This window comes from Burkholderia cenocepacia (assembly GCF_900446215.1).
In the GTDB taxonomy this organism is placed as follows: domain Bacteria; phylum Pseudomonadota; class Gammaproteobacteria; order Burkholderiales; family Burkholderiaceae; genus Burkholderia; species Burkholderia cenocepacia.
Window position 1 is genome coordinate 513317 of record NZ_UAQZ01000013.1, and the last position, 110504, is coordinate 623820.

At 65.1% G+C, this 110504-nt stretch carries 123 protein-coding genes, 1 tRNA gene and 1 pseudogene (1 of these 125 cut by a window edge); 42 read left to right on the top strand and 83 right to left on the bottom strand.

The window, feature by feature from the left end:
- The 7 genes in view from DTA15_RS24850 to DTA15_RS24880 are tightly spaced (at most 56 nt apart) and all read right to left on the bottom strand, a layout consistent with a single transcriptional unit that may run on beyond the window.
- A protein-coding gene (locus DTA15_RS24850; RefSeq protein ID WP_006488897.1) for a glycosyl hydrolase family 28-related protein crosses the window boundary here: on the bottom strand, positions 1-1369 show its 5' portion. It extends 188 nt beyond the left edge of the window; 1369 of the gene's 1557 nt are visible here — the first part of the coding sequence; it begins with the start codon at positions 1367-1369; its stop codon lies off the left edge, out of view.
- Positions 1370-1386: 17 nt separating this feature from the next.
- On the bottom strand, positions 1387-1965 hold the full coding sequence (locus tag DTA15_RS24855) for a hypothetical protein (RefSeq protein ID WP_006488895.1): 579 nt from the start codon (positions 1963-1965) through the stop codon (positions 1387-1389).
- Between the two features lie 15 nt (positions 1966-1980).
- On the bottom strand, positions 1981-2979 hold the full coding sequence (locus DTA15_RS24860) for a gp53-like domain-containing protein (protein ID WP_006488881.1): 999 nt from the start codon (positions 2977-2979) through the stop codon (positions 1981-1983).
- 56 nt (positions 2980-3035) lie between these two features.
- Complete coding sequence (locus DTA15_RS24865; protein ID WP_006488854.1) at positions 3036-3752, bottom strand: DUF2612 domain-containing protein; 717 nt, start codon at positions 3750-3752, stop codon at positions 3036-3038.
- Between the two features lies 1 nt (position 3753).
- Entirely contained in the window at positions 3754-4941 is a 1188-nt protein-coding gene (locus DTA15_RS24870) for a baseplate J/gp47 family protein (RefSeq protein ID WP_006488913.1), read from the bottom strand.
- Entirely contained in the window at positions 4938-5288 is a 351-nt protein-coding gene (locus DTA15_RS24875; RefSeq protein WP_006488821.1) for a contractile injection system sheath initiator, read from the bottom strand. Before DTA15_RS24875 ends, DTA15_RS24870 begins: the two co-directional genes overlap by 4 nt.
- Before the next feature lie 7 nt (positions 5289-5295).
- Positions 5296-6087, bottom strand: a complete 792-nt coding sequence (locus DTA15_RS24880) for a Gp138 family membrane-puncturing spike protein (protein WP_006488810.1) — start codon at positions 6085-6087, stop codon at positions 5296-5298.
- Between the two features lie 13 nt (positions 6088-6100).
- On the opposite strand from DTA15_RS24880, the gene DTA15_RS24885 reads away from it, so the two are divergent.
- Positions 6101-6514, top strand: a complete 414-nt coding sequence (locus tag DTA15_RS24885; protein WP_006488811.1) for a hypothetical protein — start codon at positions 6101-6103, stop codon at positions 6512-6514.
- Here DTA15_RS24885 and DTA15_RS24890 read toward each other — a convergent pair.
- From DTA15_RS24890 to DTA15_RS25025, 28 genes are all read right to left on the bottom strand, one after another.
- Positions 6511-7476, bottom strand: a complete 966-nt coding sequence (locus DTA15_RS24890) for a phage protein (RefSeq protein ID WP_034178307.1) — start codon at positions 7474-7476, stop codon at positions 6511-6513. The genes DTA15_RS24885 and DTA15_RS24890 overlap by 4 nt on opposite strands.
- 181 nt (positions 7477-7657) lie before the next feature.
- Complete coding sequence (locus DTA15_RS39195; protein ID WP_012493237.1) at positions 7658-8140, bottom strand: hypothetical protein; 483 nt, start codon at positions 8138-8140, stop codon at positions 7658-7660.
- A 13-nt stretch (positions 8141-8153) separates the two neighbouring features.
- Complete coding sequence (locus tag DTA15_RS24900) at positions 8154-8468, bottom strand: phage baseplate plug family protein (RefSeq protein WP_006488856.1); 315 nt, start codon at positions 8466-8468, stop codon at positions 8154-8156.
- Positions 8468-9073, bottom strand: a complete 606-nt coding sequence (locus DTA15_RS24905) for a phage baseplate protein (RefSeq protein ID WP_006488828.1) — start codon at positions 9071-9073, stop codon at positions 8468-8470. Before DTA15_RS24905 ends, DTA15_RS24900 begins: the two co-directional genes overlap by 1 nt.
- On the bottom strand, positions 9070-10857 hold the full coding sequence (locus DTA15_RS24910) for a glycoside hydrolase family 73 protein (protein ID WP_006488896.1): 1788 nt from the start codon (positions 10855-10857) through the stop codon (positions 9070-9072). The genes DTA15_RS24905 and DTA15_RS24910 overlap by 4 nt, the downstream gene beginning before the upstream one ends.
- A complete protein-coding gene (locus DTA15_RS24915) occupies positions 10850-11035 on the bottom strand; it encodes a DUF6889 family protein (protein WP_006488906.1) in 186 nt (61 codons plus the stop codon). The genes DTA15_RS24910 and DTA15_RS24915 overlap by 8 nt, the downstream gene beginning before the upstream one ends.
- Entirely contained in the window at positions 11032-11484 is a 453-nt protein-coding gene (locus DTA15_RS24920; RefSeq protein ID WP_006488838.1) for a phage tail assembly chaperone, read from the bottom strand. Before DTA15_RS24920 ends, DTA15_RS24915 begins: the two co-directional genes overlap by 4 nt.
- 2 nt (positions 11485-11486) lie before the next feature.
- Positions 11487-11927: a phage structural protein gene (locus DTA15_RS24925; protein WP_006488900.1), complete on the bottom strand. Its 441-nt coding sequence runs from the start codon at positions 11925-11927 to the stop codon at positions 11487-11489.
- Between the two features lie 17 nt (positions 11928-11944).
- Positions 11945-13756 (bottom strand): DUF3383 family protein, encoded by a 1812-nt coding sequence (locus DTA15_RS24930; protein ID WP_006488916.1) that lies wholly within the window; start codon positions 13754-13756, stop codon positions 11945-11947.
- Between the two features lie 9 nt (positions 13757-13765).
- Positions 13766-14356 (bottom strand): phage neck terminator protein, encoded by a 591-nt coding sequence (locus DTA15_RS24935; protein ID WP_006488819.1) that lies wholly within the window; start codon positions 14354-14356, stop codon positions 13766-13768.
- A 4-nt stretch (positions 14357-14360) separates the two neighbouring features.
- On the bottom strand, positions 14361-14732 hold the full coding sequence (locus DTA15_RS24940; protein ID WP_006488908.1) for a hypothetical protein: 372 nt from the start codon (positions 14730-14732) through the stop codon (positions 14361-14363).
- Positions 14733-14735: 3 nt separating this feature from the next.
- The gene (locus tag DTA15_RS24945) at positions 14736-15218 is read right to left on the bottom strand and encodes a hypothetical protein (RefSeq protein WP_006488871.1); all 483 of its coding nucleotides are present in this window, start codon (positions 15216-15218) and stop codon (positions 14736-14738) included.
- Positions 15219-15246: 28 nt separating this feature from the next.
- A complete protein-coding gene (locus DTA15_RS24950; protein WP_006488870.1) occupies positions 15247-15630 on the bottom strand; it encodes a DUF4054 domain-containing protein in 384 nt (127 codons plus the stop codon).
- Between the two features lie 55 nt (positions 15631-15685).
- Complete coding sequence (locus tag DTA15_RS24955; protein ID WP_006488891.1) at positions 15686-16111, bottom strand: STY1053 family phage-associated protein; 426 nt, start codon at positions 16109-16111, stop codon at positions 15686-15688.
- Between the two features lie 9 nt (positions 16112-16120).
- A complete protein-coding gene (locus DTA15_RS24960; protein ID WP_006488835.1) occupies positions 16121-17158 on the bottom strand; it encodes a DUF2184 domain-containing protein in 1038 nt (345 codons plus the stop codon).
- A gap of 10 nt (positions 17159-17168) precedes the next feature.
- Positions 17169-17657: a structural cement protein Gp24 gene (locus DTA15_RS24965; protein ID WP_006488861.1), complete on the bottom strand. Its 489-nt coding sequence runs from the start codon at positions 17655-17657 to the stop codon at positions 17169-17171.
- A gap of 12 nt (positions 17658-17669) precedes the next feature.
- The gene (locus tag DTA15_RS24970) at positions 17670-19031 is read right to left on the bottom strand and encodes a DUF2213 domain-containing protein (protein ID WP_229699569.1); all 1362 of its coding nucleotides are present in this window, start codon (positions 19029-19031) and stop codon (positions 17670-17672) included.
- On the bottom strand, positions 18988-19659 hold the full coding sequence (locus tag DTA15_RS24975; protein ID WP_227743152.1) for a phage head morphogenesis protein: 672 nt from the start codon (positions 19657-19659) through the stop codon (positions 18988-18990). Before DTA15_RS24975 ends, DTA15_RS24970 begins: the two co-directional genes overlap by 44 nt.
- The gene (locus DTA15_RS24980; protein WP_006488827.1) at positions 19568-21151 is read right to left on the bottom strand and encodes a DUF1073 domain-containing protein; all 1584 of its coding nucleotides are present in this window, start codon (positions 21149-21151) and stop codon (positions 19568-19570) included. Before DTA15_RS24980 ends, DTA15_RS24975 begins: the two co-directional genes overlap by 92 nt.
- Positions 21148-22695: a phage terminase large subunit gene (terL, locus tag DTA15_RS24985; RefSeq protein ID WP_012493235.1), complete on the bottom strand. Its 1548-nt coding sequence runs from the start codon at positions 22693-22695 to the stop codon at positions 21148-21150. Before terL ends, DTA15_RS24980 begins: the two co-directional genes overlap by 4 nt.
- Positions 22646-22960 carry a hypothetical protein gene (locus DTA15_RS24990; RefSeq protein ID WP_012493234.1) on the bottom strand — a complete coding sequence of 105 codons (315 nt, stop codon included), beginning with the start codon at positions 22958-22960 and terminating at the stop codon, positions 22646-22648. The genes terL and DTA15_RS24990 overlap by 50 nt, the downstream gene beginning before the upstream one ends.
- A gap of 80 nt (positions 22961-23040) precedes the next feature.
- Complete coding sequence (locus DTA15_RS24995) at positions 23041-23220, bottom strand: hypothetical protein (protein WP_006492883.1); 180 nt, start codon at positions 23218-23220, stop codon at positions 23041-23043.
- A gap of 108 nt (positions 23221-23328) precedes the next feature.
- Positions 23329-23922: a hypothetical protein gene (locus tag DTA15_RS25000; protein ID WP_012493233.1), complete on the bottom strand. Its 594-nt coding sequence runs from the start codon at positions 23920-23922 to the stop codon at positions 23329-23331.
- Entirely contained in the window at positions 23919-24248 is a 330-nt protein-coding gene (locus DTA15_RS25005) for a hypothetical protein (RefSeq protein ID WP_006488874.1), read from the bottom strand. Before DTA15_RS25005 ends, DTA15_RS25000 begins: the two co-directional genes overlap by 4 nt.
- A 10-nt stretch (positions 24249-24258) precedes the next feature.
- Positions 24259-24729: a RusA family crossover junction endodeoxyribonuclease gene (locus DTA15_RS25010; RefSeq protein ID WP_006488872.1), complete on the bottom strand. Its 471-nt coding sequence runs from the start codon at positions 24727-24729 to the stop codon at positions 24259-24261.
- Positions 24726-25346, bottom strand: coding sequence for a hypothetical protein (locus DTA15_RS25015; protein ID WP_034178303.1), 621 nt, complete (start codon positions 25344-25346; stop codon positions 24726-24728). Before DTA15_RS25015 ends, DTA15_RS25010 begins: the two co-directional genes overlap by 4 nt.
- Positions 25315-26217, bottom strand: coding sequence for a hypothetical protein (locus DTA15_RS25020; RefSeq protein WP_227743151.1), 903 nt, complete (start codon positions 26215-26217; stop codon positions 25315-25317). The genes DTA15_RS25015 and DTA15_RS25020 overlap by 32 nt, the downstream gene beginning before the upstream one ends.
- An 11-nt stretch (positions 26218-26228) precedes the next feature.
- A complete protein-coding gene (locus DTA15_RS25025; RefSeq protein ID WP_006488823.1) occupies positions 26229-26504 on the bottom strand; it encodes a hypothetical protein in 276 nt (91 codons plus the stop codon).
- A 152-nt stretch (positions 26505-26656) separates the two neighbouring features.
- Between DTA15_RS25025 and DTA15_RS25030 the strand changes: the two genes are divergently transcribed.
- On the top strand, positions 26657-26899 hold the full coding sequence (locus DTA15_RS25030) for a hypothetical protein (RefSeq protein ID WP_006492900.1): 243 nt from the start codon (positions 26657-26659) through the stop codon (positions 26897-26899).
- A 203-nt stretch (positions 26900-27102) separates the two neighbouring features.
- Here the strand turns inward: DTA15_RS25030 and DTA15_RS25035 are convergent, their stop codons facing one another.
- Positions 27103-27351, bottom strand: a complete 249-nt coding sequence (locus tag DTA15_RS25035; protein WP_034178308.1) for a helix-turn-helix domain-containing protein — start codon at positions 27349-27351, stop codon at positions 27103-27105.
- A gap of 83 nt (positions 27352-27434) precedes the next feature.
- Between DTA15_RS25035 and DTA15_RS38365 the strand changes: the two genes are divergently transcribed.
- From DTA15_RS38365 to DTA15_RS25145, 26 genes are all read left to right on the top strand, one after another.
- On the top strand, positions 27435-27839 hold the full coding sequence (locus DTA15_RS38365) for a hypothetical protein (RefSeq protein WP_012493231.1): 405 nt from the start codon (positions 27435-27437) through the stop codon (positions 27837-27839).
- A gap of 685 nt (positions 27840-28524) precedes the next feature.
- On the top strand, positions 28525-30057 hold the full coding sequence (gene ltrA / locus DTA15_RS25045) for a group II intron reverse transcriptase/maturase (protein WP_012493229.1): 1533 nt from the start codon (positions 28525-28527) through the stop codon (positions 30055-30057).
- Between the two features lie 93 nt (positions 30058-30150).
- Positions 30151-30327: a hypothetical protein gene (locus tag DTA15_RS38675; protein WP_006488905.1), complete on the top strand. Its 177-nt coding sequence runs from the start codon at positions 30151-30153 to the stop codon at positions 30325-30327.
- Positions 30328-30711, top strand: a complete 384-nt coding sequence (locus DTA15_RS25050; RefSeq protein ID WP_006488862.1) for a type II toxin-antitoxin system death-on-curing family toxin — start codon at positions 30328-30330, stop codon at positions 30709-30711.
- Positions 30712-31368: 657 nt separating this feature from the next.
- Positions 31369-31659: a hypothetical protein gene (locus DTA15_RS25055; protein ID WP_006492886.1), complete on the top strand. Its 291-nt coding sequence runs from the start codon at positions 31369-31371 to the stop codon at positions 31657-31659.
- A 219-nt stretch (positions 31660-31878) separates the two neighbouring features.
- The gene (locus DTA15_RS38680) at positions 31879-32034 is read left to right on the top strand and encodes a hypothetical protein (RefSeq protein WP_006488865.1); all 156 of its coding nucleotides are present in this window, start codon (positions 31879-31881) and stop codon (positions 32032-32034) included.
- A 28-nt stretch (positions 32035-32062) separates the two neighbouring features.
- On the top strand, positions 32063-32335 hold the full coding sequence (locus DTA15_RS25060) for a hypothetical protein (RefSeq protein WP_012493226.1): 273 nt from the start codon (positions 32063-32065) through the stop codon (positions 32333-32335).
- Positions 32336-32383: 48 nt separating this feature from the next.
- Positions 32384-32773, top strand: coding sequence for an XkdD/Y8K6 family phage-associated protein (locus tag DTA15_RS25065; protein ID WP_006488889.1), 390 nt, complete (start codon positions 32384-32386; stop codon positions 32771-32773).
- Positions 32770-33090: an OTU domain-containing protein gene (locus DTA15_RS25070; protein ID WP_006488853.1), complete on the top strand. Its 321-nt coding sequence runs from the start codon at positions 32770-32772 to the stop codon at positions 33088-33090. Before DTA15_RS25065 ends, DTA15_RS25070 begins: the two co-directional genes overlap by 4 nt.
- Positions 33087-33248 carry a hypothetical protein gene (locus DTA15_RS38685; RefSeq protein ID WP_006488910.1) on the top strand — a complete coding sequence of 54 codons (162 nt, stop codon included), beginning with the start codon at positions 33087-33089 and terminating at the stop codon, positions 33246-33248. The genes DTA15_RS25070 and DTA15_RS38685 overlap by 4 nt, the downstream gene beginning before the upstream one ends.
- Positions 33220-34722 carry a hypothetical protein gene (locus DTA15_RS25075; RefSeq protein ID WP_229699570.1) on the top strand — a complete coding sequence of 501 codons (1503 nt, stop codon included), beginning with the start codon at positions 33220-33222 and terminating at the stop codon, positions 34720-34722. Before DTA15_RS38685 ends, DTA15_RS25075 begins: the two co-directional genes overlap by 29 nt.
- A 47-nt stretch (positions 34723-34769) precedes the next feature.
- Positions 34770-35627, top strand: a complete 858-nt coding sequence (locus tag DTA15_RS25080) for a hypothetical protein (protein ID WP_006488820.1) — start codon at positions 34770-34772, stop codon at positions 35625-35627.
- Positions 35620-36300: a lambda exonuclease family protein gene (locus DTA15_RS25085; RefSeq protein WP_006492894.1), complete on the top strand. Its 681-nt coding sequence runs from the start codon at positions 35620-35622 to the stop codon at positions 36298-36300. Before DTA15_RS25080 ends, DTA15_RS25085 begins: the two co-directional genes overlap by 8 nt.
- Positions 36301-36449: 149 nt before the next feature.
- Positions 36450-37118, top strand: a complete 669-nt coding sequence (locus DTA15_RS25090; protein WP_171984396.1) for a hypothetical protein — start codon at positions 36450-36452, stop codon at positions 37116-37118.
- Positions 37119-37176: 58 nt separating this feature from the next.
- Entirely contained in the window at positions 37177-37686 is a 510-nt protein-coding gene (locus DTA15_RS25095; RefSeq protein WP_006488851.1) for a class I SAM-dependent methyltransferase, read from the top strand.
- Entirely contained in the window at positions 37670-38581 is a 912-nt protein-coding gene (locus DTA15_RS25100) for a hypothetical protein (RefSeq protein ID WP_012493223.1), read from the top strand. Before DTA15_RS25095 ends, DTA15_RS25100 begins: the two co-directional genes overlap by 17 nt.
- Complete coding sequence (locus DTA15_RS25105; protein ID WP_006488885.1) at positions 38574-38867, top strand: hypothetical protein; 294 nt, start codon at positions 38574-38576, stop codon at positions 38865-38867. Before DTA15_RS25100 ends, DTA15_RS25105 begins: the two co-directional genes overlap by 8 nt.
- Positions 38857-39246, top strand: a complete 390-nt coding sequence (locus DTA15_RS25110) for a hypothetical protein (protein WP_006488915.1) — start codon at positions 38857-38859, stop codon at positions 39244-39246. Before DTA15_RS25105 ends, DTA15_RS25110 begins: the two co-directional genes overlap by 11 nt.
- Complete coding sequence (locus DTA15_RS25115; protein ID WP_006488864.1) at positions 39243-39485, top strand: helix-turn-helix domain-containing protein; 243 nt, start codon at positions 39243-39245, stop codon at positions 39483-39485. The genes DTA15_RS25110 and DTA15_RS25115 overlap by 4 nt, the downstream gene beginning before the upstream one ends.
- Positions 39482-39787, top strand: coding sequence for a hypothetical protein (locus tag DTA15_RS25120; RefSeq protein ID WP_006488909.1), 306 nt, complete (start codon positions 39482-39484; stop codon positions 39785-39787). Before DTA15_RS25115 ends, DTA15_RS25120 begins: the two co-directional genes overlap by 4 nt.
- Positions 39784-40068, top strand: coding sequence for a hypothetical protein (locus DTA15_RS38370; protein ID WP_012493222.1), 285 nt, complete (start codon positions 39784-39786; stop codon positions 40066-40068). The genes DTA15_RS25120 and DTA15_RS38370 overlap by 4 nt, the downstream gene beginning before the upstream one ends.
- The gene (locus DTA15_RS25125; protein WP_012493221.1) at positions 40065-40388 is read left to right on the top strand and encodes a hypothetical protein; all 324 of its coding nucleotides are present in this window, start codon (positions 40065-40067) and stop codon (positions 40386-40388) included. Before DTA15_RS38370 ends, DTA15_RS25125 begins: the two co-directional genes overlap by 4 nt.
- Positions 40389-40500: 112 nt before the next feature.
- Positions 40501-40872, top strand: coding sequence for a hypothetical protein (locus DTA15_RS25130; protein ID WP_006492874.1), 372 nt, complete (start codon positions 40501-40503; stop codon positions 40870-40872).
- Positions 40869-41390 carry a DUF1643 domain-containing protein gene (locus tag DTA15_RS25135; protein WP_006488822.1) on the top strand — a complete coding sequence of 174 codons (522 nt, stop codon included), beginning with the start codon at positions 40869-40871 and terminating at the stop codon, positions 41388-41390. Before DTA15_RS25130 ends, DTA15_RS25135 begins: the two co-directional genes overlap by 4 nt.
- Complete coding sequence (locus DTA15_RS25140; protein WP_006488850.1) at positions 41387-41719, top strand: dimerization domain-containing protein; 333 nt, start codon at positions 41387-41389, stop codon at positions 41717-41719. The genes DTA15_RS25135 and DTA15_RS25140 overlap by 4 nt, the downstream gene beginning before the upstream one ends.
- A 215-nt stretch (positions 41720-41934) precedes the next feature.
- On the top strand, positions 41935-42924 hold the full coding sequence (locus tag DTA15_RS25145; RefSeq protein WP_012493219.1) for a tyrosine-type recombinase/integrase: 990 nt from the start codon (positions 41935-41937) through the stop codon (positions 42922-42924).
- An 88-nt stretch (positions 42925-43012) separates the two neighbouring features.
- Here DTA15_RS25145 and DTA15_RS25150 read toward each other — a convergent pair.
- The 7 genes from DTA15_RS25150 to fdnG all read right to left on the bottom strand — a co-directional run bounded on the left by DTA15_RS25150 (position 43013) and on the right by fdnG (position 52249).
- Positions 43013-43108: transfer RNA gene (locus tag DTA15_RS25150), tRNA-Sec, on the bottom strand.
- A 41-nt stretch (positions 43109-43149) separates the two neighbouring features.
- On the bottom strand, positions 43150-45075 hold the full coding sequence (selB, locus tag DTA15_RS25155; RefSeq protein WP_006488884.1) for a selenocysteine-specific translation elongation factor: 1926 nt from the start codon (positions 45073-45075) through the stop codon (positions 43150-43152).
- Positions 45072-46511, bottom strand: coding sequence for an L-seryl-tRNA(Sec) selenium transferase (gene selA / locus DTA15_RS25160; protein WP_006488882.1), 1440 nt, complete (start codon positions 46509-46511; stop codon positions 45072-45074). Before selA ends, selB begins: the two co-directional genes overlap by 4 nt.
- 73 nt (positions 46512-46584) lie before the next feature.
- Positions 46585-47520 (bottom strand): formate dehydrogenase accessory protein FdhE, encoded by a 936-nt coding sequence (gene fdhE, locus DTA15_RS25165; RefSeq protein WP_006492897.1) that lies wholly within the window; start codon positions 47518-47520, stop codon positions 46585-46587.
- A 109-nt stretch (positions 47521-47629) separates the two neighbouring features.
- The gene (locus DTA15_RS25170) at positions 47630-48256 is read right to left on the bottom strand and encodes a formate dehydrogenase subunit gamma (RefSeq protein ID WP_006488816.1); all 627 of its coding nucleotides are present in this window, start codon (positions 48254-48256) and stop codon (positions 47630-47632) included.
- Complete coding sequence (fdxH, locus tag DTA15_RS25175) at positions 48253-49167, bottom strand: formate dehydrogenase subunit beta (RefSeq protein WP_006488883.1); 915 nt, start codon at positions 49165-49167, stop codon at positions 48253-48255. The genes DTA15_RS25170 and fdxH overlap by 4 nt, the downstream gene beginning before the upstream one ends.
- A gap of 10 nt (positions 49168-49177) precedes the next feature.
- On the bottom strand, positions 49178-52249 hold the full coding sequence (fdnG, locus tag DTA15_RS25180) for a formate dehydrogenase-N subunit alpha (protein WP_077176954.1): 3072 nt from the start codon (positions 52247-52249) through the stop codon (positions 49178-49180).
- Positions 52250-52392: 143 nt separating this feature from the next.
- Here fdnG and DTA15_RS25185 point away from each other — a divergent pair, with 143 nt between their 5' ends.
- The 3 genes from DTA15_RS25185 (at position 52393) to DTA15_RS25195 (ending at position 55787) form a co-directional block, all read left to right on the top strand.
- Positions 52393-53346, top strand: coding sequence for a YihY/virulence factor BrkB family protein (locus DTA15_RS25185; protein WP_006495933.1), 954 nt, complete (start codon positions 52393-52395; stop codon positions 53344-53346).
- 415 nt (positions 53347-53761) lie between these two features.
- A complete protein-coding gene (locus DTA15_RS25190) occupies positions 53762-54922 on the top strand; it encodes a porin (protein ID WP_006488818.1) in 1161 nt (386 codons plus the stop codon).
- Between the two features lie 391 nt (positions 54923-55313).
- On the top strand, positions 55314-55787 hold the full coding sequence (locus DTA15_RS25195) for a VOC family protein (protein ID WP_006488901.1): 474 nt from the start codon (positions 55314-55316) through the stop codon (positions 55785-55787).
- Between the two features lie 148 nt (positions 55788-55935).
- Here the strand turns inward: DTA15_RS25195 and DTA15_RS25200 are convergent, their stop codons facing one another.
- Both DTA15_RS25200 and DTA15_RS25205 read right to left on the bottom strand, forming a co-directional pair.
- On the bottom strand, positions 55936-56727 hold the full coding sequence (locus DTA15_RS25200) for an AadA family aminoglycoside 3''-O-nucleotidyltransferase (RefSeq protein ID WP_006488886.1): 792 nt from the start codon (positions 56725-56727) through the stop codon (positions 55936-55938).
- Positions 56728-56995: 268 nt separating this feature from the next.
- Positions 56996-57445: an HU family DNA-binding protein gene (locus tag DTA15_RS25205; protein ID WP_006492882.1), complete on the bottom strand. Its 450-nt coding sequence runs from the start codon at positions 57443-57445 to the stop codon at positions 56996-56998.
- Positions 57446-57711: 266 nt separating this feature from the next.
- On the opposite strand from DTA15_RS25205, the gene DTA15_RS25215 reads away from it, so the two are divergent.
- Entirely contained in the window at positions 57712-58830 is a 1119-nt protein-coding gene (locus DTA15_RS25215) for an acyltransferase family protein (RefSeq protein WP_012493217.1), read from the top strand.
- 372 nt (positions 58831-59202) lie between these two features.
- On the opposite strand, the gene galU is transcribed toward DTA15_RS25215, so the two are convergent.
- Entirely contained in the window at positions 59203-60090 is an 888-nt protein-coding gene (gene galU, locus DTA15_RS25220; protein ID WP_006482949.1) for a UTP--glucose-1-phosphate uridylyltransferase GalU, read from the bottom strand.
- Between the two features lie 230 nt (positions 60091-60320).
- The gene (locus tag DTA15_RS38695; RefSeq protein WP_006479318.1) at positions 60321-60464 is read right to left on the bottom strand and encodes a hypothetical protein; all 144 of its coding nucleotides are present in this window, start codon (positions 60462-60464) and stop codon (positions 60321-60323) included.
- Between the two features lie 217 nt (positions 60465-60681).
- Between DTA15_RS38695 and DTA15_RS25225 the strand changes: the two genes are divergently transcribed.
- Complete coding sequence (locus DTA15_RS25225) at positions 60682-61857, top strand: acyltransferase family protein (RefSeq protein ID WP_006495937.1); 1176 nt, start codon at positions 60682-60684, stop codon at positions 61855-61857.
- A gap of 382 nt (positions 61858-62239) precedes the next feature.
- Here the strand turns inward: DTA15_RS25225 and DTA15_RS25230 are convergent, their stop codons facing one another.
- Genes DTA15_RS25230 through DTA15_RS25240 form a run of 3 tightly spaced genes read right to left on the bottom strand, consistent with a single transcriptional unit; the run spans position 62240 to position 68404 of the window.
- Positions 62240-64708 (bottom strand): glycosyltransferase family 4 protein, encoded by a 2469-nt coding sequence (locus DTA15_RS25230; RefSeq protein WP_012493216.1) that lies wholly within the window; start codon positions 64706-64708, stop codon positions 62240-62242.
- On the bottom strand, positions 64705-66171 hold the full coding sequence (locus DTA15_RS25235) for a flippase (protein ID WP_006491256.1): 1467 nt from the start codon (positions 66169-66171) through the stop codon (positions 64705-64707). The genes DTA15_RS25230 and DTA15_RS25235 overlap by 4 nt, the downstream gene beginning before the upstream one ends.
- A 40-nt stretch (positions 66172-66211) precedes the next feature.
- Positions 66212-68404 carry an NHL repeat-containing protein gene (locus tag DTA15_RS25240; protein ID WP_034178305.1) on the bottom strand — a complete coding sequence of 731 codons (2193 nt, stop codon included), beginning with the start codon at positions 68402-68404 and terminating at the stop codon, positions 66212-66214.
- 467 nt (positions 68405-68871) lie between these two features.
- On the opposite strand from DTA15_RS25240, the gene DTA15_RS25245 reads away from it, so the two are divergent.
- Genes DTA15_RS25245 through DTA15_RS25255 form a run of 3 tightly spaced genes read left to right on the top strand, consistent with a single transcriptional unit; the run spans position 68872 to position 71970 of the window.
- Positions 68872-69936, top strand: coding sequence for an acyltransferase family protein (locus DTA15_RS25245; protein ID WP_006491260.1), 1065 nt, complete (start codon positions 68872-68874; stop codon positions 69934-69936).
- Between the two features lie 35 nt (positions 69937-69971).
- Positions 69972-71018 carry a GDP-mannose 4,6-dehydratase gene (gene gmd, locus DTA15_RS25250; protein WP_006491261.1) on the top strand — a complete coding sequence of 349 codons (1047 nt, stop codon included), beginning with the start codon at positions 69972-69974 and terminating at the stop codon, positions 71016-71018.
- On the top strand, positions 71005-71970 hold the full coding sequence (locus DTA15_RS25255) for an NAD-dependent epimerase/dehydratase family protein (RefSeq protein ID WP_006491265.1): 966 nt from the start codon (positions 71005-71007) through the stop codon (positions 71968-71970). Before gmd ends, DTA15_RS25255 begins: the two co-directional genes overlap by 14 nt.
- Positions 71971-72089: 119 nt before the next feature.
- Here DTA15_RS25255 and ltrA (DTA15_RS25260) read toward each other — a convergent pair whose 3' ends face one another.
- Positions 72090-73457 (bottom strand): group II intron reverse transcriptase/maturase, encoded by a 1368-nt coding sequence (gene ltrA, locus DTA15_RS25260; RefSeq protein ID WP_006491129.1) that lies wholly within the window; start codon positions 73455-73457, stop codon positions 72090-72092.
- Between the two features lie 170 nt (positions 73458-73627).
- Here ltrA (DTA15_RS25260) and DTA15_RS25265 point away from each other — a divergent pair, with 170 nt between their 5' ends.
- On the top strand, positions 73628-74662 hold the full coding sequence (locus DTA15_RS25265; protein ID WP_006491259.1) for an IS110-like element ISBcen3 family transposase: 1035 nt from the start codon (positions 73628-73630) through the stop codon (positions 74660-74662).
- Positions 74663-75338: 676 nt separating this feature from the next.
- Here DTA15_RS25265 and DTA15_RS25275 read toward each other — a convergent pair.
- The 13 genes from DTA15_RS25275 to DTA15_RS38375 form a co-directional block, all read right to left on the bottom strand.
- Positions 75339-76529 carry an O-succinylhomoserine sulfhydrylase gene (locus DTA15_RS25275; protein WP_006491257.1) on the bottom strand — a complete coding sequence of 397 codons (1191 nt, stop codon included), beginning with the start codon at positions 76527-76529 and terminating at the stop codon, positions 75339-75341.
- A gap of 259 nt (positions 76530-76788) precedes the next feature.
- Positions 76789-78321: an amidophosphoribosyltransferase gene (gene purF / locus DTA15_RS25285; protein ID WP_006491264.1), complete on the bottom strand. Its 1533-nt coding sequence runs from the start codon at positions 78319-78321 to the stop codon at positions 76789-76791.
- Positions 78322-78372: 51 nt separating this feature from the next.
- Entirely contained in the window at positions 78373-78867 is a 495-nt protein-coding gene (locus tag DTA15_RS25290) for a CvpA family protein (RefSeq protein WP_006491262.1), read from the bottom strand.
- A 7-nt stretch (positions 78868-78874) separates the two neighbouring features.
- Positions 78875-79711, bottom strand: coding sequence for an SPOR domain-containing protein (locus DTA15_RS25295; protein ID WP_034178306.1), 837 nt, complete (start codon positions 79709-79711; stop codon positions 78875-78877).
- Between the two features lie 29 nt (positions 79712-79740).
- Positions 79741-81051 (bottom strand): bifunctional tetrahydrofolate synthase/dihydrofolate synthase, encoded by a 1311-nt coding sequence (folC, locus tag DTA15_RS25300; protein WP_006484411.1) that lies wholly within the window; start codon positions 81049-81051, stop codon positions 79741-79743.
- A gap of 100 nt (positions 81052-81151) precedes the next feature.
- Positions 81152-82024, bottom strand: a complete 873-nt coding sequence (gene accD, locus DTA15_RS25305) for an acetyl-CoA carboxylase, carboxyltransferase subunit beta (RefSeq protein WP_006484412.1) — start codon at positions 82022-82024, stop codon at positions 81152-81154.
- Between the two features lie 62 nt (positions 82025-82086).
- Positions 82087-82902, bottom strand: a complete 816-nt coding sequence (gene trpA, locus DTA15_RS25310) for a tryptophan synthase subunit alpha (protein ID WP_006484407.1) — start codon at positions 82900-82902, stop codon at positions 82087-82089.
- A gap of 95 nt (positions 82903-82997) precedes the next feature.
- On the bottom strand, positions 82998-83849 hold the full coding sequence (locus DTA15_RS25315; RefSeq protein ID WP_006484405.1) for a DNA-methyltransferase: 852 nt from the start codon (positions 83847-83849) through the stop codon (positions 82998-83000).
- Between the two features lie 9 nt (positions 83850-83858).
- On the bottom strand, positions 83859-85052 hold the full coding sequence (trpB, locus tag DTA15_RS25320) for a tryptophan synthase subunit beta (protein ID WP_006484413.1): 1194 nt from the start codon (positions 85050-85052) through the stop codon (positions 83859-83861).
- A 54-nt stretch (positions 85053-85106) separates the two neighbouring features.
- Positions 85107-85808 carry a phosphoribosylanthranilate isomerase gene (locus tag DTA15_RS25325; RefSeq protein WP_012493214.1) on the bottom strand — a complete coding sequence of 234 codons (702 nt, stop codon included), beginning with the start codon at positions 85806-85808 and terminating at the stop codon, positions 85107-85109.
- On the bottom strand, positions 85805-86617 hold the full coding sequence (truA, locus tag DTA15_RS25330; RefSeq protein ID WP_006484409.1) for a tRNA pseudouridine(38-40) synthase TruA: 813 nt from the start codon (positions 86615-86617) through the stop codon (positions 85805-85807). Before truA ends, DTA15_RS25325 begins: the two co-directional genes overlap by 4 nt.
- Complete coding sequence (locus tag DTA15_RS25335) at positions 86617-88731, bottom strand: FimV/HubP family polar landmark protein (RefSeq protein WP_012493212.1); 2115 nt, start codon at positions 88729-88731, stop codon at positions 86617-86619. The genes truA and DTA15_RS25335 overlap by 1 nt, the downstream gene beginning before the upstream one ends.
- A 520-nt stretch (positions 88732-89251) precedes the next feature.
- A complete protein-coding gene (locus DTA15_RS38375) occupies positions 89252-89518 on the bottom strand; it encodes a hypothetical protein (RefSeq protein WP_125346341.1) in 267 nt (88 codons plus the stop codon).
- Positions 89519-89544: 26 nt separating this feature from the next.
- Here DTA15_RS38375 and flgE point away from each other — a divergent pair, with 26 nt between their 5' ends.
- On the top strand, positions 89545-90789 hold the full coding sequence (flgE, locus tag DTA15_RS25340; protein ID WP_006487707.1) for a flagellar hook protein FlgE: 1245 nt from the start codon (positions 89545-89547) through the stop codon (positions 90787-90789).
- Between the two features lie 96 nt (positions 90790-90885).
- Here flgE and asd read toward each other — a convergent pair whose 3' ends face one another.
- The 8 genes from asd to DTA15_RS25380 all read right to left on the bottom strand — a co-directional run bounded on the left by asd (position 90886) and on the right by DTA15_RS25380 (position 97573).
- A complete protein-coding gene (gene asd / locus DTA15_RS25345) occupies positions 90886-92007 on the bottom strand; it encodes an aspartate-semialdehyde dehydrogenase (protein ID WP_012493211.1) in 1122 nt (373 codons plus the stop codon).
- Between the two features lie 84 nt (positions 92008-92091).
- On the bottom strand, positions 92092-92211 hold the full coding sequence (locus DTA15_RS25350; protein WP_006487736.1) for a hypothetical protein: 120 nt from the start codon (positions 92209-92211) through the stop codon (positions 92092-92094).
- 118 nt (positions 92212-92329) lie between these two features.
- Entirely contained in the window at positions 92330-93397 is a 1068-nt protein-coding gene (gene leuB / locus DTA15_RS25355) for a 3-isopropylmalate dehydrogenase (protein ID WP_006487719.1), read from the bottom strand.
- A gap of 75 nt (positions 93398-93472) precedes the next feature.
- Positions 93473-94123 (bottom strand): 3-isopropylmalate dehydratase small subunit, encoded by a 651-nt coding sequence (leuD, locus tag DTA15_RS25360; RefSeq protein WP_012493210.1) that lies wholly within the window; start codon positions 94121-94123, stop codon positions 93473-93475.
- Positions 94124-94190: 67 nt separating this feature from the next.
- Positions 94191-94337 carry an entericidin A/B family lipoprotein gene (locus tag DTA15_RS25365; protein ID WP_006487745.1) on the bottom strand — a complete coding sequence of 49 codons (147 nt, stop codon included), beginning with the start codon at positions 94335-94337 and terminating at the stop codon, positions 94191-94193.
- A gap of 3 nt (positions 94338-94340) precedes the next feature.
- Positions 94341-95750, bottom strand: a complete 1410-nt coding sequence (gene leuC, locus DTA15_RS25370; RefSeq protein WP_006487761.1) for a 3-isopropylmalate dehydratase large subunit — start codon at positions 95748-95750, stop codon at positions 94341-94343.
- 207 nt (positions 95751-95957) lie between these two features.
- Entirely contained in the window at positions 95958-96716 is a 759-nt protein-coding gene (locus tag DTA15_RS25375; RefSeq protein ID WP_006487716.1) for a hypothetical protein, read from the bottom strand.
- Positions 96717-96751: 35 nt separating this feature from the next.
- A complete protein-coding gene (locus DTA15_RS25380) occupies positions 96752-97573 on the bottom strand; it encodes a hypothetical protein (RefSeq protein ID WP_006487751.1) in 822 nt (273 codons plus the stop codon).
- 347 nt (positions 97574-97920) lie between these two features.
- Here DTA15_RS25380 and DTA15_RS25385 point away from each other — a divergent pair, with 347 nt between their 5' ends.
- The 3 genes and pseudogenes from DTA15_RS25385 to DTA15_RS39200 form a co-directional block, all read left to right on the top strand.
- On the top strand, positions 97921-98244 hold the full coding sequence (locus DTA15_RS25385; protein WP_006487734.1) for a cupin domain-containing protein: 324 nt from the start codon (positions 97921-97923) through the stop codon (positions 98242-98244).
- Between the two features lie 121 nt (positions 98245-98365).
- Entirely contained in the window at positions 98366-99091 is a 726-nt protein-coding gene (locus DTA15_RS25390; RefSeq protein WP_006487776.1) for a glutathione S-transferase, read from the top strand.
- Between the two features lie 90 nt (positions 99092-99181).
- Positions 99182-99331, top strand: a pseudogene (locus DTA15_RS39200) (LysR family transcriptional regulator); the annotation flags it as partial.
- Positions 99332-99427: 96 nt separating this feature from the next.
- Here DTA15_RS39200 and DTA15_RS25405 read toward each other — a convergent pair.
- The 5 genes from DTA15_RS25405 to DTA15_RS25425 all read right to left on the bottom strand — a co-directional run bounded on the left by DTA15_RS25405 (position 99428) and on the right by DTA15_RS25425 (position 104346).
- Positions 99428-100960, bottom strand: a complete 1533-nt coding sequence (locus tag DTA15_RS25405) for an amino acid permease (RefSeq protein WP_012493209.1) — start codon at positions 100958-100960, stop codon at positions 99428-99430.
- A 103-nt stretch (positions 100961-101063) separates the two neighbouring features.
- Positions 101064-101528 (bottom strand): Lrp/AsnC family transcriptional regulator, encoded by a 465-nt coding sequence (locus DTA15_RS25410; RefSeq protein WP_006487769.1) that lies wholly within the window; start codon positions 101526-101528, stop codon positions 101064-101066.
- Between the two features lie 98 nt (positions 101529-101626).
- Positions 101627-102385: a dimethylarginine dimethylaminohydrolase family protein gene (locus tag DTA15_RS25415; protein ID WP_006487778.1), complete on the bottom strand. Its 759-nt coding sequence runs from the start codon at positions 102383-102385 to the stop codon at positions 101627-101629.
- A 210-nt stretch (positions 102386-102595) separates the two neighbouring features.
- The gene (locus tag DTA15_RS25420; RefSeq protein WP_006487765.1) at positions 102596-103846 is read right to left on the bottom strand and encodes a DUF1479 domain-containing protein; all 1251 of its coding nucleotides are present in this window, start codon (positions 103844-103846) and stop codon (positions 102596-102598) included.
- 110 nt (positions 103847-103956) lie between these two features.
- On the bottom strand, positions 103957-104346 hold the full coding sequence (locus tag DTA15_RS25425) for a VOC family protein (RefSeq protein WP_006493458.1): 390 nt from the start codon (positions 104344-104346) through the stop codon (positions 103957-103959).
- Positions 104347-104418: 72 nt separating this feature from the next.
- On the opposite strand from DTA15_RS25425, the gene DTA15_RS25430 reads away from it, so the two are divergent.
- Complete coding sequence (locus DTA15_RS25430) at positions 104419-105396, top strand: helix-turn-helix domain-containing protein (RefSeq protein ID WP_006487740.1); 978 nt, start codon at positions 104419-104421, stop codon at positions 105394-105396.
- Between the two features lie 90 nt (positions 105397-105486).
- Here DTA15_RS25430 and gltA read toward each other — a convergent pair whose 3' ends face one another.
- The 6 genes from gltA to sdhC form a co-directional block, all read right to left on the bottom strand.
- Complete coding sequence (gltA, locus tag DTA15_RS25435; protein ID WP_006487713.1) at positions 105487-106788, bottom strand: citrate synthase; 1302 nt, start codon at positions 106786-106788, stop codon at positions 105487-105489.
- Positions 106789-106854: 66 nt separating this feature from the next.
- Positions 106855-107124 (bottom strand): FAD assembly factor SdhE, encoded by a 270-nt coding sequence (locus tag DTA15_RS25440; RefSeq protein WP_006487712.1) that lies wholly within the window; start codon positions 107122-107124, stop codon positions 106855-106857.
- 7 nt (positions 107125-107131) lie between these two features.
- Positions 107132-107833, bottom strand: a complete 702-nt coding sequence (locus DTA15_RS25445; RefSeq protein ID WP_006479352.1) for a succinate dehydrogenase iron-sulfur subunit — start codon at positions 107831-107833, stop codon at positions 107132-107134.
- A 21-nt stretch (positions 107834-107854) separates the two neighbouring features.
- Positions 107855-109630, bottom strand: a complete 1776-nt coding sequence (gene sdhA, locus DTA15_RS25450; protein ID WP_006487772.1) for a succinate dehydrogenase flavoprotein subunit — start codon at positions 109628-109630, stop codon at positions 107855-107857.
- A gap of 3 nt (positions 109631-109633) precedes the next feature.
- Positions 109634-110002, bottom strand: coding sequence for a succinate dehydrogenase, hydrophobic membrane anchor protein (sdhD, locus tag DTA15_RS25455; protein ID WP_006487767.1), 369 nt, complete (start codon positions 110000-110002; stop codon positions 109634-109636).
- A gap of 4 nt (positions 110003-110006) precedes the next feature.
- Positions 110007-110423 (bottom strand): succinate dehydrogenase, cytochrome b556 subunit, encoded by a 417-nt coding sequence (gene sdhC, locus DTA15_RS25460; RefSeq protein WP_012493208.1) that lies wholly within the window; start codon positions 110421-110423, stop codon positions 110007-110009.
- Positions 110424-110504: the final 81 nt, after the last annotated feature.

Below are 110504 nucleotides of genomic sequence, written 5' to 3' on the forward strand. Positions count from 1 at the left end.
AGCCACTCGTCCCGCCTGCCGGGATCGTGATCTGACCGGCCTGCGTGATCTTTCCTGAATTGTCGACCTGGACATATCCAACCGGGCTGCTCGTGTAATAGAACTGCCTCATCCCGGCCGGCGCATTGTCCTCGCTCCACCAGAGCGACGATCCGGGATCGATTGTCGGCATCGCCTGTGAGTTCTCGGCGTCGTACCAGACGATATTGTTCCCTGTTGCCGGATATGCGAGCGGGTTCCCGGACGCATCAAGCCCCTGCGAATACACGCCCCCTTGATTGCCGCGTTGGCCGCCTCCTGTGCCAACCAGATAGAACGTGTTGTGACGCGTATTGGCATACGGCGACGTATTCGAGCCGTTGAGCACGAGACCCTTCGCAGTGCCGTTATCCGCGTTGTAGAGATTGATGACATCGAACCGCTCACTGTCGTCGCCGTTCAATACGACACCGGGCGAATTGAAGTAAACGGCTTGAATCAGGAAGAAATGATTCCAGCAGGCATTGTGGTTGTAGGCGCTGTTCGTGATGAGCACCGACCCATCAGTCGGAAGCGTTTGATACCCGGAAATGTTGTAGAAAATGTTCCCGGTGACGTCGGAGTTCTCGGTAGCAGCAGCCGAAATATCAGTCTGGACAAACGCAGTTGACCAGTGAGCGGCGCGAATATCGTAGGTGCCGTATCGCGCTGAAACCAAATTCACCGCTATGCCGCCGAGGGAATTGTTGCCGTCCCAAAATATCCCCATGACACTGTTGTCTTCGACTTTCTGATCAGCCGCCGGCATGATCTTGAGAGCCGTTCCACCTTGCGCGCCGACCCAACGATTGATGGTCGTAGCGTTGATGGTGGGAGCATTGTCGTTATATCCGCCGCCCCCCGCGCCAATCAATTTCACCGCGGGGCAGTTGATCGTAACGCTATGGTCCCAGAGGTAAGTGCCGGGCGGCTCATATACCGTCTTCTGCGACGGCGATGCGCACGCGTAGTTGATCGCATTCTGAATCGCCGTCGCGCTCGGCCGTGTGCCGGTCGGATCTGCACCGAACGCGATCACCGATATTTTCTGTTCCTGAAGAATTGCCTGCAACGCACGATCGCTTTCGCCTGCCCCTCCAAAGTTGAAAAGAAGCGACGGATTAGACGTCGACGCAGCGAGCGACGTGAACGCGCCCGAGCTCGGACGCGAACTGCCAATCGTCGCACCGTTGATCGCCCCTCCCTGAATCGCCGCATTCTGAAGCGCGCTATTGAGTTGGGTGGCCGTGAGAACTTGTCCGGGAACAAACTGCGCATACGCCGGATCGAGCACGGCCGCCGCAATCAAGAAACCCGTGATGCTGCGAAGCCTCGCGCAGAAAATTTTCATGCTAGTTACGCTCCTCGTTACGATCCGCTCGGTGCCACCCAAACGATGCCCTGAACTGCTTGAATGGTGGTTTCCGCGTTCACCTGTTCGGTCAACGCAGCAAGCTGCTGCTGGCACCTGTTGAGCCACGCAGCAAAGCTCGAGACAACGCCCTGCGCCTGTGCCTGCGTGTGTGCCTTAAACGACCACGTTCCGGCAGTCTCGCACCAAAGCATTCCTCCGGACTGGCAGGCTGCCACGGTGTTCTGGTTCGCCTGGTCTACGAGCGTGCTCGGGTAGTTGCAGGCGGACCCGAGCGCGGCTGACGAAAAACCAGAAGTGATCGTGCCAGAACACGCCGCATAAAGGACCGCATTCTGCGTCGTCTGTGCCTGCGCGAGCAGCTGAGCAGTCGTCGGTGCGGCAGGTGCTACGAGCGCGCCATTCGATACGGTATAGCCGTGTGTTTCCACGGCCTGTTGCCATTCATCATCGGTAATCGCAATCGCGCTGACACCGGTCGGAACGGGGCTGATGATGCTGTCGTAGAACCCGGTGATCGGGCCGGGATCCGCTTCATATGCCGCATATTTCTGGCCCGACAATTTCTGTTCCATACAAGTTTCTCCCGGTTACCAACCAACCGCCTGCCAACCCACGATGACACCGGATTGCCACACATTGTTCAACAGCGCGTTCACTGAAAACTGACTATTGCTGTTTGCGCCGATCCCGATCGTTTTCCCGCCGTTACCGCCGGTCGCCGGCGTACCGTTGTCATTGCCGTTCAAAACGAAGCACGCATTCGGGAACGCGATCGGGAAGTTGAAAGTATTTCCGGTCTCCGAGGCATTCGTTACCGTCACGACGCCCCACTGACGGATCATTCCGCTCGGGAGCTTCTCCCAGCCATTCGGGCTACCGTTGGCCGCAAAAAGCGACGAGCGTTTGAGAGCAGCAGTCCCGCCGACGACGTTGAAGAATTGGCCGTTCGACCAGGCGACCTCGATCGAATCACCCGGGCCGATAACCTCGCTAGCTCGAGCCCAGTTCTGCCAGACATCCCCTGAAAAAGCACTCACGGTAAGATTCGCGAGGCTACCGTTGTAGATCACGAAGCGCGCACTCGGCGCATGAATCGATGCTCCCTGGGGAAGCGTCACGACGCCGGCGTTCGTCCCGAAGAAATAGATCAGGTCGCCGGACTGCGACGCCGCCAGCTGTTGGGACACTGCATTGAATGGGAAGAAACTCCCGTAGTTCCCCAGCTCTCCCCAAACGAACGCTGTCGATGCGGCATTGCTGCTCGAGTCTCCGTTCGATGGCGTCGCCACCGCAAAGAGTTGACCTGCGTTACCCGCGGCGGGTGCCGTCGAGGCAAGCAGGTTGTTCAGCAACGTAGCAGTCGTACCGTCGTCGATCGCTGGCTGACCGGTTCGGGCGACGATGAACTGCGCGAGCACCGCCGACATGATGCTGCTCTGCCGCCATACCTTGTTCAACGCAGCGGACTGAGCGGTCCCGGCTTGAAAGCCTGTCCCGAGGGCCGTCATGGAGGCATATGCAGCCTGTGACAGGACGTTTGCGCCCGCCCCGACCGCGAAGGCAAGGAAGTCGTTTTCGACTGACATTCGAACTCCGGGATATGTAACGCCGCCGCGCGAGAATCGACGGCAAAGGAAGATGGTTAAGCGAGGACTGAACTGTCGAGCGCGAACGTGTAGTCAAGCTCGTTGGGAAGAGCGAGGGCAGATACACCCCATGAACCTGAATCGAAGCCCGCGATGAGCTCGTTGCTGACGTCGAAGCCGAATAACGGAGTGCCCTGTACCGAAGTCACGACGTAGTTGACGTGCACGGCCTCTGGCTTGATCGACAACAGCCCGTTGTTCAACAGCGCGATGTAGAGCGCAGTCGGTTGCGCACCTGCGATGCCGATCGTGATCGACATGTCGCAGTTGTCCTGGATGAAAACGAGTGATCCGGGCGGTGCCAGTGCATCCAAGATCGCCTGCGCGGCCGCCGGCGTCCCATCCCAGTGATTGGCCGCGATCTTCGTGCGCAGAACGGCGAGATACGTTTCGTCGTCGAGCGATGTGAGACCGGTATCGGGATCGTACGGGCCTTTCCACACCCCCTGATCGAATCCGAGGCCATCGACGTCGAGTGAGAAGTAGACGCCCGTCAGCGGCGTGGCAACCTCGCGACTCCGGCCGATCCACTGACCGAGAACATCGAGCTGCACGCCGACGGCATCGTCCAGATCGAATGCTGCAGGGATGCCCTGCAACACGTTGATCTGGTCGACAACCGGCTGCATCAGCGCCGCTACGACCGCCATGTAGCGCGGCTGCGGTTGATGCTCCGACGTGATCAGTTGCGAGTAGTCGTCGAGCGTAGCCATATCAACCCGTGGTGATCGTCACCTGAGACGGCGTGCACACCGCCTGCTCATTGAACAGCAATGCCACATCCGGCGCGCCGGCGCCGCGCGGCCCCGTCAGCACCAGATTCTTGATCTTGAATGTGCTGGATCCCGGAACGGATTTCGACGCGGTGATACATGAATCCCATTCAACGCACTGCGCTGCACCACCGCCGATCGCGACGCTGTTGATGTAGTCGGAGATGGCTTGCTGCATGGCCTGTCCGATGAAGTTCGTATAGCCAGGCAGAACGCTGATCGTGACTACGGCATTGATCCCAGCATCGGTCGGACGGTAGAAATTGATCGTGACCGGAATTCCCTTGCTGCTGACCACGACGATGCTGGTGGTCCCGTCGGTTCCACTGCCGGGGGTCTTCTTCACCGCGATTGCATTGGCGATCGACGATGCGTCGCCACCTTCCACCACCAGCGCGATCGAATGCGGTAGCAGCCCATTCGCATCGGTGAGCGACGTATCGTTTTCGTACGCTGCATATTTCGCGACGCCTGGAAGGTTCGCTACCGCGCCGACGATCCCGTCAAGCACGGTCTGAGATGGAAGTGCGGTCGACACGGACTGGCGCTGACGAAGCGCCGGATCTTTCTCGACCGGCGCCCCTGCCGCTGCGTCGGCCGGATTCGATACGGTCTGCCAGCCACGCGTCGGCGTGCCGATCTGGTCGATCGTGCCGGCGAGCGCCGCGATCGCGCCGATCGTCGTGCACGTCGCTGTAACCGTGATCTCGCCGGTCGGCGGGATCGTGACCGCCGCCGGGAGCGCCCACTGATAGTTGTTGCCGTCCTTCGCGATGCCGTTCGTGATCGTCGTCCCGGCCTGGCCGATGATCAGCAGGTCAGCCGTCGAGTACGACGCGACTTGCCGAGCGATGCCGTTGATCTTCACGTTGCTCGACAGGCCTGCGCCGACCGCTTTTGACGGGCTGAACGAGTTGTAGACGCCGATGCAGACCGAGTTCACGTCCGCGATCGCCTGCGCGAACACCGCGAGCAGCTGCCCGTCCTGGCTGTCCGGATCGATGTAGACGTCCGTTCCGTAGATCGCCTGGTACTTCGCCTGGAAGTACGCATAGATGTCCGCGTAGGTCGGCGCGGTGATGCCGTTCGCGTCGATCGTCGGCGCGACTGTGGTGAGCGTCGTCGTCACAGGGTGGTCTCGATAGTGGTTGTGCCGTAGAGCGTCGCGATCGTCGCGGTGACGGTCAGCTTGCGGGTCGTGCTGTCGAGCGCACTCGCATATGCAGTGATCTCGGTGACTCCAGTCGTGCCGAGGATGCAGGCACGAATCGCCGCATCCGCGGTGCCCTGCGTGTTCTTGCCGATCACGGCCGGCCAATCCATGCCGACCGTCGTATCGAGAAACCACTCGCCCCGCAGCAGCCGCAGGCGCGTGATCACGGCCTGCGCGACGGCGTCCGGCGAGTTCACGAGGAAGTCGTTCGCCGACCCGCCGAAGACGTAGTCGCCTTCAGCGTCGAGTTTTCGGTATCGCATGGGTGTCTCAGTTGACGTTGCCGCTGTTACCCGGGCCGGGCTGGACGCCGTTGTGCGTGTGCGAGTCGTCGATGCGCTTCCCGTTGGCGGTCAGCGTGCCGACGAAGTTGATCGTGCCGGTGATCACTGCGGCCGCGCCGCTCACCGCGCTGCCGATCATCCCGCCGAGGAACGAGAACAGCCCCTGCACGATCACCGCGCCGCTGAAGCCCGACTGCGGCGAGTTCACGGTCAGCGACGTCGAAGCATTCACCGTAACGGTCGGCGCGGTGAGCTCGATGCTCGTCGGCGCGGCGAACTTCAGCGTGCCCGCCGATGGATTGAGGTCCACGAACGTCCTTCCGTCGTCGCTGCGCAGCTGCGCGGACGTGGTGCTGAAGCCCGACAGCGCGCGCGGCCGCGATCGCACGCCGACCAGCGCGAATCCGTCGGCGAGCGAATGGATCCGCGATTCGGCCTGCTCCTGCACGCCACCCGACTGCCACCATGCATCAATGCAGCGCGACGCGAACACCACCAGGCACTCGTCGCCGGCGGCGATCGGGAACGTCGCCGTCACGCCACCGCCGCCCTGCCAGACGACCGGGCAATCGGTCAGCAGCGGAAACGGCGACGTGCTGATGGTGCCGTCCTCGTTACGAATCGAGTCCTTCGTGCCCAGTTGTATGGATACCGTCATCGCGGTCGGGTCGAACGATTCGACCGTTCCAGGAAGCGCCGTCCAGACTTCGGTTAATCTTGCACCGATGGCATGCTTCAACGCCTCCAACTCGTCGTCGGTTCGTTCGCGTCTATCCATGGGGAATCAAAAAATGAAGAAGCTCGTTTTGCTGGCGATGCTGGTGTCCGGTGCCGCATCGGCACAAGATGCCTACGTAATGTTTAAAGGGTCACCGGCAACGGAAAACGTGTCTGCAGAACGATACATCTACGTTCTATTCAAAAACAAACCTTGCAAACTTCCGATCGCGAACGCGCCTTACATGCACAAGGCGGCGATATTCAATACAGAAAACCCAGATATCGGCTGCTGGGGTAAAACGCTCGATGCGAGCAACGCAGAGGTATTGATCATCGGGCCGCACGGACACAAGAGCACGGCAGCATTAACCGAGTTTTACTCGGCAACCCTCGACAAGGACGGGACGGGACATCTCAAGGGACGAGCGATGAGCTTCGATGAGTATTTCAGCAACATCAAAAAATCACAGCACCGCTCGGACTAACCAAACCTCTTGATCGCGCTCTCAGGCTGAACCACCAAATTATCTGTAATCGATCTGGCCACCGATGTAGCATCCGTGGCAAGGCACAGCGCCTCGCTATGCCACTCGTTCCCGCGCGTATCACCGCGATGGTTTACCGACATCAGATAATAGAAGCCATCTGAATCGATTTTGTTTTCAAGTTGTGCCCGGCCTTGATCGGCTTGCTGGTTGATATTCAAGCTGTACTGATATTGCTGAATGCTGGCGTTGTTGAGGTGCACCAAGCCCCCGATCTTCAGGCTCGGGTTCAGCAGCGTCTGGAAGCTGATGCCGTTGATCATCTGCACCGGCCAGCCCACCATCCCGGTCTTCGAGTTGATCTCGGGGATGTCGTACGGCGCGTACGACGTTTCCGGGATCATGATCACCTTGCCGTCCTGGATACTCCAGACCGTTTGCGTTGCACGCGCGACGTTGCGTAACACGTCCCGCGCCAGGTTGAATATCGGCTTCCCGCGCGGCAGTGGGTTGCTCGGCAGCGGCGCAATGTATCCCGCCGTGACGCCATACTGAGCCATCGCCTGCAGCGCCGCGTTGACCTGATCCTGATATGTCGAACCGGCCGCCAGTGTCTGCATCACCTTCGCGAAGCAATAGGCCGAGTCTCCGTCCGCCGCGAGCACGTTCAGGAACGTGTCAGTCGGGTTGTCCCGGCCGCGCCATACCTGCTTGATCTGACCGTCGAAGATGATCGAGAAGTTGCCCGGGTAGCCGGCCTGGATCACCATGCGCGTGAATTCCTTCTCGACGCGCTTCGATGTGTTGTCGGAAAGGTTGTAGATTTGGACGAGCGCGGAATTCGGGGTCTCTCGGTCGCCGCGCTTAATGTCGAATTTGACTCTCAGGTCCGAGAAGTCGAGCGCGTTGCCCACGTCCTGACCGATGATGAGCGAAAATTTCCGTCCGAACTGTTCAGCCATCGCGACCGCCAACAAAAAGGCCCCGCCGAAGCGGGGCCCGTCCACAACTCTGGTATGTTTACCGGCTCCTACACCTCAACAACACCAGAGACCATGGCTACATCGAACAATAAGCCTGTCGTGCCGGACCCACAGCCTGTTTATAGAGCGCCAACGCGCGATGGGTTCAACAAGGGGACGCCTACGCCGCAACCCTCCACGCCACAAAAGCCGCAGCGATAAATACGAGCGGGCTGGCTGCGGCGGCGAGCCGCAGCCCGTTCAGCCATTTCACCACACTTACGTTGCTCTTAGCAGCCACATCAATGCGCCTTTGAAGGCCAATAACTTCAGCCTCCTTGAGATCCTCAAGCGAGAACGAAGGTTGGTAGATGTTCCTCGGTTCGTTATAGATGTTTGGCATCTCCCGAAACATGAGGCACTTCCAAACGAGCAGCAAACTCAGGACGAGAAACCAGCCCGTGAATGCGATTGTTCCGATCGACAGCCAGTTGAAGCTGTTCTGATCCAGGGCCTTCGCCCCGTACGCAAGGCCGCCGCCGAGGGCAGCGAGAAAGACGGTCAACGTCGTAGCCGCATCTTTCGCGATCACATCAGCACACGCATGATGCGTTTTCAGATTTTCGATAGCCGATTTTTCAACCCAATCTAGCAAATCGCTCATTTCCACCTCGTCATCAGTCGGCGACCCAATATACCTTACTGCCTACGCCCAGATCATCGAACGTCGGAACGTCGTCCGGATCTGCCGCACCCTGCACCCATAAACGACCACCGAAACCCAGATAGGCGTATTGCCCCAGCAGGTCTACACCGGTCACGAGAGGAATGCCGCTGACCATGGGATTTCCATCCTCATCAGCTACGTCGAGGATCCACCCCGCACCGCCAGCATTCCGATATTGCACCGTCAATCGATAATCGATCTTTCCGAGCGTTATTTTGAACGTCTGCGGATCTGCCGTCAGCGGAATTTCGAGATACGTCACCATCATTGCATCCAAGTACTGGCAGGAACCGATCCTCCCGGCGCCGGCGTTGCCGGCGCGGCGGACTTCACTCCCGCGTTCTGCGTCTCGGCAGTGGCAGCCGGATTCGCCTGGTTGTCGCGCGGCGACAGCTTCGTCGCCTGCGTGCTCACGATGGTTACCTGCTTCAACGTCGCGGTGACCATCAGCGCAGCACTCGACTTCCGATCGGTGACGGTCGACAGTCCCTGAATCAGCATGTTCGAGTACTTCCGGCGCGTCGTGACGACGTCAAACCGTTCTCGGCTCGCCTGCAGCTTCAACAGCTGGCTGTAGATCGCGTCGACGTACGTGCCGGTCGCCATCGTGTTCGCGCCCGCCGGATCGAACGAGACGACCGCCGCCCCGAGCAGCGCCGAGTAGTCGGCATTGCTCCAGCCGCATTTGATGATGAGCTCGCGCGGCCGCATGTACGCATGGTCGTTGATCGGGGCGCCATCCTCGACCGGCTGCTCGGTGATCATGAGGTTGTCGCTGTACACCTCCTCGACGATGGCCGAGATCGTGATGCTGCCGATCTTCTTACTGCCGACCAGCGTGACATCGAGGATGTCAGAGATGCTCGTCATCCTCCCAGCCCTCCCGCATATCGGATCGTCTCGTTCGCTACGTTCTGCTGCTCGCGCGCGACTGACCGGGCCGTCGCATCAGGGTCGGCGCTGCCCCGCACCTCGATCCTTACGTCCTGCTTCACCTCGATGTGCGTCGGGCGATCACGATCACCGGGCGAAAGCGGCGTCCACTGCGAACCCTGCAGCATGTCACCCATGATCTTTTTCAGCTTGCTGCCATACTTCGGATCGGTCGCATACACACCGGTCAGCGCGTCGGCGAATGCGAACGGATCATCGAGGTGCGTGCGTGCCTTCGAATACGGCTTTCCCTTCGCTAGCAAGTTTGCGTGCGCGGTGAACGCGTCGGCCATCGAGTCGTAGTCTGCGAAGCGTTGGACCATCCGAACGCGCTTCCCGTTGATCACCTCATGGGTGACCACATCGGTGCCAGCCTCACCCTTCCGTGCCTTGATGCCGAAGGGGTTGTTCTTCCCCGACATCTTTTTCCCCCAACCGCTTTCCTGCACCCATTGCGCGAACGTGACGAGCGCGGGAATACCCGATCGGGCTTCGGATTCCTTCGACGCGGCGATCGCGTCAGCAATGCGCTGCGCCACGCTGCTCGGCGGGGCGTTCGCGGCCGCCGGTTGACCAGCTGCGATAGGAGGTGACGCACGTGTCGCGTCCCCGGCAGCTTTAGCCTGAGCCTGTTTTGATCCAGGGCCATCGATCGTCGCGCCAAGCGCTTGTCGCCGCTTTAGCTCTTCGTCCTCCCCTCGGTTCAGCCCTTCGCTGTGGAAAAGCAACCCGAGTGCGCCGGCCCGTCCGAGCAGGCGACCACCCCACGGCAACAGGCGGGAAAGCAAGCCAGCGCGCCCCGCGGCAGCGGCACCGGCGGCAGCAGCACCCGCGCCCGTCGCCCCGGCCCCTGCGGCCGCAGTTGCAGCTGTCTCAGCAGCGGCAGCCGCTGCCGTCGCCGCAGCCTTCTCGACACCCACGCCAAGCGCTCTGCCGACTGCCGCTTGCACGGCCTTTTGCGCGCCCATGTACGTGAGCAGGCCACCGCCGAGCGCGGCGCCAGTCTCGATACCGAAAGTGCCAACGGTGCCGAACGTGCCCTCCAAGCCGCTCTGCATGTGACGCAGCGCGCTCATCAGGCTGTGGCCGCCGTTGTTCGCCGTATCGACGCCGCTTTTTATATAGTCGCCCTTCGCCCGGTCGTACGACTGCTGGTATGCCTCATCGCGCATGCCCAGCATGTAGTTTTCGTCGATGCCGAGCTGCTGCGCATACTGGGCACCGAACCACGCCGGCTTCTTCGCCATCGCCTTGCCGATGTCGTTGACGATGTCGACGGTGTCGCGCAGCTGTCCATTCGCGTCGCGCGTCTGCACGCCCAGCGAGCCGATGTAGCTCTCGCCGGACGGATTGTTGCGCATGAACCTCGCGACATTCTCGATGCTGCTCTGCGCCTGGTCCGCGGACACGCCGACGTCCTGAGCGGCGTTGGCCACCGCCTTCAGGCTGCTCGCCGCAGAATTGGTCCGACGAGCGGCGAAATGCAGGTTCTCCAGCTTCTGGGCGAAATCGACCGTACGAGCTGCCACGAACGCCGTTGCGCCGACGAACGCGGCCGCCATCGTGACGGCCGATTTGCCGGCCTTGACCTGAGCCTTGTCGAGTTCCTCGGTCTTCTTCGTCGCCCCCTCGACACCGTCCCGGAATTTTTTCTCCGAGTCGACATCGATCTTGAAGCCCAACGCGACGAGGAATTCGCGGATGACGGACGATTCAGCCATGCTTCTGTTCCTGTCTGCGGCGCGCAGCCGCTTCGTTGTCGGCGCGTACCGCGATCGCATCGTTCATCAGCGCGATGTCGGCAAGGCCGAGAGTGCCGTCGAGCAGCGACTCGTACTTGCACCAGCCGCGCGCGACCGGCTCAAGGAGCCAATCCTCGCCGCCGGGCAGCGTCTTCACCCAGCTGGTGTCGCCTCGCTCGGGCTGCTCGCCAGACCGGTAAGCAGCCCTTGAATAAAAGGCCCGAGGTTCTCCATGATCACGTAGCCGGTGAGCGTGAGCATGGTGCCCATGTCGATGTCATCGAACATACACACGTCCTGCGTCGGCGACCAGACGCGGGCCCAGACAGCGCCGTGATGCCGCTCGACGACGCGCATGCACGCGCCGACGACGTATTCCGCGTCGTCGTCTTTCATCCGCGACAGCGCATCCATCACCGGCTCGATCGACGACGCGAGCAGTTTCAGGTTCTTCGTGAGCGGTACGTCGGACGTTTGGAGGTCGAGATAGGACCGGATCAGCGGGGGCAGCACAGTTGCGATGCGGCGGCTCACGTGGAACTGCCGCATCGCATCCATCTTGCCGAGCTGGTACCGGTGGCCGCCGATTTCCTTTTCCGTCGCCATGGTCAGTACGTCCCGAGCAGGCTATCGATCTTGATCGAGTCGAAGATCCATTCAACGATGTCGCCGTCCTTCGCGTAGCGCAGGTCCGGCGCCTTCTTGAACGCGCAGCTGCGTGCCGTGATGACATCGCCGGCCGCCGTCTGCGAAACCTCGATCAGGTTCTTGCCCCAGAGGGCGCTCGACAGCGACTGCGCGTCGTACATCGCCATCAGCTTGGCATTGACGGGCGCGGTCTTCAGATAGCGGAGCGTCACCTGCCCGGACTTGTCGGCGTGCAGGCTGTGCATGCCCTCGCCATCCGAGCCGATGGTCATCGTGTTCTTGTCGCCCGCGCGCGCGATCACGATGCCTTCCTCGGCGGTGGCCTCGCCGTAGCCGAGCGAGAACACGCCCGTCGGCCCGATGATCGTCGCCGTGACGTCCACAAAGCTGTAGGTGCTCATGGTGGTTTTTCTTCCTTTTACCGGTTGACGGTGAGTGCGATGTCGACGTCGCCGATCGCGCCCGCCTCCTTCGCCGCGACCTGGAACGACACGGACTTGCGTACCTCGCGATCGGCCTGCGATTGCGACGAGATCGGGGGCGTGTACACGTAGTAGCCCTTCGACAGCGTCTGCCCCTTCACGATGGCGCCGAAGCCGGCCGAGTTCCATACGCCCGGTGCGAGGTAGCCGTTCGTCACAGCCTGGTCGCACACCGACGAGATCGCGCCGGCGATCAGCGCGTTGCCCGCGTCCGTCTGCGGGATCTTCGTGGGGCTCTGGTACTGCAGGTTGTAGACCTCCGTCTGGACCGCGTTCTTGAACCAGATCGCGTTGTAGATCGAGTCGACGAAGATGCCGCTCGGCGTGACGCCGTACTGCACGATCGCGGTGTTGTTCTGGTACGCCGCGAAGACGTTGCAGTTCTTCGCCTGCAGCGCATTGGCCTGCGACGTCGACAGCGCCTCGGCGACGATGCCCGGCTCCTGCTTGTAGTCCATCGTGATCGTCGTGCTGTTGCCGTTGAAATCGACGATCAGCAGACGGCCGAGGAACGAGCTGATCGCGTACGGGCTCACGCTCGAGTACTGGATCACCGAGTACTGGTAGTTGAGCGCTTTCAGGCGGCTCGCGAGATCGGTGGTCACGGTCGAGTCCAGCGTCTGCGGGTTCTGGGTCGTGATCCCGTAGATGTGCGCCTGGTCGGCCTCGATCATCGCCGCAACTGCGACGTGCTGGTCGTCGGTCACCGCCGTGTCAGCGATTTCGAGACCGAGGAACTGGTTCGCGAAGCGGTCGAGGAAGATCGCGACAGCGGCCGTCGGCTGCTCGGCCGAGATCCCGTTCACCGGTGCCGACGCGAGCGCGCTCGTGAGGCCGAGCATCGCCGAAACGTCGGTGCCGGAGCCGGGCGCGGTCGCGTAGCTGACCGTCGATGCGGCGACGCCGCCAGCGAGCGTGGCGCCAGACAGCGTGATGGCGCTGCTCGATTTCGCAAGCGTGATCGCGTTGCCGGCGTTGCCCACCGCGATCGCCGTCACCGTCGTGACAGCGCCGGTCGTCGCGTAGCTGCACTGCGACAGGTTGGCGTCCGTCGACGCAGCGAGGAACGCCTGCAGGTTGGCTGCCGTGGCAGCCGCGCTGGCGCCGATCAGCACCTGGCTACCGGTCGGCGCGGCCGAGACGAACGTCACGGCGGTGCCGTTGATGGTGACCGTGTCGTTCGCGGCCGGGTTCGCGGTCAGCGTGATCGTGCCGCTCGCGGCCGCGCCGATCCCGCTCGACTTGCTCGTCACCTGGAACTGGCTGCCCGTCCACACGACCGTCGCATACGACGCGAGTGCAGCCTGCACGATCGCGGCCACGCCGTTGAGGTTCGACGCACCCGAGAAGTTCAGCGCGGACACGTTGCGCGCGGTGCCATCAATCGTGATGTTGAACGCGCCGTTCGTGATCGCCTGCCACTGCGCGAGCGCCTGCTGTGCCGCCGACAGCACGCCGCCGAGCAGCGAGCCCGACGTCGCCGTCTTCGCCCAGCGGCCGATGCATACGCTCTGCGGCTTCGGCGTCTGGCCGAAGTACAGCGCGGCAGCGAGGTATTCCGGCGCTGCGGTGCCGTAATCGGCCGCCACGTCGGTGATCCCGGCATACGGGCGCATCCGCTCGTTCGTGTCGATCACCGTCGATGCGCCCAGAATGAGCGCGGTGTTCAGGTTCGCGCCCTGCGCCGCGAGCGCCGCGAGGCTGAGCGTCACGTTGATGCGGCGCGATACCGGCAGTCCGTTGGACATGCTGATCCCCTACAGGTTGACGTTTATGGTGGATGTGACCGGCGGCGACGCGTCTGTCGTCGTCGACGCCTGCACGGACTTCAGGTTCAGGACCGCATACGTGCGCGTGACCTTGCGGCGCAGCTTCACGGTCATGTCGTACCGCCGCACCCATTGCTGGTTGACGAGGTCAGGCGCCGGCCGAATTGCGCCGACGCCGACGAACGCCATGTCCTGCAGTTGGAGCTGCTCGCGGTTCTGCGGGACTGCGAGGCCGTCGGCGAGGCGCTGCGCGTATCCCTTCCCGTTCGGCCCGTAGAACGTGCACATCACGTCGATGTCTTGATGCCGGATGTACGTGTCGTGCCCGTCTCCCGCGCCGTCGTGTTGGATCACTGGCCCCGCGTCCGGCTCTTGTTCTTGCACGCCGAACGCGCACCAGTTCACAGACGGCTCGGGCTGCTTTGGCACCTTCGATTGCCAGCGCGGCCGCACTAAGTCGAGCGGCAGAGCCGTGATACCCGCGATCAGGTCGTGAACCAGATCGTCGAGCGCGTCGTCCTCGGGCGGCGGCGCATCGACGGCTGGCGCCAGGTATCCGCCTGTCGAGCTGTCATTCATGGGGTCATCCGGAGAGAGGCTTGAGGTCGCACGTCGCGCAGACGAAGCCGCGGCCGAAGTGCGAGTAGTCGTTCACGTTGACGACGGTGTATGTGCGTCCAGCCCACACGACTTCGTCGGCGTCGTAACCCGCGCCCCCGTCGATCAGCCGGAACATCGTGTGCAGCGTGATCGAGCCGATGATCCGGCTGCCGTCGGCGTTTCGATGCAGGATGTCGCCCTTGTCGCTCGTCACGACGGCCGAGAACGTGGTCGCCGCCGGCGTGTTCTGGCCGCGCCCGTGCGCGTCGACGGTCTGCGTCATGCGGTTACAGACCAGGCCCGTATCCATGAAATCGGGATCGAGCAGGACCTCGGTAACGTCGAGGAAAGCCATGCGCTACCCCTTCTTGCGGATCACGTATGTGATCGAATTGCGGTACTGGCCGGTATCGACCAGCGTGTTTTCGCGCGTGACGCCGCGCCGGCGCCGCGCTTCGAGCGTCGATTCAGCCAGTTCGGGAGCGATGTTGCTGTTGACCTTCGCGCGCACGGAGTTCTGCGCCGCGATGCCGGCCATGTTCAGTCGGCGCTCGACCTGTTCGAGGTCGCCGTCGAGCGCCGCTTCGACGCCCTTCTGGAGCTGCGGCTCGAACTTCGGCCGCGCGTCCTGCACGCCTGGCACGAGGTGCGGGCGCGCGGGAATGTTGTTCGCTGGGGATCCAGTCTCCTGGATGTAGCCGATCTCAGCGTTGCTGAGCGGCTCGCCGTCGTCCTTGCGGCCAGCTGTACTGTCGGGCACGCCGACGAGCACTTCCTGCCGAACAAGGCCGGCGATCGACTTCAGCACCTCGTCGAGGCGGTCGACTTTCATGCTGCCCATGGGATTCTCCCGACGGGCAGCGGCGGCGCTACAGCTGCATGCCGCCCGCGCCCATCATCATCGCGAGGCTGAGATAACGGATTCCGTACATGGTGCTGTTCCAGAATCCGCCGTCCTTGATGGCGACGGCCGCCGTGTCGTAGCTGGCGCTGACCTTGTCGACCGACTTGGCCGACTGCGGCCCGGTCACCTGCCCGGGCACCGCGCCGACGGCCGCCGCGTTCTGGTCGCGCATGGACAGCGCGACGTGGTGCGCGGTGCAGAGCCCGATGCCGATGTCGGTCAGCTCCTGCCAGCGATCCGGATTCACGAGCGACACGGACACGGTCAGCCAGATCTGGATGACCGCGTCGGGGTATAGCGTCGAATTCTGGAATTCGGGGAACGTCTGGCGGAACTGAGCGATGTCCACGGGTCACCTTCGGTTGGAGATGGCGGGCGCGCCGATGGCGCCCCGCCTGCGGCCATTATGCCTGCTTGCCACCCTGCTTCTGGCCGCCGCTTTGCTTCGCGGCAGCGGCCTGAGCGGCCTCGAACGCCGCGACGTTCGACGCATGCTCCAGTTCGCGCGCGGCAATCGAGCCCTCGCGCGCGTCGAGCTCGGCGGCACGCGCATCGATGCCCTTCGACATCGCGTCGAGTTCGGCACGCTGCTCGGCCAGCCGACCGCCCTCGGCTTCCAGCTCAGCACGCGCTGCGGCGAGCGCGGCCGTCATTTCGCCGCCGGCCGGCGCCGTCAGCGCATCGCCCGGGTCACCGAGGTGGTGCTTCACGTACCAGTTGTCGGCGACGGCATCGTCGACCGTGTGCATGCCGACCGGGAAGTCGGTGTGCTTGCCGTCGGCGCCGAGCAGCTTGAACGCCTTCGCAACGTAGATCTTCGTCTTCGCCATGATGCCCCCTTACACGCCGTCGCGGTAGCCGATGGTTTCCGGATACACGACTTCGACGACGCCGAGCCGGCCGAAATACGTCGTGAGCTGGCGAATGTCGCGGTACTCGAGCGGCGTGCGCTGCAGCGGCACGAGCGGGAAGCGCACGCGGTTCTTGTCCTTCGTGTACGCGACCATGCGGTTCGTGTTGCTCGCGCCGCGGTTCGTCAGCCACTTCGACGGGTAGATCTCGAGCGGGCGCCCGTTGATCGCGTTCGACAGCGAGTTGTTCTTCAGGAACTGCAGGATGCTGATGTTGCCCGCGCTGCTCACGATTTCCGAGTTCAGGCGCGAGAAGTTCAGCGGGTCGATCAGCAGGCGCTCCGGGCACACCGCGTATGCCGACGCCGCCCACACGCTGTTCAGCAGCTCGTTCACGTCCGCGAGCATCTGTGCCGGCGTCGCCGAGCCCCAGTTGCCGGCGATGGCGTTGCTGGTGTTCGTCACCGAAGCCGCATTCACGAGGCCCGTCACGCCGAGGACCGGATCGCCGATGTACACCTGCTCGTCGACGTCCATGTTGTGCTTCAGCTGCATGCCCTCGAACTTTTGCTGATCGACCGGGCGGCCCAGCTTCTGCGCGGATTCGAGTTCCGGGATCGTCCAGCCGATCTGCATGCCCCAGAGGGTCAGCGGGTTCGGCGTCTTGCCGATGTCCAGCGACAGGCCGGCGATCGCGCTCGCGTCCTTGCCGATCCACGACTTGCCGTTCGGCGAAGCGCCGCCGGCCGCCGCGAACGTCGAGTTCGTGAACGACGAGACCTCATCAGCGATCGACACGTCTTCGCGCAGGTCGATGTCGCGCGACCAGGTGACCGACGCGAGCGGCATGTGCAGCGTCTGGTCGAGCCGTTCGAGCTCGCCGACGAGGAACGAGCCGGTGCTGTCGATCGTGGCCGCATCGAACGTCATCAGCGCGTCGCGCGTGCGTGCGCGGATGATCGCCGGGGCGCCGACGATGGCGATGCCCGCCGCGCGGGCGAGCAGCGTTTTGTTGTGAGTCGTCATGTCGGCTCCCTTAGATGTTGTAGGCGATTTCGACGTTGCCGGCGGCGTCGGCCGCCGCCATGAACGTCGCGCCGGCGATGGCGATCGTGTTGGTGCTGTCGGCCGCCGCTTCGATGCCGCCGATCGGCTTGCCGGCCGCGGCCGCCGCGACGCGCACGTAGACCTGGCCGTTCAGCGCGGCGACGCCGGCGTTCAGCTGGACGGTCATGTAGCCGCGACGCAGGATGTCGGCCGGCCCCTTGGTCGGGGGCGTCGACGTGCCGACGGGATCCTGCGAGCTCTGCGTCGGAAACGGGCGCACGAGCAGGCCGTAGACGGCCGTGGCGACGTCACCGGCGCCGATCGGCACGAACTTGCCGCTCACGACCTTGCCGAACAGCCCATACGCCGAGAACGCGTTCGACGGATCAAAGAATCCAGTCTCGACTGTGGCCTGCGACTGCCGGCTGATGTCGCCGGGAATGCCCGAAGGCATGCGAAACAGAATTGCGTTGCCCATGTGGCACTCTCCTTATTGGCCGGCCCGCTTGGACCAGAATTCCGCGTTGCGCTTGTTGATGTCGGCGATCGTGGTTGCCTTGCCGAAATCGCGCGTGTTGATCTTGCCGCTCGATGCGCCGGCATTGTTCTTCGCGCGCATCAGCTCGGCCGCGCCGGTGAAGATCGTGTCGAGGACGCGTGCCGGCATAGTGTCGAAGTCCGGCGCGCGGCCGCCGAGGAACGGAGCGATCGCGGCGCGGCCGGCGTCCGTCTCGTATGCCTGATCGAGCGCCTTGCGCTGGCAGCGGCAGAGCGCGGCCGCACGGTCCTTCGTCTTCAGACCGTCGAGCGTCGGGAGCTTCACGCCAGGCGCGAGGATCTCGGCGCGCGCCGGGATCAGGCGCGCCGCGTCGCCGGTGTACAGGTCGACGCCGGACTGATCGAGGCGGCCCGCGGTTTCGGCCTCGATGACGGTATCCGTCGTCTCTTCCGTCTCGTCGTCCTCTTCCTCGTCGTCGTCCTCGGTTTCGCGCTCGCGTTCGGCGTCGCGCGCCTCGATGCGCGCCATGCGGCGGTCGAGCGAGCGCAGCGTCTTCAGGATTGCAGCGTTGTCGCCGGTGCGGCCTTCGCGGTCGGCGGCCTCGCGCCGCTCGCGTTCTTCCTCGGACTCTTCGTCCATGGCTTCCTGGCCTTCCTTGAGCGCTTCCTCGACGCCGGCTTCATCCTTGGCCTTCATGGACTTCATCAGGCGATCGAGCCACGCCGGCCGGCGCGGCGGCTTCGTGTTCGGCTTGCTGTCTTTCGTCTTCATCTCGGGTTCCTTATCGCCGATCGCGCAGCGCGGGCCGCAGCGGCCGCGAGGGACGATGGCTACGTGGTTGACAACGATGTTCCGCTGTACCCCGCGGCCGGGTGATACCTGTTCGTAGTCCGCCTCGTAACCGAGGCTGACCTCTTCGATTTCTTCGTCCTGCACCGCGTCGATCGCGTCCTGCGCGGTGATCAGCAGGTCGGCGAGGATCAGGTCGTTCTCGATGCCGTCGCCGCGGCGGATGTTCAGCATCACGCCCTTGCCGAGCGCGGAGAACGTCGCGGGCGTGACGAAGTCGTCCGGATGGTCGAGCGTCACCGGCTTACCGGCGCAGCTCGCGAGGGTCTCGTCGCGAAACACCTCATCCGGGGTGCGGCTGATGCGGATCAGGCCGTCAGGGCCGGCCTCGATCGGCACCTCACCCTCGGCGTACAGCATCTCGCCGGTGCGCGCGACGGGAACGTCCTCGCACAGCAGGAAGCCCTCGGGCGTCAGCGAACGCTTCGGCCCGAGCTTCTGGATGGTGAAGAAGCGCATGTCAATCCTTTGGAAGAACAACCTCGGCCCAGCAGCGGCAGCCATAAATACAGCCCGCGTGCGCGCGCCTGCCGGTTCTGCGGTCGGCGACTGGAGGGTTGTCCCATGTGATGAAGCGGCCTTCGAGAATCTGATGATCCTCACGCACGTCAGAATCGTCCGCTGTCCGCCAGAAGTAACCTGGGCTGCCGATGCGCAGCGCGCGTGCTTCGGTCAGATTTGCTGCCGTTCGGCCTACTTCAGTGCGTGCGATGAGGTCTGCGCGGCTTTTAGCCACGCTCCCGGACGCCTGGATCATCTTCGAGATCTCAGCAGCTCGAGTTCCGTCCTCGAGCGCCTCGATCGTGAGCCGGTGAACGCGCTCTGCGGCGTCGAGCGGGATCGACTTGATCAGCGTCACCTGCTCGGCCATCAGCGCGCGCATCGTCTCGCCAGTCGGTGCGCGCCGCAGCTCGTCGCGCAGCGCGCGCGACATCTCCTGCGCGTTCTGCATCCACGCCTGCTCGTCGCGCCGATTCAGGTCTTCCAGCATCCGCGCAGCGGTCGCCTCGGCCCACGGAGTGAGCGCCTCGGCATACCGCCTAAGCAGCTGCTCGATCGTCGGCGCCGCGGCGGGATCGCCAGGCGGAAAGCCATCGACCAACGCGCCCACCTGCTGCGCGATCTTGCGCAACTGCGTTCCGTACCGACGCTCCGGGCCGCTGAGACGCACCGGGTTTTGGCGGCGCTTGCGATCCGTCGTTCGGGTCATCAACATCGGGTGGAAGCTCCGTTTCGGGCGCGGGCGGAGGCTGGTCCTCAGCCTCCTTGATCTCTTCGTCGGTGATCGACGCGAACACGCCGGTGCGATGGCTGGACGCGCGCAGCTCCTTCATGCCGCCGGCGGGCGTCATCAGGCCCGCGTCGACCGCCTTCGTCACCGCATCGGTGATCGTGTTGGCCGTCGTCGCCTTCTGCTCGTCGGTCATCTGCCAGAGCGCGCGGAAGTCGTACGAGAAGCCCTCGGGCGGCTTCGCGCCGAGCACCGAGCGGAACATCACCTCGAACAACTGGTTCAGCGCGCGGCGCAGCCGGCGCTCCTGCTGCTGCTTGATGTTGTCGTAGTACGTGCGGAGGTCAGACTCGCCGGTCGCGTTCAGGCCGGCCGGCGACTGGCCGAGCAGCCGCACGAGCGGGATCTGCAGCGCGCCGGCGAGCTGCTGTGCGAACTGCAGCAGCACGGCATCGAGGCCGCTGAAGCCATACTGATCGACCTGCAGATCGTCCTCGGCGTCGATCAGCGACAGACCTTCGTTGGACTGGAACCGCCGGATCATGTCGACGTTCTTCAGAAGCGCCTCAAGCGCTGGGCCGCCCATCGCGATGACCTCGCGCAGACCCTTGATCTTGAGGGTGCGCAGGTGCGCCTTGAACACGAGCTGCGCGGCGCCCATCGTCGTGCTGTCGAACGCTACGAGACGGTCGATCAGGCGCTCGATCACCGACTGTCCCCACAGGTTCTCGGCGATCTTCTGCCAGTACGGCAGCGTGACGCCGTCGAAGCGCAGCACGCGGCTGTAGTGGATCCGCTGGCGCGGCAGCGCCATCGAGTCCGCGACGACGTCGTAGTACTTCGGCATGCCGAGATCCGGGCCGGGCTCGGTGACCAGATCGTTCAGCGTCGGTTGAACGAGCCAGCGGTCGAGCACGCAGAGCCCCTTGAACTGGCCCTTGTCGATCGTATCGAGGCGCAGCGGCTTCGACGCGTCCTGTCCGTCGATCATCATCACCGCCAGCGCCCCGCCGTACAGCCGCGCCCACTTGATCGTGTCGCACAAGCTGTCCCAGACCGCGAGGTTTTCGAACTCCTGGTTCAGCTTGTCCTTGTTCTCGGGCGTGATGTCGGAGCCGATCTCGACGCCCATGCGCGTCATGTCCTCGGCGACGACGTCGACCGCCTGCCCGACGATCCACGACGACCGGTACATCGCCTCCATCTGCACGCGGTTGCGCGAGATGAAGTCGAATCCGTACTGGTACGCGGACGCCTGGTTCGGTGTGCCGAGGCCGACGCGGGCCTCGAAGTTCTGGAAGCTGTCCGGCGTCAACCAGCGCTTCGCGTTGGCGGAATCCGCAGCCATCGCGCGGTATTGCCGCTGCTCGGCCTTGCGTTGCTTTCGATTCATCCTGCCAACCTTTCCCAGAGACGTGTGACCCGGCCGCTACCGAGCAGATCGTTGATCGCGTCGACCATCGGGTCGATCTGATCGTCGTGCGCGTGCGTGTCGTCCGGCGTGAACGCGTCGCACTCGGACAGGAAGTCGCTCACCCACGGCGCCGACTCGGGCACGTACACCAGCCCGGATTCGATGTAGCTGACGATGTCCATGACGCGCGTCAGCTTGTCCTTGTCGCGCTCGATACCCTCGATCGGGATGCCGCCGTCGGCCCGGATGTCCTGGATCAGCCCCGTGCCGCTCGCCTTGTCCTCGACGCGCATCTTCACGAGCGCCGAGTTGCCCGGGCCCACCCATGCGAGATGCTTGTTCCAGAAGTCCAGAGCGCGGCGGCGCAGCTCCGGCGCTTCCCACTTCCCGCGGACAAGGTCCAGCAGGTAGATGCGACCGTTCTTGCCGAGCCCCCAGCATTCGAAAACGCTGTAGTCGTTGCGCTCGGCCGTCTTCTGCGCGGTGTCCGCGTAGATGACGCGCTTGAGCAGCTCGGGCACCTCGGCGTACCGGCCGAAGTTGGCGCTCTTGATGATCCCGCCGCCGAGCGGCGACGGCCGTTGCATGTACTGCCCGCTGAACACGTACCGGTCGGCCTTCTCGCTGGCGAGCAGGTCGTCGAGCGGTTCCTTGTACGGCCAGTAGCTGAAGCGTCCGTCCTCGTCGCGGTCGGCCATCTCGACCATGTCGCGCACGCGCTCCGGCAGCGCCGCGACGTACTCGTCGGTGATCAGCGCCGGGATCTCGATGAACGTCCAGTCGCCCGGCACTTTTCCGGACTTGATGAAGCCGGTCGGATCCTCTTCGGCGAGCCGCTGCATGATCACGATGATCGGCGTGTCCGGATTCGCCTTCCGGCTCTTCACGGTCGACAGCAGCTTGCGGTTCGCCTTGTCGCGGTTCGTCTTGCTGTACGCGTCCTCAACCTTCAGCGGGTCGTCGATGATGATGGCGCCCTGCCAGCCCTCGGCCATGTGGCCGGCCCGGAAGCCGGTGATCTGGCCGCCAAGCGACACCGCGTAGACGCCGCCCGCCTTCTTGCCGTCGACTACCACGTTCCAGCGCTTCTTCGACTTCGCATCGTCGGCGATCGCCAGCGACCAGAGCGCCTGATACTCGTCCGAGGCGACGATCTCGCGCGCCGTCTCGCTGTTGAGCAGCGCAAGGTCATCGGAGTAGGAGATGTGCAGGAAGCGCGCGCGCGGGTTGAGCGCGAGGCCGCGTGCGATGAGGTTGATCGCGACGAGCTCAGTCTTCGACGAACCCGGCGGCACGTTGATCACGACGTTCTTCAGCTCGCCGTCGATGACGCGCTGCACCGTATCGGCGATCAGCACGTGGTGCCAGTTCACGCGGAACTTGATGCCCTGCCGGTGCTTGAAGAAGTACCGGCTGAAGAACAGGTGATCGCGCTCGCACTTCGCCTTCAGGACTGCCCGCTCGACAGCGGGATCAATACTCGTCCTCGAGTTTTGCGACGGCCGCGGCAACCTGCTTTTCATCGACAACCACCGTTCTCTGTTCGATCGGGGCGCCGTCCCTTCCCGTGATCTCTGTGTGCTGCGTCGCTTTCCCGTACCCTCTATCGAGCAGCTCCTTGGCTGCGGCGATGCGTGCCTGATCGCTCTCGGACGTCTTCAAAATATTCGCCAGTTCGGCGATAGCGGCCTCACAGTGCTTTTGGGCCAGCGCCTTTATCTCGGCCGTCACCTTGTTCGGTCTACCCGGAGGACGACCAGCTCCGGGCCTTTTCCCTCCAGCTGCCATTTGATTTCCTACAGTTTTTTTTCAAAATGTTCGTGCCGGTCTATTCCCGGCTGCCATCCGCGTTGCGCGGCGAGCGGGGGTCACGGCACCGGAACGGGCCGCGGCGGGATATCGAACAACGCCTCGGCTGCTCGGCGTGCCGCGCTCGGTTCAGAGCGCTCGGGCCGCCTGCGCTTCGCGCGCGCCTCGGCTTCCTGCTTCGCCTGCAGCACCAGCATCGGATCGCGGTACATGCGGGATTCGAGGATGCGGAAACTCATGGCAGCAGCTCCAACGCAAAAAGCCCGCTGGCTTTCGCTCAGCGGGCTTTGGACGCACGTATCACGTGTATCGAATATCGCGGATTATTGTGCATGAAATGCACATCGTCAAGTGGTTTCACTCTCCTTCAACAATCCGATCTCGTTGAGCTTCCGCTCGATCTCGCGCCATGCAACCTGCGCAACACCAACGGATTCACCCTTTCGGTCGCCCTCGATCCAAAGGCGCACAGCCGCGTTCTGCTTGCTCACGGTGTTCCGATGCGCCCCGCATTCGTCGGCGATCTCCGACAGATCGCATTTCACGCCGAACAGCCGCTCGATGATCGCGCGGCGCACGCGGTAGTGCGAAAAGCCCGAGCAGTATGCTGCGGATGCGCGCGTCAGCCAGCCGATAGCCGCCTGCCACTCGAGGTTCGGCGTGCTGCCGCTGCAGCATGCCGAGGCGCACGAGCACGGCAGCACATGCGGCGCGGCGCGCGCGACGATCACCGACAGGTGCAGCTCGGGTAGCGTTTCCAGCTCGCGCCGGATCATGCCCGCTTGGCCCGCGCCGACGAGCCCGATCAGCCCCATCCCATCACCGCCGATCTCGCCGCGCATGCGCTTCGCCATGATCGTCTCGCCGTATTGCTGCGACGAGTAGCAGAGCGCGAAGCGCACGGCGTCGAATGCCGATTTGAACTCGATCACATCGCTCATTGTGCACCCCGCGTTGTCATCGCCAGCGCGCGATGGCTACTGAGCCAGCCCGCATACCCCGTGAGGTGGCTCGTGAAGTCCGGGCGGACGCGCGTGTCGACGTGGCCGCTGCCGCCACACGTACCGGCCAGCGAGAACATCTGCCCGCGCCGCTCGCCGCGCTTGATGTCGACGCGCGTCATCGCGCGGTCGCTCGCGAGCAGATGCCGCACGGTGGACAGCGGCACGCCGGCGCTGCGCGCGAGATCGTGCGCCGTGTAGCGCCGGCCCGGCTTCATGACCGACAGCACCGTGTCGAGGGTGATTTTCGTGGGTTTCGTTTTCAAAGGGCCCTCCCTATGCTCGCTGCAGGTTCAGTTCGATTGCTTCGATGCGCACGCCCGGCGTGGTCGCGTAGCGCTTCGACACCCAGAGGTCGACGACCTGGCCGTCGTCCCCGTAGACCACGCCGTTCATGCCGTCCTTCAACGCCTTGACAACGTTGTCCGCGTCCGGCTTCTTGGTGGCGCCTATCGCGCCGGCTGCTGCGGCACGTTGGCGCTTCTCCGACCAGCTGGCCGGAATCGGCACACCGATGTCCACGATCAGGCGCACCGGGCCGACGTACGGCTCGTCGTCGCGCATCGCCTCGCGGGCGGCCATCTTCACGAGGTTCTCGTAACGCTCCGTCGGCTCCGGGGTGTACGTCCGGACATGCGGCCCGCGCCGTACGAAGCGCGGTCGCCCTTTCGCGACCGGCTTGCCGGGTACGACGAAGACGACGCGGCGCGCGATGACCGGCGCGGCGATCAGCAGGTCGTGCGTCATGCCGTCACCTCGTTCACGGGTTCGCGTAGCACGGCGTCGCGGATCGTCTCGTAGTCGCGGCGAAGGTCCGGGTGCGAGCAACCGGCGATTGCTTTCGCCCCGGCCGACGACGCAATCGCGTCTCGCGCGCAGCGCACAACGCCAGACGGGAGCGCTGCGCCACCGGCGGACTTCCCCGACATGAGCAGCTTGAACGCCCATTCAGCCGTCGGCTCACGACGCATCGAACGCTGCTGCACGCGCCGGATCGTCCCGAGGTTCGACTCGACCGTTGCTCGATCTGCCCGCTTCTGGTCCGTCAACTGCGGTGCGCTCGATGCTGCCTGCTCGAAGCGGGCCTGTCGGCAGAGCGCGATGAACTCGGGGAGCGTCGGAGGCTTCGGCAGCGCCGTCAGGTTGTCGCTGCCGGCCTTCAGCTGCTCGCGCGACAGTTTGCCGAGCTCAACCGCCCAGGCCTTCTGCACCTCGAGGACGTTCGTGCCGTTCCACATCGTCGCGAAGCGCGAGCCGTAGAACGCCGCCATCTTCGAGAACAGGGCCTCGACCCAGTGCTGCGGAAGCGCCCCCAGCGGCCAATCCGGGCGCTTAAACGTCGATGGTTCGGTCATCTGGTTCATGGCTTCGATTCCTTCCGGTCAGACCTGCGATGGTGTTGGCGTTTTCCTGGCTCCAGCTCGGGAGCGGTGACGCGCGCGGCGGCCGACGCACGCGCTCGATCTTCGTGCGGACAAAGCTGGCGTTGATCGGGCCGGGGTCGTTGTCGTTGTCGCGATCCTCGACGGCGAGGTCGTATGCCTTGCGCAGCTCGGCCGGCGTGACTGCCATCCCTGCGAGGTCGATTACCTGCTGCTGGCTCGGCGTGAGGTTGCGCACGGCCTTGCCACGCTCCCGCTCCCACTCCCGGAGCGATGTCGAAATCTCGGCGGCGGACAGCGCGCCTTCGCACGTGCTCGCACGCGAAGCTGTGCGTACGCCGTCGTTAGTACCTTCGGTTTTAGGTTTACTTCCGGTTCCGGTTCCGGTTCCGGTGTCGTGACTCCGGGTGGAGTCCTGCGGTTGTCCTCCGCCTGTCCCATGGGACAAATCCGGGACATCGCCGGAAGGATCGGCGGTCTTCTTTCGTTCGCGCTGGCCTGCTTTACGCGCACGTTCTTTGTCGCGCGTCTCCAGCATTTCGAGCACGCGTTCGACCATCGTGTTGTGGTACAGGCGGCCGTCTTCGGCGACCCACCAGCCACGCATGAGGCGCTTCTTCGCCGATTGAAATTGCTCGAGATCCATCCCGATGCGCGCGGCGATCAGTTCATCATCGTCGGGCAGGCTGCCGCACGGCGTCTGTTCCCATGCGGTCATCCAGAGCATGAGCAGCCACGGGCGGATTTCGGGCGCAGCAAGAGCCCAGGTGTCGGACTGGCGGATGCGCTCGTAATCGAGCTCAAAACGCCAGCCCTTCGCCCTGGTATCGGACGGATACGGGATTGCGGACACGGTGATCTCGATCAGCGAAGGCCGCACTCGCCGGCGCCCTGCCGTGCGCACTCGCACGCAGCACCGACCTTGCAGAGCGTCGCGATGGCGTCGAGGTACGGCCGGCTCACCAGCGCGTAACCGGCGACGTCGATCGCCCTGTCGATTTCGCCGATCATCACGCCGCGCTGGCCGTTCAGAAAACGACTGACTTCCGACGGATCCCAGCCGAGTGCTTCGGCTGCGCGCTTCCGGTCCGGTCCGTTCAGGACATCCCGGAGAGCCTTTTCGATATTCGGTTTAGCCATGACTGGCAACCTCTAGCAAAAACTGTTGAGTGCCGTTGCTGCGGGGCACAAATACGATGCGGTAAACGTCAACCGCGCTTTTCGGGAGGAACCTCCAGCCATGTCAGAATCGCGTACCCCTACGTCAATCCATTTCATGAAAGGAGGCTCCTATGGAGTACTGTCACGACGCATTCACGTTGACTGCGGCGGTTCTTCGGGCCGTTTGCTCTGCAATGACGCAGGAGCAAAGGCTAGTCGTCGCCGAAGAGTTGAGAGTTCAAGGCGAGCGGCTGAACGAGCTGAAGGACGAATCCATGGTGCGCCTGGCCGCGACACTCTCGTCTTTTGCTGCCCTCGCACGGGGAGAACCCGACGAGGCGTCGGAAGTGTTTCGCGCGATTCGGCCCCGGTAAGGATGGCGAGGGTTCTCATGTTTCTTTCGAGCCAGGTGGTCATTTCGTATCTCCAGGCCATGGAAGCCAGTGGATTACCCACTCGATCACGCAGAACACGATCGGAAGGCAAATCGCTATGACGGCGGCGAATAGCAGCCCAGACAGGACCGGGTATCCGCTCGACGGGCCGATCCAGCGCTCGATGAATGTCAGGAGGCGTTTCATGCGGGCACCTGGGTGGGTTGGTCGGCGAGCTCAGGCCAGATGTCTTGCCAGTCGTTGGGATGGAGATCGCGACGCGTAACGAGCCCCTTTGATTCCCGCTCGATGGAAACGCAAAGAGCTGGTCCAAAGATCGCGCCAACGCTGAGCGCCTTTCGCATGTAGCCAAGAGTTGTCCCGCAGGCGAAACAAAACTGAGCTTGTTCCTCGCGAGTCATCTGGCGGAGCAGGGATTTGAGCTTGTCCATGAGCATAGATTACCCATGGGTAAGCATAAAAGCAATACCTGGAGGTTATTTACTCTGGGGTAAATAGTCGATGGAATGCGTTCATGGACAAATTCGAGCAGAGATGGCGCGCCTTGGTGCGGCTCAAGGATCAACTGGGCCGGGGCGGTGCTGCGCACATTGCGCGTGAAATCGGCAAGGAGCCGAACTACATATCTCGAGCCCTATACCCTCCAGGAAAGGATGGAAGGAAGCGAATCGGGGAAGATACCGCCGAGCTTCTGGACGCGAAATTTCCTGGGTGGATGTCCGAGCAAGGATGGGGAGGATCCAACGCTACCCTTGGTGATTCGGTGCCCGCTAATTCACGAATCGAACCTCCCAAGGGATGGGGGATGCTTCGCGATGATCAGCGTGCCGCGATCGAACAGCTAATCGAGACTATGCTCGCCGGCAAGGTCGCATTAGCCAATACGAAGCCACCGCCAGACGGACTTATCGGAGACTGACCGATGTCATCTCCTCGCCCACGTCGATACGCCGGGGATAAATCGGCTCCAATGAAGAATCCTGAAAATAGCATCGGCTCGATAGCATCGGGCGCCCGTCTTTGATGCTAAGACCAAGATGCGGCCCGTCCAGCAATTGGACTTCCCACCGGCCGTATCTCTGGGACCAATCCCTCACAACGACTCTCTTCCCCTTCAGGCTCGGCGTACGCGAGTAGACGATCTTCGCCAAGTCACCCGGCCTGCACCGCAGGCACGTCTTCGCTTCTTCTTTCATCGGCCACCCTCGTTATCCCGACCAGATACTGTATATACGTACAGTGTGCGCCGGGAGACCGGTAGAGATCAAGGGGTGAAAGTCCCCGACATTGCAAGAACTAGCGATTCACGATTTCCCCGAGTCATGCGTGGCCAGCCGCGAGGCGGGTTGCGAAGCGTTGACAGGGGCGCTGATAGGCCAGCCATTGAGCCACGAAATGGATACATTCCCGAGTGCTGACGTACTACTGTATGCGGAAGGCAACATCGCGCGGCGCGCTATCGCGAGCGCTGCGCGGACTCGGCGTGGTCTGAGACCCTGGCATGTCAGTACGATCTCTACGCGGGAACCGGGAGATCTCCCATCTGGCCGCCGACGGAAATATGGTCGAGCGGTCCGCATCGGGAAGGCGAGGAGCTGAAGCCGATGACGAACGGATGGGAGAAGTCGGACTCGCCCATAGTAGCGAAGAAGCTGGCGAACAAACCCGGGCAACCGGATGCGGAGTCAGTGGAGCGAAGGGGTGGGGCCAAGGGGAACACGGAATGGTCGCGCACGCGCCGGACGCAGAGCCGGATAAGCGTGTCCCAGAGACTGGACCGTGTGCGTCAAGCCGCAAGGCAAAGGAAGAAGGAGAAGTTCACGGCGTTGTACCACTTGATCGACCTCGACCTTCTGGCGACGGCGTTCTTCTGGCTGAAGCGGAAGGCGGCAGCCGGGGTCGATGGCGTGACGTGGCACGACTATGAGCAAGATCTCGACCGAAATCTCGAAGACCTGCATGGCAGACTCCGCCGGCAGGCTTATCGGGCGCTGCCCAGTCGCAGACGGTACATACCGAAGGCGGATGGCAAACAGCGACCGCTGGGCATTGCTGCGCTGGAAGACAAGATCGTCCAGCGTGCACTGGTGGCAGTACTCAATGCTGTCTACGAGATGGACTTCTTGGGATTCTCATACGGTTTCCGGCCGCAACGCAGCCAGCACGATGCGCTGGATGCACTTGCGACGGGAATCGCTCGCACGAGCGTGAGCTGGATTCTGGACGCCGACATCAGCAGGTTCTTTGATACGGTCGACCACGATTGGCTGATCCGTTTCGTGGAACATCGCATAGGCGACCAGCGTGTGATCCGACTGATCCGCAAATGGCTGAAGGCGGGAGCGATGGAAGACGGGGTGATCGAGCCCACAGACGAGGGGACGCCGCAAGGGTCTGTCATCTCGCCTCTGCTGGCGAACATCTACCTGCATTACGTCTTCGACCTCTGGGCAAACCAGTGGCGCAAGCGCCACGCCGAGGGGAACGTCGTAATCGTCCGATACGCCGACGACGTCGTGGTTGGTTTCGATAAACCACACGATGCGAAGCGGTTCAGGCGGGCCATGCAACAACGACTGGAGCAGTTTGGGCTGTCGGTACACCCGGAGAAAACCCGGCTGATCGAATTCGGGCGCTTTGCGGCCCGGAACCGGGCAAGCCGAGGGCTGGGCAAACCCGAGACGTTCAACTTCCTTGGATTCACCCACATCAGTGGCCGTGCGAAAGACGGTAGGTTCATGCTCATGCGTAAGACGCGGAGCGACCGTCTTCGAACGGCGCTGAAGGGAATCAAGGATGAGTTGCGGCACAGATGGCACCAGTCGATTCCCGAGCAAGGGGACTGGTTACGCCGCGTGGTTCAAGGGTACTTCAACTACCATGCGGTGCCGACCAACTTCGCTGCGTTGCGAGCCTTCCGCGCGCGCGAGATCGACCTCTGGAGGCTGGCGCTTCGGCGCCGCAGCCAAAAGGACGACACCACGTGGGCAAAGATGCACCGGCTCGCGAAGCAGTGGATACCCAAGGCTCGCATCCTTCACCCCTGGCCGGTCGTGCGGTTTGACGCCAACCACCCGAGGCAGGAGCCCGGTGCGCGAATCGCGCACGCCGGGATCTGTGCGGGGGGTGCCCAGTAATGGGCATTCCTACCGCGACAGTGTAGCCTTAGAAAGAGGGCGCTTTCAATAGGGTATCGCCACCGTTTAGAATGGCCTCAAGGAGGTACCACCATGGAACGCAAGAAGATCACCGAACTGTACGGTGTGAAGCTGAAGCCGCGCCTGATCATCCAGCCGAAGGCATCGGTAAATATGTCCACGCCGGCCGAGCGGGAGGACGTGCTGCGCTCGATCCGAAAAGTGATCGCCGAGCACCGCGAGGTTCTGGTTGCCCTGAAGGATCGCTGATTGCTCGATATCGAATACGTCATCGAGACGCATGATGAAATTCTAGAGGAACTCGGCGGCCTACCGGGGTTCGCTGGGGCTGGTCGTGGTGGCGTCGAGGCAGCTCTCGCGCGGGTAGAAAACCACGCTATCTACAACGGAATCAACGATATTTTCGGCATCGCCGCGATGTATGCGGTAGCGATCGCGCGAGGCCATGTCTTCAATGACGGAAACAAGCGCACCGGGCTGACATGTGCGCTCGCCTACCTTGAGCGTGAAGGCTACCCGATTCCTAAAACTCCGCAACTTGAGGAAGTTGTCGTAGCGGTTGCATCGGGCGAAATCGAACATGATGTTTTCGCATCATACATATTCGCCCTGTGGATGATGACTCAGGAGTGACGCACAGCCCTGCCTCCCTTGGCAGGGCTTTTCATTTACTTCCCTCCCATCCGCCCCCTCCAGACGAGCCCGCCTAGAGCGGGCTTTTTTGCGCCCAGTGTCTCGCTCGCCCTCCTCAGTTCACCCCCCTGTTACAAATTTCCCTGCCGAAAATTACCCATGGGTATTGCTTGTATCTTTACCTTTGGGTATATTTAATCCCAACGCAGCACACAACGCGCTGCGCCACCGCCCCGGCGGCCTATCCGGGAAGCATCAGAAGCAATGCGCATGGCCGCGCAGACCAAATCGCCCGTGAAGCCTGCCCGCGTGAGAAGGGAATGCCTAGCCCAGGCTGCAACTGGGTGGACCGGATGAACCGGCGAAGGAGCCGGGGACGCGACAGAGCCGAAATTGCACCCAGGTAGACGGACATCAAACTCCGTCGGTGTGTGCGACTCGCTGGTGGACGAGTGATAAAGACTTCACCTCCGCACCCTCTAAGAATCGGGCTTGGCAAGCTGCGGATAGGGTCCAAGGACGGTCTGTGCCGACAGACGCCGGATTACGTAACCGGCCACTACCCTGATGAGCGGACATGCAAACCCAGCGTATCCGTCCATCAGTGCAGTCAGTAAAAGCCGGCCATGTCTCCCGGCAAACCTGTTAGGAGTGCATATGTCAACTTTGATCAACACCTTCCGCGCAGGCTTTACGGTCGACCCGGAAAAGCTTGAGCGCGAAGTCGGCAAGACGATCGCACGTCACGAGCTCTACGACGAGTTGGACGCGAGCGACAAGGCCGAAGCGCGGATGTTCGAACTGCTGATCGAGCAGGACAAGGACGACGTGCTGAAGGCTATCGGCCGGATCGTATGGGACGCATTTTCCCGCGTTGTGAAGCGCGAGATCGACACGATGAACGAGCAGATTGCAGCCGATACGGTACGCGATCGTGCAGAGGTGTGACATGCCCTTTCACCGCCTCCACACCGAAATCGTGCCGCTCGCGGGTGGCTATCTCGAAGTCGCATGCCCGGATATAGAACTTCCGGAGTTGCGCCGTCACTGGACCATCCGTCGCCTCGTCGACTGGAAGCACGTTGTGTGGTGCTGACATGCAATCCATCCAACAACAACCGCGGCTGAGCCGCGCACTGACCAACGCAAACACGAAGGGGAACGACGATGAAAGTCACTGAATTCACCGAAGCCGCAGTGCGTGATCGGCTTGGCGAACTGGAAGGCTCGCTTGGCGAGCATCTGGATGACGAGGCGCGCGCCGACATCCTCGACGAGATCGCCGAGTGCGAGGACTGGCTCGAAGAAAACGCAGCCGCCTAACAACCGCTCCCGCTACAGGAGAAAGACGATGGCTGAACATCTGAACCAACACGTAGAGCCCGCGATGGACGCATTCAGCGCGATGGGCAAACCGATCCCGACGAATGCGCGGCAAGCCGGCTACGAAGCGTGCAAGGACATGGGACTGAAATCCGCGCGCGCATGGGAATGCGTCGGCGCTGTCGCCGAGCAACTGGAGCGCGACAAGCCCTACGAAGCTCAGGGCGCGGCGATGAAGTTTCTCGACCTGACCGGCGCATATCGTCTGATGGCAACGCTTCTCGCAGCGGCCAACGCCTGACCAACCCCGCCCACCCTGCGGGCAATCACACCACACCGAGGATAGACCATGAACCACAACTACGTGGACTTCGATCCGAACGGCGCTGACGACGAAGTGCGCGCTACGCAGAGGGACCATATGAACGAGATCAAGCACACGCCGGGGCCGTGGCCGATTGAGCGCGACCGGAACTTCATCACTTCGATCGGGCCGATTGTGGCCGAGGAATACGCGGGCGCTGCATGGCTGGACGTATCCGAGGAAGATGCGCTCGTCGCGTCCGCTGCGCCCGACATGGCGATGGCCCTCGAAATGCTCGCCGCCGAAGCCGACGCGGGCACGGTCATGATCCCGTCCGCCCTGCGCCTGACCATCGACGCCGCCCTCATCAAGGCAGGCCGCAAGGCTGCGCCGACGGCGGTGCGGCACGTGACGATCGCGGGAGGTGCGAAATGAAGATCAACGTACAAAACGTTGGCAGCGGCAAGTATTGCGAGGTCACCGTCGACCACAACGACACGACGATCAAGATTGGCTGGCTCGATGCGGAAGAACGCCGCGCGCTGGCCGACACGCTTCGCGAAGCAGCCGACGAACTCTGCCCAGAAGCTAAGCGAGTCGATCCGTTTGAGGTTGCGCTCGATGCTCTGCATGAGTACCAGAGCAACTGGGATACAGGCCTGCCTGCCGAGTATGCGCAAGGCGAGCGGATCGCAATGGAGTGTGCTGTCGAGGCTGTTCGCGATGCATTGAACGAGGCACGGGAGGCATGATGCGCACCCCTCTCAACAGCCTATCGCCTGTATTGCGAGATTACAGCCGATCGGTTGTATCGCGCGACTGGTTCCCGCTCGCGGTGATCGGCGCGCTGTACCTGATCGCGTGCGGCGTCGCGCCGGCCTATGAACTTCTCGCAGGGATTGCACGATGAACCCGATCACCCACCTGTGCGGCGCGCTCGACCGCCTGTTCGAACGCAATCCCATCTGCGCGATGGCGCTGATGATCGTCCTCGCCTTCGTCTGCATGATCGCGATCGCCTATCTCAACCAGGACGGCGCGTCCGTCACAACCATCAATACGAGGTATGCATGACCACCACCACCGAACTGACCGTCGTCGAACGCGCTGCCGTTGCGCTCGGTGCCAGCGAGCGCGAGACGTCGCTGCGCGAGCTCGTCGCGAAGTCGACAGACATGGTCGAGATTAAGAACGCGGCAGCGCGCGACCAGGTGCACGGCGCTGCTATGGTGCTGCGCACGGCACGCACCGACATTCAGAAGGCCGGGAAGGCTGCACGCGACGATGCAAACGCGTTCTCGAAAGCGGTCATCGCCGAGGAGAACCGCCTGATCGCGATCACCGAGCCGGAAGAAAAGCGCCTGCTCGGCATGCGCGACGAGTGGGATGAGGCGCGCGAAGCCGAGAAGCGCGCGAAGCTCGAAGCCGAGCAGCGGCGCGTCGCTGCGATTCGCGAGCACATCGACGATATCCGCGCGATCGCCGTGCGCGCTGCCGGGCTGCCGGCCGCTCGCATTCAGGGCGAAATCGAAGATCTGGAAGCGCTCGGCATCACGCTCGACCGCTTCGCCGAGCTGACCGGCGAGGCCGAGGCCGTGCGCGGCACGACGCTCGACAAGCTGCGCGAACTGCACGCGTCGACTGTCGCGCAGGAAGCGGAAGCCGCGCGGCTCGCCGCCGAACGCGAGGAACTCGAACGCCAGCGCGCCGAACTGGCCGCGCAACGCGAGCGCGAAGAAGCCGAGCGCGCGGAACGCGAACGCGTCGAGGCTGCGGCGCGCGCCGAGCAGGAACGCGTCGACCGCGAGCGCCGTGAAGCCGAAGAAGCGGCACGCCGCGCGCAGCAGGAGCGCGAGGATGCCGCGCGCCGCGCCGAGATCGAAGCCGCGGAAGCGCGCCTCGCCGAGCAGCGTGCCGAGCAGGAGCGCCGGCAGGCCGAACTCGACCGCGCCGAGCGCGAGCAGCGGGAACGCGAGGAAGCTGCGCTGCGCGAAGCCGCCGAAGCCGCAGCACAGGCAGCGCGCGATCGCGCCGCGCGTGAGCACGCAGAGAACCGCGCGGCGATGCTCGCGCCCGAACCGACCGGCGGCAACTGGACGGCAAAGAGCGGCTGCGTAGTGACCGACGTGCCGCTTCCGGGATGCGTCGGCGGCGGCTTCGACGACGTCGAGCACTACGGCGGCTACCTGATCGCCGAGAGCATCTTCCGCCCGGCGGATGGTCACATGCTCGCCGCCTCGCGCGAAATGTTCGACGCGCTGCGCCAGTGGCAGCACGCCGAGCGCGTCGGCGACGCCGAGGAACTCGCGAATGCGCGAGCAGCTCGCGATGCCGCCATCGAGCGCGCGATATACGTCCCCACCGAAGAAACTGCAGCAGCCTGACCCACCCACCACGCGCGGCCGAGTCTCGCGCACATGGAGAAAACAGCATGTCCGACGTCATCACCACCAACCAAGACACCGCACCCGGCGCGTTCGACCTGTCGCCGCGCTCGCTCGAGCAGGCGATGCAGCTCGCGAACATCCTGGCCGATTCCAGCATCGTGCCGAAGGACTTCATCGGCAAGCCCGGGAACGTGCTCGTCGCGATCCAGTGGGGCATGGAGCTGGGCCTGAAGCCGATGCAGGCGATGCAGAACATCGCCGTCATCAACGGCCGTCCGTCGCTCTGGGGCGACGCCCTCCTCGCGCTTGTGCTCGCGTCGCCGGTCTGCGAGTACGTGCACGAGTGGGAGGAGAACGGCACGGCCTTCATCAAGGTGAAGCGCCGCGGCAAGCCGGAGGACGTCCAGAGCTTCGGCGACGAGGACGCGAAAAAGGCCGGGCTGATCGGCAAGCAAGGCCCGTGGGCGCAGTACCCGCAGCGCATGAAGAAGATGCGCGCGCGCGCCTTCGCGCTGCGCGACAACTTCGCCGACGTGCTGAAGGGTATCGCCGTGGCCGAAGAGGTGATGGACATCGAGCCGGTCGAGCGCGACATCACGCCGCGCGCGACGGCGGCGCAGATCGCGCACAGCGCGGCCGACAGTTCGCGGCCCGCGCGAACCGAGCGCCACGACGAGATCGTGAAGAAGCTCGAAGACGTCGCGCGCAACCTCGGCTTCGAGCCGTTCAAGGAAGAGTGGACGAAGCTGTCGCGCGATGACCGAGCCGCGCTCGGCCTGCGCGAGCGCGATCGCATCGCGGCGATTGCCGGCGCGCCGGTCGTGCATCAGCAGACCGACGGCGCTCCGCAGGACGACGGCCACGGCGCCGGCCAGCGCGAACCGGGTGGCGACGATGAATAACGCCATCGACCAGCGCACAGACGCCTGGTTCGCCGCGCGCGCCGGCCGCATCACGGCGAGCCGCTTCGCGGACGCGATCGCTTTCACCGGCGGCGAGCCGGGCGACGTATACAAGACCGGCCCGAAGAAGGGCCAGCCGAAGCCACGCACGTCGACCGGCGCGCGCGACAAGTACATGCGCGAGATCGTGTTCGAGCGCCTCGCCGCGACGGCGACGCACGAGGTCGGCGGCCGCGCTACGAAATGGGGCGAGGAAGTCGAGCCGTTCGGTCGCGAGCAGGCTGAACTCGCGACCGGCTACATCATCGCGCCGGGCGGCTTCTTCACGCATCCGCGATACGAGTTCCTCGGCGCGTCTCCGGACGGCCTGATTGGCGACGACGGCGGCTATGAATCGAAATGCCCGATGGACGAGGCCGTGCACATCAACACGCTGCTCAACGGCATGCCGGCTGACCACATCGCCCAGGTGCAGGGCGGGATGCTCGTCACCGGCCGGCGCTGGTGGCTGTTCGTGTCATACGACCCGCGCGTGCCCGAGCCGTACAGCCTCTACACCCAGATCGTGCCGCGCGACGACGCGTATATCGACGGCGTGCTGCTGCCCGGCCTCCTGCAGTTTGAGGCCGAGGTGAACGCCATGATCAAGCGGCTGCAGCAGCGAGTCGCGTAACCACGAGCCGCGCGGCATCCGTCGCGCGGCAACCACCGGTTTCAGCGGTGGACGCTCGGTGTGACGGGTGGGCGCCGTCACAACGCCAAGGTCTGCAGCGCGGCGCCTTCATACAAAGCTGCCACATGCTAGCCGAGTTTCCACCCCTAATGCTGATGCAACGAATTGAGGATGCGACCGTGAGCGTACCCACCGCAGTTTTCCTGTTTGACCGTACCGGCAACATGGCACGGCCGTGGGCCGATGCCGGATACCGCTGCATCTGCTTCGACGTGCAGCACGTCGGCCGCACCGTGCGCGACGGGGTCATCTTCCAGCACTGGGACGCACTGCTCGGCGCGCCGACGCTGCCGGCTGACTCGACCGCGGTGTTCGGCTTCGCGTTCCCTCCATGCACGGACCTGGCCGTCAGCGGTGCACGCTGGTTCAAGGAAAAGGGACTGCGCCGGCTGGCCCAGGCGATCGAAATGGTCGCAGTCGCCGACGAATTTCTGAACGGGCTCGGCGTGCCGTACGGCATCGAGAACCCGGTGAGCGTGATCTCGTCGCACTGGCGCAAGCCCGACTACACGTTCCATCCGTACGAGTTCACGGGGTTCGAGCTGACGGATAACTACAGCAAAAAGACCTGCATATGGGCCGGCGGCGATTTCGAGATGCCGGCACCGAACCGCGCTGATGGACTCGGCGCGCCGGACAACCGCATCCACGCTGCCCCCCCCTCCGATGACCGCGGCGACATCCGCTCGGCAACGCCGCTCGGATTTGCGCGGGCTGTGTTCGCGGCGAACGCGAAGCAACTCACTTTCGAGGAATGATCATGACCACCAATAAGAGCCGCGCTGATGCGCTGACGGACCTGCACGCGGAGGGCGAATGAAGTCTGTGCTTGATCCCTGCTGCGGTAGTCGAATGATGTGGTTCGACCGTCAAGACGAGCGCGCCGAGTTCGGCGACATCCGCTCCGAAACTGTGACCGTCACCGACCGCTCGCACCGCGAAGACGGCACTCGCACGCTCACCGTTGCGCCTGACCGGATCATGGATTTCCGCGCGCTGCCGCACGCCGATGGCTCGTTCAAGCTCGTCGTCTTCGATCCGCCCCACCTGGAACGCGCGGGCCCGCGATCGTGGCTTCGCGCGAAGTACGGCGCGCTCGACGCGTCCACATGGCGCGACGACCTGCGCGCGGGTTTCGCCGAGTGCTTCCGTGTTCTTCAGCCGGCCGGCGTCCTGATCTTCAAATGGAACGAAACGCAGATTCCTGTTCGCGAAATCCTCGCGCTGACCGATGAGAAGCCGCTGTTCGGCCATCAGTCCGGCAAGCGCAGCGCTACGCACTGGATCTGCTTCATGAAGGGAGAAAACCATGTCGAATCGCGATAACGCCGCATCCCCTGTCGAGCAGCCCGCAGCAGCGCCGAAACCAGTAGTGCTGGAACACGTAGCTGTCGCAGAAGATGGCGGTCGGCTTCGTTGGATGACCGGTCGCAAGCCGCGCGATTGCGAGCTTTACGCAGCGCCAGATGGTTGTCACGCTCCGTTCCTCTATGTCGCTCCGCAACCCGCACCCGCGCCGGCGGACGAGCGGGCGGCGTTCGAGCGCCACCAAGGCTATCCGCGTCCCGAGTATGACGGCGCTGCGCAGGAAGCATGGGATTACCACCGAAAGACGTGGCTGGCCGCGCTCGCCTTTGCCCGCGCCTCCTCTGCCAACGAGACGGGGGCGGAAGGGGCGACCGACTCGAATGGCCTGATCTCGCGCCCGGATCTCGAAAGCGACCCATTGTGGCAATGGCGATGCATCGCCAATGAGGCCGAGGTCGTTGTGAATTGGAAGGGGAAATTCCTGATGCTGAGCGAGGAAATGTGCGTTCGGCTCGGCTCGGTACTAGAGGACGCCGCTCGCGCCCCCGCGCAGGCGCCGGAACTGGTGGCGATCCCAGCCGGCTGGAAGCTTGTGCCGATCGAGCCGGTGGCTGAGATGCAGATTCCGAGCTACTTGCCGGACGTCGATTGGCCGACACGGAGACGGATTTACCACGACATGGTTGCCGCTGCCCCGCAGCCTACCGCGCAGGCAGACGCTCGGGAGCGGCTGACGGACGAGCAGCACGCCAAGGTGCGACTCGGCCTCACGGCGGCCAAGAAATTCATCGCGAACGGCATCGAGCTCGGCTTCATCCGGATGCCCGACGCTGATTGTCCAGATCCCGCGCACGACACGCCGAAGTTGATCGACGAGGCGCTCGCCCTTCTCAAAGGAGCCAACAATGTGTAACTACTCCGGCTCGCACTTCGGCGCGCCCTACCCGGACGCCTGCTGCATCGACGGCTATTTGTGGGACGAGGATAGCTGCTACGAGCCCGGCGGCCCGCTCTATAACGGCGGCAACATTCCTTGCCCGGCCTGCAACCTCGATAAGTTCGTCGACTACCACGCCGACGACACGTGGACCGGCGGGAACGCGCGCCAGCGTCGCAAATTTCGCCGCACCTATCTGCGCGATCTCCGCGCGCGAATTCTGCGCAAGCTCGGACTGAACGGAGCCAACCATGCCGAATAACAACGTGCTGACGGACGAGCAGCGCGAGGTTGTGCAAGCCTGCGTGGACGTGATGCTGCACCGTGGCATTTCCACCGACAAAGACCATCCTGAGCGTATCGCCCTTGATCGTGCGCAGGCCCTTCTCGCCGCCCATCCGGGCACGCCGGAGCCGCGCGCCGAGGTGACGGACCCATTCCGCGAGTTGCTTGAGGTACTCATCGACATCTACGACGACCAGCGCAACAACGCGCCGGAGGATCGTTGCTACACCGAGGGTGCGTGGTCGGAGGTGCTTGGGGAGGTCCGAGCGTTGCTCGCGCCGCTCCCCGATCCTGCGCGCGTTGCAGCAGAGTCGCCCGACTGGATCAAGAATGCCCTGCCGCCGGAGAGCGTATGAAGCTCGGTGAACTGCTCAAGAGCCGACGCGAAGCGCTCGGCATGACGCTGGAGGACGTGGCTGACGCGACTGGCTCGTCGAAGTCCTACGTCTGGGAACTGGAATCCGGTCGCTCGTACAAGATGGGGTTGCCGCTCGCGGCACGCTTTGCCATCGCCCTCGGGTTGCAGGTCAGCATGATGGCTGCGGCCGCGCTTGAATCCGAGGCGAATGCCGCCCGCGCAGGAGAAGCATCATGAAAGATCCGATTCTGTCGCGCGAGGAAGTCGAAGCGCTCGCGCATCGCATCTGCTCCCGATATATCCACTCCGAGGACATCTATCTTCGCCAGTACACGTTCAGGCTTCTGACGCTCGAACAGTTGGCCGGCGCCTTCGAAGCCGCCGTTCTGGAGAGGGTTTGCGGGGAGCCGGTGGTTTGGCAGTGGCGTCGCGGCGATGAACCGTGGTCGCTGGAGCGCACCTTTTACACGGAAGTGTTCGCCACTACGGACGATTCAGAAGTCAGGCCGCTGTACGCCATCAACCGGAGCAAAGCATGAAGACCGAAGTCGGAGAATTCGCAGACTTCTGCCAAGCCGTGGCCAGAGAGATGAAGGCCAAAGATCCAACCATCAAGTCGCATGAAGTGTTCTCGTCGATCGCATTCGGATTGTGGCGTGAAAAGGTCATGCCCGTGAGAAACGGAACTATTGATGAATGTGCGATGTGTGCAGAGATCCATTCGCAATATCCGATCACCACTGATTTTGATCGTGGCTATGACAAGGCTCGAAAGGATGCGGCAAAGTCGATTCGAAAACTAAAGGACCGCCAATCATGAAGATCACCGATGACATGCTGACGGAGGAGCAACGGTCCGCCGTTGAAATTGCCCTGTCGCTGATTGGACTTAGTTCTGACCCGCGTACGCAAAAGGCATACAAGGGACTGCGATCGCTTCTGGCCGCTCGCCGCACCACGCCCGACAGGGAGTGCGAGTGGAAGTGCGACGACGTAGACAACGGTATCTGGGAATCGTCCTGCGGTGAGTCGTGGTCGTTCATCGATGGCGGTCCGGTCGAAAACCGGATGCTGTTCTGCCATCGGTGCGGCGGCAAGCTCAAGACCGCCCCCACTAGCGATCAGGGAGAGAAGTCGTGAAGCTCTGTTGGCACAAATGGCGCTGGCACTCAGTCCAGCTCAACAGGTCCGGCTCATACTTTCAGCCGGGTTACTGCTGCAAATGCGGCAAAGCAAAAATCAGGTGGATCAGATGACAGTCGACACCGAGAAGATGAAAGCGCTGGCGGCGAAGCTGCGTGGCGAGGACGAGTTTTCGAAGTCCATCACCAACTTCCACTACTGGGAGCAATTGCCGCAAACGCGAACTGAAGCCGCCGACGCCATCGACACCTTGCTCGCCGCTCTCGAAGCCACAGCTGCGGATACTGAGCGACTAGATTTTCTGATCGACCAGCAAGCATGGGTGCAATGGGCGATGCGCGATGGTTCGATTCGGCAGTGCCAAGTCTACGATCAGGACGAGGACGAAAACTATCACATCCTGTCCGGAGATGATCGCTATTTCAACACGCCGCGCGACGCTATCGACGCCGCCCTCTCCCAACGCCAGGAGGAATCGTGAGCGCCATCATCAGCCAATGCGGAAAGTTTCGCTACCGCCTCGACCGCGAGGTGCAGATGGACGGATTGACGTTCGCGTATTTCGGCATCAACCCATCTACGGCAGATGCCACGCTGGACGACGCAACGGTGCGGAAATGGATCGGCTTCACGAAAGTCAATGGCGGCCGGCGCTTCATCGTCGGCAACGTATCAGCCTATCGAGCCACTGACGTCAAAGAGTTGGCCGACGTTCTGATAACGCCTGACCAGTGGCGCGCGAACCTGGTCCAGCTCAGCCGCATTATCGAAGATGCCGACGTGCTCGTCCCATGCTGGGGGAATCGTTCGAAGGCACCGAAGCACATGCGAAACGACTTCGATACCGTTCTTGCCATGCTGCAAACCAGCGGAAAACCGGTGAAGCACTTCGGCCTGACACAGAGCGGTGATCCGAAGCATCCGCTGATGCTCGGCTACGACACGAAGCTGATCGAATGGGCTAGCCGCGCCCCTGCTAGTGAGGGAGAACAGAAATGACCAGCCGCCGCATCAACGGCACCGCCGTCTACGAAGTCCTGCTCACCGGAACGCACACCGCGCGCGAGATCGCGACCAAGCTCGGGACATCGACCTCATTCGTGCAGTGCTTCCTCGACACGCTGTTCTATGCCGGGCGCATCAGGATCGATCGACGTGTGCAGACGGATACGGCGTACGAGGTGACGCCGGCCGCGGTGCCGCGTGCGCCACTCGACACGCCGGCCGCCGGGCCGCGCCTCGCACCCAACCTGCAATCCACGCTCGCCGGCTACGATCGCGAGATCAGCCGCCGTGTCGAGCTCGCTATGACCACGAGGGGAAAATGAAGGAACGCCCGATTCTGTGGGTTATCGAATTTCGGAGGATCGATGGATCTGAAAAGCGGTAAGCGCGTCAGCGCAAAGGAAGCGGCTGCCATTCTCGGCGTGCCATATCAAAACATCAGCCGAATCGATCGGACCTGCACCATCATTCAGCGATTCCGGCTGGGCCACAAAACGTACGTGTACGATCTCGATTCGCTTTATAGGTATCTCGCAGCATGCCAATCGAAACCATCTCCAAGAATGGCAAACGTCGCTACCGGTGGACGTTCGAGCGCGTCATCGAGGGTGACCGCATCCGAAAAACAAAGCTCATCCCTGCGGGACTTTCTGCGCGCGAGGCTGACGAGTTAGGCCGCCAATGGGATGCCGAGGTATATGCAATTGCCACGGGCGCACGAAAGCAGATCGTCACGATCGGGGAATGCGTTCGCATCCATGTCATGGACAAGGGTTCTGAGTGGAAGGACCATGACGGACGGGTTCAAATCCTGACCAAATACGCTCCCGAATACGATGGACAGGATGCGCTTGATCTCTACGACTGGTCGATACGATTTGCCGGGTACATGCGCGCCAAAGTCGACCGCCAAGGGCGCCCCAAGAAACCCAGCTCAGACGGGACGATCCACAACACATTCGGCTATCTGCGAGCGGCGATCAAGTATGCGCACAAGATCGGGAAGCTCGATTACGACCAGACGGCAAAAATGGTCATCCCGAAGCCGAGTGACGAGCGCCATGTCTACAAGGGTCGGCGCGAAATGCTGGAGATCGCGAGAGCTTGCTCACACCGACAAACACGGGCCGCCATCCGAGTTGCGTTCTATTCCGGGATGCGGATGAGCGAAATTCTGCGCGCGGTTCCAACCAAGGATGGATTCTCCCTTGGAACGACAAAGAATGGTCGACCGCGGCTAATTCCGATTCATCCGCGAATCACCGTCATTGCCCGGAGCGTGAAATTTACCGCGCCAGCGTGGAAGATCAAGGACGAATGGGCCAAGGCTCGCCGGAAGTCTGGGCACATGGGCGTGCGGTTCCACGACCTTCGCCATAGCGCGGCCTCGGAAATGATCAACGCCGGAATCGACCTCTACACGGTCGCCGGGGTGCTGGGCCACAAGACGACGACGTCGACCAAACGGTATGCTCACTTGGTGACCGATCGACTCGCGGAAGCCGTCAAGAAGATTGGGCGATCTTGACCCGGCTACACGAATCGGGCAGAAAAACCCACACCGCAAGGCGTTTCGATGCTCCGATTGAGGCACATCGAAACGCCTTAAACCATTGTGGCGGAAGGCAGCCAGAGTCGAACTGACCCGGGAGTGTCTGACACCCCCAACCGGATTTGAAGCCCGGCCGTACCACCGGATACGAATGCCTTCCGTGGGGAAAAGAATCAAAAGAGCGAGAAGAACGACGAGCGCCTACGCCTGAATACCCACCCAACCGCTGTCAGGCCGCAGGTAGTGAAGATCGCGGTGGAAGCGAGTATACCCAACCCGATCGAAGAACTCGAGAATCTGGATCGCGCGCTTGCGACCGAGCCCCGTCGCGTCGCGGAACGTCGCGGCATCGAGCCCGCCGCCGCGCGACGGCGCGAGATGCGCGACCAGTTCCGCCAGCTCGCGTGCGACGTCCGCGTGGTAGAACAGGTCGCGCACGACCTGGTGCACGTCGCCGCGCCGCGCGAGCTTGCGCAGCAGCGTGCGCACCGCGTCCTCGGCCACGCCCGTATCGCGAGCCAGGTCGCGCACCCACGGCGGATCGAAGCGCCCCGCGTGGATCAGCGGCAGCAGTTGCTGCGCCAGCGCTTCCTCGCGCGGCTCGAGGCTCACCGAATGCGACGGCAGATGCAGCCACGGCCCGCTGCGCACGACCTCGCCGCCCGCCACCAGCGCCTCGACGAGCGCGCGCCACAGCGCATCGCCGACGAGCGGTGCCGCCATCCGCCGCAAGCGCGCAGCGTCGAGCCCCTGCTCGTCGGGCATGCGCTCGTGGTACGCGCGCAGCGTATCGACCGCCCGTGCCTGCAACGCACGCCAGTGCGCCCGCGAAATCACCGCGCCTTCATTCGACGCGGCATCGCGCTGCCCGATCGCCAGCGCGTCGTCCGGCAACGCCAGCGCATCGGGTGCGAATCCCGTCAGATGCGTGAGCGTCGCGCGTGGCATGCCGAGCGGCGCCTGCGCCAGCAGTGCATCGAGGCGCCCTTCGTCGAGCCACGCGGCGAGCGCATCGAGCCACGCACGGCGCGCCGGCGTGCGGCGCTTGCGCGCCGGCCCGAACGGATCGAGCACGCGACCGCCGCCGACGGTGCGCGTTGCTTGCGGATTGCGAACGATGAAGCGGTCGCCCGGCAGCGCGAACACCGGTTCGTCGAACACCAGTTGCACGCGCATCCGCTGGCCGGCCGCGAGCGTGTCGCCGTCGAGCAGCGCGACGTGAGCCACGCGATGCAGCGTGCCGAGATGCACATGCAGCGGCGCCCAGTGCGTCAACGTCAGCCCCGCGTCCGCGAGCAACGTCAGTTCGACATCGAGGCGCGGCGACGTCGCGACGAGCCGCGCATCGGCGACGGTATCGCCCCGCTCGACGTCGGCCTTGTCGACGCCGGCCAGATTCAGCGCGCAACGCTCGCCCGCGCGGCCGGCCTCGACCGGCCGGTTCTGCGCATGGATGCTGCGCACGCGGGCCGCACCGCCGGTGCGCACGATCGCGAGCGTGTCGCCGGTCGCGACGCGGCCCGCGAACGCGGTACCCGTCACGACGGTGCCCTGCCCGGCGAGCGTAAACACACGATCGACCGCGAGCCGGAACAGGCCGTCATCGCGACGCGCGCGCCACGCGATCGCCGCGTCGGCCAGGTGCCGCTTCAGCGCGGCGACGCCCGGATCGTCGGCCACCGTCGCGCGCGTTTCGAAGATCGGCACGCCGGCCAGCGTCGAATCGTGCAGCCACGCGGCGATCTCGTCGCGCACCTCGGCGACCCGCGCGGCATCGACGCGATCGCATTTCGTCAGCGCGACGGCGCCATGCGTGACGCCGAGCAATTGCAGGATCGCGAGATGCTCGCGCGTCTGCGGCATCACGCCGTCGTCCGCGGCAATCACGAGCAACGCGAAGTCGATGCCGCACGCACCGGCCGCCATCGTGTGAATCAGCTTCTCGTGGCCCGGCACGTCGATCAGGCCGAGCACGTCTCCATTGTCGAGCGGCGTATACGCATAACCCAGCTCGATCGAGATGCCGCGCGCCTTCTCTTCCTTCAGCCGATCGGTGTCGACGCCCGTCAGCGCACGCACGAGCGTGGTCTTGCCGTGGTCGATGTGTCCCGCGGTCCCGACGATCATGCGGCGGGCCCCGCGAACGGCACGCATTGCGCGACGAACGCCGCTTCGTCGGCCGCTTCGACGCACCGCAGGTCGAGCCGCAGCGCGTTGTCGGCCACGCGGCCGATCACCGGGCGCGGCCATTCGCGCAGGCGTTTCTCGAGCTGCGCGAGCGCGCGGCCGCTGCGCTTGCCGTCCGCCGAGCGCACGACGAGCCCGGCGCTCGGCAACTGGTCGACCGGTAGCGCGCCGCTGCCGATCTGGCTGAACATCGGCTCGACCGTCACGTCGAAACCGCTGCCGAGCGCGGCCTGGAACGCCGGACGCACGCGTTCGGCGGCCTCGGCGATCTCGCGCTGCGGGCGCGTCAGCAGGCGCAGCGTCGTGAGCCGGTCGCGCAGGAATTCGGGCGACTGATACAGCCGCAGCACGGGTTCGAGCGCCGCGAGCGTCAGCTTGCCGACGCGCAGCGCGCGCTTGAGCGGATGCTTCTTGATCTTCGCGACGAGTGCGCGGTCGCCGACGATCAGGCCGGCCTGCGGCCCGCCGAGCAGCTTGTCGCCGCTGAACGTGACAACGTTTGCGCCGGCGGCGACGGTTTCCTGCACGGTCGTCTCGTGCGGCAGGCCCCATTGCGACAAGTCGGCGAGCGTGCCGCTGCCGAGATCGACGGCGACCGGCACCCCGCGCTCGCGTGCGAGCGGCGCGAGTTCAGCGAGCGTCGTCTCCTTCGTAAAGCCGCTGATCGCGTAGTTGCTGCAGTGCACCTTCATCAGCAGCGCCGTGCGCGGGCCGATCGCGGCCGCGTAGTCGTGCAGGTGCGTGCGGTTGGTCGTGCCGACCTCGTGCAGCTTCGCGCCGGCACGGCTCATGATGTCGGGGATCCGGAACGCCCCGCCGATCTCGACCAGCTCGCCGCGCGACACGACCACTTCCCGCTTCGTCGCGAGCGCCGACAGCGTCAGCAGCACGGCCGCCGCATTGTTGTTGACGACGGTCGCGGCCTCCGCACCCGTCAGTTCGCACAGCAGATCGTCGATCAGGTCGTCGCGATCGCCGCGGCGGCCGGTCGCGAGGTCGAACTCGAGGTTGACGGGCCGCGTGAGCGCGTCGACCACCGCGCGCACCGCGTCGTCGGGCAGCAACGCGCGCCCGAGGTTCGTGTGCAGCACGGTGCCGGTCAGGTTGAACACGGTGCGCACGGCGCCCGCGCTCTGCGCGGCCAGCGTGCGCGCGACGGCCGCTGCGATGCGCGGCTCGTCCAGTGGCTCGGCCGCCGCGGGATCGTGCTGCGCGGCCGTGCGCCAGCGTTCCAGTTCGGCGCGCACCGCGTTCAGCACACGCGTGCGGCCATAGTCGTCGATCAGCGGTTGCAACGGTGTCGAGGACAGCACGCGCTCGACGGACGGCACACGCGCCAGCACGGCATTCAGTTCATTCACACCCGGTTCGGTCACGTCGTCGTGGCTCCAGTCTCATGCTTCGCAGTCGGCCGGGCCGGCGCTCGCGCCCCGCCCCGGCCCCGTGCCGTCAGTCCGCTTCGCGCGACACGTCCGGCCACAGCAGCGGGTTCGGCGAGCTGCGCTGGTAGCCGGCCTCGTTCATCAGCAGGTCGAGCGTGAGACTCGCGAGATCGTCGGCCAGCGGCTCGAACTCGTAGTCCTTCTCCTGATAGCCGATCTTGCGATAGGTCTTGCACTCGTCGCACGATTCGGCCTTGATCGCTTCGCTGCCGCCTTCGATCCCGTGATACGCGATGCCTTTCGTCGAATCGCAGTGCGAGCACTTGGTACGCACCATGTGCCACTCGGTCGTGCACAGCCCGCACTGGAGGAAACGGTAGCCCTGATACTGGCCGCCGACCCGCACGACGCTCGCGACCGGATGCGTGCCGCACACCGGGCACAGCCCCGGCTGGTCGAGATACGGGACATCGGTCGGCGTCACGCGGCTCGCGAGGTCCGTCCACGCGACCTGCAGCGCGGCCATCAGGAACGGCGCGGTGGCCGGGTCGACTTCGGCGAAGCGCAGCGCGAGGATCGCGTCGGCCTGTGCGTCGAGCTCGGCGGGCGCCATCAGGCGCAGCCGGTCGAGCAGCTTCGCAAGCTGCGGATTGACGAGCCCCGCGCTTTCGACGCGGTCGAGCAGTTCATACAGCACGGCGCGCCAGCGCGCATCGCGCTCGCCGTCGAGCGCCGGCACGAGCGGCATCGAATGTTCCTGTGCGCGTGCGATCGCTTCCTTCGACGGCAGCGGCAGCTCCAGCGCTTGCAGCGTCGCGTGCTGCGCGTCGGCGACGGTGGCCATCAGCCGCAGGTAGCCGCTGATCGGGTTCAGGTCGGCAAGCTTGCGCAGCCGCGCGGCGCGCGCCGCGAACGCGGTCGCGCGCTCCGGCAGGCGAAAGCGCGGAATGGCCGAATGATCGAGTGCCGAGATCTCGGTCGGTTCGAGAATGCGTTGTGTCACGAAAATTTCTTCCAAAAAACAAGCGCCGACGAATCGGCGCTCTTCAGGCGATTCCGGCGGTTGGCGGAGCGGTACGCCGCAATCGGCGTACCGCTTCCGCTCCGGTGCGTTATTTCACGCTTTCACGGAACCACTTCGGGTGATGCTTGCGGGCCCAGCCCAGCGTGACGGTGCCGCGCACCATCGCGCCGATCGAACCCTTCACCCACAACGCCGCGTAAATGTGCACGATGATGCTCGCGATCAGCACGAAGGCCGCCACGGCATGCACGACAGCGGCCGCGCGGATCACCCCGATCGGGAAGTAGAACGAGAAATAGCGCCGCCAGATCACGATTCCCGACAGCAGGAGCAGCAACAGGCACGCCACCAGCGTGAAGAATAGCAGCTTCTGTCCGGCGTTATAGCGCCCGACCGGCGGCAGCTTGTCTTCCTGGTTGGTCAGCACGTCGCCGATCTGCTTCAGCCATTGGCGATCGTCCGCATCGAGCGCATTGTGGTGCCAGAACCGCACCACGAGAATCGCGAACGACACGAACATCACGAGACCGACGAACGGATGCAGGATCCGCGTCCACTGGCCGCCGCCGAACAGCGCGGTCAGCCAGAACATCGACGGATGGAACAGCGCGAGCCCGGACAGCGCGAGCAGCACGAACGTGATCGCGGTGATCCAGTGGTTCGTGCGCTCGTTCGGCGTGTAGCGGACGATCAGGTTGGGGTCGTCGTGGCTCATTTCGCGTCCTCCTTGATGCGTCGTGCCTCGTCGCGGGCAGCGGCTTCTTCCTCGTCAGTGACCTCGTTCGGACCGACCCGCGTGTAGTGGAAGAACCCGGCCAGCGCGGTCAGCGCGAGGCCGGCGACCGCGAGTGGCTTCGCGATGCCCTTCCACAGCTTCACCATCGGGCTGATCGACGGATTGTCGGGCAGCCCGTGATACAGCGACGGTTTGTCCGCGTGGTGCAGCACGTACATCACGTGCGTGCCGCCGACGCCCTGCGGGTCGTACAGCCCCGCATGCTCGAAGCCGCGCTCCTTCAGGTCCTCGATCCGCTCGGCCGCGTGCTGCTTCATGTCCTCCTTGGTGCCGAACACGATCGCGCCCGTCGGGCAGGTCTTCACGCAGGCCGGTTCCTGGCCGACCGCGACGCGGTCGGAACAGAGCGTGCACTTGTATGCGCGATGATCCTTCTTCGAGATCCGCGGCACGTTGAACGGGCAACCGGTCACGCAGTAGCCGCAACCGATGCAGTTCTCCTCGTGGAAGTCGACGATCCCGTTGTTGTACTGCACGATCGCGCCCGGCGACGGGCATGCCTTCAGGCAGCCCGGATCCTCGCAGTGCATGCAGCCGTCCTTGCGGATCAGCCACTCGAGGTCGCCCGCCGGGTTCTCGTATTCGGAGAACCGCATGACCGTCCACGAATGCTCGGTCAGGTCGGCCGGGTTGTCGTACACGCCGACGTTGGTGCCGACTTCGTCGCGCAGGTCGTTCCACTCCATGCATGCCGTCTGGCATGCCTTGCAGCCGATGCACTTCGATACGTCGATCAGCTTCGCGACGCTCCCGGTCACCGGTTCGCGCACCGTGGGCGGTGGCGTCGTGGTGGCCGAGACGCGCTTGATATCCAGCGATTGCAATGCCATCTCTTCCCCCTTACGCCTTTTCGACCTTCACCAGGAACGACTTGAATTCCGGTGTATAGGAGTTGCCGTCACCCACGGACGGAGTCAGGGTATTGGCGAGATAGCCGGGCTTCGTCAGGCCCTTGAAGCCCCAGTGCAACGGGACGCCGACCGTCTGGACCTTCTTGCCGTCGACCGTCAGCGGCTTGATCCGCTTCGTGACGAGCGCGACCGCGATGATGTAGCCGCGCTTGGACGACACCTTCACGCGCTCGCCATGCGCGACGCCGACTTCCTTCGCGAGGTCTTCGCCGATCTCGACGAATTGCTCGGGCTGGATGATCGAGTTCAGCCGTGCATGCTTGGTCCAGTAGTGGAAGTGCTCGGTCAGCCGGTACGTGGTCGCCACGTGCGGGAATTCCGCCACCTTGCCGAACGACGCACGGTCGTCCGGGAACACGCGGGCGGCCGGGTTGTTCAGCGCCTGCGGGTTGTTCGGGTGCAGCGGGTTCGCGGCGAGCGGCGTCTCGAACGGCTCGTAATGCTCGGGGAACGGACCTTCGTTCATCCCCGCGCGGGCGAAGAAGCGCGCGACGCCTTCCGGATTCATGATGAACGGCCCCATCCCGTTTTCGGGCGGTTCGTCCGCCTTGAAGTCCGGGATGTCGGCGCCCTTCCACGCGCTGCCGTTCCAGCCGATCAGCTTGCGGGTCGGGTCGAACGGCTTGCCGGCGACGTCGCACGACGCGCGGTTGTACAGGATCCGCCGGTTCGCCGGCCATGCCCACGCCCAGTTCAGCGTCTGGCCGATACCGGTCGGGTCGGAGTTGTCGCGCCGCCCCATCTGGTTGCCGGCCTGGGTCCATGCGCCGCAGAAGATCCAGCAGCCGCTCGCGGTCGTGCCGTCGTCCTTCAGTTGCGCGAACGCGGCAAGCTGCTCGCCCTTCTTCACGAGCGTCTTCGCCGGATCCTTCGGATCGGGCAGATCGGCGAGCGCTTTCCCGTTGAACTCCATCGCCAGTTCCTCGGGCGTCGGGCTTTCCGGGTTCGCGTACGGCCAGGTCAGGTTCACGATCGGGTCCGGATACTTGCCGCCGTCCTTCTGGTACAGCTTGCGCATGCGCAGGAACAGCCCCGACATGATCTCGAGGTCGCTCCTCGCTTCGCCCGGCGGCTCCGCGCCCTTCCAGTGCCACTGCAGCACGCGGCTCGAACTCACGAGCGAGCCGTTTTCCTCCGCGAAGCAGGTGGTCGGCAGGCGGAACACCTCGGTCTGGATCTTGGACGGATCGACGTCGTTGTAGTCGCCGTGAGGCTTCCAGAACTCGGACGTCTCGGTCGCGAGCGGATCCATGATCACGAGCCACTTCAGCTTCGCGAGGCCGGCCGCCGTCTTCACCTTCGACGGCGCCGCCGCGAGCGGGTTGAAGCCCTGGCAGATGTAGCCGTTCATCTTGCCGGCATTCATCAGCTCGATCGCCTGCAGCAGGTCGTACTGCTTGTCCAGCTTCGGCAGGTAGTCGTACGCCCAGTTGTTCTCGGCGGTGGCCGCGTCGCCCCACCACGACTTCATGAAGCTGACGTGGAACGCCTTGTAGTTCTTCCAGTAGCTCAGCTGGTTCGGCCGCAGCGGCTGCTGCACGCGCTTCTTGATGTACGCGTCGAAGTCCTGCTCCGCCTGCATCGGCAGCGTCATGTAGCCCGGCAGCAGGTTCGACATCAGCCCGAGATCGGTCAGCCCCTGGATGTTCGAGTGGCCGCGCAGCGCGTTCATCCCGCCGCCGGCGATGCCGATGTTGCCGAGCAGCAGCTGCACCATCGCGCCGGTGCGGATGATCTGCGCGCCGATCGAGTGGTGGGTCCAGCCGAGCGCGTACAGCACCGTGCCGGCGCGGCCGGGTACGGCCGTGCTCGCGAGCATCTCGCACACCTTCAGGAATTTGTCCTTCGGCGTGCCGCAGACCTGCTGGACCATGTCCGCCGTATAGCGCGCGTAGTGCTGCTTCAGCAGGTTGTATACACAACGCGGATGCTGCAGCGTCGGATCGACCTTCGCGAAACCGTCGTCGCCGCGCTCGTAGTCCCAGCTCGATTTGTCCGGGTACGCGTGCTTCTCGGCGTCGTAGCCGGAATAAATGCCGTCGTTGAACGCGAAATCCTCGCGCACGATGAACGAGAAGTCCGTGTAGTTCTTCACGTACTCATGCTGGATCTTGTCGTTCGTCAGCAGATAGTTGATGACGCCGCCCAGGAAGACGATGTCGGTGCCGGTGCGGATCGGCGCGTAGTAATCGGCCACCGAGGCCGTACGCGTGAAGCGCGGGTCGACGACGATCAGCCGCGCCTTGCGGTGCGCCTTCGCCTCCGTCACCCACTTGAAACCGCACGGATGGGCCTCGGCTGCATTGCCGCCCATCACGAGAATCACGTCCGCGTTCTTGATGTCGACCCAATGGTTCGTCATCGCTCCACGGCCAAACGTCGGGGCAAGACCTGCCACCGTCGGGCCATGTCAGACACGCGCCTGATTGTCGAATGCGAGCATCCCGAGACTGCGGATGGTCTTGTGCGTCAGGTAGCCGACCTCGTTGCTGCCCGCCGACGCGGCCAGCATGCCGGTCGTGAGCCAGCGGTTGACCTTCGCGCCGTCTTCGGCCGTCTCGACGAAGTTCGCGTCGCGGTCGGCCTTCATCAGCTTCGCGATGCGGTCGAGCGCGTCGTTCCACGAGATGGGTTCCCACTTGTCCGAGCCGGGCGCACGATACTCGGGGTGCGTCAGGCGGTTCGGGCTGTGGATGAAGTCGATCAGGCTCGCGCCCTTCGGGCACAGCGTGCCGCGATTGACGGGGTGGTCGGGATCGCCTTCGATGTGGATGATGCTCGGCTGCGCATTCTTCGCGCCGTCTCCGAGGCTGTACATCAGGATGCCGCAACCCACTGAACAGTAAGGACAGGTGTTGCGCGTTTCGACGGTGCGCGCCAGTTTGTACTGTCGGACTTCGGCCAGCGCTTCGGACGGAGAAAAGCCCATCAGGGCAAGACTCGATCCGGCAAGCGACGTGGCCGTCACCTTCAGGAACTGGCGCCGGGACATTTGTAGCATGGCGGTCTCGGCGTTATTGTGGGGTGGGGTGAAACTGAAAGGAATTATAGACAGTTCAGGCAACTATGATCGAATCCTCGGATCAATACCGATATGTCCGATTAACCTGCGATGATCCGCGTTCCGCGCGCAACCGAACCGTCATGAAACGACAGATCACTTCAGAAGCCACCCGTCTCGCCCAGCAGCAGGCCAACTGGGCCCTCACCGCGTTCAAGCGCTTCTCGTCCGACCGCTGCTCCGCGATGGCCGCGGGCATCGCGTTTTTCTCCGCGTTCTCGCTCGCGCCGACCCTCGTGATGGTGATCGCGGTGGCCGGCTGGTTCTACGGCGACGACGCCGCGCGCGGCCAGGTGTTCGAGCAGGCGCACCAGCTGATCGGCGACGACGCGGCCGCCAGCATCCAGACGATCGTGCAGAACGCGCACCGCGCGGGCGAACGCGGCGGCATCGCCACGCTGATCTCGTTCGCCGCGCTCGCGATCGGCGCGTCGGCCACGTTCGCGTCGCTCAGCGCGGCGCTCAGCGTGATCTGGCCGGCCACCGAAAGCCGCTGGTCGAGCATGCTCGGGCTGGTGCGCGTGCGGCTGATCTCGTTCGGGCTCGTGCTCGGCGTCGCGTTCCTGCTGATCGTGTCGCTCGTGCTCGACACCGCGATCACCTTCATCGGCACCTGGCTGCTGGGCAATTCGCCGTACGTGGTCGTCACGAACGTCGTGCAGTTCTTCGTCGGCATCGCGGTGCTCGCGGCCGCGTTCGCGTCGTTGATGAAGTTCCTGCCCGACGCGCGCGTCGCGTGGCGCGACGCCGCGATCGGCGGCATCGTGTCCGCGATCCTGTTTTCCGGCGGCAAGAAGCTGTTCGCGCTGTATCTCGCGCATGCGGGTACCGCGAGCGCGTTCGGCGCGGCCGGGTCGTTCGCGGTCCTGCTGATGTGGCTGTACTTCTCCGCGATCGTGTTGCTGCTCGGCGCGGAATTCGCGGCCGCCCGCGGCGACGCGCATCGGCCGGCCGCGAATCCGGCGCCGGCCGCGGCCGCTCAAGCGACTCGAGCCGCTCGGCCCGATCCCGCCGGGAATCGCCCGCGCGACGACTGATTCAGCCCGCTGAAGACGGCCGCGCATCGATCCCGCGCGTACCCGGCACACCCTCCCCTCGCTTGCAACCCCGTGGTTCGCCGCGCATTCGCGCGGCGTCGACGCTTGCCTGACACGTCGGCGTGCATGCACCTGCAACCGCAAACGTTTGCACGCCCTCATTTCCTTGCTGCAACGGGCCGAAACAGGGGGTCTGCCGCCATGTGCATCAGCGATTGAAACAATCGCAGCGCAGCAATTGTCAACTATTTCATAAACAGGAACAGTGTCTGATGTGCTTGATATATATGGACTTTTTCCTGCTGTTACCTTTTCGAGACACTTTATTTTTTAAGCTTTCTTGCGTGTATGGCACTGAGCTATTCTCCAATCCGCAACAAATAACGATGAATCACTTGCGTGGAGAAACTCAACGATGAAGAAACTTGCTCTCTCGACCCTCTCGCTCGCCCTGCTGGGCGCCGCTGGCGCCGCTCAGGCTCAATCGAGCGTGACGCTCTACGGTGTGATCGACACGTCGATCACGTACGTTCACGGTAACGCCGGTCAAGGTAACAATTCGTGGTCGATGGGTAGCGGCAACCTGCAAGGCAGCCGCTTCGGCCTGAAGGGTTCGGAAGACCTCGGTGGCGGCCTGAAGGCGATCTTCCAGTTGGAAAACGGCTTCAACTCGGCATCGGGCGCACTGGGCCAGGGTGGCCGCATGTTCGGCCGCCAGGCGTTCGTCGGCCTGCAAAGCGACCAGTACGGTACGCTGACGCTGGGTCGCCAGTACGACCCGCTGGTCGACCTGGTTCAGGCAGTCACGGCTGACAACTACTTCGGCAGCGTGTTCGCCACGCCGGGCGACGTCGACAACAACGACAACAGCCTGCGCGTCAGCAACGCGATCAAATACACGTCCCCGGTGTTCGCCGGCCTCCAGTTCGAAGGCATGTACGCACTCGGCGGCGTCGCCGGCTCGACCGGCAAGGGTCAGACGTGGGCCGCAGCCGCAGCCTACAACAACGGCCCGCTCGGCGTGGCTGCCGGCTACTTCCACGCGAACAACGCATCGGCGCTCACGGCCGGCAAGCGTAGCGGCTGGACCGGTACGTCGGACGCAATCTTCGACGGCGACTCGGGCACGACCTTCATCAACAACGCGTTCACGTCGTCGACGTCGATCGGCATCGCGCAAGTGGCAGCCCAGTACGCATTCGGCCCGGTGACGGTCGGTGCAGGCTACAGCAACGCCCAGTACAAGGCTGACGGCGCGTCGACGTTCGGCACGAACCAGAAGTACAACACGGGTCGCGGCTTCGTCACGTACCAGGCATCGGCACCGCTGCTGCTTGGCCTCGGCTACATCTACACGAAGGGTAGCGGCGACAACAACGCCAAGTACCACCAGGTTTCGCTCGGCGCGGACTACTCGCTGTCGAAGCGCACCGACGTGTACCTGGTCGGCGCATACCAGCACGCAAGCGGCCACAACGCAGACGGCAGCGATGCGCAAGCGTCGATCGGCTCGTACGGCATCGCCGGCAAGAGCTCGCAGGAAATCGTCGCACTCGGCCTGCGCCACAAGTTCTAAGAAGTACGTTTCCGGTGTGCATGGCGTCTCCGACGCCTTGTCGCCGACCTGGAAAGCCAGCCCCGGTTTCGGCCGCGGCTGGCTTTTTTTCGTCCGCCTCCGGCTCGCGGGCCGGCAGCGTCTGCACGGCCTCCGCGCGACAGCCGGGCCCGACATAGGTCGGCCGGTCGGCAGCGGCCCCTGGCCGCTGCCATGCCCGCGCAACCCGGTTTCCACGGCCCGGAGAGCTCGCCGTTTCCGCCAAGGACGACTAACATCCGCACTGCCGGCACCGCCCGGCCCGACCGATGCGGGATTGGTTCGCGCCGCGTGTCGATTTCGGCGGGCGTCGTCCGTCGTATCGATGGCGGCACGTGGTTTGCCCCGGACCCATACAGACAGGAGATTCGTCATGACGATTCAGAAGATCACGCCTTTTCTCTGGTATTCGACGGAAGCCGAAGAAGCAGCGGCCTTCTATGCCGGCATCTTTCCGGATTCGCGGATCGTGCGCGTCACGGCGGTGCCCGGCACCGACGGCACGCGGATGGTCGAATTCGAGCTGTTCGGGCAGCCGTTCTTCGCGATGAGCCACCCGCGCACGGAGACGTTCAACCACGCGATCTCGCTGCTCGTCAGCTGCGCGGACCAGGCCGAACTCGATCGCTACTGGAGCGCGCTGCTCGACAACGGCGGCACGGCCGACGGCTGCGGCTGGCTGCGGGATCGTTATGGCGTGTCGTGGCAGATCGTTCCGGAAGCGCTCATTCCGATGATGGCCGACCGCGACACGGTCAAGGCGGGGCGCGTGGCCGCGGCGATGATGCAGATGACCAAGTTCGACGACGCCGCGCTGAAGGCCGCCTTTGCGGGCACCGCGGGCTGACCCGGCGCACCGGGCCGCGCATGCGTGACGCCGCGCCGGGTCGCGTGCACGCGCTCGGCTCGACGGTGCGCGCATGCCGCCGGCTCGCGAGCGTTCGCTATCCGCGGCCGGCCGGCAAACCGGTAGCGTGCATCGTCGGCGCGAACTGCTACGCCGACAGCATCGACTCGATCGTCCGCCGCGCGTAGCCGATGAATTCCGCCAGCGGTTCGCCCGACAGGATCGCCGCGCCTGCGTCACCATCGAGATAGGCCGCACGCGCAGCCGCCAGAACCGGCCGGTGCGCGTCCGGCAGGCGCGCCAGCACCCACGCCGCGGCGACGTCCTTCGGCGCGATTTTGCCGGTCGCGGCGCTATACCAGATGCGCGCGAGCGCGAGCACGATGTTGCACGCGTCGTCGCGCCAGTCGGGTTCCGCCTGCCACTGCGCCACGGTAGCGAGCAGCGCGGCGACGAAGTCGCGCGCGGGCACCGGCTCGAACAGCACGTCCGCGGGCGGGCCGACCAGCGCGATGCTGTGCTCGCGCGCCTTCGTCAGCAGGATGGCCAGATCGTGATCGACGAGCGGCGGCTCGACGATGCCGGCGTCGAGGTCGCTGCGCAGCCATTCGCCGAACTGCAGCTCGCGTCGCGCCGGATGACGCCACGGCACCACGTCGCCGTGCGCGACGACCGTGACCTCCAGCGCACGCATGCCGCCGCTGCAACCGGGCGGCGCAGAAGCACCGAGCAGGTCCGACATCAGCGCGTGTCGCGCCGCTTCGTCCGGGCGCACCGCCACCGTCACCAGCAAATCGATGTCGCTGCGCGGTTTCAGGCCGCCGTCGAGCACCGATCCGAACAGGTGGATCGCTTCCAGCGTCGCGCCGAGATGCCGTTCGATCACGACACGTGCGGCGGCGACCTGTGCGGCGATGTCGTGCGGGGTGTCGTCCGTCACGATGACAAATCTCGCGATGCGCTCGCGACGGAACGCGCGGCAACAACGCGGCGCGCGAATGAAACTCGCGGCTCGGCGATGCGGATGCGGATGCGCGACATGCGATCCGCCGCACATCGTGCGTCGGCCAAACCCGGCATCGCCGGGCGATCCGTTCGCCGCCGCGCGCTTTGCGCGACGCAATAAAAATCCCCGCACGCTTTCGCGTACGGGGATCTCGGGACACTGCAACGGCTGCCGACATGCATTCGGCAGTCGTTGCGCGGCATTACGCTGCCGCGTCCTTCAGCTTCTTCAGCGCACGTGCCTTCACGCGCACGCTGGCCGGCTTCGCCGGGAACCAACGCTCTTCGCCCGTGAACGGATCCTTGCCGAAGCGCTTCTTCTTCGCCGGCACGACTTGTGCCGTGATCTTCAGCAGACCCGGCAGCGTGAACTCGCCTGCGCCCTTCTTGTGAACCGAGCCCAGCACGACGTTCTCGAGTGCGGCGAGCACTGCCTTGACCGCCTTCACTTCGACAGCCGCGCGCTCAGCGATGTGCGTTGCGAGCGATGCCTTCGTGAACTTGTCCTTCAGCGGCGTCGGAGCAGCCGGTGCTGCCTTTGCGACAGCCTTCTTGGCCACTACTTTCTTCGCGGGCGCAGCCTTTTTGGCAGCCACCTTCTTGGTCGCCGGTGCGGCAGCCTTCTTGGCCACCTTTTTTGCGGAAGTCGCCATGTTTCTCCTACCAGGTGTGGTCGTTGGATACACGAAGCGTGCAACGCGCGCGCTTCAACGCCGGATTCTACAAGCGCCTTGACGCTTCGTGCAGTACTTTTATGCGTTTTCGCGGGGTTTCCCGCAGGTTTTGTTGCGCGCGACCGACTTCATCGACACTCGAGCATGAAAAAACGCGTGTACGTATGGGCTCAAACAAGCCGAACGCGAATTACGTTCGATATTTGCGCACCTATACTGGGCGCGCTCAATGCCCGGATGCCTCCATGCGCGAAGTCAGATACGTCAAAGGACTCGACGGCCTGCGAGCCCTCGCCGTCATCCTCGTTTTCCTGTCCCACAAGGGCCATGTCCTTGCCGTCGACGTCGGCAAGCTCGGCGTGTGGACGTTTTTCCTCATCAGCGGATTCCTGATCGTCGGCGAGTTGCATCGCAACCGTCAGGCGGTCGAATGCGGCACCATGACGCGCCGCCACGCGCTCGCGCTGTTTCTCGCGAAGCGCGCGCTGCGGATCTTTCCCGTGTATTACCTGCTGCTCGCCGCGCTCGCGATCGCGCACGCGCTGTTCTACCAGCGCGGCGTCAATCTCGGGCTCGCCTGGCACGCGGTGTTCCTGTCGAATTACTGGATCGGCGTCGTCAAGGACGGCTGGCCGGGCTCCACGTCGCATTTCTGGAGCCTCGCCGTTGAACAGCAGTTCTATCTGATCGCACCGCTCGCGCTGCTCGCGGTGCCCGCCGCGCGACACGTCGCGCTCGGCGTCGCGGCCGTCGCGCTGTGTGCGCTCGCGCATCTCGCGCTCTACCTGTCGGACGCATCGCCGGTGCTGATCTACGCGTTTTCCCCGTGGAATTTCGCGTTGATCGCGCTCGGCGGCGTCGGCGCGATGGCGCTCGCCGATCGCGGCGCGGCCGCCGCGCGCCGCGTACCGCCCGGCTGGCTCGGCGCGGCCGGCGTCGCATTCTTCCTCGCGCTGCCCGCCTGCACGACCTTGCCCGATGCGGTCGCGGGGCTTGCGGATCTCGGCCTGTCCGTGTCGCTCGGCGCGCTGATGCTGTGGATCGTCAGCGCACCCGAGCATCCCGTCGTCGCGCTGCTCGACTGGGCGCCGCTTGCCTATCTCGGCACGATCAGCTACGGCTTCTACCTGTTCCACAACCTGATTCCGGCGCGCTTCGGCGTGCTGCCCGCGTCCTTCGCGCACGTGCCGATGCCGGACATCGTCCGCGACGCGGCACCGGAACTGCTGCAATTCGCGCTCGCCGTGCTGCTCGCTCACCTGTCCTGGCGTTATCTCGAAAAGCGCTTGCTCGACTTCAAGAAGCCGATCGCCGCGCTGCTGGCCCGGCACTTCGCCGCGCAGCCGAGCGCGTCGCCGCGCTGAGCGTCGCGTGGACGCGGCGCGCGGCGGAAGCCGGACGGGAATGCGTCGATACCGGTGACGCCCGGCGACCGGCGGCATGTCGGCCGACACCGCGTCATCGCGCGACACCCACGCGAGTGACGTGCATGCCGCGCAATCCCTCCACCGATCCGGTCACGCGACGCATGCTTCGGCACCGCTTTCACGCGCGACGTCCCGCCTCACCGGCATGCGTCGCGCGTCGCGCGCCAGCACCCCGCACACCTGCCCGGCACCGCGTGCCGACGTCGCGCACCCTGCGCTCGCGCCCGCGCAAACAAAAAAGCCCCGGCGCGCGAGCGGCCGGGGCCAACGGAACAACCACCACCTGAAACGACGGAGCGCGCGGCCGCTTTAAGCGACGGCAGCCAGCGCGGGCAAGCAGGTACGCAGGTACGCCTCGAATTCGCGGCTCACTTCCGGATGCTGGAGCGCGAGCTCGACGGTGGCCTTGAGATAGCCGAGCTTGCTGCCGCAGTCGAAGCGCGTGCCGTAGTAGCGATACGCGAGCACCTGCTCGTTCGCGAGCAGCGACTGGACGGCGTCGGTGAGCTGCAATTCGCCGCCCGCGCCCGGCTTGAGCTTGCGCAGATGATCGAAGATCGTCGGCATGAACACGTAGCGGCCGACCACGCCGAGGTTCGACGGCGCATCCTCCGGCGCCGGCTTCTCGATGATGCCCGACAGCTTGATGATGTCCTCTTCCCACTCCCGGCCTTCGACGACGCCGTACGAGCGGCTGTCCTCGCGCGGGATCGTCTCGACCCCGATCACCGAGCTGTGATAGTGGTCGAACACGTCGACGAGCTGCTTGAGCACCGGCTGTTCGCCGTGCAGCAGGTCGTCGGCGAGGATCACCGCGAACGGCTCGCCGTGCACCAGCTTCTCCGCGCACAGCACCGCGTGGCCGAGGCCGAGCGCTTCCGGCTGGCGCACGTAGAAGCAGTTGACGTGGCTCGGCTTGATGCCGCGCACGAGTTCGAGCAGCTTTTCCTTGCCGCGCGCCTCGAGCTCGGCCTCGATCTCGTACGACTTGTCGAAATGATCCTCGATCGCGCGCTTGCTGCGCCCGGTGACGAAGATCATCTCGGTGATACCGGCGTTGATCGCTTCCTCGACCGCGTACTGAATCAGCGGCTTGTCGACGACGGGCAGCATTTCCTTCGGGCTCGCCTTCGTTGCCGGGAGGAACCGCGTGCCGAGACCGGCAACGGGGAACACGGCCTTGGTGACTTTCAACATGTTCGCATCCTGATTGCGTTGACTGCGCCGCGTCGACCTGCGACCCGGCGCGATTGTGTTCCGAACGGCATATCGAGAATCGACGGTACGGCCAATTCCACTCCGCTCATTTTCGATATGAACTGATTGCCCAATGATTCCGAAAAAAATATAATCGTTTCAATTCGGTCGATATTGCCGGACCGATTGCCGAAGCAGAAACAAATTACCGATTTTCCGGATACAAATTCTTACGATTCGAATTCCTCGATATAGGGCACGCCGCCCCGCTCGAGGCCCGGGCGGATCGGTTCGTTCTTCAGCGCCTCGCGGTACGCCGACAGCACGGCCATGACCAACAGTACTGCAGCGCTCGCGATCCAATGCATGTCCATCTTGCCGCTCCTTGCATCAATCAACTGGAGCTTCAAACTATCAGAAAAAAATCGGCAAATAATTCGCCCCCCTCGACGAGCCGCTTTCAGGTCGCGATAACTCCATGATGTGGAATACCGATATTTCCGGGCGAGATTTTTTTATTCATTGACCGAATTCTTGCGCATTACGATTGGATGAAACTTCCCGTCCATCCGTCGCAAGGAATCGAATCGCATGCAAGCTTTCAGCGGATCGTCTCTGGCCGCGCCACCCGTCGCCGACCACAAGGAACACGTGATCGACGCGATGCGCGGCTTCGCGGCGCTGCTCGTCGCCTATTTCCACTGCCGCCAGGTCGTCTGGGTCGGCATGCAGAGCTTCCATCATGCTTACGGTCATGCACTGAGCCCGGGCGTGATCGCCGGCTACCTGACCTTCCCGTTCGCGTGGGGCTCCGCCGGCGTGCCGATCTTCTTCGTGATCAGCGGCTACTGCATCCACCGCAACGCGGCGCTCAAGCTCGCGGCCAACCCCGCATACCGGCTCGACGCGCCGAATTTCTGGGTGCGCCGCTTCGCGCGCATCTACCCGGTGCTGCTCGCCGCGCTGCTGTTCACGCTCGCGCTCGACGCGGTCAGCCTGCAGATCGAGCCCGTCAGCCACAAGATCCGCGACGTCGGCCTCGTCGCGTTCCTCGTGAACCTGTTCTCGCTGCAGGGCGTCGCCGGCTACACGTACGGGTCGAACGGCGCGCTGTGGACGCTGTCGCTCGAAGTGCAGTTCTACGCGGTCTACCCGCTGCTGTTCGCGCTGCGCCGGCGCATCGGGATGCCGGCCGTCGTGGCCGCGGTCGCGCTCGTCAACGTCGCGTCGGCGTGGCTGCTCGAACGGCACGACCTGCAGTTCTTCACGTCGTACTGGCTGTCCTGGACGATCGGCGCATGGATCGCCGACGTGCGCGCGCAGCAATCGCGCGGCATGGCCGTCGTGCCGTCGCGCGCGTGGTACGTCGCGGCCGCCGTGCTGCTGGCCGCCGGCTGCGGCGCGTTCCATGTCGGCCAGTACGGTGCGTTCCAGCTGTGGTCGGCCGGCTTCGCGTGCTTCCTGTACCGCGCGCTTGCCCGCCCGCCGCGCCCGACGCCGCCGCTGCGCGTGCTGAGCTGGTTCGGCGACTTCAGCTACTCGCTGTACCTGGTCCACCTGCCGCTGTTCGTCTGCCTCGGCTCGGTGCTGTTCCATTCCGAACTGCAACTGTCGATCTGGCCGTCGTTCGCGTTCATGGCCGTCGCGATCCCGGTGGCGTACCTGTTCTACCGGATGTTCGAACGGCCGGCGATGACGTGGTCGGCCAGCTTCAAGCCGACCCGCGCCGCCCGCGTCGTCGCGTCGACGCCCGAACAGGCCGTCTGACCCAAGCCGGCCGGCCCGTCCGGTTTCGCGCCCCTCGCGCGGCGTCTCGCTGCGCGGGGGCTTTTTCATGGCCGGCACGCGGTCGCGGGCCGCTTCGTCAAGGGACGGGCAGCCTGCCGCTCTCCGACCGCGCCACGACCCGCGTAAGCCGTCTCTGCGGGGTTGCTGCAGCACGACTGCAACGGTGTCGCCTGCCCGCTTCACGTCGCCGATGGCCCGCTCCCGGTTTCAGATGACGATCGGCCATGCTCGCGCCTCATGTGGAGTCGGCGTGCATGCCCGCCCGTCCGCCACCACCAGACATCTCGCCCGCCGAAAAGCGAAGCCCCCACGCAGCACGACACCGCATGGGGGCCCGTTTGCCGCCGGCTCGCGCCAGCTGCTACTTCTTCGCGTTCGCGGCCTTGGCGGCCTTCGCCGTATCCGCGAGGATCTTCTCGACCCGCTCCACGTAGGTTTCGGTCCCGAACCGGCGCACCGCGGTCGCGCGCCCGCTCGCGACGAGCCGCTCGCGCAGCGCGCGGTCGCGCTTGAGCGTCGCCAGCGCATCGGCCAGCGCGGCCGCGTTACCCGGCTCGCAGAGCAGCCCGTTGTCGCCATCCTCGATGATCTCGACGACGCCGCCCGCCCGCGCCGCGACGACCGGCCGGCGCGCGAGCATCCCCTCGACGATCACGCGCCCGAACGGCTCCGGCGTGATCGACGTGTGCGCGACGACGTCGACCGCCGTCATGCACGCGGCCACGTCGCGCTGGAAGCCGAGGAAATGCACGCGCGCGTCCATCCCGTGCTGCGCGACGTATTCGTGCAGTTGCGCCGCATAGTCGTCCTCGCCGAACAGCGGCGCGCCGACCAGTACCACGTGCATGTCCGGATGCCGCGCGGCGGCCTCCAGCAGCACGTGCTGCCCCTTCCAGCGCGCGAGACGGCTGAACGAGCCGACCAGCCAGGCGTCCGCGGGCAGCCCCAGGCGCGCGCGCAGCGCGGCCTGGCTCACGCCTTCCAGCGCGTCGAACGGTTCGGCCGAAATGCCGTTGAACACGACGTCGACGTGCTGCGGCGTGAAGCCCGTCAGCGCGCGGAACGCTTGCGCGGATGCATCGGAGTTCGCGATCACGCGTGTGACGCCGAGCCGCGCGCAATACTTGATCGCCTTCAACTGCTTGCCGCCGAAATGGTCGGTGCTGACGATGTCGCGCAGGTGCCAGACCACCGGCTTGCGCGCGAGCCGCCCGGCGAGCGCGGCGACCACCATCGCGCGTTGGGTGTTCGCGTAGATCACCTCGGCGCGGCGCGCGCGCCGCGCGACGTCGCGCACCAGCCGCACGAGCTGCTTCACCGCGCCGAACGACACGCCGCCCTGCTTGCGCACGCCCGCGAGCGCACCCTGCTCGACCACGTCGACGCGCGCGCCGATCTCGTCGAGCGCCGCGCGGAACGGACCGTCGGCGAACAGCAGCACGTCGGCGTTCGCGCGCATGTGCTTCATGATCTCGAGCAGCGACAGCTCGGCGCCGCCGAGCACGCCGCTCTGGTCGAGCACGAGCGTCGCCGGGCCGCGCGCGGCCGGCAGAGGCGCGGCCGTGCCGCGCTGCGCGGTCGAGCCGGGCAGCGCCTGCTCCACGTAATCGAGGAAGCGCCGCCGGAACGTGTCGGCGGAAAACCGCTCCGCGTTCGCTCGGCACGCGTCCGGCGTGAAGCGCTGCGGCGCGCGCTCGAAATCGTCGACGGCCGCGACGATCGCCTGCGGCGTCTGTTCGTCGAAGAAGAGACCGGTCGGGTGCAGGTTCGATTGCGGGTCGAGCACGGTTTCGAGCGCACCGCCCTTGCCGTACGCGATGACCGGCGTGCCGCACGCCTGCGCCTCGACGACCGAGATGCCGAAATCCTCCTCGGCCGCGAACACGAACGCCTTCGCGCGCCGCATCCGGTCGTGCAGCACCGCGAACGGCTGGTAGCCCATGATCTCGACGTTCGGGCCGGCCTTCGCGCGGATCTTCTGCATCTCGGGGCCGTCGCCGATCACGACCAGCTTGCGCTCGGGCGTGCGCGAAAAGGCTTCGACGATCAGGTCGATCTTCTTGTACGGCACCATCCGCGACGCGGTCAGGTAGAACTCCTCTTTCACCGCATTCAGCGAGAACGCGTCGACGTCGACCGGCGGAAAGATCACCGCCGCGTCGCGGTGATAGACCTTCCTGATGCGCCGTGCGATGAACGCGGAATTCGCGACGAAGCCGTCCACCGCGTTCGCGGTGCGCGTGTCCCAGTTGCGGATGTAGTGCAGGATCATCCGCGCGAGCAGCGATTTCGGCCCATGCGTGAGGTTCGACTGCTCCAGATACTGGTGCTGCAGGTCCCACGCATAGCGGATCGGCGAATGCACGTAGCTGATGTGTACCTGGTCCGGCCCGGTCAGCACGCCCTTCGCGACCGCGTGGCTGCTCGAGATCACGAGGTCGTACTCGGACACGTCGAGCTGCTCGATCGCGAGCGGCATCAGCGGCAGGTAGCTACGGTACTTGGTGCGGGCGAACGGCAGCTTCTGGATGAAGGACGTCGTCACCGGCTTGCCGCGCACGAACGCGCGGTCGTCGAGAAAATCGACGAGGCTGAACAGATCCGCGTCGGGAAAGCACGCGACGATCTGTTCGAGCACGCGCTCGGCGCCCGCATAGGTGACGAGCCAGTCGTGGACGATCGCCACGCGCAGCGCACGCGCCGGCTGCCGCGCGCCGGCGCGCTCGGCCGACACCGCGCGGTGCAGCGCGGCGGCGTCGCCCGGGTGGGCCACGGCGGCATCGGCCGTGGCGAGATTCAGGACGGCGTGTTCCGCCAGATCGCGATTCATATGGTTTTCCTCGCATTGAGACGGACAAACAGGTCGCGCACGAGCGCGCGCAACCCCGGCGTCATCGTGAGCGACCACGCGACGTTCAGCACCAGCACGACCGCGCACATGCCGATCGACTCGCCGAGCCCCGGCCACGCCTGCGCCAGGAACAGGCTCGCCAGCAGGAACGCGAGATGCGCGAGCATGTCGAGCACGATTGCGCGCATCCGGATCGCCGACAGGTACAGCAGCACGCCGTAGTCGACGAGCGCGCGCGCCGCGACGACCACCGCCGCGCCGATCAGCCCGAAGTGATGAATGCCGAACCACAGGCCGCCGACGAAGAACGGCATCTCGACGAGCCCGGCGAATGCCGCGCGGGCCGGGTTGACCTGCGACTGGATCAGGATGCGCGTGACGCTCGCCTGGCCGACGAGCCACACGCTGATCACCAGCACGCGGCCGACCGGCGCCGAATGCGCGGCGAGATCGGCGCCGACCCACAGCGTGAGGAACGGCGCGAGCGCGAAGATCGCGACGATGCCGACCGGCGTGAACACGCCGTTCAGGAACTCGAGCGACTGGCGCGCGAGCGTATCCGCATGATCGCGGCCGACCGCCGACAGCCGCGGGAACAGCGTGCGCACCAGCGCGTTCGGCAGCATGTTCAGGCGCGTGACGAGGTTCTGCGGCACCGTGTAGTAGGTGACGAATTTCGCGCCCATGCCGGCGCCGAGCATCACGCGGTCAAGCGTGTCGGCGATCATGCTGGTCGTGCTCGCGATCAGCATCCAGCCGCCGAAGTTGAACAGCCCTTTCGCGGTGCCCCACTGCGGCGGATCGATGCGGCGGATCCCGAGCACCTTGATGCTGGCCTGCCCGAGCATCACCGCCGCGATCAGCCGCGCGACGACGGCCGCGGCGAGCACCGTCTGCAGGTTCGGCGCGATCCACCACGCGGCGGCGAGCGGCAGCAGCTGGAACAGGAACGTGCCGATCGTCTGGTTCGTGTTGAACACGCCGAACCGTTCGGCGCCGTTGATCGCGCCGGCGAACACCCACGACACGTTCGCGAGCGGAATCGCGAGCGCGAGCCACGGCAGCGCGAGATACACCTCGTGCTGCATCGCGGCCGACACCTTCGTGAAATACGCGGTGTAGACGAACGCGCCGAAATAGATCAGCAGCCCGCCCGCGATGCCGGTGCCGAGGTTCAGCCAGAACGCGCTCCAGAACACGCGCGCGCTTTCGTCCGCGTCGCCGCTCGCGAGCGCCTTCGAGATGTGGTTCTGCGCGGCCATGCTCATCCCGAGATCGAGGATCCCGAAATAGCCGATCAGCGTCCATACGAGGCTGACGACGCCGTAGCGTTCGACGCCGAGCGCGTGGATGTACGCGGGCACCGTCACCAGCGACACGAAGGTCGGCAGGATCAGCCCGATGAAGTTGATCGAAACGTTCTTGAGTATGCCTTTGTCCATGCTTGAGCCTTGAGTGACGTCGACGACGGCGCGCCGCCCGTCACGGTTTCCAGCGATACATCAGCACCTTGCCGCGCGCGTCTTCCTCGACGAACACCAGGTACTCGCCGTTCTCGCGCCGGAACGCGCTGATGCCGAACGGCACGTCGACCCAGCCGGACGCCTTGCCGACCTCGGCGCCCGGGCTCATCACGCCGACTTCCTTGCCCGTTTCCTTGTCGTACACGTGGATCTTGCCGACCGGCTCCACCGTGAAGAGGTAGCGCCCCTCGACCGTGATCCCGATCAGGTCGAAGATCGGCTTCGCGTCGAGCTTCCACGGCAGCGCCACCTGGTAGCGCGCGACTGGCGAGCCCGTCGACCACTTGTCGAAGCGGATCAGCACGCGCCCGACTTCCTTGTTGATGCCCGGCTGCGGCGGCGCGTCGGCGGTGTAGCCGGTCACGTACAGCGTGTCGGTCTGCGGCTCGTAGATCGCGCGGCGCAGCTGCGTGAACGGCTGCGGCATCGGGTAGGTCGTCACCTTGTCGTACGAATAGATCGGGTTGCCGGCCTTGTCGACGCCGCCGTACTGGAAACGGTGGATGCCGCGCACGTCGCTCGTGCGCCAGATGTCGCCCTTCGTGTCGACCCACCAGCCCCAGCCGCCGGCCTTCGCCTTGCCCGTCGTGTTGAGCTCGGACTCGTCGGCGTCGATTCGGCCGTTGCCGTTCGCGTCGCGCCACAGCCAGTCGCCGCCCGGCGGCTTGTTCGGCACCTTGTCGACCGGTCGCGCACGGCCCGCGATCAGGCCGGACGGAATCGCGACTTCGCCGTCGCGCTTCGCGTCGAAGCGGTAGATCTTCAGGTGATCCGCGTACATGTCGGTCAGGTACAGGAACGTGCGACCGTCCACGCGCCGCGCGATCGGCATGCCCGGATACTGGTCCGTGTGGAACACCGGGTCGTCCGGATACTTGAAGCGGTTCGACAGGAAGCCGACGTATTTCCAGTCCTGGCCCGGCGGCTTCGACAGGTCGAGCTCGAAACGCTTGTTGCCCGTGTATACGCTGTTCGGCCGTGCGGGGTCGAGCCACGCGCCGTCGACGAACAGCAGCCCCTGCACCTGCCAGCGCAGCTTGCCGTCCGGCGTGTAGCTTTCCAGCACCGCGCCGAGCCCCGCGCCGATCGTGTCGTGGCGCGGCCCGATCCCGTTCATCGACACGTAGATGTTGCCGGCGCGGTCGACACCGACGCCCGTCAGCCCGTTGAAACGCTGCGGCCCCGGCCGGCCCGGCACCGGGCCCGCGAAGATGCCGCCGCGTTCGCCGAGCGTGCCGGACGGCGCATAGCCGTTGCCGCCTTTCGAGAAGATCAGGATCTGCTGGCGCGGCCCGTTGTCCGCGATCAGCACGCGCCCTTTCGCGTCGACCGCCACGTCCACCGCGTCGGTGCCTTCCGGCAGCGCCGGCGCGTCGTCGAGCTTGCGGCCGTCGGCCCGCACGTGCACGAGATGCGCGGGCCCGCCCAGCGTATCGGTCAGCAGCCACAGCGTGCCGTCGCCCGCGAGCGCGATGCGGCCCGGCTCGTGCGCGCTCCACGTGCCCTTTTGCTGCATCGTCTCCGCGTCATAGACAACCACCACGTCGCGCGACGGATTGGTCGCGAACAGCGTCTTGTCGTCGGCCGCGAGGCCGCCCACTTCGGCCTTCGCCTCGCCGACTTCCGAGCGCGCGGGCGCCGGCACCTCGTTCATCATCATGAAGCTGGCGGCCATCCGTGCACGGCCGGCGTCGGCCCGGCCGCCCGGCGCGACCTGCGGCGCCGCGCGAAACGGCGCGGGCTGCTTCATGTCGCCGATCGTGCGTCGCGAGATGCCGAACCATTGCTTGCCCTTGTCCGGCCAGATGCCGGGCGCCTGCAAGTGGCCGCGCTCGTTGCCGACGCCGATCGCGACATACGCGTACTTGCTGTTCACCGCGATCGCGTTGCCGCCGAGATTGCCCCAGCCGTGCGTGCCGCCGGCGAAGCCGAGCATCTTCCCGTCCTGGTAGACGCTCGCCTCGGCGCCGCTCTCGTCCCACGGCGCATTCGTATACACCTTGCCCTCGGGCGTCACCGCGATCGCGCGGATGTCGATCTGCGTCCATGAGCCGTCGCCATAGCCGAACGTGTTGCCGATCCACGACGTCGTCGCGGGCAACACCGTTTCGGCCGGCACGGCGCTCGTCAGCAGCGCCGCGCATACCGTCATGCCAACCAGAATCAGACGTCGCAATGCGCTTCTCCAGACTTGATGCAACAGCGACCGGCGCCGCCACGGAGTGCCGCGGATGCGCGCTGTCGCTAAATGGGTTTCAAACGTCGCGATGCAGGTTACAAGCAAAAATAATCACAAGAAATTTGGAAATATTTGGGGATGTTTCCGCGTGAAATATCGAACCGGAACAGCGAGTAAATGGCGCGCGGAAACGGCAATAACGACCGTCTTTCCCGCGCCACCACGTAGAAAATTCCGCCTCGCTCCGCCCATCGGGCCCGCCCGGGCGCCAACCTTTCATCTCGCGATCGCAATAATCGGCATTTGAATATTTGTCGCCAGATAAATGACGCGCGTTTTTTTACCGATTTCTTTTCCCTAGAATCGATTTCGATTCCATATTCCATTAAAGGCATGCAATACGTACACGCATTGGATGCGGGTCGTGAAGGAGCCCCGCGATGACGGCCCTGGCACGCCCCGCCGACCTCGCCCCGCCACAACACAGCCGCATCGTGCAGCTCGACGGGCTGCGCGCGATCGCGGTGGGCGCCGTGTTCCTGCAGCACGCGCTGAAGGCGCCGCTGTGGATGGGTGTCGATCTGTTCTTCGTGCTGAGCGGCCTGCTGATCACCGGCATCCTGCTCGATCGCAAGGCGCGCGGACAGTCGTACTTCAGCCACTTCTATGCGCGCCGCGTGCGCCGCATCCTGCCGCCGTACGTGCTGCTGCTGGTGGTGTCGACGCTGCTGTTCGGCGCGAGCTGGCTGCCGCACTGGCCGTGGTTCGCGTTTTTCTCGACCAATATCGGGCTGTCGCTCGGCAGCATCGGCCATGACAGCCTGAACGTGCTGTGGTCGCTCGCGGTCGAGGAGCAGTTCTACATCTTCTGGCCGTTCGTCGTGCTGTGGTGCTCGGAGCGCGCGCTGCTGTGGGTCGCCGCCGCGCTGATCGTCGCGGCGCCGGTGCTGCGCGCGATCGCGACGCCGTGGTTCGATTCGTTCTGGCCGATCTACTACCTGACGCCGTTCCGGATGGACCTGCTCGCGGCCGGCGCCTTGCTCGCGATCGTGCTGCGCCGCGACCGGCGCGCGCTCGAGCCGTTCTACCCGCTCGCGATCGTCGGCGCGCTCGTGTCGCTCGCGATCCTCGGCTGGCTGCACCTGTCGTTCCCGCGCTTTCGCGCCGCGAACACGCCGATGTCGAATGCGGCGCTCTACAGCATCTCGCTGCTGCTGTGCACGTCGATCGTCGTGATCGCGCTGCGCGGCCGCGGCCTCGTGCAGCGTGTGCTGACGAACCCGATGCTCGTCTACGTCGGCACCGTCAGCTACACCGTCTACCTGATCCACCTGAGCGTGCTGTACGCGCTGTGGCCGCTGCATCTGAACCGCTTCGTCACGGCCGCGCTCGCGCTGGCGATCACGCTCGCGTACGCGACCCTGAGCTGGTACGGCTTCGAACGGCGCCTGACGCGCGGGCCCGCGCGCCGCGCGGTGCCGGCCGCCGCCGGCACGACCGCCTGAATTTCATCATCCATTGCTTCTACCAGGACAACGCCATGAGCCAAACTCGTAAAAAGGCCATCATCACCGGAATTTCGGGGCAAGACGGTGCGTACCTGACCAAACTGCTGCTCGACAAGGGCTACGAGGTCACCGGCACCTATCGCCGCACCAGCTCGGTGAACTTCTGGCGTATCGCCGAACTGGGCGTCGACACGCATCCGAACCTGACGCTCGTCGAGCACGACCTCACCGACGCGGGCTCGAGCCTGCGCCTGCTCGAACGCACGCAGCCGGACGAACTCTACAACCTCGCCGCGCAGAGCTTCGTCGGCGTGTCGTTCGACCAGCCGGCGACGACCGCCGAAGTGACCGGCATCGGCCCGCTGAACCTGCTCGAGGCGATTCGCGTCGTGAGCCCGAAGACGCGCTTCTACCAGGCGTCGACGTCCGAGATGTTCGGCAAGGTGCAGGCCATTCCGCAAACGGAAACCACCGCGTTCTACCCGCGCAGCCCGTACGGGGTCGCGAAGCTGTACGCGCACTGGATGACCGTGAACTACCGTGAATCGTATGGCCTGTTCGGCAGCAGCGGGATCCTGTTCAACCACGAATCGCCGCTGCGCGGCCGCGAATTCGTCACGCGCAAGATCACGGACACCGTTGCGAAGATCCGGCTCGGCAAGGCGACCAAGCTCGAGCTCGGCAATCTCGACGCGAAACGCGACTGGGGCTTCGCGCTCGAATACGTCGAAGGCATGTGGCGCATGCTGCAGGCCGACGAGCCCGACACCTACGTACTCGCGACCAATCGCACCGAAACCGTGCGCGACTTCGTGCGGATGGCGTTCGCGGCGGCCGGCTACCAGATCGAATGGACCGGCAAGGGCGAGCAGGAGCGCGGCCTCGACGCATCGACCGGCAACGTGCTCGTCGAAGTGAACCCGAAGTTCTACCGCCCGGCCGAAGTCGACCTGCTGATCGGCTGCGCGGACAAGGCGAAAAGCAAACTGGGCTGGGCACCCAAGACGACGCTCGAACAACTTTGCCAGATGATGGTCGAAGCGGATTTGACGCGGAACCAACACCATGACACGTTCTGAAACCGGGCGTCCGTCGCGCCGTGCATTCGTCACGGGCCTGACGGGCTTCACCGGTCGCTACATGGCCGAACGCCTGCAGGCGGCCGGCTATGACGTCTGGGGCACGGTCGCGCCCGGCACGCCCCGCCCCGCCGATCCGGCGTTCGCGCAGTGCACGCTGCTGCCCGTCGACCTGCTCGACGCCGAGGCCATGCGCGCGGCTGCGGCCGATGCACGGCCCGACGCAGTCGTGCATCTCGCCGCGCGTGCGCATGTCGCACAGGACGAGCCGTCGCAGACCTACGCGGTCAACATCGTCGGCACGCGCAACCTGCTGGCTGCCCTCTCCGGCCTCGACCGCCGTCCGTCGGCCGTGTTGCTGGCCAGCAGCGCGAACATCTACGGCAACTCGACCGCCGGCGTGCTCGACGAAACCGTCGCGCCTGCGCCGGCGAACGACTACGCGGTCAGCAAACTCGCGATGGAATATGCGGCGAAGCTATGGGCCGACCGGCTGCCGATCGTGATCGCCCGGCCGTTCAACTACACGGGCGTCGGCCAGAGCGATGCCTATCTGCTGCCGAAGCTCGTCGCGCACTATGCGCGCAACGCACCGCGGATCTCGCTCGGCAATCTCGACGTGAGCCGCGATTTCTCCGACGTGCGCGACGTGACGGCCGCCTATCTGAAGCTCATCGAAGCCGCACCGGCAGGCGAGACGTTCAACGTCTGCTCGGAGCGCGCGTATTCACTGAAGGAAGTGCTGGCGATGCTGTCGCGCATCGCCGGTTACGTGATCGACGTGACGATCGATCCACGCTTCGTGCGACACAACGAAGTGAAAAGCCTGAGCGGGTCGCGCGACAAGCTGCGGCGTGCGGTCGGCGAATTGCCGGTCACGCCGCTCGACGAAACGCTGCGATGGATGGTGGACGCGATGCGTGCTGCACCGCCCGGTCACGCCGCTGGCTGAACGGGACGACACGCACGCCACGGCATGCGCCGAATCGGCATAGGGGACGGCCATGAGGCCGTACCCCTGCCACACCACCCGGCATGCGGGTCCGCACCGGGCGGTTCGGGAAGTTGAGGTTATGAGAGTCGGGGCACACCCAGCCGATCGAAGTACGCGAGGGTCAATACGCTATTCAGGAGCTTGCCGCTGTTACGCCACCAGTGACAGCTGTTCGCCGCCACCTGTTGCGCCACAGCGGACGGTGCGCCCAGCGCACGCAGTTCCCGGTAGATGGTCGGACCGCGGCGCCAGTGTTTGAGCTGGATGACACGCAGCCGGTGACGCATCCACTTGTCCAGATCCAGCCAGACTCGTGGCGTCTGCGCCATCTGGAAGTACGCCTTCCAGCCCAATACATAGGGCCGTAACCGTTCGACCACGTCCTTCATGCTGCGCCCGCCGCTACGGCCGGTCAGTTCACGAATGCGGCGTTTGAACGCCAGCAGCGCTCTGGCCGCCACCTTGCGCTTGATGACGCCGCCGGACGCTACCCATAGGCTGTAGCCCAGAAACTTGCGACCGAACACACTGGCGACTGCGCTTTTGGTCTCGTTGACCTTCAACCGCAGTTGCCCATACAGACGACGCAGCAGCGCCATCACCCGCTCGCCAGCACGGCGGCTACGAACGTAGACATTCGCATCGTCGGCATAGCGCGCAAAGCAGTGGCCTCGCCGCTCCAGTTCCTTGTCCACCTCATCGAGCAACACGTTGGCCAGCAACGGCGATAGCGGCCCGCCCTGTGGCGTGCCCTGTTCGCGCTGCTGAACCACGCCGCCATCCATGATGCCGCTGTTCAGATACGCCCGGATCAGCCGGATCACGCTGGCGTCCCCAATACGTTTCTGCAGTCGGTCGATCAGGATGTCGTGGTTGACCCGGTCGAAGAACTTCTCCAGATCAACATCCACCACGATTCGCCGACCCGACTGCACGTACGACTGCGCGGCAAGCACCGCATCGTGCGCACGCCGTCCAGGCCGGAAGCCGTAGCTGTGCTCGCTGAAGCCAGGGTCCAGAACCGGTTGCAGCACCTGCAGCAGCGCCTGCTGGATCAGCCGGTCCGTCACCGTCGGGATGCCAAGCTCGCGCTCGCCTCCGTCCGGTTTCGGGATCGTCACCCGCCGTACCGGACTGGGCCGGTACGTCCCCTTCAGCAACTGTTCACGGATCGCAGGCCACGCCGTCACCAGATGGCGCGACGTCTGGTCAATATCCAGACCGTCCACGCCAGCGGCTCCCTTGTTGGCCCGTACCCGTTTGAACGCCTGCTTCAGGTTCTCCCTCGTCAGCGCCGCCATCAGCAGCGATGACCCCGTGTCCCCGGATTCATGGCGCGGGCAACAGCCTTCGTCGCTCACGGGCATAGACGCAGCTTCACCGCGTATGCTTCCCGCTCGCCCCGCTCGCACGGGCATCTGACGCATTGCCTGTCGCATCGACATGACGCTGGACACTCCTTCCCGTTCGGCCCTTCGTCACCAGCTTCAGCCTCATCGACCTGTCCTGTGACTACTACGACCTCTGCTAATGGAATGGACGCCCCCGCCCGGCACGGCATCGATGTGCCAAAGTGGAAGTGTCAGCCACCACTTAACCAGAGGGAACGCCCATCATGAAGGTTACGACCGTTGGTATCGATCTGGCAAAGAACGTCTTTCAAATCCACGGCGTCGACGCGCACGGCAAAGCCGTCCTCAAGAAGCAGATCCGGCGCGATCAATTAATGCTGTTCTTCACGAATCTGCCAGCGTGCTTGATCGGCATGGAGGCCTGTGCCAGCGCGCATTACTGGGCACGACGCGTTCAAGAATGCGGACACACCGTTCGACTAATGGCTCCGCAATTCGTTAAACCCTACGTCAAGACCAACAAGAACGATGCGGCCGATGCCGAAGCAATTTGCGAAGCCGTCGCTCGGCCCAACATGCGCTTCGTCCCCATCAAGACCGAATCGCAGCAGGCCGTCCTCGCCGTACATCGCGCACGTCAGAGTTTCGTCAAGGCGCGCACCGCGCAAGCTAATCAGATTCGTGGGCTCCTCGCCGAATTCGGCCTGGTGATTCCCCAAGGTATCGCCCACATCGCGCAACGCGTACCCGAACTGCTCGACTCCGACACTTGCGCCTTGCCAGGCCCGTTTCGTCTCCTTGTGCTGCGCCTGATGGAGCATCTCAAGCTGCTCGATCAGCACGTTCGAGAACTCGAGACGCAAATTCAGACCTGGCACCGCGACAATCCCGCCAGCCGCAAACTTGCCGAGATTCCCGGCGTCGGGCCAATCACGGCAAGCGCACTGGTCGCGTCGATCGGCGATGCCAAGAACTTCGAGAACGGCCGTCAACTGGCCGCTTGGCTTGGGCTGGTCCCTCGGCAACATTCCAGCGGCGGCAAATCGACCTTGCTGGGCATGAGCAAGCGAGGCGACTCCTACCTGCGCACGCTGCTCATCCACGGCGCGCGATCGGCCATCCTAGCCGCACAACGAAAGCCCGACACCGATAGCTGGCTGAGCCGCCTGCTAGGCCGACGCCATCCCAACATCGCTGCCGTAGCCCTGGCCAGCAAGAATGCACGCGTCATATGGGCGTTGCTGGCTCACAACCAGCAGTTCCGACCGGGTTATGCGACTGCCGCGGCAGTCGCATAACCCGGTCGGCTTGCAGTCGAACAAGACCGCTGCGACAAACTTTAGGAGCGACAAACCACCCGATTGCTCAGGCAAGCAATGCAGTGATGGCGAGACAGGTCAGACCGTGGCCGGCAAAACCCATAGAAGTCAGAGCACCTCAAGTGCGATCTGCTGATTGAGGAGCTGGCCAGCGTATTCCATCAGGGACAGCAGGCGTACGCCTGACATCAAAGTCCGGATGTATGGCTGCAATCGATGCCTTCGAACCGTCACTCACCGCGAACCTGGCAAAACGGGGGCGTCCATGTATGACTTCTCGCTCCGGCTCAATGCCGTCGCCCTTTCAGGCATAAGGCGAGATCTCCCCAGGTAAGAGCGCACTCCTTCATCGCACAACCGCCGCATTTACGCTGCTTCGCCTTGGTCACGAGAGCTTCGCGGTGCGTTGCCCGCTCGCCCTGCACGGCAGCGCCTTCTATGCAGTTCTTGTCCATCGGCTCACGATTTACGCTCCACGCTTCCTCTCCACATTCGGTCGCCCTCATGCAGTTGCGCTTCACTTCATTCGCTGTGACCAGCTTATGGCGGGACTTGCACCCGCAGGAGTACGCCCATGCTGGGCGCACAACGACGACGGGCCGCTCTCACGAGCGGCCCGTTTTCATTGATGCCGGTCCGAAAACCGCTGCGTCACTCAGCCGTCCAGGCCGCGCGCCAAATCGTTGCGAATGTCGCCCGCATGCTCGAGGCCGACCGCCAGGCGGATCAGCCCCTCGGTGATCCCCGCCGCGGCGCGCGCTTCCGGCGTGATGCGGCCGTGCGTCGTGGTCGCCGGATGCGTGATCGTCGTGCGCGTATCGCCGAGGTTGCCGGTGATCGACACCAGCTTCGTGCCGTCGATCACGCGCCACGCGTTCGCGCGCTGCTGCTCGGGCGTGTCGCCCTTCAGTTCGAACGACACGATCGCGCCGCCCGCCTTCTGCTGGCGCTTCGCGAGTTCATGCTGCGGATGCGATTCGAGCCCCGGATAGAACACGCGCGCGACGGCCGGATGCGCGTCGAGCCAGCGCGCGATCTCCAGCGCGTTCGCCGATTGCTTCTCGACGCGCAGCGACAGCGTCTCCATCCCCTTCAGCAGCACCCACGCGTTGAACGCCGACAGCGTCGGGCCCGCGCTGCGCACGAACGGGAACACCTTGCCCATGATGAATTCCTTCGAGCCGACCAGCGCGCCGCCGAGCACGCGGCCCTGACCGTCGAGGAATTTCGTCGCCGAATGCATCACGACATCCGCGCCGAGCTTCAGCGGCTGCTGCAGCACCGGGCTGCAGAAACAGTTGTCGACGACGAACAGCGCGTTCGCGGCCTTCGCGATCTTGCCGATCGCCTCGATGTCGGCGAGTTCGGTCAACGGGTTCGACGGCGTCTCGAGGAAGAACATCTTCGTTTCCGGCCGCACGGCTTCCTGCCATGCGTTCAAGTCCGTCGGGTCGACGAAGGTCGTCGTGATCCCGAACTTGCTGAAGATCTGCGAGAACATCCCGAGCGTCGAGCCGAACAGGCTGCGCGAGCTGACGAGATGGTCGCCCGCCTGCAGCGCGGACATCACGACCGACATGATCGCGGCCATGCCCGACGCCGTCGCGATGCACGCCTCGCCGCCCTCGAGCGCCGCGAGACGCTCCTGGAACATGGTGACGGTCGGATTCGTGAAGCGCGAGTAGGTGAAATAGTCTTCCGAATTCGCGAAGCGCTCGGCCGCGTCGGCCGCGCTCGAGAAGCAGAAGCTCGACGTGAGGAACAGCGCTTCCGAATGCTCGTTGAAGTCGCTGCGCTGCGTGCCCGCGCGCACGGCAAGCGTGTCGAAGTTGAGGGAGTCGTCCATGTTCCGTTTTCCGTATTCGATGGCCGCGCCGACGGTCGTTCATGAGGCGCGGACCCGGTCAAAACCCAGGCCAAAAACAAAAAGCCCGCTATGCGTCGGCATCAGCGGGCTTCGGTGCGGTACGACAGCGATCGACTCGGGCCGGCTGCCGCCGGCCTTCGCTTTAGCTGTTTTGGGAAGTTGCCCCGCGTCCGCAAGCTGATATCAAATCGACGCAAGGCCACATCCTATCACGCCTCGATCGAAGCGTGCGCCGGCGTTACTCGACCGACAGCTGCAGGTTCATCTGCGAACGCTCGGTATCGCCGGCCGTATCGCGATCGGCCTGCGACGCCGGCGTGAGGCGCGCGCGCTCGATCGCATCGAGATACTCGGGCGTCACGTCGCCGGTGATGTAGTTGCCGTCGAAACACGACGCCTCGAAGCGCTCGAGCTTCTGGTTGATGTCGCGCACCGCGCGGCGCAGATCGTCGACGTCCTGATAGATCAGGTGGTCGGCGCCGATGATCTTCGCGACTTCCTCGTCGGTGCGGCCGTGCGCGACGAGCTCGCCACGCGTCGGCATGTCGATGCCGTACACGTTCGGGAACTTCACGGGCGGCGCCGCCGACGCGAAGATCACCGACTTCGCGCCCGCATCGCGCGCCATCTGCACGATTTCATGCGAGGTCGTGCCGCGCACGATCGAATCGTCGACGATCAGCACGTGCTTGTCCTTGAACTCGATGCTCATCGCGTTGAGCTTCTGGCGCACCGACTTCTTGCGCACGGCCTGCCCCGGCATGATGAAGGTCCGGCCGACGTAGCGGTTCTTGAAGAAGCCTTCGCGATACTCGACGCCGAGCTTCGCGGCGACCTGCATCGCGGCCGGGCGCGACGAATCGGGAATCGGCATCACGACGTCGATCGGCACGTTCGGCAGCTCGCGCTTGATCTTCTCGGCGAGATAGTCGCCCATGCGCAGGCGCACGTTGTAGACCGGCACGCCGTCGAGACACGAATCCGGACGGGCCAGATACACGTATTCGAACATGCACGGATTCAGCGTCGGGTTCTCCGCGCACTGCTGGCTGTGGAAGTTGCCGGCCTTGTCGATGAAGATCGCTTCGCCCGGCTCCAGGTCGCGCACGAATTCGAAACCGATGCCTTCGACCGCCACCGACTCCGACGCGACCATCCATTCGGTGCCGTGCTCGGTTTCGAGCTTGCCGATGCAGAGCGGACGGATGCCGAACGGGTCGCGGAACGCGAGCAGGCCGTAGCCGGCGATCAGCGACACGATCGCGTACGAACCCTGCAGGCGGCGATGCACGCCCGACACCGCCTTGAACACCGACGCCGGATCGAGCTCGAGGCCCGTGGTCGACAGTTGCAGCTCGTGCGCGAACACGTTCAGCAGCACTTCGCTGTCGGAATTGGTGTTGATGTGCCGGCGGTCGATCCGGAACATCTCGTCCTTCAGTTGCTGCCAGTTCGTCAGGTTGCCGTTGTGCGCGAGGATGATCCCGAACGGCGCGTTCACGTAGAACGGCTGCGCCTCGGCCTCGCTCGACGCCGAGCCGGCCGTCGGGTAGCGCACCTGGCCGATGCCGTAGGTGCCGGGCAGGCTGCGCATGTTGCGCGTGCGGAACACGTCGCGCACCATGCCGTTCGCCTTGTACATGTGGAAATTGCTGCCGTCCGCCGTCGCAATGCCCGCCGCGTCCTGACCGCGATGCTGCAGCAGCAGCAGGCTGTCATAGATCAGCTGATTGACCGGGGATTGGGAGATAACACCTACGATGCCGCACATGGCATGTCCTTCAGAATGACAAAATCGGTTCCGTCCTGCCCGGCCGCGTCGTCACACGCGTACGTACTGGGCCATGCCGTCGGGCAGGAGCTGCTTCAGCTCGTGCACGCCCTGTTCGGCAAAAGGACGCAATAGCGCATTGCGCCAGAAATCCTGTTTGGGCAGTTCGGTCAGCCCGGCCGCCGCGACCAGCAGCACCACCAGCACGCAGCCGCGGACGAGCCCGAACATCATGCCCAGCGAGCGGTCGACGCCGCCCAGGCCACTCGCCTGCGCGATCCGCGACAGCAGCGCGTTCGCCACGCCGGCGACCAGCACGACGCCGATCACGACTAACGCGAAGGCGATCACCCACTGCGTCAGCGCGCCGCCCGGCCAGTTCGCCGGGATGTACGGTACGACCAGCCCGACGTAGCGGCCCGCGATCACGATCGCCGCGATCCAGCCGATCAGCCCGAAAATCTCGGACACGAAGCCGCGCCATGCGCCGCGCAGCGCCGACAACACGATCACCGCCAATACAGCGTAGTCGAAAGCCGTCAGCATCGTGGCATTACTGCGTCAGACCGGCTTCGCGCACCTTCGCGATCGCGGCGGAAGCCGCCGATCGATCCGCGAACGGGCCGGCACGCAACAGTGTAGCCGTGCTGCCGTCCGCCTGCTTGCGATGCTCGACATATGCGGGCACACCCGCCGATTTCAATTTGGTCGCCCACGAACGGGCCGTCGCGTCGTCCTTGAACGAGCCGAGCTGCACCGCGAAGCGCGCACCAGCCGGCGATGCCGGCGACGATGCGTCGCCGCTGTCCGGGCTCGCGGCGCCGGCATTCGCGACGGTTGCGGGCGCAGGCTTCGGCGCGGCCGGTTTCGCCGCGGGGGCGGCCGGCTTCGGCGCGGGCTTCGGCGGCGTCACGCTCGCCGTGGTGGTCGTATCGGGTTTCGCGGCCGGCTTGGCGGCATCCTTCGGCGCAGGGGCCGGTGCGGCCGCAACGGTCGTGTCGGATGCCGGCGGTTCGTCGTGGGCGACGCCGGCCTGCACGTCGGACACATCGTCGTCGCGCGGCGCGACCGCCTGGTGCGCGGGCCGGTTCGGGATGTCGATCGCGATGTCGTCCGTGACCGGCTTCGGGTGCGAGTCGAGCACCATCGGCAGCACGATCACCGCGGCCACGACGAGCGCGATCGCGCCCACGAGGCGCCGGCGTGCGCGTTGCTTTTCTGGAAGGGTCGGATCGAGGAGCAGTGCGTCCGATTCCGGACGCTCGGTGCGGCGCGGGCGCCGCTCGACGCGTTCAGTGCGCTCCGTGCGCACGTTCCGGGAGGCCCCGGTGCGACCGCCGCGCCGCGGGGGCGCGTCGTCGTCTTTTTTGCCGAACGAGAAAATTCCCATGAATGGCTGAGTCCGAAACTGCCCGTCAGTCAGTGTTGCTGCGATTTACGGTAGGCCAGCACGCCGGCAACCGTATGGAAACTGCCGAAAACCACGATTCTATCATTCTCGGATGCTCTTTTTAGTGCATCGCGAAACGCTTCCGCAGGCGACGCGTAGCGCGTCACGCTCGAATCGGGCCCCTCCTCCACGCCAGCCTTGCGCAGCGCGGCTTCGAGCTGCTCCGCGGAGGCCGCGCGCGGCAGCGGCAGGTCGGTCACGCACCAGTGGTCGATCTCGCCCTTCAGGTGCTGCAGCACGCCGTCGATGTCCTTGTCGTGCATCGCGCCGAACACCGCGTACGTGTACGGGAAGAAGCCCATGTTGCCAAGGTTCTGCTCGAGCACGGCCGACGCATGCGGGTTGTGCGCGACGTCGAGCACGATCGCCGGCTTGCCGGGCAGCACCTGGAAGCGCCCCGGCAGCTCGACGTTCGCCAGTCCGAGCCGGATGTCCTGCGCGGACACCGGCAGCACCGGACGCAGCGCCTCGAGCGCGGCGAGCGCGGCCGACGCATTGATCAGCTGATTCGCGCCGCGCAGCGCCGGATACGCGAGCGCCGGATAGCGCTTCTCGCGGCCGAGGTAGCTCCATTGCTGGCGCTCGGCGCCCGCTTGCGCCTCGTAGCGGAAATCGCGGCCGACAAGCCACAGGTCGGCGCCGATCGCTTCGGCGTGGTCGATCAGCGTCTGCGGCGCGGCCGGATCGCCGCAGATCGCCGGCTTGCCGGCGCGGAAGATCCCGGCCTTCTCGAACGCGATCTTCTCGCGCGTGTCGCCAAGGTATTCGGTATGGTCGATGTCGATGCTCGTGACGATCGCACAATCGGTATCGATGATGTTGACCGCATCGAGCCGGCCGCCGAGGCCGACTTCGAGAATCACCGCGTCGAGCCCGCGCGCCGCGAACAGATGCAGGATCGCGAGCGTCGTGAATTCGAAATACGTGAGCGACACGGGCCCGGCCAGCGACGTGCGCGCGGCTTCGACGGCCTCGAAGTGCGGCAGCAGTTCGTCATCGGTCACGTTCTGTCCGTTCACGCGCGCGCGCTCGTTGAATTCGAGCAGGTGCGGCGACGTGTGGCAGCCGACCTTGTAGCCCGCGCGCACGAGGATCGTCTCGAGGAATGCGCAGGTCGAGCCCTTGCCGTTCGTGCCGCCGACGGTGATCACCGGGCACGCGAATTCGAGCTGCAGCGCCGCCTTGACCTGCCCGATGCGGGTCAGGCCCATGTCGATGCCGACCGGGTGCGCGCGTTCGAGATGCGAAAGCCACGCGTCGAGAGTGGGAAAAGTGCTCATCGGATCAAATCTGGATCGGTACCGCCACTACGCCAAAAAAACGAAGCGCGCCGCCTGACGCTGGAGCCAGGCGACGCGCGGAGTCACAACCTTGCGCCGGTCAGGCCAGCGCGTCGGCCGGCTGTCGCTGCAGCAGCGCGAGCAACTGCGCGATCTCGTCGCGCATCTTGCGACGATCGACGATCATGTCGATCGCGCCGGTCTTCAGCAGGAATTCGGCGCGCTGGAAACCTTCCGGCAGTTTCTCGCGGACCGTCTGCTCGATCACGCGCGGGCCGGCGAAGCCGATCAGCGCCTTCGGCTCGGCGATCACGACGTCGCCGAGGAATGCGAAGCTCGCCGACACGCCACCCATCGTCGGGTCGGTCAGCACCGAGATGAACGGCAGCTTCGCCTCGGCCAGCTTGGTCAGCATCGCGGTGGTCTTGGCCATCTGCATCAGCGACAGCAGGCTTTCCTGCATCCGCGCGCCGCCCGATGCCGTGAAGCAGATGAACGGCACGTGCTGCTCCAGCGCGTTCTGCGCGCCGCGCGCGAAGCGTTCGCCGACGACCGAGCCCATCGAGCCGCCCATGAACGAGAACTCGAAACAGGCCGCGACGACGGGCAGCGTGTGGATCGCCCCGCCCATCACGACCATCGCGTCGGTCTCGCCGGTTTCGTCCATCGCTTCCTTCAGACGATCGGGGTACTTGCGGCTGTCCTTGAACTTCAGCGTGTCGACCGGCACGATTTCCTGGCCGATTTCATAGCGGCCTTCCGGATCGAGCAGCCCGTCGAGGCGCTCGCGTGCACCGATGCGCATGTGGTGATCGCACTTCGGGCACACGTGCAGGTTGGCGTCCACGTCGTTGCGATAGAGAACGGCCTCGCAGGACGGGCACTTGACCCACAGGCCTTCCGGAATGCCCTTGCGGCTTTTCGGGTCGGTCTGCTTGATCTTCGGCGGCAACAGTTTGTCGAGCCAGCTCATCGTATGGTTTCCTGTTCCGTGGCGGGGCGGGCCGACCGGCCCGTTCCCGCTTCCTGTTGTGTTTATCGCGCCGTCTTGCCCGCGCCGTCCAGCGCGGCACGCAGCTCGGCAATGAAAGTCTTCAGCGCGGCGGCGGCGCCTTCCGGCGCGGCGCTCTCGAGCAGCTGCACCAGGCGGCTGCCGATCACGACGGCATCCGACACTTCGGCCACCGCGCGCGCCGTTTCGGCGTCGCGGATACCGAAGCCGACGCCCACCGGAACCGGCACGCGCGACTTGATGGCCGGGATTTTACCTGCAATGCTCGAAACATCCAGATTTCCCGCGCCGGTCACGCCCTTGAGCGACACGTAATACACGTAGCCGCTCGCGATCTTGCCGACGTCGGCAATGCGCTCGTCGGTCGACGTGGGCGCCAGCAGGAAGATCGGATCGATCTGCGCGGCGCGCATTTTCTCGGCGAAAACACCGGCCTCTTCCGGCGGATAGTCGACCACCAGCACGCCGTCGACGCCGGCCGCGTGCGCTTCGGCCGCGAACGCATCGACACCCATCCGTTCGATCGGGTTCGCATAGCCCATCAGCACGACGGGGGTTTTGGGGTCGGTTTCGCGGAAACGCTTCACGTCGGCGAGCACGCTCTTCAACGTGACGCCGCGCGCGAGCGCGCGTTCCGACGAGCGCTGGATCACCGGGCCGTCGGCCATCGGGTCCGAGAACGGCACGCCGAGCTCGATCACGTCCGCGCCGCCTGCGGCGAGCGCGTGCATGAATTCGACGGTTTTCGCGGGATCGGGATCGCCGGCCGTGATGAACGGGATCAGGCCCTTACGGCCTTGTTCGGCGAGCGCGGCGAAGGTCTGCTGAATACGGGACATGGCAATTTTCCTGTGTCGATCCGGAGCTGGCGCTTCAGCGCTTGCTCCGGTCTCATACGATGTATGCGTTGCGTTCGGCGACGCGGCGGCGCGACTCACGCGCACGCCGGCGCGGCGAGCGCGCTCACGCGCTCGTGCGCGATCGCACAATAGCTTTCGTTGATCTCGTAGCCGACGAAGTCGCGCCCCTGCCGTGCGCAGGCCACCGCGGTCGTGCCGCTGCCCATGAACGGATCGAGCACGCGGCCGCCCGGCGGGCAGCTTGCGAGCACCATCCGCTCGATGATTTCCAGCGGCTTCTGGGTCGGATGATCGACGCGCTCCGCGTGCTGCCGGTGCAGGCGCGAGACCGACCAGACGTCCTTCGGGTTGTAGCCCATCTCCAGCCACTTGCTGCCTTCGAACAGCTTGCGCGAGCGGGCCTTCTTCGTGTCGGCGTCGTACGGGATGCGGACCGGATCGAGATCGAAGTAATACGCTTTGGAAACCGCGAAAAAGCCGATGTTGTCGTGCACCGACGTGAAACGGCGCGTCGTGCCGCCCATGCTCGGCACGCGCCGGTCCCAGATGATCTCGTTGACCATCGTGAGTTTCGTCTTCAGGAAACTGAAGATTTCCGGCGCGTACTGCCACGTGCAGAAGATGTACATCGACCCGCTCGGCTTCAGCTTCGGAATCGCGAGGTCGAGCCACTCGCGCGTCCACGCGAGGAAGTCGTCGCCCGAACGCTTGTCCGAATCGTTGCCGTAGTCCTTGCCGAGCCCGTACGGCGGATCGGCGACGATCAGGTCGATCGACGCATCCGGCAGGTGCGCGGCGTGGGTCAGGAAATCGCGGTTGTGCAGCTCGATACCGGACGGCAGCGCGCGCGGCACGGCAGCGGCGGGCTGAACCGCCTCCGCCTCGCTCGCGGCGCCGCCGCCCGGCTCTTCGATCAGGTCACGCATCGGTCGGGGTCAGAGCTCGATGCCCGATCGCTCGGCGACCGTGTGCATGTCCTTGTCGCCGCGGCCCGACAAGTTGACGAGCAGGATCTTGTCCTTCGGCAACGTCGGCGCGAGCTTCACGCCATACGCGATCGCGTGACTCGACTCGAGCGCGGGAATGATCCCCTCGATCCGGCAGCAGTCGTGGAACGCCTTCAACGCCTCGTCGTCGCTGATCGGCACGTACTGCGCGCGGCCGCTGTCCTTCAGCCATGCGTGCTCGGGGCCGACGCCCGGATAGTCGAGGCCCGCCGACACCGAATGCGTCTCGATGATCTGGCCGTTGTCGTCCTGCAGCAGGTACGTGCGGTTGCCGTGCAGCACGCCCGGGCTGCCGGCGATCAGCGATGCCGCGTGATGGCCCGTATCGAGGCCGTCGCCGGCCGCTTCGACGCCGATCAGCTGCACCGAGGTATCGTCGATGTACGGATAGAAGATGCCCATCGCGTTCGACCCGCCGCCCACGCACGCAATCACCGCGTCCGGCTGCCGGCCAGCGAGCTCGGGCATCTGCACCTTGCACTCGTCGCCAATCACGCGCTGGAAGTCGCGCACCATCATCGGATACGGGTGCGGGCCCGCGACCGTGCCGATGATGTAGAACGTGCTTTCGATGTTCGTGACCCAGTCGCGCATCGCTTCGTTCAGCGCGTCCTTCAGCGTGCGCGAACCCGATTCGACCGGCACGACGGTCGCGCCGAGCAGCTTCATCCGGTAGACGTTGGCGGCCTGCCGGCGCACGTCTTCCGAACCCATGTAGACGACGCACTCCATCCCGAAGCGCGCGCAGATCGTCGCGGTCGCGACGCCGTGCTGGCCGGCGCCGGTTTCCGCGATCACGCGCTTCTTGCCCATGCGCTTCGCGAGCAGCGCCTGGCCGATCACGTTGTTGATCTTGTGCGCGCCCGTGTGGTTCAGGTCTTCGCGCTTCAGGTAGATCTGCGCGCCGCCGAGCATCTCGCTCCAGCGCTGCGCGTGATAGATCGGCGACGGGCGGCCGACGAAATACTTCAGCTCGCGCTCGAATTCGGCGACGAAGTCGGGATCGTTCTGGAACTTTTCATACGCCGCGCGCAGTTCGTCCAGCGCGTGAATCAGCGTCTCGGCGACGAACACGCCGCCATACGGGCCGAAATGGCCGCGATCATCAGGAAGGTTGTACATGGTGTCTCTCTCGATCGGTCGGTGCGCCCGCTTTGGGGGTCGCACCGGCTTGCATCACCCGGCGTCCGCTGCGCGCACCGCGCGTACGAACGCCGCCATCCGGGCGTGATCCTTCACGCCCTTCGCGCCCTCCACTTCGATGCCACTCGAGACATCGACAGCAAACGGACGCAGCTGGCGGATCGCATCACCGACGTTTTGCGCGTTCAAGCCACCACTCAAAACGGCCCGACGCGCGAGCTCTGCGGGAATAAGAGACCAATCGAAGACCTTGCCGCTACCGCCGTAATCCGGCACCAGGGTGTCGAACAGGAGGCCGCGCGCTTTCGAATAATGAAGAGCCGATTCTACCAAATCGGCACGCTGCGTCGAGGGGCCGACGCGCACCGCGCGCAACCACGGCAGGCGTGCCGCGCGGCCAAGTGCGTCGCACCGCTCCGGCGTCTCGTCGCCGTGGAACTGCAGCACCGTGAGCGGCACGTCGCGCACGACGGCTTCGATCTCGGCTTCGGTCGCATTCACGAACAGCCCGACCACCGAGACGAATGGCGGCGCGAGGCTCGCCAGCTCGGCCGCCTGCGCGATCGACACCGCGCGCGGGCTCTTCGGGTAGAACACGAGGCCGATCGCATCGGCGCCGAGCGCCGCCGCGTGCAGCACGTCCTCGGGGCGCGACAGCCCGCACAGCTTGATGCGCGTGCGCGGCGCCAGGCCAGCCGCGGCGGAAGTCGAAGAAGACACGGCGTGCTCCGTCATGTTTGTGAGTCCAGATCCGCCCAGACGCTGCTCCACGGCACGCTGCCGAGCTGCGCGGGCGGGACGGCGAATTCCGCCGGGTAGCCGACGTGGGCGAGGTACAGCCCGTCGGCCATGAACGTGGGCGCCGCGAGATTGCGGTCGCGCCCGGCCAGCACGTCGGCGAGCCAGTCGGCCGGATAGCGGCCGCGCCCCACCGCGACGAGGCAGCCCATCAGGTTGCGCACCATGTGGTGCAGGAACGCGTTGGCGCGGAAGCGGAAATGGATGAAATGCCCCGCGCGCCGCACGTCGATCTGATACAGGTGTTTGACCGGCGTCTTCGACTGGCATTCCGACGACCGGAACGACGAAAAGTCGTGCTCGCCGATCAGGTACGCGGCGGCGGCGCGCATCGCGTCGTCGTCGAGCGGCGTGTGGATCCAGCCCGCGCGCCCGGCCAGCATCGGCGAACGCACCGGATGCACGTACAGCGCGTAGTAATAGGTGCGCTCGAACGCCGAAAAGCGCGCATGGAACGTGTCCGGCATCGGCTTCGCCCACTGCACCGACACGGTCGGCGGGAGGAACGCGTTGGTGCCGCGCACCCACGAGAACACCTCGCGCTCGAGCTCCGTGTCGAAATGCACGACCTGCCCGAGCCCGTGCACGCCGGTGTCGGTCCGCCCCGCCACCGTCGTGTGCAGCGGCACCCGCGCGAACTCGGCCAGCGCATGTTCGAGCCGGTCCTGCACGGTCTTGCCGTGCGGCTGCGCCTGCCAGCCGCAGAACGCCGCGCCGTCGTACTGGATGCCCAGCGCGATCCGCATCACGCCTCGTCCGCCAGTTTCGCGAGCAGCGCGCGCGCATCGTCGCGCGTCGCGGCGTCGTTCGCGTCGACCACTTCCTGCAGCAGCGTGCGCGCGCCGGACAGGTCGCCCAGTTCGACGTACTCCGCCGCGAGATCGAGCTTGTTGCGGGCGATGCGCGCGAGTTCGTCCGCGGTGAGCGCAGGCAGCGCGGCGCCCGGCGTGGACGGCAGGTCGAGATCGAAATCGAGCTTCAGCGCGCCGAACTGCGCGCCGCCGAGCGCCGGCAGCGACGACGTCGCGGGCGGCTGGCCCGCGTGGCCGGCAGGCGTCGCGGCGTCCGGGTCCCAGTCGAACTCGTCGTCCTGGTCGGCCGGATGTTCCGGCGTCGTCTCACCCGAGCCAATCGGCGGGTGCTGGGCGGATTGACCGTTAGTTGCGATTTTATCGGCGTCGGGCTGCGCTGCCCGCGCCGCGCGTTCCTCCGGCGTCAACGACGGCTCGTCTGTCGCCCGCGGCGGCAACGGCATGTCGAGACTGTTGAGCGCGCTGATCGCGTTCTGCATCAGCGTCGCGTGCTGCGCTTCGGTGCTCGAAGGCGCGATGGACGCCGCGGGCGGCTCGGCCGGCTGGTCGGCGGCGGTGTTTTTTTCCGCTGGCGCCGCGTCGTGCGGCGCCTCGGCCGAAACCGGAGTCGCGTCGTTCGCGGGCGACTCCGCCGCATGAGCAGACGGCAATTCGGGCGACTCGTCGCGCGGCGGCGCCGTCACTTCGGGTGCGGGCGAGGTGTCCGCTGCGGGCGGCTCGATGGTCTCCGCCGCCGCAGCAGTCGCCGCCGCGAGGTTCATGTCGGACGCCGCATCGCGCGCAACCGGCATCTCGGGCGTGATCGGCAATTCGCGCTCGACGGACGGCGCGGCTTCCGCTTCCGCGGCACCGCCTGCCGCGGCCGTAGCCGTACCCGCATCGTCCGCGCGGCGCCCCTTGCGGCGCTTGCGCCACGCGAAGCCGGCCGCGAGCACGATCACGGCAGCGCCGGCCACGGCGGCCGGACGCCAATCCATCTGTTCGGGACGACGTGCAGGTGTCGCGACGGGCGCGATCGGCTGCACGGACGCCGATGCCGGTTGCGGCGCGCTGGCTGCCACGCCCGACGCGGCTTCGCTTGCCGTCGATGCAGCGGCCGACGCACCCGCGTCGTTCGCGGCCGGACGCGGCGCGGCGGGCACCGGAGCCGGCGCCGGCGCGACGCCGGTCGTCGTGGCCGGCTTGCCGATGCCGTGCTTCTGCAGCTCCATCAGCACGCGATTCTTCAGCGCCAGCAATTGCTGGAGGCTCGACGGCCGCGGCTGCGACGCACTCACGGCGGGCGCTGCGCCAGCCGGTTCGTGCACGCCGGAAACCGGGCCGCCCGGCACCGCCTGCCCCGCAGCGTCGCTCGTGGCCGACGGCGCCGACTGGATCGCGCCGCTCCATACGTGCGGGCCGCTTGCCCCGGCCGTAGGCGCCGCCGGCTGCATGCCGTCGACAGCCGACGCGCCATGTACGGCCGACGCCCCGTTCGAAGAGGCACCGCTCGAAGCCGATGCCCCCGCCGCCGTCGCGGCACTCGCGCCGCTCACCGGCGTTGCATGCTGGGCAGGCGCCACCGGCGCGGACTGCACGGCCGAGCCGGCATGCGGCGCCGACGCGCCATGCTGCGCGATCGCCGCCGCGCCCGATGCGGCGGCGGGCGCGGAAGCGGCCGTCGTCCCGGAGGCAGCGGATGCGCCGGCCGGCGCGAGCGCCGCGCCGGTGGCGTCGAGCGCGGGCACCGTCAGCGTCGCGCCGACTTTCAGGCGGCTCGCGTCGCGCTTCATGAACGCCTGCGGATTGGCGTCGAACAGCGCACGGCCAGCGCGCGCGAGCACGCCCGGATCGTGCGATTGCGTGGCCGCTTTCGCGATGTCGTTCAGCGACTGGCCCGGCTGGACCGTCACGGTAAGCGGAGCGGCGGCGCCGGCAGCGGACGCCGGCAGTTCGCCGGCGCCGACTGCCCATGCCGATGCGGCTGCGCCGAGCGCCAGGATCGCCAGCGCGCCACGCACGGCACGCGACAGACGGGACTGACGCGGAAACAAGGAAATTCGGGACATCGTTGGCTCTATCGCCGCGCGCAGGCGCGGCTCGGATTCACGGTTGGAAGCGTCAATAAATGGCTGCAGAAATGCAAAAGCGTCGCGCGGAACGCGACGCTTTCGGCGGGTCTGTGCGTCGTAACCGCGTAGTTTACTTCACACGATCGGGTTCCGGCCGAATTCGTCGCCGGCAGGTGCAACCGGGCGCGGGGTAGGCGCTCGTGTCGCGCGGCCGCGCCTGTCGTAGTCGATGCATCCGATCGATCAGGACGAACCTGCGTGCCGCAGGCGAAAGCCGTCTCGCAGCAGCGTCGCGCCCCTGTCGGAGGAAGCGGCTTTCCGGCGCCGACCCAGCGTCCGCCGCAGGATCACGACGACAGAATCGCAGGGATTTTCTCAACAATCCGCCCTGCCCTCCGTTAATGAACTAGCCGCCGAAAATCAAAACAAATCCTGATCGGCGCTTAATCCCGCTCCCGAAAAATTTCAATTCGTCGATAAGAAGGCAATTCCCGTCTCTTATCGGAGAAATGAAAATTTACACGGCCGAAGCCCCACCCCATAAGGCTTTCACCGCCTTACGCCCACGCCATTGCTCATACAAAAGCGATCGTTTCTGCATCAATTCAATTACATTACACAAAATTACACAGACCAAATAATCGCCGTCGATACGATCGTCTTCAAACAGGAATCGGCATCTTTCGACCTCGCGCCTGCACATGCCGGAAAGGCGGGCGCGCGCGGCCGGGCTGATGCCGTGAAGTACCGGAGGGTCATCGCGCAGTCGCACGACTGCATTCACTCACCAGCTCGTTACGGGGACCGAACATGGGCTATCAGCAGGGCTTGAGCGGATTGGCCGGTGCGTCGAGCAATCTCGACGTCATCGGCAACAACATCGCGAACGCAAACACGGTCGGCTTCAAGCAGGGACGCGCGAACTTCGCCGACATGTACGCGAATTCGGTCGCGACGTCGGTCAACACGCAGATCGGCATCGGCACGCGGCTCGCGTCGGTGCAGCAGAATTTCGGCCAGGGGACGATCAATTCGACGAAGTCGTCGCTCGACGTCGCGATCAACGGCAACGGCTTCTTCCAGATGTCCAGCAACGGCGTGACCACGTACTCGCGCGACGGCACGTTCCATCGCGACAAGAACGGCGCGATCGTCGACGCGCAAGGCCGCAACCTGATGGGCTATGCGGCGGGCGCCGGCGGCGTGATCAACACCGCGCAGACCGTGCCGCTCCAGGCGCCGACCAACAACATCGCGCCGCGCGCGACGAGCAAGATCACCGGCCAGTTCAACCTGAACGCGCAGGACAAGGTGCCGGCCAAGACGCCGTTCAACGCGACCGACAACACGACGTACAACTACAACTCGTCGATCCAGGTCTACGACACGCTCGGCGGCTCGCAGCAGGTCACGATGTACTTCGCGAAGAGCGCGGCCGGCACGTGGCTGGCCTACGCGGGCGTGCAGGGCCAGACGCCGACGAATCTCGGCACCGTCACGTTCGATGCGTCGGGCCGGATCAGCTCGACGACGTCGGCCGCGACCGGCCAGCCGACGCCGAGCCTCGGCCAGTTCGCGTTCTCGATCCCGAACACGACGGGCGGCGCCAATCCGCAGAACCTGACGCTCGACCTGGGCGGCACGACGCAGTACGGCGGCAAGGACGGCGTGACCAATCTCGCGCAGGACGGCTTCGCGAGCGGCACGCTGACGACGTTCTCGATCGGCACCGACGGCAAGCTGACCGGCAACTACTCGAACGGCCAGAGCGCGGTGCTCGGCCTGATCGCGCTCGCGAACTTCAACAACCCGAACGGGCTCGTGAACATCGGCGGCAACCAGTATGCGGAAACGGCCGCGTCCGGCGTGCCGCAGATCGCCGCGCCGGGCAGCACGAACCACGGCACGCTGCAGGGGAGCGCGCTGGAAAATTCGAACGTGAACCTGACGACCGAGCTCGTGAACCTGATCACCGCGCAGCGCAATTACCAGGCGAACGCGCAGACGATCAAGACCCAGCAGGCGGTCGACCAGACGCTGCTGAACCTGCGTTGAACCGCGCATGAAAAACGCGCCGCGCCGGCCCCGGATCTCGAGGCCGACGCGGCGCGTCGTGTCATGCAGCCCGGCCCGCTGGCCGGACAGCCGTGCTTACTTGTCGAGCAGGATGCGCAGCATGCGGCGCAGCGGCTCGGCCGCGCCCCACAGCAGCTGATCGCCGACCGTGAACGCCGACAGGTATTCGCCGCCCATCGCGAGCTTGCGCAGGCGGCCGACCGGCACCGTCAGCGTGCCGGTGATCTTCGCCGGCGACAGGTCGCGCATCGACGCTTCACGCTCGTTCGGCACGACCTTCACCCAGTCGTTCGCGGACGCGAGGATGCCGTTGATTTCGTCGAGCGGCACATCCTTCTTCAGCTTGATCGTCAGCGCCTGCGAATGGCAGCGCATCGCACCGATCCGAACGCACAGCCCGTCGACCGGGATCGCACCCGGCTCGCCCATCGCCGGCTTGCCGAGGATCTTGTTGGTTTCCGCGCCGCCCTTCCACTCTTCCTTCGACATCCCGTTGCCGAGATCCTTGTCGATCCACGGGATCAGCGAACCGGCGAGCGGCACGCCGAACTGGCTCGTCGGCATCGCGTCGCTGTTCATCGTCGCGAGCACGCGGCGGTCGATGTCGAGGATCGCGGAAGCCGGATCGGCGAGCTGCTCCTGCACCGAACCATGCAGCGCGCCCATCTGCGACAGCAGCTCGCGCATGTTCTGCGCGCCCGCGCCGGATGCGGCCTGGTAGGTCATCGCCGTCATCCAGTCGACGAGGTTCTCGCGGAACAGGCCGCCGAGCGCCATCAGCATCAGGCTGACCGTGCAGTTGCCGCCGATGAAGTTCTTCGTGCCCTTGACGAGCGCGTCCTTGATCACGTCCAGGTTGACCGGATCGAGGATGATGACCGCGTCGTCCTTCATCCGCAGCGACGACGCCGCGTCGATCCAGTAGCCGTTCCAGCCGGCCGCGCGCAGCTTCGGGAACACGTCGTTCGTGTAGTCGCCGCCCTGGCACGTGATGATCACGTCGCACTTCTTCAGCTCGTCGACGTTGGTCGCGTCCTTGAGCGTAGTCTCGTTTTTCGCGAACGACGGCGCCTTGCCGCCCGTGTTGCTGGTGCTGAAGAACACCGGTTCGATCAGGTCGAAATCGCCCTCTTCCTGCATGCGCTGCATCAGGACGCTGCCGACCATGCCGCGCCAACCTACGAGACCTACGTTCATGACTAACCCTTTGCTTGAATGGAGCTTCCCCGCCATTTCCGTCCCCGCGTGACCGCGCGGGGAAACAGGCGGGCACGACGGCGATCAGCGTTTAATGATCGTTTTCGTGGTAATGGTTTTCGTGATGACGATGGCGCGCGCACCCACACGGGCAGTGTTGCCGTGGAGTTTCAGGACCGGGGAGATCAGGGAAATCAGCGCCATCGTTCGAGTCTACACAAAGCCGCTGGCCCGCACAACGGCCAACGGTGCGCGAACCGGCCGATTTTTACGGCCCGTTCGCGCCCTTTTCATCTTGGTTACCGGACTTCGATCCGTCCGCTTACAGCGCCGCGACCACCGCGTCGCCCATCGCCGCCGTGCCGACCTGCTTGCAGCCCGGCGTCGCGATGTCGCCCGTGCGATAACCCTGTTCGAGCACCGTTTTCACCGCACGCTCGATGCGATCGGCCTGCTCGGCGCGATTCAGCGAGTAGCGCAGCAGCATCGCGGCCGACAGGATCGTCGCGAGCGGGTTCGCGATGCCCTTGCCGGCGATGTCCGGCGCCGAACCGTGCGACGGCTCGTACAGGCCCTTGTTGTTCTTGTCGAGCGACGCCGACGGCAGCATGCCGATCGAACCCGTCAGCATCGACGCTTCATCCGACAGGATGTCGCCGAACATGTTGCCCGTGACGATCACGTCGAACTGCTTCGGCGCCTTCGCGAGCTGCATCGCCGCGTTGTCGACGTACATGTGCGACAGCTCGACGTCCGCGTATTCCTTCGACACGTCGATCATGATGTCGCGCCAGAACTGCGACGTTTCCAGTACGTTCGACTTGTCGACCGACAGCAGCTTCTTCGCGCGCTTTTGCGCGGCCTGGAACGCGACGTGCGCGATGCGGCGCACTTCCGGCTCCGAATAGCGCATCGTGTCGAAGCCTTCGCGCGCGCCGGCGAACGGGCCGTCCGGCGCCGCGCGCACGCCGCGCGGCTGGCCGAAGTAGATGTCGCCGTTCAGTTCGCGCACGATCAGGATGTCGAGGCCCGCGACGAGCTCCGGCTTCAACGGCGACGCATCGACGAGCTGCGGATAGCAGATCGCCGGGCGGAAGTTCGCGAACAGCTCGAGGTGCTTGCGCAGCCCGAGGATCGCCTGCTCGGGGCGCAGCGCGCGCTCCAGCGAGTCGTACTTCCAGTCGCCGACCGCGCCGAACAGGATCGCGTCGGCCTGCTTCGCGAGCGCCAGCGTCGCGTCGGGCAGCGGATGGCCGCTCGCCTCGTAGCCCGCGCCGCCGACCGGCGCCTGTTCGAGTTCGAACGTCTCGTCGAGTGCGTTCAGCACCTTCACGGCTTCATTGACGATTTCCGGACCGATGCCGTCGCCGGGCAGCACTGCAATCTTCATGCGAAATTCCTGACTGGGTAGGTTGTTGGAGAGACAGGCCGGCGAGCGCGCGCACGGCGCACCCGCCACGCGCGATCAGCCGACCAGCTTCGTGTTGAGCCACGGCTGCTTCACGAGCCGCTCCGCTTCGAACTGGCGGATCTTGTCCGCGTGGCGCAGCGTGAGGCCGATGTCGTCGAAGCCGTTCAGCAGGCAGTACTTGCGGAACGCGGTGATCTCGAACGGATACTCGCGGCCGTCGCCCGCGCGCACGACCTGCGCGTCGAGGTCGATCGTCAGCTGGTAACCGTTGAACGCATACGTGTCGTTGAACAGGTGATCGACCTGCTGCTCGGTCAGCACGATCGGCAGCAGGCCGTTCTTGAAGCAGTTGTTGAAGAAGATGTCCGCGAAGCTCGGCGCGATGATCGCGCGGAAGCCGTACTGCTGCAGCGCCCACGGCGCGTGCTCGCGCGAGCTGCCGCAGCCGAAATTCTTGCGGGCGAGCAGCACCGATGCGCCCTGGTAGCGCGGCTGGTTCAGCACGAAGTCCGGGTTCAGCGGACGCTTCGAGTTGTCCTGCCCCGGCTCGCCGTGATCGAGGTAGCGCCATTCGTCGAACGCGTTCGGACCGAAGCCCGTGCGCTTGATCGACTTCAGGAACTGCTTCGGGATGATCGCGTCCGTGTCGACGTTCTCGCGATCGAGCGGCGCCACGACGCCGGTATGTACAGTGAATTTTTCCATGATCCGTCTATCCGGTTGAAGGGCCGGCACGCGGCCGGCGCCCATCGACAAATTCTCGGTGGCGGTGTCAGTCCGCGGCGCGCTTCAGCGCGTTGCCGGCGGCGTTGACGTCCTCGCCGAAGCCTCGGACGGTATTGCAGCCCGCGAGGCCGAAGCCCAGCCCCGCCAGCGCCAGCGCGGCAACCAGCCGCGCGATGACCTTCGATGCCGTCACGCGTTACCCCAGCTGGCGAATGTCGACGAAGTGGCCTTCGATCGCCGCGGCCGCCGCCATCGCGGGGCTCACGAGGTGCGTGCGACCGCCCGCGCCCTGCCGGCCTTCGAAGTTGCGGTTCGACGTCGACGCGCAGCGCTCGCCCGGATCGAGCCGGTCGGCGTTCATCGCGAGGCACATCGAGCAGCCCGGCTCGCGCCATTCGAAGCCCGCGTCGGTGAACACCTTGTCGAGCCCTTCGCGCTCGGCCTGCGCCTTCACGAGGCCCGAGCCCGGCACGACCATCGCGAGCCGCACGTTCGACGCGATGCGACGGTTCAGTTTCTTCACGACATACGCGGCCGCGCGGATATCCTCGATCCGTGCATTCGTGCACGAGCCGATGAAGATCTTGTCGACCTTGATCGATTCGATCGGCGTGTTCGGCTCGAGCGCCATGTACGCCAGCGCGCGCTCCATCGCGTCGCGCTTGACCGGATCCTTCTCGCGCTCGGGATCGGGCACGCGACCGTCGATCGACGTGACCATTTCCGGCGACGTGCCCCACGTGACCTGCGGAACGATCTCCGCCGCGTTCAGCTCGACCACGCGGTCGAAGTGCGCGCCGTCGTCCGACTTGAACTGGCGCCAGTATTCGACGGCCTGATCCCATTCCGCGCCGGTCGGCACGAACGGACGGCCCTTCAGGTAGTCGATCGTCGTGTCGTCCACCGCGACCATGCCCGCGCGCGCGCCGGCTTCGATCGCCATGTTGCAGACGGTCATGCGGCCTTCCATCGTCAGCGCGCGAATGGTCGAGCCGCCGAATTCGATCGCGTAGCCGGTGCCGCCCGCGGTGCCGATCTTGCCGATGATCGCGAGCACGATGTCCTTCGCGGTGCAGCCGCGCGGCAGTGCGCCGTCGACCTTCACGAGCATGTTCTTGCTCTTCTTCTGCAGCAAGGTCTGCGTCGCGAGCACGTGCTCGACTTCCGACGTGCCGATGCCGTGCGCGAGCGCGCCGAACGCGCCGTGCGTCGACGTATGCGAATCGCCGCACACGATCGTCATGCCCGGCAGCGTCGCGCCCTGTTCCGGCCCGATGATGTGGACGATGCCCTGGCGCACGTCGTTCATCTTGAACTGGGTGATGCCGAATGCGTCGCAGTTCGCGTCGAGCGTGTCGACCTGCAGCTTCGAGACGGGATCGGCGATGCCGTGGCTGCGGTCCGTGGTCGGCACGTTGTGGTCCGACACGGCCAGGTTCGCGCTGATGCGCCACACCGGGCGCTGCGCCATCTTCAGCCCTTCGAATGCCTGCGGGCTCGTGACTTCATGCAGCAGCTGACGGTCGATATAGAGCAGGGTCGTGCCGTCTTCCTCGGTGTGGACCACGTGGGTGTTCCACAGTTTGTCGTAGAGAGTCTGTGCCATGGGTATGCGGGGTCGTTGTGACTACAAGCCTTGCGGATGCGGTCGATTATGCCACGCAGAACGCGTCGCGGCGCAGGCCGGACGCGAAAAAACCCATTAAAAACAGTGGTTTGGCTGGTAGTGCCAATACCTGTATCGGCATTACCCGCCAACATGTGGCACGCACGATCCGGCGCGCGGCGATCGCGCGCGGGGTGCGCTGCGCGTCTAGCCGCCCGGATATTCGCGATTGATCAGGTCGAGCCGCAGCATCGCGAGCTGCATGCCGGCATTGCTCATCAGGTAAAGATCGCGCCGCCGCATCGCCGGCTGCTGGGCCGATGCATCGTAGGTGCCGGGCAGCGACAGTCCGGCCGGCACCGCCGCCTGCATCCCCGCCGCATTCGACACGCGCACGGCGATCGACGCCTGATCGCGATGCGTGACCACGCCGACCTTGCCGAGCGCCGCGGCCGAACCGGCCTGCCTGACGATCGCGGCGGCGACGCCGTCGGGCGTCGGTATCGGGCTGCCGGCGACCGCGGCAGGCGTCGCGATCGACGTCACGCCGGCCGTCAGTCCGTACTTCGACGCGAGCACGCTCGCGACTTCCTGCTGCGCGAAAACCGGCACCGCGGCTTTCTGCCGAAGCTGGAACACGGCGTCGGCGATGGCCTCGTTCACGGGGCCCGGCAGCGGCGCGGCGGCCGATGACCCGGCGCGGCTGCCGAAGCCGAACGCGACGATCGTGTTGACGCCGGCCGCGTCGACGGACGGCGGCGTCCACGAGAAAAACGTGTCGAGCAGGTAACCGGTTTCGTCGGCGGCAGTCGCGCGATCGTTCAGTTCGTTCGTCAGCTTGCCGAGCATCTGGCGCTGCAGTTCCGCATCGGAAACGGGGGCGTCGCTTGCGAACGCGGGCGCGGCGGCGGCGCACGAGGCGGCGAGCAATGAAGTGGAGGCGAGAAAATGGCGGCGGTTCGTCATGGTCACGGAATTCGAATGGGAAACGACGGAAGGCATCAGCCCTTCGGGAACGCCTGCATCGTCGCGGTCATCGCGTGCGTCAGCATCTGCGCATACATGTCGTGCACGAGATAGAGGCTGCGGTTGCGCGTCCACGGCTGGCCCGACTGCGGGTCGTACGTGGTCGGCAGCGGCACCTCGGCGACCGCGGCCGCCTGCATGCCCGCCTGCCGCGAGGTCTGGATGCAGCGCTTCGCATGATCGCGATGGCCAACCACCGCGACGGTGCCCATCGCGGCCGCGCCGCCCGCACGCGATACGGCCACGGCCGCGACGCCCGCGGTGCTCAGGTAGACGATCGAGCCGTCGCTCGCGATCACCGGTTCGATCGACGACAGCACGTCGGCGCCCAGCCCGTATTTCGATACGAGAAAGCGCGCGATTTCCCACTGCGCGTAGACCTTGACCGGTTTCAACTGGCGGATGCGGTACACGGCGTCCGCGAGCGCTTCGTTGACGGGCCCCGGATCGGGCAGCGCGGACTGGTTGCCGCCGGTGCTCGACGTATTGCCGCTCGCCGCGTTCGGACGATTGCCGAAGCTGTACGCGACGATCGCGCCGATCTGCGCGGCCGGCACCGTCGGCAGCGCCGACGTGAAGCCGACATCGGTCATCGCCGGCACGATCGCGTCGACCGTCGCCGCATCGTCGAGCTGGGCGTTCAGTTTCGCGGACATCTGCGCGGCGAGCGCGGCGTCGCCGATCGGCGCCGACGTGACGTCGTCGCCGCCGCATGCGCCGAGGAATGACGCCGCCGCGACGGCCGGCGCGGCGGACAGGAATGTTCTGCGGGACGAGGCCGGGGGATGCTGACTCATGGGTGCGAGACGAAAGGAGGCGAATGACGAGCGCGCCTGACGACAGGCAGGACCGCCGGATTTCGCGGAATCAAGGGGAAAGGCAACGGCAGCCACGCATGAAACGGCATCGCGACGCATCACCGATCGGCGAAGCACGATCGTAGGCGGCGTTGGTTAAATTGGAGTGAAAATGCCGATCGAATCCGCTCGGCTACCGCTCCGTTTCGCCGATGGTCGAAGCCGTTTCATCCGTGGCGAGCGCATCGCCCCTTGTTTCGCCGGTGGCCGGCGCGAGGTTTCGACGTATCGACGTGCGCGCTACGATGACGCAACGCACGTTCCCGTGATCCGGACCCGGAGCCCTCATGAAGCTCGGCCTGAAAGAATCGCTTGCGCGCCTCGACGACGCAGGCACGCTGTTCACGACGCTGTTTCACCACGGTACGCTCGACGTCGAGCTGTACCGGCCGCGCATCGAGGATCGGCAGACGCCGCACGTGCGCGACGAGGTCTACGTGATCGCCGCCGGCACGTCGCGCTTCGTCGTCGACGGGCGTGAATGCGACGTCGCGGCCGGCGACGCGCTGTTCGTCCCCGCGCACGCCGAGCATCGCTTCGTCGGCTTCTCCGACGATTTCTCGACATGGGTGTTCTTCTACGGCCCCGAAGGCGGCGAACGCGGCGCGTGACGCGCGACGCCCGCGGCACTTTCCCCGCGATCTCCTAGACTGTCTATTCGCAGCGGGAGCCGCATGGCCGCCCCGCCTTCATGCAGCCGGCAGCATTCGGTTCAACGAACAGGAGAACAGCATGCGATATGAACTCTATTACTGGCCCGAGATCCAGGGCCGCGGCGAGTACGTACGGCTCGCGCTCGAGGCCGCCGAAGCCGACTACGTCGACGTCGCGCGCGAATCGGGGCGCGGAATGGGCGTGACGGCCATGATGCGCATGATGGACAGCACGCAGGCCGAATGCGTGCCGTTCGCACCGCCGTTCCTGAAGGCGGGCGACGTGGTCGTCGGGCAGACCGCGAACATCCTGCTGTTTCTCGGCGCGCGGCTCGGGCTCGCGCCCGACGACGAAGCCGGCCGGCTGTGGGTGCATCAGATCCAGCTGACCGCTGCCGATTTCATCACCGAGATCCACGACACGCACCATCCGATCGGCAGCGGCCTGTACTACGAGGACCAGAAAGCGGAAGCGGCCGAGCGCGCGGCCGATTTCCTCGAGAACCGGCTGCCGAAGTTCCTTGGCTACTTCGATCGCGTGCTCGAACAGAATCCGCACAAGAACGGTTATATCGCGGGCAACGCGCTCAGCTATGCGGACCTGACGATGTTCCAGTTGATCGAGGGGCTGCGCTATGCGTTCCCGAAGGCGATGAAGCGCGCGGAGCGCAAGGTCGCGGCGCTCGTCGCGCTGCACGATCGCGTCGCGGAGCATCCGCCCGTCGCGCGCTACCTGGCATCGGAGCGCCGCATCCCGTTCAACGACATGGGGATCTTCCGGCACTATCCGGAGCTGGACAAGTAACGGCGGCGGCACGCGTCGTTCACGCGGCGGCGACCGCCGTCTCGTGCAGGTGGCGCCACACGATCAAGCCGTCCGCTTCGCGCCGGAACACAGGACGATCTCGCAAGCGGCACGCTGGTCGACGCGCTGCCCGCGTACCGGTTTCCGCAGCAGAACGTCTACGCGCCGTACGTCGCGACGCGGCACGTGCCGCAGAAGGTACGCGCATGGGTGGATTTCATGAAGGCGCAGTTGAAGCAGGCACGCTGGCCGAAACGCGCGTGGCGGCACGGCTCGCTCGACGGAGGCCATGCGATTCGCACCGGCTCCCGTCGCCTCGCCGTCGCCCGCCGGCGATCAGCGCGGCTGCCCGTGCTGCGAGGCCGCCGCGTCGACGGCCTCGACCGAGCGCGCGAGCCACGGCCCGATGTCCATCTCTTCGTAGCGCACGAGCCGGCTCTTGCGCGCGCGGCGATACGCCCACCAGATCGCGACGAACAGCGGAATCCACACATAGATCGACAGCACTTCCATCCAGTCGATGCGCGCCGCGAAGAATGCCTGGTAATCCTGGCCCAGCGAAATCACGATGCAGATCGCGATCGCGAACAACGGCCCGAACGGAAACCATTTCGCGCGATACGGCAGCTGGTCGAGCCGATAGCCCTGCTTCAGGAATCCCTTGCGGAACCGGTAATGGCAGACCGCGATGCCGAGCCACGCGATGAAGCCGGTGATGCCGACCGTATTCAGCAGCCACAGATAGATGCGCTGGTTGCTGGTCAGCGACGTGAGGAAGCACAACCCGCCGACGGCCATCGTCGCGTACAGCGCGTTGCGCGGCACGCCGCCCGGCGACAGCGTCGCGAACATGGCCGGCGCGCGCCCTTCCGATGCGAGGTTGTACAGCATCCGCGTCGCCGCGTAGGTGCCGGAATTGCCGGCCGACAGCACGGCCGTCAGGATCACCAGGTTCATCGCGCCGGCCGCGAGCGGGAACCCCGCATGGCTGAACACCAGCGTGAACGGGCTCACGCCGATGTCGGTCACGTCGCTCTTCAGCAGGTTCGGATCGGTGTACGGCACCAGCAGGCCGATCACGAAGATCGCGAGCACGTAGAACAGCATGATCCGCCAGAAAATCTGCTTCACCGCGCGCGGGATCGTCTTGCGCGGGTTTTCCGATTCGCCGGCCGTGATGCCGACCAGCTCGGTGCCGAGGAACGAGAAGCCCGCGATCAGCGCGACGCTCATCATCGCGTGCACGCCGCCGACGAACGGCGCGTCGCCGGTCGTGAAGTTGCGCCAGCCGACCGGATGCCCGGTCCCGAGCACGCCGGCCGCGATCAGCAGCCCGGCCGCGATGAATGCGATCACGGTGACGACCTTGATCAGCGAGAACCAGTATTCCGATTCGCCGAAGCCGCGCACCGACAGCGTATTGAGCAGGAAGATCAGCACGAGGAAGCCCGCGCCCCACCACACGCCGGGCACCGACGGAAACCAGTAGCGCATCACGATCTGCGCGGCGACCAGCTCGATCGCGATCGTCACCGCCCAGCTGTACCAGTAGGTCCAGCCGAGCGCGACGCCGAAACCTTCGTCGACGTACTTCTCGCCGTAGATCGCGAACGAGCCCGATACCGGCATCAACGCGGCCATCTCGCCGAGCCCGGTGACGACGAAATAGACCATGATCCCGATCGCGAGATACGCGGCGATCGCCCCGCCCGGCCCCGCCTGCGCGACCGACGCGCCCGACGCGACGAACAGCCCCGTGCCGATCGAACCGCCGATCGCGATCATCGCGATGTGGCGGCCCTGCAGACGACGCTTCAGCGTCGCCCCGGACGACGCGGCCGTCCCCGCTGCCGCTTGCATAGCATCCATAGTGTTCACCCTGATTGTGATCCGGTCAGCCAAATTTGATTTGGAATGCAAATCGATCGACCTGGTCATTCGCCTCGAAACCGGCCCTGCCGGGCCGGTCGCATCACACGACGCTGCGCTTGATCGCCTGCAGTTCGGCCGTCGTCACGATCTTCTCGATCCGGAATCGCGGGCTTTCCAGCCATACGTTCGCGATCCGCCGGTACTCGTCGAGATCCTCGCACGCGAGCCGCACGAGAAAATCGAACGTGCCGCTGACGAGCCAGCAATCGAGCACGGCCGGATTCGCGCGCATTTCCTCCTCGAACGGCGCCTGCGAACGCCCGTGGTCGGCCAGCACGATCTGCGCGATCACGACGATCGGCTTGGTCGCGCGCGGCGCCTTGATCACCGCGCGATACCCTTCGATCACGCCGAGCGCCTCGAGCCGCTCCACGCGCGCCTGGCACGGCCGCGGCGTGAGGTTCACGAGCTCCGACAGCTTCCGGTACGAGATTCGCCCGTCGGTACGCAGGATGTCGAGGATCCGGAGATCGATCTTGTCGAGCTGCATCTTCTTGTCGGTCATCCGCGTTCGCTCCGGTCGGGTCGTGGCTGGTGCGCGGAACGTGTGCCGTTCCGCGCGGGGGCCACATTATCCGGCCGAAGCGGCCGCGCGCCAATCGGCTAGAACCGCAGCGACAGGCAGGTCAGGCCGCCGTCCATCTTGCGGAACTCGCTCGTGTCGATCACGTGCAGCGGCATGCCGAGCGACGCGATCGCGTCATGCACGCGCGGATAGCCGGCCGGCGTGATCAGCGTACCGTTCACGCGCAGCGTGTTGCCCGCGTATTCGTCGGCGGCCGAGATCGCGATCCGGCGATAGTCGGCGAATGCCGGATGCGCGGCCAGCGCGTCGGTCACGAGCAGCGTGTCGTCGCCGAGCGCGTTGACGACCGATTTCAGGTGCAGGCCGGCGCCGACCGGCACCGCGACGACCGAATAGCCATGGCGCGACACCAGCGCGTCGAACGCGGCGATGCCTTCCGCGTCGGTGCGGCTCGTCAGGCCGATGAAGAAGCGCTTGCCGACCTGCATCACGTCGCCGCCGTCGAGACGGCCGGACTGCATCGGCAGCAGTTCGCGATACGCGGCGAGCGCCGCTTCGATATGAACCGTCTCGCCGCGCCGGGCAGGCGCGCCGGGACGCGTGATCACCGCGAATTCCGGCGTGACGACGGCGACGTCCTCGACGAAGTGCGAATCGGGAAACGCCTCCAGCGGCGGCAGTTCGGTCAACTCGACGCCGAGCGTGCGCAGCGCGTCGCAGTACGCGTGGAACTGCGTGAGCGTCTTGTCGTAATCGGGTGCACCGAGTTCGGCGGTGGTCAGGCCCGCGCCGCAGGACGGCGCGGGACGGCGAACGATCGCTTGCGTGAATTGCATCGACTCCTCCATGGTCTGCGCCGCATCCGTGCGGCGCACGGGCCGGCGGCGTTGTGTCCGGACCATTATCGGAAGCCAAATTGCGCCATTCGCGTCGATTTCGGCGGCGCCGACAGCCGATTGCGTCGAATTGCGTGCACCACGCAGCGGATTCGGCAGACGGCCTGCCCGCGGTCTTGCGAACGGCCGTTCGGGGCCGCCGCACATGCTTTATACGCCGGGCGCGAACCCCATCTGCGCACGGCCGAGCGGCGTGAGATCGCCCTCCCCCGCGCGGCCGTCGAAATCGACTTCGAAATGATCGGCCGGGAAATCGGGCGGGCTGTCGCCGCGCAGGAACGCGGAACGCTGGCGTTGCAGGTACGCGTCGTTCTTCGCGCAGCCGGGCGCGGCCGCAATGTACATCACGTTGCTGTCGCCGCTGCCGCGATGCGCATCCTCGACCGCATGCACGACGTCGCCGTGCCAGAACACCGCGTCGCCCGGCGCCATGTGCGGGATCGGCACCAGCGCATCGAGCAGCAGCGCGTGCCATTCCGGGCGAATCGACAGCGCGCGGCCGGGACGCGCGCCGCACAGGTCGTCGTCGGCGACGTCGTCCTGCAGCGCGCGCAGCACGACATAGGCCATCGCGTTCGCGACCGGAATCAGCTGCAGCGTGCCGTCGCCAGGCCCTTGCGGCGTCAGCGCGGTCCAGCCCTGGAACGTGCGGAACATCGAACACACGGCCGGCGACGGAATCTCCTCGACGTCGGGTCGGAACGCCGCATCGAACGGATCGTAATCGCGCCAGCGGCCGGCCAGCACGTGACGATAGACCTGCCGAAAATTCGCGCCGAGCCAGCGCTCGACGGAACCGCCGTCGACATGCGGCGACAGCCCGAGCGACGTCGAACCGGGCGGCCGGCGGCGAATCCGGTCCGCATACGCGGGCACCTGGTCGGGATCGAAATGCGTGCGCGCGCCGTCCGCATGCCGCCACAAGCGGTTCAGAAACACGCGCGCCTGCGTGAGCGCCGGCGACTGGCGCGCAGCCACCTGCGGCTTCGACCAGTAGACGCCGTAAATCTGCGGCTTGCCCGACGCGAGATTGCCGAAGTAACGGTCCTCCGCGCGTGCATGCAGCCGCTCGGCGAAACGGTTCGCATCCAGATACGCGCCGATCTCGTCGTTCCAGTCGCTTGCCTGCCGCGCATCGAACACGCCGCGGATCACGACCGCGCCATGCGTGCGGATCGCGGCAAGTGCGTGCGGATCGACGCTCCCGTCCGCGATATCCGCGAACGGCACGACCGGAATCACGTCATGGCCATGCGCGTGCGCGCGGCGGATCGCGTCGACCTGCCGTGCAATGTCGCCTTCGAGTTCGCGGAACGTGGCCGCGTAACCGGGCAAGTCGGCGCGCAGCGCCCGTTTCGCCGCGCGAATCGCGGCGGGCAGATCGTCAATCGTCAGTTGCATCGTCGTCTCCTCGCTGAAGCGTGTCGTGATGTGCCGTCAGCGTACGGCCGGCGCATGGCCGCGATCACCACTATCCGGCCAATGATCGATACAATCCTGACAATCGCGTGTCACTCGGGACGATGGCAGACCACGCAGAGCTTGTTGCCGTCCGGGTCGCGGAAATAGGCGCCGTAATAGTCGCGGTGATAGTACGGCCGCAGGCCCGGCGGCCCTTCGCAGGTGCCGCCCTGCCGCAGCGCGAGCGCATGGCAGCGATCGACGTGCGCGCGGGTCGGTACATCGAACGCGATCGTATGGCCGTTGCCCGGCGCCGGCGCGTGGCCGTCGAGCGGCTTGCCGAAGAAGAACAGCGGCCGCTCGGCGTCGGCCGGCATCCAGCCCGACCAGCCGTCGGGCTCGCGGAATTTCAGGCGCAGCCCGAGTGCCGCGAACAACGGCGCGTAGAAATCGTAGGCGCGCGCCGTATCGCTGACGCCCACGCAAACATGTGAAAGCATGGCATCGCTCCGAGGTGACGATCGCTCACGATCATGCCACGACGCGCTGCCCGCCCCCAAACGGAGGCCGTGATGAAACCGCAATACGAGCACGTGACGTTCGCATCCGGCTGTTCGATCCGCGTCTATCACCGTCAGCTCGCGCGCATCCCGTTCGAATGGCATCGCCATCCCGAGTACGAACTGACGCTGACGCTCAACAGCCGCGGCCAGCGCTTCATCGGCGATCACGTCGCACACTACGCGGACGACGATCTCGTGCTCGTGCCGCCCAACCTGCCGCATACGTGGTCGTCGAACGCGCGCATCGATCGCGACGCGCCCGAGGTCGCGCTCGTCGTCTGGTTCGACGGGGACTGGGCGCGGCGGCTGGCCGACTGCTGCCCCGAATACGCGCCGCTGCGTTCGCTGCTGCGACGTGCGGCGCCCGGCCTGCGCTTCGACGGGGAGACGGCCCGCGCGATGCGCGCGCGGCTGCCGCTGTTGCTCGATCCGTCGCCGCGCGTGCGGCTCGCGGCCACGCTGGACACGCTTGCCGATCTCGCGGAAGCCGGCGGCGAACCGCTCGCCACCGCGCACGCGTACGACCGGCCCGACGGCGCCGCGTCGCCCGCCGACCCGGCCGCCCCCGAAGCCGAGCGCCTCGACCGCGTGCTCGACGCGATCGACCGGCATTTCCACGAACCGCTGCGCATCGATGCACTCGCCGCTGCCGCACACATGTCCGAACGCACGCTGCAACGGCTGTTCGTCCGGCATCTCGGCGAAAGCGTCGGCCGCTACGTGCAGCGGCTGCGGCTCGCGCACGCATGCCGCCACCTCGTCGGCACCGACTGGCCGATCGCGACGGTGGCCGCGCGCTGCGGCATTCCGAATGCCGCGAACTTCAATCGCCAGTTCCTCGCCGCGCGCGGCACGACGCCCGGCGCGTACCGGCAGTTCTTCAAGCAGCACGGCCACGCGCCCGACGGCGATGCACCCGCGCTCGACACACGGCCGCCGTCGCTGGAGCGCCGCACTGGATCGGGCCAACATCGACCGCCCAAATGAAAACACCCCGACGGGCTGACCCGTCGGGGTGTCGTGGCGTGGCGATTGCCCGACGCGAGCGGCCTGCCGGCCGTTCGCGCCACACACGGCTTAACGTGCGTTGAGCGGCTTCGCTTCGCGCGGCGTATCGCCGATGAACAGCTGACGCGGACGGCCGATCTTCTGTTCCGGATCCGCAATCATTTCGTTCCACTGTGCGATCCAGCCGACCGTACGTGCCATCGCGAAGATACACGTGAACATCGACGTCGGGATGCCCAGCGCGCGCTGGACGATGCCCGAGTAGAAGTCGACGTTCGGGTACAGCTTGCGCGACACGAAGTATTCGTCTTCCAGCGCGATCTTCTCGAGCTGCATCGCGAGCTTGAACAGCGGGTCGTCGTGCAGGCCCAGTTCGTTCAGCACTTCGTAGCACGTTTCGCGCATCAGCTTCGCACGCGGGTCGTAGTTCTTGTACACGCGGTGGCCGAAGCCCATCAGCTTCACGCCCGAATTCTTGTCCTTCACCTGCTTGATGAATTCGGGGATGTTGTCCGGCGAACCGATCTGCTCGAGCATGTTCAGCGCGGCTTCGTTCGCACCACCGTGCGCCGGGCCCCACAGACACGCGATACCGGCTGCGATACACGCGAACGGGTTCGCGCCCGACGAGCCGGCCAGGCGGACCGTCGACGTCGATGCGTTCTGCTCGTGATCGGCGTGCAGGATCAGGATACGGTCGAGCGCACGGACGAGCACGTCGTTGACCTTGTACTCTTCGCACGGGTTCGAGAACATCATGTGCATGAAGTTCGCGCTGTACGACAGCGAGTTCTTCGGATACACGAACGGCTGGCCGATGCTGTACTTGTACGCCATCGCGACGAGCGTCGGCAGCTTCGCGATCATGCGGATCGCCGACACTTCGCGGTGACGCGGGTCGTTGATGTCGAGCGAGTCGTGGTAGAACGCGGACAGTGCGCCGACCGCGGCGACCAGGATCGCCATCGGGTGCGCGTCGCGACGGAAGCCACGGAAGAAGAAGTGCATCTGCTCGTGCACCATCGTGTGCTTCGTGACGGTGTCGACGAACTCCTTCTTCTGCGCGGCGTTCGGCAGTTCGCCCTTCAGCAGCAGGTAGCAGCTTTCGAGGAAGTCCGCGTTTTGCGCGAGGTTGTCGATCGGGTAGCCGCGATACAGCAGTTCGCCCTTGTCGCCGTCGATGTACGTGATCGCCGAATTACACGAAGCCGTCGACATGAAGCCCGGGTCGTACGTGAACTTGCCGGTCTGGCCGTACAGCTTGCGGATGTCGATCACGTCCGGGCCCATCGTGCCCTTGTAGATCGGCAGTTCGACGCTCGGCGAGTTGTCGCTGAACGATAGCGTGGCTTTAACATCAGACGGAGTCATGGCACATCCTCAATCGAAATAAAGAAACGGGATTCGATAACGGGCACAGCGCGTTACACCTTGGCGTTACACGTTGCGCAGCATCTCCAACAGCCGGTGAATGTCCGGGCTGTCTAGGTCGCCCTCTGGTTCCTTGCGCGCGAGGAGCAAGTCCATCAGGTCGTTGTCGCTCAGATCGAGCAGGCGCGACAACGCGCCTACGTCTGCATCGGTGAGGTCATACTCGTATCTGCTGAAGAACCGTTCGAAAACGATGTCGTTTTCCAGCAGACCCCGCCGCGCACGCCAGCGAAGGCGCGCGCGACGGTGCGGGTCGGATTGATGCGAATCGCTCATCTCGACCTTAAACAGCGCGGCGGACCATCAGTTCCTTGATCTTGCCGATCGCCTTCGTCGGGTTCAGGCCCTTCGGGCAAACGTCGACGCAGTTCATGATCGTGTGGCAACGGAACAGACGGTACGGGTCTTCCAGGTTGTCGAGACGCTCGCCGGTCGCCGTGTCGCGGCTATCCGCGATGAAGCGGTAAGCCTGCAGCAGGCCGGCCGGGCCGACGAACTTGTCCGGGTTCCACCAGAAGCTCGGGCACGACGTCGAGCAGCTCGCACACAGAATGCACTCGTACACGCCGTCGAGTTCGTCGCGCTCTTCCGGCGACTGGAGGCGTTCCTTCTCCGGCGGCGGCGCGTCGTTGATCAGGTACGGCTTGATCGAGTGGTACTGGTTGAAGAAGTGCGTCATGTCGACGATCAGGTCGCGCACGACGGGCAGGCCCGGCAGCGGACGCAGCACGATCTTCTGCGGCAGGTCGTTCAGGTTCGTCAGGCACGCGAGACCGTTCTTGCCGTTGATGTTCATCGCGTCCGAACCGCACACGCCTTCACGGCACGAACGACGGAACGACAGCGTCTCGTCCAGGGCCTTCAGCTTGACCAGTGCGTCGAGCAGCATGCGCTCATGCTGGATCTCGAGCTCGTACGTCTGCATGCGCGGCGCTGCGTCCTTGTCCGGATCGTAGCGGTAGACTTCAAAAATGCGTTTTGCCATTTCGGATTCCTTTGACTCGGCTTAGAACGTGCGCGGCTTCGGCGGCACGGATTCGACCGTCAGCGGCTTCATTTGAACCGGCTTGTAGTCGAGGCGATCGCCTTCGCTGTACCACAGCGTGTGGCGCAGCCAGTTCTCGTCGTCACGGTGTTCGTAGTCGCTGTGCGCGTGCGCGCCGCGGCTTTCCTTGCGCGCTTCCGCCGACACCATCGTCGCGCGGGCCACTTCGATCAGGTTCTCCAGCTCGAGCGCTTCGACGCGCGCGGTGTTGAACACCTTCGACTTGTCCTTCAGGTGGATGTTTTCCACGCGCGCCTTCAGGCCGGCCATCTGGTCGACGCCTTCCTTCAGCAGTTCCGACGTGCGGAACACGCCTGCGTGCTTCTGCATCGTCGAGCGGATGTCGTTCGCGACGTCCTGCGTGTATTCGCCCGACGTCGACTTGTCGAGCTTCGCGAGGCGCGCCAGCGAGAATTCACCTGCATCGGCCGGCAGCGGCTTGTGTTCCTTCTGGTTCTTCACGTGCTCGACGATGTGGTTGCCGGCCGCACGGCCGAACACCACGAGGTCCAGCAGCGAATTCGTGCCGAGGCGGTTCGCGCCGTGCACGGACACGCACGAGCACTCGCCCACTGCGTAGAAACCGTTGACCGGATCCTTGTGGCCGCGCGACGTGCCGACGACCTGACCGTGGATGTTGGTCGGGATGCCGCCCATCTGGTAGTGGATCGTCGGGACGACCGGGATCGGTTCCTTGATCGCGTCGACGTTCGCGAACTTCAGCGCGATTTCGCGGATCGACGGCAGACGCTTCATGATCGTCTCGGCGCCGATGTGCGACAGGTCGAGCAGCACGTGATCCTTGTTCGGACCGACGCCGCGACCTTCCTTGATTTCCTGGTCCATCGAACGCGACACGAAGTCACGCGGCGCCAGATCCTTCAGCGTCGGCGCGTAGCGCTCCATGAAACGCTCGCCGTTCGCGTTGCGCAGGATCCCGCCTTCGCCGCGCACGCCTTCGGTGATCAGCACGCCCGCGCCGGCCACGCCGGTCGGGTGGAACTGCCAGAACTCCATGTCCTGCAGCGCGATGCCCGAACGCGCGGCCATGCCGAGGCCGTCGCCGGTGTTGATGAACGCGTTGGTCGATGCCGCGAAGATCCGGCCTGCGCCGCCCGTCGCGAACAGCGTCGTCTTGCCTTCCATGATGTAGACGTCGCCCGTCTCCATCTCGAGGGCCGTCACGCCGAGCACGTCGCCGTCCGCGTCGCGGATCAGGTCGAGCGCCATCCATTCGACGAAGAACTGCGTCTTCGCTTCCACGTTCTGCTGGTACAGCGTGTGCAGCAGCGCGTGGCCGGTACGGTCGGCGGCCGCGCAAGCGCGCTGGACCGGCTTCTCGCCGTAGTTCGCGGTGTGGCCGCCGAACGGACGCTGGTAGATCGTGCCGTCCGCGTTGCGGTCGAACGGCATGCCGAAATGCTCGAGCTCGTACACGACGTTCGGCGCTTCGCGGCACATGAATTCGATCGCGTCCTGGTCGCCGAGCCAGTCGGAGCCCTTGATCGTGTCGTAGAAGTGGAAGTGCCAGTTGTCTTCGCTCATGTTGCCGAGCGACGCGCCGATACCGCCTTGCGCGGCCACCGTGTGCGAACGCGTCGGGAACACCTTCGACAGCACGCCGACCGACAGGCCCGCGCGCGACAGTTGCAGCGCCGCGCGCAAGCCGGAGCCGCCCGCGCCGACGATCACGACGTCAAACTTGCGGCGCGGGAGGGAAGTTTTGATTGCAGCCATTCTTTACACTCTCCAGAGAATCTGCGCGGCGTAGCCCGCACATGCGAGCAGCCAGACGATGGTCAGCGATTGCAGCAGCAGGCGCACACCGACGGGCTTCACGTAGTCCATCCAGATGTCGCGCACGCCGACCCATGCGTGGTAGAAGAGGGAAAGCAGCATCACGAAGGTCGCGAGCTTCATCCATTGCGCGGCGAAGATCGATGCCCAGCCTTCGTACGAAAAATCGTGCGCGCCGAAGAACAGGACGAGCAGAATGACCGTGTAGACCGCCATGATCGTGGCGGTGACGCGCTGCGCGAGCCAGTCGCGCAGGCCGTAGTGTGCGCCGACGACGAGGCGCTTCGAGCCGATTCGGTTGTTGGCTGCCATTTTCTTAGAATGCTCCGAACAGTTTGAGTGCCATGGCGATCGTCAGCGCGATCGAGACGACAAAGACGACGACGGCCGTCCGCTTGCCGCCTTCCTTCGTGACGGCGTCGTGGTTGACGTCCATCAGCAGGTGGCGAATGCCGGCGCAGAAATGGTGGAAGAAGGCCCACGACAACGCGAGGACGATCAGCTTGACGACGATGTTGGAGAGGAAGGCCTTGAAGACTTCGAAGCTGAGCTCGGACGTCAGGCTCTGGTCGAAGAGGAACAGCAGGAACGGCAGGAACAAGAACAGCAGCGCGCCGCTGACTCGATGGAGAATCGACAATATCGCCGCCAGCGGCATGCGATATTTCATCGTGATATCGCCGAATCCGATGTTCCGGTATTCCGGCCTCGGCTTTCTTACTGCGTCAGTCATGCTAGACCCCTACTATGTTGTCACACTAATCCGCAATTTTAGCGCCTTTTTATATCGCGCTGCAGCGAAAGTCTGCTCTGG

Coding starts and splice junctions, on each gene's coding strand:
- DTA15_RS24855 (WP_006488895.1), bottom strand. CDS start 1,965: ATGGAACAGAAATTGTCGGGCCAGAAATATGCGGCATATGAAGCGGAT.
- DTA15_RS24860 (WP_006488881.1), bottom strand. CDS start 2,979: ATGTCAGTCGAAAACGACTTCCTTGCCTTCGCGGTCGGGGCGGGCGCA.
- DTA15_RS24865 (WP_006488854.1), bottom strand. CDS start 3,752: ATGGCTACGCTCGACGACTACTCGCAACTGATCACGTCGGAGCATCAA.
- DTA15_RS24875 (WP_006488821.1), bottom strand. CDS start 5,288: ATGCGATACCGAAAACTCGACGCTGAAGGCGACTACGTCTTCGGCGGG.
- DTA15_RS24880 (WP_006488810.1), bottom strand. CDS start 6,087: ATGGATAGACGCGAACGAACCGACGACGAGTTGGAGGCGTTGAAGCAT.
- DTA15_RS24885 (WP_006488811.1), top strand. CDS start 6,101: ATGAAGAAGCTCGTTTTGCTGGCGATGCTGGTGTCCGGTGCCGCATCG.
- DTA15_RS24890 (WP_034178307.1), bottom strand. CDS start 7,476: ATGGCTGAACAGTTCGGACGGAAATTTTCGCTCATCATCGGTCAGGAC.
- DTA15_RS39195 (WP_012493237.1), bottom strand. CDS start 8,140: ATGAGCGATTTGCTAGATTGGGTTGAAAAATCGGCTATCGAAAATCTG.
- DTA15_RS24900 (WP_006488856.1), bottom strand. CDS start 8,468: ATGGTGACGTATCTCGAAATTCCGCTGACGGCAGATCCGCAGACGTTC.
- DTA15_RS24905 (WP_006488828.1), bottom strand. CDS start 9,073: ATGACGAGCATCTCTGACATCCTCGATGTCACGCTGGTCGGCAGTAAG.
- DTA15_RS24910 (WP_006488896.1), bottom strand. CDS start 10,857: ATGGCTGAATCGTCCGTCATCCGCGAATTCCTCGTCGCGTTGGGCTTC.
- DTA15_RS24920 (WP_006488838.1), bottom strand. CDS start 11,484: ATGGCGACGGAAAAGGAAATCGGCGGCCACCGGTACCAGCTCGGCAAG.
- DTA15_RS24925 (WP_006488900.1), bottom strand. CDS start 11,927: ATGAGCACCTACAGCTTTGTGGACGTCACGGCGACGATCATCGGGCCG.
- DTA15_RS24930 (WP_006488916.1), bottom strand. CDS start 13,756: ATGTCCAACGGACTGCCGGTATCGCGCCGCATCAACGTGACGCTCAGC.
- DTA15_RS24935 (WP_006488819.1), bottom strand. CDS start 14,356: ATGAATGACAGCTCGACAGGCGGATACCTGGCGCCAGCCGTCGATGCG.
- DTA15_RS24940 (WP_006488908.1), bottom strand. CDS start 14,732: ATGGCTTTCCTCGACGTTACCGAGGTCCTGCTCGATCCCGATTTCATG.
- DTA15_RS24945 (WP_006488871.1), bottom strand. CDS start 15,218: ATGGGCAGCATGAAAGTCGACCGCCTCGACGAGGTGCTGAAGTCGATC.
- DTA15_RS24955 (WP_006488891.1), bottom strand. CDS start 16,111: ATGGCGAAGACGAAGATCTACGTTGCGAAGGCGTTCAAGCTGCTCGGC.
- DTA15_RS24960 (WP_006488835.1), bottom strand. CDS start 17,158: ATGACGACTCACAACAAAACGCTGCTCGCCCGCGCGGCGGGCATCGCC.
- DTA15_RS24965 (WP_006488861.1), bottom strand. CDS start 17,657: ATGGGCAACGCAATTCTGTTTCGCATGCCTTCGGGCATTCCCGGCGAC.
- DTA15_RS24970 (WP_229699569.1), bottom strand. CDS start 19,031: ATGGCTGCCGCTGCTGGGCCGAGGTTGTTCTTCCAAAGGATTGACATG.
- DTA15_RS24980 (WP_006488827.1), bottom strand. CDS start 21,151: ATGAATCGAAAGCAACGCAAGGCCGAGCAGCGGCAATACCGCGCGATG.
- terL (WP_012493235.1), bottom strand. CDS start 22,695: ATGAAAAGCAGGTTGCCGCGGCCGTCGCAAAACTCGAGGACGAGTATT.
- DTA15_RS24990 (WP_012493234.1), bottom strand. CDS start 22,960: ATGGCAGCTGGAGGGAAAAGGCCCGGAGCTGGTCGTCCTCCGGGTAGA.
- DTA15_RS24995 (WP_006492883.1), bottom strand. CDS start 23,220: ATGAGTTTCCGCATCCTCGAATCCCGCATGTACCGCGATCCGATGCTG.
- DTA15_RS25000 (WP_012493233.1), bottom strand. CDS start 23,922: ATGAGCGATGTGATCGAGTTCAAATCGGCATTCGACGCCGTGCGCTTC.
- DTA15_RS25010 (WP_006488872.1), bottom strand. CDS start 24,729: ATGACGCACGACCTGCTGATCGCCGCGCCGGTCATCGCGCGCCGCGTC.
- DTA15_RS25015 (WP_034178303.1), bottom strand. CDS start 25,346: ATGAACCAGATGACCGAACCATCGACGTTTAAGCGCCCGGATTGGCCG.
- DTA15_RS25025 (WP_006488823.1), bottom strand. CDS start 26,504: ATGGCTAAACCGAATATCGAAAAGGCTCTCCGGGATGTCCTGAACGGA.
- DTA15_RS25030 (WP_006492900.1), top strand. CDS start 26,657: ATGGAGTACTGTCACGACGCATTCACGTTGACTGCGGCGGTTCTTCGG.
- DTA15_RS25035 (WP_034178308.1), bottom strand. CDS start 27,351: ATGGACAAGCTCAAATCCCTGCTCCGCCAGATGACTCGCGAGGAACAA.
- DTA15_RS38365 (WP_012493231.1), top strand. CDS start 27,435: ATGGACAAATTCGAGCAGAGATGGCGCGCCTTGGTGCGGCTCAAGGAT.
- ltrA (WP_012493229.1), top strand. CDS start 28,525: ATGACGAACGGATGGGAGAAGTCGGACTCGCCCATAGTAGCGAAGAAG.
- DTA15_RS38675 (WP_006488905.1), top strand. CDS start 30,151: ATGGAACGCAAGAAGATCACCGAACTGTACGGTGTGAAGCTGAAGCCG.
- DTA15_RS25055 (WP_006492886.1), top strand. CDS start 31,369: ATGTCAACTTTGATCAACACCTTCCGCGCAGGCTTTACGGTCGACCCG.
- DTA15_RS38680 (WP_006488865.1), top strand. CDS start 31,879: ATGAAAGTCACTGAATTCACCGAAGCCGCAGTGCGTGATCGGCTTGGC.
- DTA15_RS25060 (WP_012493226.1), top strand. CDS start 32,063: ATGGCTGAACATCTGAACCAACACGTAGAGCCCGCGATGGACGCATTC.
- DTA15_RS25065 (WP_006488889.1), top strand. CDS start 32,384: ATGAACCACAACTACGTGGACTTCGATCCGAACGGCGCTGACGACGAA.
- DTA15_RS25070 (WP_006488853.1), top strand. CDS start 32,770: ATGAAGATCAACGTACAAAACGTTGGCAGCGGCAAGTATTGCGAGGTC.
- DTA15_RS38685 (WP_006488910.1), top strand. CDS start 33,087: ATGATGCGCACCCCTCTCAACAGCCTATCGCCTGTATTGCGAGATTAC.
- DTA15_RS25075 (WP_229699570.1), top strand. CDS start 33,220: ATGAACTTCTCGCAGGGATTGCACGATGAACCCGATCACCCACCTGTG.
- DTA15_RS25080 (WP_006488820.1), top strand. CDS start 34,770: ATGTCCGACGTCATCACCACCAACCAAGACACCGCACCCGGCGCGTTC.
- DTA15_RS25085 (WP_006492894.1), top strand. CDS start 35,620: ATGAATAACGCCATCGACCAGCGCACAGACGCCTGGTTCGCCGCGCGC.
- DTA15_RS25090 (WP_171984396.1), top strand. CDS start 36,450: ATGCTGATGCAACGAATTGAGGATGCGACCGTGAGCGTACCCACCGCA.
- DTA15_RS25095 (WP_006488851.1), top strand. CDS start 37,177: ATGAAGTCTGTGCTTGATCCCTGCTGCGGTAGTCGAATGATGTGGTTC.
- DTA15_RS25100 (WP_012493223.1), top strand. CDS start 37,670: ATGTCGAATCGCGATAACGCCGCATCCCCTGTCGAGCAGCCCGCAGCA.
- DTA15_RS25105 (WP_006488885.1), top strand. CDS start 38,574: ATGTGTAACTACTCCGGCTCGCACTTCGGCGCGCCCTACCCGGACGCC.
- DTA15_RS25110 (WP_006488915.1), top strand. CDS start 38,857: ATGCCGAATAACAACGTGCTGACGGACGAGCAGCGCGAGGTTGTGCAA.
- DTA15_RS25115 (WP_006488864.1), top strand. CDS start 39,243: ATGAAGCTCGGTGAACTGCTCAAGAGCCGACGCGAAGCGCTCGGCATG.
- DTA15_RS25120 (WP_006488909.1), top strand. CDS start 39,482: ATGAAAGATCCGATTCTGTCGCGCGAGGAAGTCGAAGCGCTCGCGCAT.
- DTA15_RS38370 (WP_012493222.1), top strand. CDS start 39,784: ATGAAGACCGAAGTCGGAGAATTCGCAGACTTCTGCCAAGCCGTGGCC.
- DTA15_RS25125 (WP_012493221.1), top strand. CDS start 40,065: ATGAAGATCACCGATGACATGCTGACGGAGGAGCAACGGTCCGCCGTT.
- DTA15_RS25130 (WP_006492874.1), top strand. CDS start 40,501: ATGACAGTCGACACCGAGAAGATGAAAGCGCTGGCGGCGAAGCTGCGT.
- DTA15_RS25140 (WP_006488850.1), top strand. CDS start 41,387: ATGACCAGCCGCCGCATCAACGGCACCGCCGTCTACGAAGTCCTGCTC.
- DTA15_RS25145 (WP_012493219.1), top strand. CDS start 41,935: ATGCCAATCGAAACCATCTCCAAGAATGGCAAACGTCGCTACCGGTGG.
- selB (WP_006488884.1), bottom strand. CDS start 45,075: ATGATCGTCGGGACCGCGGGACACATCGACCACGGCAAGACCACGCTC.
- DTA15_RS25170 (WP_006488816.1), bottom strand. CDS start 48,256: ATGAGCCACGACGACCCCAACCTGATCGTCCGCTACACGCCGAACGAG.
- fdxH (WP_006488883.1), bottom strand. CDS start 49,167: ATGGCATTGCAATCGCTGGATATCAAGCGCGTCTCGGCCACCACGACG.
- DTA15_RS25185 (WP_006495933.1), top strand. CDS start 52,393: ATGAAACGACAGATCACTTCAGAAGCCACCCGTCTCGCCCAGCAGCAG.
- DTA15_RS25190 (WP_006488818.1), top strand. CDS start 53,762: ATGAAGAAACTTGCTCTCTCGACCCTCTCGCTCGCCCTGCTGGGCGCC.
- DTA15_RS25195 (WP_006488901.1), top strand. CDS start 55,314: ATGACGATTCAGAAGATCACGCCTTTTCTCTGGTATTCGACGGAAGCC.
- DTA15_RS25205 (WP_006492882.1), bottom strand. CDS start 57,445: ATGGCGACTTCCGCAAAAAAGGTGGCCAAGAAGGCTGCCGCACCGGCG.
- DTA15_RS25215 (WP_012493217.1), top strand. CDS start 57,712: ATGCGCGAAGTCAGATACGTCAAAGGACTCGACGGCCTGCGAGCCCTC.
- galU (WP_006482949.1), bottom strand. CDS start 60,090: ATGTTGAAAGTCACCAAGGCCGTGTTCCCCGTTGCCGGTCTCGGCACG.
- DTA15_RS38695 (WP_006479318.1), bottom strand. CDS start 60,464: ATGGACATGCATTGGATCGCGAGCGCTGCAGTACTGTTGGTCATGGCC.
- DTA15_RS25225 (WP_006495937.1), top strand. CDS start 60,682: ATGCAAGCTTTCAGCGGATCGTCTCTGGCCGCGCCACCCGTCGCCGAC.
- DTA15_RS25230 (WP_012493216.1), bottom strand. CDS start 64,708: ATGAATCGCGATCTGGCGGAACACGCCGTCCTGAATCTCGCCACGGCC.
- DTA15_RS25235 (WP_006491256.1), bottom strand. CDS start 66,171: ATGGACAAAGGCATACTCAAGAACGTTTCGATCAACTTCATCGGGCTG.
- DTA15_RS25240 (WP_034178305.1), bottom strand. CDS start 68,404: ATGACGGTATGCGCGGCGCTGCTGACGAGCGCCGTGCCGGCCGAAACG.
- DTA15_RS25245 (WP_006491260.1), top strand. CDS start 68,872: ATGACGGCCCTGGCACGCCCCGCCGACCTCGCCCCGCCACAACACAGC.
- gmd (WP_006491261.1), top strand. CDS start 69,972: ATGAGCCAAACTCGTAAAAAGGCCATCATCACCGGAATTTCGGGGCAA.
- DTA15_RS25255 (WP_006491265.1), top strand. CDS start 71,005: ATGACACGTTCTGAAACCGGGCGTCCGTCGCGCCGTGCATTCGTCACG.
- ltrA (WP_006491129.1), bottom strand. CDS start 73,457: ATGTCGATGCGACAGGCAATGCGTCAGATGCCCGTGCGAGCGGGGCGA.
- DTA15_RS25265 (WP_006491259.1), top strand. CDS start 73,628: ATGAAGGTTACGACCGTTGGTATCGATCTGGCAAAGAACGTCTTTCAA.
- DTA15_RS25275 (WP_006491257.1), bottom strand. CDS start 76,529: ATGGACGACTCCCTCAACTTCGACACGCTTGCCGTGCGCGCGGGCACG.
- purF (WP_006491264.1), bottom strand. CDS start 78,321: ATGTGCGGCATCGTAGGTGTTATCTCCCAATCCCCGGTCAATCAGCTG.
- DTA15_RS25290 (WP_006491262.1), bottom strand. CDS start 78,867: ATGCTGACGGCTTTCGACTACGCTGTATTGGCGGTGATCGTGTTGTCG.
- DTA15_RS25295 (WP_034178306.1), bottom strand. CDS start 79,711: ATGGGAATTTTCTCGTTCGGCAAAAAAGACGACGACGCGCCCCCGCGG.
- folC (WP_006484411.1), bottom strand. CDS start 81,051: ATGAGCACTTTTCCCACTCTCGACGCGTGGCTTTCGCATCTCGAACGC.
- accD (WP_006484412.1), bottom strand. CDS start 82,024: ATGAGCTGGCTCGACAAACTGTTGCCGCCGAAGATCAAGCAGACCGAC.
- trpA (WP_006484407.1), bottom strand. CDS start 82,902: ATGTCCCGTATTCAGCAGACCTTCGCCGCGCTCGCCGAACAAGGCCGT.
- DTA15_RS25315 (WP_006484405.1), bottom strand. CDS start 83,849: ATGCGTGACCTGATCGAAGAGCCGGGCGGCGGCGCCGCGAGCGAGGCG.
- trpB (WP_006484413.1), bottom strand. CDS start 85,052: ATGTACAACCTTCCTGATGATCGCGGCCATTTCGGCCCGTATGGCGGC.
- DTA15_RS25325 (WP_012493214.1), bottom strand. CDS start 85,808: ATGACGGAGCACGCCGTGTCTTCTTCGACTTCCGCCGCGGCTGGCCTG.
- truA (WP_006484409.1), bottom strand. CDS start 86,617: ATGCGGATCGCGCTGGGCATCCAGTACGACGGCGCGGCGTTCTGCGGC.
- DTA15_RS25335 (WP_012493212.1), bottom strand. CDS start 88,731: ATGTCCCGAATTTCCTTGTTTCCGCGTCAGTCCCGTCTGTCGCGTGCC.
- flgE (WP_006487707.1), top strand. CDS start 89,545: ATGGGCTATCAGCAGGGCTTGAGCGGATTGGCCGGTGCGTCGAGCAAT.
- asd (WP_012493211.1), bottom strand. CDS start 92,007: ATGAACGTAGGTCTCGTAGGTTGGCGCGGCATGGTCGGCAGCGTCCTG.
- DTA15_RS25350 (WP_006487736.1), bottom strand. CDS start 92,211: ATGGCGCTGATTTCCCTGATCTCCCCGGTCCTGAAACTCCACGGCAAC.
- leuB (WP_006487719.1), bottom strand. CDS start 93,397: ATGAAGATTGCAGTGCTGCCCGGCGACGGCATCGGTCCGGAAATCGTC.
- leuD (WP_012493210.1), bottom strand. CDS start 94,123: ATGGAAAAATTCACTGTACATACCGGCGTCGTGGCGCCGCTCGATCGC.
- leuC (WP_006487761.1), bottom strand. CDS start 95,750: ATGGCACAGACTCTCTACGACAAACTGTGGAACACCCACGTGGTCCAC.
- DTA15_RS25375 (WP_006487716.1), bottom strand. CDS start 96,716: ATGACGAACCGCCGCCATTTTCTCGCCTCCACTTCATTGCTCGCCGCC.
- DTA15_RS25380 (WP_006487751.1), bottom strand. CDS start 97,573: ATGAGTCAGCATCCCCCGGCCTCGTCCCGCAGAACATTCCTGTCCGCC.
- DTA15_RS25385 (WP_006487734.1), top strand. CDS start 97,921: ATGAAGCTCGGCCTGAAAGAATCGCTTGCGCGCCTCGACGACGCAGGC.
- DTA15_RS25390 (WP_006487776.1), top strand. CDS start 98,366: ATGCGATATGAACTCTATTACTGGCCCGAGATCCAGGGCCGCGGCGAG.
- DTA15_RS25405 (WP_012493209.1), bottom strand. CDS start 100,960: ATGGATGCTATGCAAGCGGCAGCGGGGACGGCCGCGTCGTCCGGGGCG.
- DTA15_RS25410 (WP_006487769.1), bottom strand. CDS start 101,528: ATGACCGACAAGAAGATGCAGCTCGACAAGATCGATCTCCGGATCCTC.
- DTA15_RS25415 (WP_006487778.1), bottom strand. CDS start 102,385: ATGCAATTCACGCAAGCGATCGTTCGCCGTCCCGCGCCGTCCTGCGGC.
- DTA15_RS25420 (WP_006487765.1), bottom strand. CDS start 103,846: ATGCAACTGACGATTGACGATCTGCCCGCCGCGATTCGCGCGGCGAAA.
- DTA15_RS25425 (WP_006493458.1), bottom strand. CDS start 104,346: ATGCTTTCACATGTTTGCGTGGGCGTCAGCGATACGGCGCGCGCCTAC.
- DTA15_RS25430 (WP_006487740.1), top strand. CDS start 104,419: ATGAAACCGCAATACGAGCACGTGACGTTCGCATCCGGCTGTTCGATC.
- gltA (WP_006487713.1), bottom strand. CDS start 106,788: ATGACTCCGTCTGATGTTAAAGCCACGCTATCGTTCAGCGACAACTCG.
- DTA15_RS25440 (WP_006487712.1), bottom strand. CDS start 107,124: ATGAGCGATTCGCATCAATCCGACCCGCACCGTCGCGCGCGCCTTCGC.
- DTA15_RS25445 (WP_006479352.1), bottom strand. CDS start 107,833: ATGGCAAAACGCATTTTTGAAGTCTACCGCTACGATCCGGACAAGGAC.
- sdhA (WP_006487772.1), bottom strand. CDS start 109,630: ATGGCTGCAATCAAAACTTCCCTCCCGCGCCGCAAGTTTGACGTCGTG.
- sdhD (WP_006487767.1), bottom strand. CDS start 110,002: ATGGCAGCCAACAACCGAATCGGCTCGAAGCGCCTCGTCGTCGGCGCA.
- sdhC (WP_012493208.1), bottom strand. CDS start 110,423: ATGACTGACGCAGTAAGAAAGCCGAGGCCGGAATACCGGAACATCGGA.